The 112,633-nt window shown below is 62.0% G+C and carries 102 protein-coding genes, 2 tRNA genes and 1 pseudogene (2 of these 105 cut by a window edge); 41 read left to right on the top strand and 64 right to left on the bottom strand.

Annotation, left to right across the window (positions count from 1 at the left end; genetic code table 11):
- The 7 genes from OCX61_RS26065 to tcyJ form a co-directional block, all read right to left on the bottom strand.
- Positions 1–281, bottom strand: partial view of a MetQ/NlpA family ABC transporter substrate-binding protein gene (locus tag OCX61_RS26065; protein ID WP_261941953.1) — the 5' portion only. It extends 520 nt beyond the left edge of the window; the window shows 281 of its 801 coding nt (coding positions 1–281); the start codon lies at positions 279–281; its stop codon lies off the left edge, out of view.
- On the bottom strand, positions 274–1,665 hold the full coding sequence (locus tag OCX61_RS26060) for an LLM class flavin-dependent oxidoreductase (RefSeq protein WP_261941952.1): 1,392 nt from the start codon (positions 1,663–1,665) through the stop codon (positions 274–276). Before OCX61_RS26060 ends, OCX61_RS26065 begins: the two co-directional genes overlap by 8 nt.
- Complete coding sequence (locus OCX61_RS26055) at positions 1,665–2,846, bottom strand: SfnB family sulfur acquisition oxidoreductase (RefSeq protein WP_261941951.1); 1,182 nt, start codon at positions 2,844–2,846, stop codon at positions 1,665–1,667. Before OCX61_RS26055 ends, OCX61_RS26060 begins: the two co-directional genes overlap by 1 nt.
- A 152-nt stretch (positions 2,847–2,998) precedes the next feature.
- Positions 2,999–4,240 carry an SfnB family sulfur acquisition oxidoreductase gene (locus tag OCX61_RS26050; RefSeq protein ID WP_261941950.1) on the bottom strand — a complete coding sequence of 414 codons (1,242 nt, stop codon included), beginning with the start codon at positions 4,238–4,240 and terminating at the stop codon, positions 2,999–3,001.
- A gap of 247 nt (positions 4,241–4,487) precedes the next feature.
- Positions 4,488–5,249 (bottom strand): L-cystine ABC transporter ATP-binding protein TcyN, encoded by a 762-nt coding sequence (gene tcyN, locus OCX61_RS26045; protein WP_261941949.1) that lies wholly within the window; start codon positions 5,247–5,249, stop codon positions 4,488–4,490.
- Position 5,250: 1 nt separating this feature from the next.
- Positions 5,251–5,919, bottom strand: coding sequence for a cystine ABC transporter permease (gene tcyL, locus OCX61_RS26040; RefSeq protein ID WP_027917633.1), 669 nt, complete (start codon positions 5,917–5,919; stop codon positions 5,251–5,253).
- Positions 5,916–6,710 (bottom strand): cystine ABC transporter substrate-binding protein, encoded by a 795-nt coding sequence (tcyJ, locus tag OCX61_RS26035; RefSeq protein ID WP_060507573.1) that lies wholly within the window; start codon positions 6,708–6,710, stop codon positions 5,916–5,918. The genes tcyL and tcyJ overlap by 4 nt, the downstream gene beginning before the upstream one ends.
- 273 nt (positions 6,711–6,983) lie before the next feature.
- Here tcyJ and epsC point away from each other — a divergent pair, with 273 nt between their 5' ends.
- Positions 6,984–7,916 carry a serine O-acetyltransferase EpsC gene (gene epsC / locus OCX61_RS26030; protein ID WP_261941948.1) on the top strand — a complete coding sequence of 311 codons (933 nt, stop codon included), beginning with the start codon at positions 6,984–6,986 and terminating at the stop codon, positions 7,914–7,916.
- A 316-nt stretch (positions 7,917–8,232) separates the two neighbouring features.
- Positions 8,233–10,194 carry a choline transporter BetT gene (gene betT, locus OCX61_RS26025; protein ID WP_261944367.1) on the top strand — a complete coding sequence of 654 codons (1,962 nt, stop codon included), beginning with the start codon at positions 8,233–8,235 and terminating at the stop codon, positions 10,192–10,194.
- 119 nt (positions 10,195–10,313) lie between these two features.
- On the opposite strand, the gene tauD is transcribed toward betT, so the two are convergent.
- The 4 genes from tauD to tauA are packed head-to-tail and all read right to left on the bottom strand — an operon-like array spanning position 10,314 to position 13,817.
- A complete protein-coding gene (tauD, locus tag OCX61_RS26020; RefSeq protein WP_261944366.1) occupies positions 10,314–11,147 on the bottom strand; it encodes a taurine dioxygenase in 834 nt (277 codons plus the stop codon).
- Between the two features lie 49 nt (positions 11,148–11,196).
- On the bottom strand, positions 11,197–12,036 hold the full coding sequence (tauC, locus tag OCX61_RS26015; RefSeq protein WP_261941947.1) for a taurine ABC transporter permease TauC: 840 nt from the start codon (positions 12,034–12,036) through the stop codon (positions 11,197–11,199).
- A complete protein-coding gene (gene tauB, locus OCX61_RS26010; RefSeq protein WP_261941946.1) occupies positions 12,033–12,821 on the bottom strand; it encodes a taurine ABC transporter ATP-binding subunit in 789 nt (262 codons plus the stop codon). The genes tauC and tauB overlap by 4 nt, the downstream gene beginning before the upstream one ends.
- A 24-nt stretch (positions 12,822–12,845) precedes the next feature.
- Positions 12,846–13,817: a taurine ABC transporter substrate-binding protein gene (tauA, locus tag OCX61_RS26005; RefSeq protein WP_261941945.1), complete on the bottom strand. Its 972-nt coding sequence runs from the start codon at positions 13,815–13,817 to the stop codon at positions 12,846–12,848.
- A 499-nt stretch (positions 13,818–14,316) separates the two neighbouring features.
- Between tauA and OCX61_RS26000 the strand changes: the two genes are divergently transcribed.
- The 7 genes from OCX61_RS26000 to OCX61_RS25970 all read left to right on the top strand — a co-directional run bounded on the left by OCX61_RS26000 (position 14,317) and on the right by OCX61_RS25970 (position 21,050).
- A complete protein-coding gene (locus OCX61_RS26000; RefSeq protein ID WP_261941944.1) occupies positions 14,317–15,654 on the top strand; it encodes an OprD family outer membrane porin in 1,338 nt (445 codons plus the stop codon).
- Between the two features lie 163 nt (positions 15,655–15,817).
- Positions 15,818–16,456, top strand: coding sequence for a peroxiredoxin (locus OCX61_RS25995; RefSeq protein ID WP_261941943.1), 639 nt, complete (start codon positions 15,818–15,820; stop codon positions 16,454–16,456).
- Positions 16,457–16,998: 542 nt separating this feature from the next.
- A complete protein-coding gene (locus OCX61_RS25990; RefSeq protein ID WP_261941942.1) occupies positions 16,999–17,964 on the top strand; it encodes a sulfonate ABC transporter substrate-binding protein in 966 nt (321 codons plus the stop codon).
- A gap of 60 nt (positions 17,965–18,024) precedes the next feature.
- Positions 18,025–19,173, top strand: a complete 1,149-nt coding sequence (ssuD, locus tag OCX61_RS25985; protein WP_261941941.1) for an FMNH2-dependent alkanesulfonate monooxygenase — start codon at positions 18,025–18,027, stop codon at positions 19,171–19,173.
- Between the two features lie 10 nt (positions 19,174–19,183).
- Complete coding sequence (gene ssuC / locus OCX61_RS25980; RefSeq protein WP_261941940.1) at positions 19,184–19,981, top strand: aliphatic sulfonate ABC transporter permease SsuC; 798 nt, start codon at positions 19,184–19,186, stop codon at positions 19,979–19,981.
- Positions 19,978–20,790 carry an aliphatic sulfonates ABC transporter ATP-binding protein gene (gene ssuB, locus OCX61_RS25975; protein ID WP_261941939.1) on the top strand — a complete coding sequence of 271 codons (813 nt, stop codon included), beginning with the start codon at positions 19,978–19,980 and terminating at the stop codon, positions 20,788–20,790. The genes ssuC and ssuB overlap by 4 nt, the downstream gene beginning before the upstream one ends.
- 44 nt (positions 20,791–20,834) lie before the next feature.
- Positions 20,835–21,050 (top strand): TOBE domain-containing protein, encoded by a 216-nt coding sequence (locus OCX61_RS25970; protein WP_008095172.1) that lies wholly within the window; start codon positions 20,835–20,837, stop codon positions 21,048–21,050.
- Between the two features lie 46 nt (positions 21,051–21,096).
- On the opposite strand, the gene OCX61_RS25965 is transcribed toward OCX61_RS25970, so the two are convergent.
- The 5 genes from OCX61_RS25965 to OCX61_RS25945 form a co-directional block, all read right to left on the bottom strand.
- The gene (locus OCX61_RS25965) at positions 21,097–26,586 is read right to left on the bottom strand and encodes a dermonecrotic toxin domain-containing protein (RefSeq protein ID WP_261941938.1); all 5,490 of its coding nucleotides are present in this window, start codon (positions 26,584–26,586) and stop codon (positions 21,097–21,099) included.
- 87 nt (positions 26,587–26,673) lie between these two features.
- Positions 26,674–27,309 carry a TetR/AcrR family transcriptional regulator gene (locus OCX61_RS25960; protein WP_261941937.1) on the bottom strand — a complete coding sequence of 212 codons (636 nt, stop codon included), beginning with the start codon at positions 27,307–27,309 and terminating at the stop codon, positions 26,674–26,676.
- Positions 27,309–28,886: a glutamate--cysteine ligase gene (gene gshA, locus OCX61_RS25955; protein WP_261941936.1), complete on the bottom strand. Its 1,578-nt coding sequence runs from the start codon at positions 28,884–28,886 to the stop codon at positions 27,309–27,311. The genes OCX61_RS25960 and gshA overlap by 1 nt, the downstream gene beginning before the upstream one ends.
- 186 nt (positions 28,887–29,072) lie before the next feature.
- Positions 29,073–29,456 carry a PaaI family thioesterase gene (locus tag OCX61_RS25950; protein ID WP_261941935.1) on the bottom strand — a complete coding sequence of 128 codons (384 nt, stop codon included), beginning with the start codon at positions 29,454–29,456 and terminating at the stop codon, positions 29,073–29,075.
- The gene (locus tag OCX61_RS25945; protein ID WP_261941934.1) at positions 29,456–31,780 is read right to left on the bottom strand and encodes a Tex family protein; all 2,325 of its coding nucleotides are present in this window, start codon (positions 31,778–31,780) and stop codon (positions 29,456–29,458) included. Before OCX61_RS25945 ends, OCX61_RS25950 begins: the two co-directional genes overlap by 1 nt.
- Positions 31,781–31,997: 217 nt before the next feature.
- Between OCX61_RS25945 and ompR the strand changes: the two genes are divergently transcribed.
- Both ompR and OCX61_RS25935 read left to right on the top strand, forming a co-directional pair.
- Positions 31,998–32,738, top strand: a complete 741-nt coding sequence (gene ompR, locus OCX61_RS25940) for an osmolarity response regulator transcription factor OmpR (protein ID WP_261941933.1) — start codon at positions 31,998–32,000, stop codon at positions 32,736–32,738.
- Positions 32,739–32,751: 13 nt separating this feature from the next.
- Entirely contained in the window at positions 32,752–34,065 is a 1,314-nt protein-coding gene (locus tag OCX61_RS25935) for an ATP-binding protein (RefSeq protein ID WP_261941932.1), read from the top strand.
- Between the two features lie 167 nt (positions 34,066–34,232).
- Here OCX61_RS25935 and rimK read toward each other — a convergent pair whose 3' ends face one another.
- Both rimK and rimB read right to left on the bottom strand, forming a co-directional pair.
- Entirely contained in the window at positions 34,233–35,138 is a 906-nt protein-coding gene (rimK, locus tag OCX61_RS25930) for a 30S ribosomal protein S6--L-glutamate ligase (protein WP_261941931.1), read from the bottom strand.
- Complete coding sequence (gene rimB, locus OCX61_RS25925) at positions 35,135–35,617, bottom strand: retropepsin-like aspartic endopeptidase RimB (protein WP_085678653.1); 483 nt, start codon at positions 35,615–35,617, stop codon at positions 35,135–35,137. Before rimB ends, rimK begins: the two co-directional genes overlap by 4 nt.
- A 109-nt stretch (positions 35,618–35,726) precedes the next feature.
- Here rimB and hslR point away from each other — a divergent pair, with 109 nt between their 5' ends.
- On the top strand, positions 35,727–36,128 hold the full coding sequence (gene hslR, locus OCX61_RS25920; protein WP_261941930.1) for an Hsp15 family ribosome-associated heat shock protein: 402 nt from the start codon (positions 35,727–35,729) through the stop codon (positions 36,126–36,128).
- A gap of 126 nt (positions 36,129–36,254) precedes the next feature.
- On the opposite strand, the gene OCX61_RS25915 is transcribed toward hslR, so the two are convergent.
- Positions 36,255–37,049, bottom strand: a complete 795-nt coding sequence (locus tag OCX61_RS25915) for a phosphatase PAP2 family protein (protein ID WP_261941929.1) — start codon at positions 37,047–37,049, stop codon at positions 36,255–36,257.
- A 119-nt stretch (positions 37,050–37,168) separates the two neighbouring features.
- Between OCX61_RS25915 and hslO the strand changes: the two genes are divergently transcribed.
- Both hslO and OCX61_RS25905 read left to right on the top strand, forming a co-directional pair.
- Positions 37,169–38,068, top strand: a complete 900-nt coding sequence (gene hslO / locus OCX61_RS25910; protein ID WP_085678662.1) for an Hsp33 family molecular chaperone HslO — start codon at positions 37,169–37,171, stop codon at positions 38,066–38,068.
- A 179-nt stretch (positions 38,069–38,247) separates the two neighbouring features.
- Positions 38,248–39,795: a phosphoenolpyruvate carboxykinase gene (locus OCX61_RS25905; protein ID WP_085678665.1), complete on the top strand. Its 1,548-nt coding sequence runs from the start codon at positions 38,248–38,250 to the stop codon at positions 39,793–39,795.
- Positions 39,796–39,853: 58 nt separating this feature from the next.
- On the opposite strand, the gene OCX61_RS25900 is transcribed toward OCX61_RS25905, so the two are convergent.
- Positions 39,854–40,078 carry a type II toxin-antitoxin system RelE/ParE family toxin gene (locus OCX61_RS25900; RefSeq protein ID WP_410011125.1) on the bottom strand — a complete coding sequence of 75 codons (225 nt, stop codon included), beginning with the start codon at positions 40,076–40,078 and terminating at the stop codon, positions 39,854–39,856.
- A 47-nt stretch (positions 40,079–40,125) separates the two neighbouring features.
- Complete coding sequence (locus OCX61_RS25895) at positions 40,126–40,530, bottom strand: ParC-related protein (RefSeq protein ID WP_522731683.1); 405 nt, start codon at positions 40,528–40,530, stop codon at positions 40,126–40,128.
- 163 nt (positions 40,531–40,693) lie between these two features.
- Here OCX61_RS25895 and OCX61_RS25890 point away from each other — a divergent pair, with 163 nt between their 5' ends.
- Complete coding sequence (locus tag OCX61_RS25890) at positions 40,694–41,134, top strand: acyl-CoA thioesterase (protein WP_261941926.1); 441 nt, start codon at positions 40,694–40,696, stop codon at positions 41,132–41,134.
- Positions 41,135–41,190: 56 nt separating this feature from the next.
- Here the strand turns inward: OCX61_RS25890 and OCX61_RS25885 are convergent, their stop codons facing one another.
- The 3 genes from OCX61_RS25885 to fdhD form a co-directional block, all read right to left on the bottom strand.
- Complete coding sequence (locus OCX61_RS25885; RefSeq protein WP_054885905.1) at positions 41,191–41,670, bottom strand: glycine zipper domain-containing protein; 480 nt, start codon at positions 41,668–41,670, stop codon at positions 41,191–41,193.
- A 214-nt stretch (positions 41,671–41,884) separates the two neighbouring features.
- Complete coding sequence (locus OCX61_RS25880; protein WP_261941925.1) at positions 41,885–44,230, bottom strand: FdhF/YdeP family oxidoreductase; 2,346 nt, start codon at positions 44,228–44,230, stop codon at positions 41,885–41,887.
- Between the two features lie 5 nt (positions 44,231–44,235).
- Positions 44,236–45,066, bottom strand: coding sequence for a formate dehydrogenase accessory sulfurtransferase FdhD (fdhD, locus tag OCX61_RS25875; RefSeq protein WP_261941924.1), 831 nt, complete (start codon positions 45,064–45,066; stop codon positions 44,236–44,238).
- A 177-nt stretch (positions 45,067–45,243) separates the two neighbouring features.
- Between fdhD and lysM the strand changes: the two genes are divergently transcribed.
- Positions 45,244–45,684 carry a peptidoglycan-binding protein LysM gene (lysM, locus tag OCX61_RS25870; RefSeq protein ID WP_261941923.1) on the top strand — a complete coding sequence of 147 codons (441 nt, stop codon included), beginning with the start codon at positions 45,244–45,246 and terminating at the stop codon, positions 45,682–45,684.
- A 102-nt stretch (positions 45,685–45,786) separates the two neighbouring features.
- Here lysM and yrfG read toward each other — a convergent pair whose 3' ends face one another.
- Positions 45,787–46,449 carry a GMP/IMP nucleotidase gene (yrfG, locus tag OCX61_RS25865; RefSeq protein ID WP_261941922.1) on the bottom strand — a complete coding sequence of 221 codons (663 nt, stop codon included), beginning with the start codon at positions 46,447–46,449 and terminating at the stop codon, positions 45,787–45,789.
- Positions 46,450–46,513: 64 nt separating this feature from the next.
- On the opposite strand from yrfG, the gene nudE reads away from it, so the two are divergent.
- Positions 46,514–47,080 carry an ADP compounds hydrolase NudE gene (gene nudE, locus OCX61_RS25860; protein ID WP_015268611.1) on the top strand — a complete coding sequence of 189 codons (567 nt, stop codon included), beginning with the start codon at positions 46,514–46,516 and terminating at the stop codon, positions 47,078–47,080.
- Complete coding sequence (cysQ, locus tag OCX61_RS25855; RefSeq protein ID WP_261941921.1) at positions 47,077–47,895, top strand: 3'(2'),5'-bisphosphate nucleotidase CysQ; 819 nt, start codon at positions 47,077–47,079, stop codon at positions 47,893–47,895. The genes nudE and cysQ overlap by 4 nt, the downstream gene beginning before the upstream one ends.
- Positions 47,896–48,006: 111 nt before the next feature.
- On the opposite strand, the gene OCX61_RS25850 is transcribed toward cysQ, so the two are convergent.
- The 5 genes from OCX61_RS25850 to rfbC are packed head-to-tail and all read right to left on the bottom strand — an operon-like array spanning position 48,007 to position 53,117.
- Entirely contained in the window at positions 48,007–48,462 is a 456-nt protein-coding gene (locus OCX61_RS25850; protein WP_261941920.1) for a thioesterase domain-containing protein, read from the bottom strand.
- A complete protein-coding gene (locus OCX61_RS25845; RefSeq protein ID WP_261941919.1) occupies positions 48,459–49,868 on the bottom strand; it encodes a sigma-54-dependent transcriptional regulator in 1,410 nt (469 codons plus the stop codon). The genes OCX61_RS25850 and OCX61_RS25845 overlap by 4 nt, the downstream gene beginning before the upstream one ends.
- Positions 49,865–51,679 (bottom strand): sensor histidine kinase, encoded by a 1,815-nt coding sequence (locus OCX61_RS25840; protein ID WP_261941918.1) that lies wholly within the window; start codon positions 51,677–51,679, stop codon positions 49,865–49,867. The genes OCX61_RS25845 and OCX61_RS25840 overlap by 4 nt, the downstream gene beginning before the upstream one ends.
- Before the next feature lie 38 nt (positions 51,680–51,717).
- Positions 51,718–52,578, bottom strand: a complete 861-nt coding sequence (gene rfbD / locus OCX61_RS25835; RefSeq protein WP_261941917.1) for a dTDP-4-dehydrorhamnose reductase — start codon at positions 52,576–52,578, stop codon at positions 51,718–51,720.
- Positions 52,575–53,117: a dTDP-4-dehydrorhamnose 3,5-epimerase gene (gene rfbC / locus OCX61_RS25830; RefSeq protein ID WP_261941916.1), complete on the bottom strand. Its 543-nt coding sequence runs from the start codon at positions 53,115–53,117 to the stop codon at positions 52,575–52,577. Before rfbC ends, rfbD begins: the two co-directional genes overlap by 4 nt.
- Positions 53,118–53,570: 453 nt before the next feature.
- On the opposite strand from rfbC, the gene aguA reads away from it, so the two are divergent.
- Entirely contained in the window at positions 53,571–54,677 is a 1,107-nt protein-coding gene (gene aguA / locus OCX61_RS25825; protein WP_261941915.1) for an agmatine deiminase, read from the top strand.
- A 183-nt stretch (positions 54,678–54,860) separates the two neighbouring features.
- Positions 54,861–55,058, top strand: a complete 198-nt coding sequence (locus OCX61_RS25820; protein ID WP_261944365.1) for a hypothetical protein — start codon at positions 54,861–54,863, stop codon at positions 55,056–55,058.
- 83 nt (positions 55,059–55,141) lie between these two features.
- Here OCX61_RS25820 and OCX61_RS25815 read toward each other — a convergent pair whose 3' ends face one another.
- Positions 55,142–57,244, bottom strand: a complete 2,103-nt coding sequence (locus OCX61_RS25815; protein WP_261941914.1) for a TonB-dependent receptor — start codon at positions 57,242–57,244, stop codon at positions 55,142–55,144.
- Positions 57,245–57,689: 445 nt separating this feature from the next.
- On the opposite strand from OCX61_RS25815, the gene OCX61_RS25810 reads away from it, so the two are divergent.
- The gene (locus tag OCX61_RS25810; RefSeq protein ID WP_261941913.1) at positions 57,690–58,979 is read left to right on the top strand and encodes an OprD family porin; all 1,290 of its coding nucleotides are present in this window, start codon (positions 57,690–57,692) and stop codon (positions 58,977–58,979) included.
- A 30-nt stretch (positions 58,980–59,009) separates the two neighbouring features.
- Here the strand turns inward: OCX61_RS25810 and OCX61_RS25805 are convergent, their stop codons facing one another.
- The 3 genes from OCX61_RS25805 to OCX61_RS25795 all read right to left on the bottom strand — a co-directional run bounded on the left by OCX61_RS25805 (position 59,010) and on the right by OCX61_RS25795 (position 62,873).
- Complete coding sequence (locus OCX61_RS25805) at positions 59,010–60,680, bottom strand: FMN-binding glutamate synthase family protein (RefSeq protein ID WP_261941912.1); 1,671 nt, start codon at positions 60,678–60,680, stop codon at positions 59,010–59,012.
- 104 nt (positions 60,681–60,784) lie between these two features.
- Positions 60,785–62,152, bottom strand: a complete 1,368-nt coding sequence (locus OCX61_RS25800; RefSeq protein WP_261941911.1) for an ATP-binding protein — start codon at positions 62,150–62,152, stop codon at positions 60,785–60,787.
- 1 nt (position 62,153) lies between these two features.
- The gene (locus OCX61_RS25795) at positions 62,154–62,873 is read right to left on the bottom strand and encodes a response regulator (protein ID WP_261941910.1); all 720 of its coding nucleotides are present in this window, start codon (positions 62,871–62,873) and stop codon (positions 62,154–62,156) included.
- A gap of 139 nt (positions 62,874–63,012) precedes the next feature.
- Here OCX61_RS25795 and OCX61_RS25790 point away from each other — a divergent pair, with 139 nt between their 5' ends.
- Positions 63,013–65,310 (top strand): TonB-dependent siderophore receptor, encoded by a 2,298-nt coding sequence (locus tag OCX61_RS25790; RefSeq protein WP_261941909.1) that lies wholly within the window; start codon positions 63,013–63,015, stop codon positions 65,308–65,310.
- Between the two features lie 15 nt (positions 65,311–65,325).
- On the opposite strand, the gene OCX61_RS25785 is transcribed toward OCX61_RS25790, so the two are convergent.
- Complete coding sequence (locus OCX61_RS25785) at positions 65,326–66,006, bottom strand: CatB-related O-acetyltransferase (RefSeq protein WP_261941908.1); 681 nt, start codon at positions 66,004–66,006, stop codon at positions 65,326–65,328.
- Positions 66,007–66,466: 460 nt separating this feature from the next.
- On the opposite strand from OCX61_RS25785, the gene OCX61_RS25780 reads away from it, so the two are divergent.
- Positions 66,467–67,252: a hypothetical protein gene (locus OCX61_RS25780; RefSeq protein ID WP_261941907.1), complete on the top strand. Its 786-nt coding sequence runs from the start codon at positions 66,467–66,469 to the stop codon at positions 67,250–67,252.
- A gap of 653 nt (positions 67,253–67,905) precedes the next feature.
- Positions 67,906–68,085: pseudogene (locus tag OCX61_RS25775) on the top strand (IS66 family transposase); the annotation flags it as partial.
- Positions 68,086–68,176: 91 nt separating this feature from the next.
- On the opposite strand, the gene OCX61_RS25770 reads toward OCX61_RS25775, so the two are convergent.
- The 9 genes from OCX61_RS25770 to OCX61_RS25730 all read right to left on the bottom strand — a co-directional run bounded on the left by OCX61_RS25770 (position 68,177) and on the right by OCX61_RS25730 (position 78,200).
- Positions 68,177–70,144, bottom strand: a complete 1,968-nt coding sequence (locus OCX61_RS25770; RefSeq protein WP_261941906.1) for a hypothetical protein — start codon at positions 70,142–70,144, stop codon at positions 68,177–68,179.
- A 5-nt stretch (positions 70,145–70,149) separates the two neighbouring features.
- Positions 70,150–72,117, bottom strand: coding sequence for a coiled-coil domain-containing protein (locus OCX61_RS25765; RefSeq protein WP_261941905.1), 1,968 nt, complete (start codon positions 72,115–72,117; stop codon positions 70,150–70,152).
- A gap of 13 nt (positions 72,118–72,130) precedes the next feature.
- Positions 72,131–72,760: a hypothetical protein gene (locus OCX61_RS25760; protein ID WP_261941904.1), complete on the bottom strand. Its 630-nt coding sequence runs from the start codon at positions 72,758–72,760 to the stop codon at positions 72,131–72,133.
- The gene (locus OCX61_RS25755) at positions 72,757–73,845 is read right to left on the bottom strand and encodes a methyltransferase (RefSeq protein WP_261941903.1); all 1,089 of its coding nucleotides are present in this window, start codon (positions 73,843–73,845) and stop codon (positions 72,757–72,759) included. The genes OCX61_RS25760 and OCX61_RS25755 overlap by 4 nt, the downstream gene beginning before the upstream one ends.
- A gap of 280 nt (positions 73,846–74,125) precedes the next feature.
- Complete coding sequence (locus tag OCX61_RS25750) at positions 74,126–74,401, bottom strand: hypothetical protein (RefSeq protein ID WP_261941902.1); 276 nt, start codon at positions 74,399–74,401, stop codon at positions 74,126–74,128.
- Positions 74,398–75,378: an integrase domain-containing protein gene (locus OCX61_RS25745; protein WP_261941901.1), complete on the bottom strand. Its 981-nt coding sequence runs from the start codon at positions 75,376–75,378 to the stop codon at positions 74,398–74,400. The genes OCX61_RS25750 and OCX61_RS25745 overlap by 4 nt, the downstream gene beginning before the upstream one ends.
- 905 nt (positions 75,379–76,283) lie before the next feature.
- Positions 76,284–77,606, bottom strand: a complete 1,323-nt coding sequence (locus tag OCX61_RS25740; protein ID WP_261941900.1) for a tyrosine-type recombinase/integrase — start codon at positions 77,604–77,606, stop codon at positions 76,284–76,286.
- A gap of 171 nt (positions 77,607–77,777) precedes the next feature.
- A tRNA-Thr gene (locus OCX61_RS25735) sits at positions 77,778–77,853 on the bottom strand.
- A 98-nt stretch (positions 77,854–77,951) separates the two neighbouring features.
- Positions 77,952–78,200: a hypothetical protein gene (locus OCX61_RS25730; protein ID WP_261941899.1), complete on the bottom strand. Its 249-nt coding sequence runs from the start codon at positions 78,198–78,200 to the stop codon at positions 77,952–77,954.
- Positions 78,201–78,681: 481 nt separating this feature from the next.
- Between OCX61_RS25730 and OCX61_RS25725 the strand changes: the two genes are divergently transcribed.
- Both OCX61_RS25725 and OCX61_RS25720 read left to right on the top strand, forming a co-directional pair.
- Positions 78,682–78,954: a hypothetical protein gene (locus tag OCX61_RS25725; protein WP_261941898.1), complete on the top strand. Its 273-nt coding sequence runs from the start codon at positions 78,682–78,684 to the stop codon at positions 78,952–78,954.
- Positions 78,947–79,219 (top strand): DUF3077 domain-containing protein, encoded by a 273-nt coding sequence (locus tag OCX61_RS25720; RefSeq protein ID WP_261941897.1) that lies wholly within the window; start codon positions 78,947–78,949, stop codon positions 79,217–79,219. The genes OCX61_RS25725 and OCX61_RS25720 overlap by 8 nt, the downstream gene beginning before the upstream one ends.
- Before the next feature lie 292 nt (positions 79,220–79,511).
- Here the strand turns inward: OCX61_RS25720 and OCX61_RS25715 are convergent, their stop codons facing one another.
- The 5 genes from OCX61_RS25715 to OCX61_RS25695 all read right to left on the bottom strand — a co-directional run bounded on the left by OCX61_RS25715 (position 79,512) and on the right by OCX61_RS25695 (position 83,763).
- Positions 79,512–80,717, bottom strand: coding sequence for a methyltransferase (locus OCX61_RS25715; RefSeq protein WP_261941896.1), 1,206 nt, complete (start codon positions 80,715–80,717; stop codon positions 79,512–79,514).
- 73 nt (positions 80,718–80,790) lie between these two features.
- Positions 80,791–81,480, bottom strand: coding sequence for an ABC transporter permease (locus OCX61_RS25710; RefSeq protein WP_261941895.1), 690 nt, complete (start codon positions 81,478–81,480; stop codon positions 80,791–80,793).
- On the bottom strand, positions 81,480–82,172 hold the full coding sequence (locus OCX61_RS25705; protein WP_085677909.1) for an ABC transporter permease: 693 nt from the start codon (positions 82,170–82,172) through the stop codon (positions 81,480–81,482). Before OCX61_RS25705 ends, OCX61_RS25710 begins: the two co-directional genes overlap by 1 nt.
- Before the next feature lie 53 nt (positions 82,173–82,225).
- Positions 82,226–82,978, bottom strand: a complete 753-nt coding sequence (locus tag OCX61_RS25700) for an ABC transporter substrate-binding protein (protein WP_261941894.1) — start codon at positions 82,976–82,978, stop codon at positions 82,226–82,228.
- An 11-nt stretch (positions 82,979–82,989) separates the two neighbouring features.
- Positions 82,990–83,763, bottom strand: coding sequence for an ABC transporter ATP-binding protein (locus tag OCX61_RS25695; protein ID WP_085677911.1), 774 nt, complete (start codon positions 83,761–83,763; stop codon positions 82,990–82,992).
- 631 nt (positions 83,764–84,394) lie between these two features.
- Between OCX61_RS25695 and gabP the strand changes: the two genes are divergently transcribed.
- Positions 84,395–85,780, top strand: a complete 1,386-nt coding sequence (gabP, locus tag OCX61_RS25690) for a GABA permease (RefSeq protein WP_261941893.1) — start codon at positions 84,395–84,397, stop codon at positions 85,778–85,780.
- A gap of 229 nt (positions 85,781–86,009) precedes the next feature.
- On the opposite strand, the gene OCX61_RS25685 is transcribed toward gabP, so the two are convergent.
- Together OCX61_RS25685 and ppk2 are read right to left on the bottom strand one after the other, a co-directional pair.
- Positions 86,010–86,453 (bottom strand): hypothetical protein, encoded by a 444-nt coding sequence (locus tag OCX61_RS25685; RefSeq protein WP_261941892.1) that lies wholly within the window; start codon positions 86,451–86,453, stop codon positions 86,010–86,012.
- Positions 86,454–86,623: 170 nt separating this feature from the next.
- Positions 86,624–87,613 (bottom strand): polyphosphate kinase 2, encoded by a 990-nt coding sequence (gene ppk2, locus OCX61_RS25680; protein WP_261941891.1) that lies wholly within the window; start codon positions 87,611–87,613, stop codon positions 86,624–86,626.
- Between the two features lie 183 nt (positions 87,614–87,796).
- Here ppk2 and OCX61_RS25675 point away from each other — a divergent pair, with 183 nt between their 5' ends.
- A complete protein-coding gene (locus OCX61_RS25675; RefSeq protein WP_261944364.1) occupies positions 87,797–88,075 on the top strand; it encodes a type II toxin-antitoxin system RelE/ParE family toxin in 279 nt (92 codons plus the stop codon).
- A gap of 9 nt (positions 88,076–88,084) precedes the next feature.
- Positions 88,085–88,390 carry an addiction module antidote protein gene (locus tag OCX61_RS25670; protein WP_159412912.1) on the top strand — a complete coding sequence of 102 codons (306 nt, stop codon included), beginning with the start codon at positions 88,085–88,087 and terminating at the stop codon, positions 88,388–88,390.
- A 134-nt stretch (positions 88,391–88,524) separates the two neighbouring features.
- On the opposite strand, the gene OCX61_RS25665 is transcribed toward OCX61_RS25670, so the two are convergent.
- From OCX61_RS25665 to OCX61_RS25650, 4 genes are all read right to left on the bottom strand, one after another.
- A tRNA-Phe gene (locus OCX61_RS25665) sits at positions 88,525–88,600 on the bottom strand.
- A 90-nt stretch (positions 88,601–88,690) separates the two neighbouring features.
- Positions 88,691–88,963 (bottom strand): oxidative damage protection protein, encoded by a 273-nt coding sequence (locus OCX61_RS25660; RefSeq protein WP_261941890.1) that lies wholly within the window; start codon positions 88,961–88,963, stop codon positions 88,691–88,693.
- Positions 88,960–90,027 (bottom strand): A/G-specific adenine glycosylase, encoded by a 1,068-nt coding sequence (gene mutY / locus OCX61_RS25655; RefSeq protein ID WP_261941889.1) that lies wholly within the window; start codon positions 90,025–90,027, stop codon positions 88,960–88,962. Before mutY ends, OCX61_RS25660 begins: the two co-directional genes overlap by 4 nt.
- Positions 90,024–92,261 (bottom strand): AsmA family protein, encoded by a 2,238-nt coding sequence (locus OCX61_RS25650; protein ID WP_261941888.1) that lies wholly within the window; start codon positions 92,259–92,261, stop codon positions 90,024–90,026. Before OCX61_RS25650 ends, mutY begins: the two co-directional genes overlap by 4 nt.
- A 466-nt stretch (positions 92,262–92,727) precedes the next feature.
- On the opposite strand from OCX61_RS25650, the gene OCX61_RS25645 reads away from it, so the two are divergent.
- From OCX61_RS25645 to hisF, 6 genes are all read left to right on the top strand, one after another.
- Positions 92,728–94,389 carry an OFA family MFS transporter gene (locus OCX61_RS25645; RefSeq protein ID WP_261941887.1) on the top strand — a complete coding sequence of 554 codons (1,662 nt, stop codon included), beginning with the start codon at positions 92,728–92,730 and terminating at the stop codon, positions 94,387–94,389.
- 170 nt (positions 94,390–94,559) lie between these two features.
- Positions 94,560–95,153, top strand: a complete 594-nt coding sequence (gene hisB, locus OCX61_RS25640; protein ID WP_027917570.1) for an imidazoleglycerol-phosphate dehydratase HisB — start codon at positions 94,560–94,562, stop codon at positions 95,151–95,153.
- Entirely contained in the window at positions 95,154–95,792 is a 639-nt protein-coding gene (hisH, locus tag OCX61_RS25635; RefSeq protein WP_060512243.1) for an imidazole glycerol phosphate synthase subunit HisH, read from the top strand.
- The gene (locus OCX61_RS25630) at positions 95,792–96,052 is read left to right on the top strand and encodes a DUF2164 domain-containing protein (protein WP_261941886.1); all 261 of its coding nucleotides are present in this window, start codon (positions 95,792–95,794) and stop codon (positions 96,050–96,052) included. The genes hisH and OCX61_RS25630 overlap by 1 nt, the downstream gene beginning before the upstream one ends.
- A 27-nt stretch (positions 96,053–96,079) precedes the next feature.
- Entirely contained in the window at positions 96,080–96,817 is a 738-nt protein-coding gene (gene hisA, locus OCX61_RS25625) for a 1-(5-phosphoribosyl)-5-[(5-phosphoribosylamino)methylideneamino]imidazole-4-carboxamide isomerase (RefSeq protein ID WP_003255731.1), read from the top strand.
- 10 nt (positions 96,818–96,827) lie between these two features.
- Complete coding sequence (gene hisF / locus OCX61_RS25620) at positions 96,828–97,598, top strand: imidazole glycerol phosphate synthase subunit HisF (RefSeq protein ID WP_011536177.1); 771 nt, start codon at positions 96,828–96,830, stop codon at positions 97,596–97,598.
- 139 nt (positions 97,599–97,737) lie between these two features.
- Here hisF and choV read toward each other — a convergent pair whose 3' ends face one another.
- From choV to OCX61_RS25605, 3 genes are all read right to left on the bottom strand, one after another.
- Entirely contained in the window at positions 97,738–98,916 is a 1,179-nt protein-coding gene (gene choV / locus OCX61_RS25615) for a choline ABC transporter ATP-binding protein (RefSeq protein WP_261941885.1), read from the bottom strand.
- Positions 98,913–99,761 carry a choline ABC transporter permease subunit gene (choW, locus tag OCX61_RS25610; RefSeq protein WP_177326675.1) on the bottom strand — a complete coding sequence of 283 codons (849 nt, stop codon included), beginning with the start codon at positions 99,759–99,761 and terminating at the stop codon, positions 98,913–98,915. The genes choV and choW overlap by 4 nt, the downstream gene beginning before the upstream one ends.
- Before the next feature lie 81 nt (positions 99,762–99,842).
- On the bottom strand, positions 99,843–100,790 hold the full coding sequence (locus OCX61_RS25605; RefSeq protein WP_261941884.1) for a choline ABC transporter substrate-binding protein: 948 nt from the start codon (positions 100,788–100,790) through the stop codon (positions 99,843–99,845).
- Positions 100,791–101,232: 442 nt separating this feature from the next.
- On the opposite strand from OCX61_RS25605, the gene OCX61_RS25600 reads away from it, so the two are divergent.
- Both OCX61_RS25600 and gbdR read left to right on the top strand, forming a co-directional pair.
- Positions 101,233–102,609: an L-serine ammonia-lyase gene (locus OCX61_RS25600; RefSeq protein ID WP_261941883.1), complete on the top strand. Its 1,377-nt coding sequence runs from the start codon at positions 101,233–101,235 to the stop codon at positions 102,607–102,609.
- A 494-nt stretch (positions 102,610–103,103) separates the two neighbouring features.
- Positions 103,104–104,210, top strand: a complete 1,107-nt coding sequence (gene gbdR / locus OCX61_RS25595) for a choline metabolism transcriptional regulator GbdR (RefSeq protein ID WP_085676322.1) — start codon at positions 103,104–103,106, stop codon at positions 104,208–104,210.
- A gap of 121 nt (positions 104,211–104,331) precedes the next feature.
- Here the strand turns inward: gbdR and OCX61_RS25590 are convergent, their stop codons facing one another.
- The 5 genes from OCX61_RS25590 to choX form a co-directional block, all read right to left on the bottom strand.
- Positions 104,332–104,589, bottom strand: coding sequence for a hypothetical protein (locus tag OCX61_RS25590; protein ID WP_003255717.1), 258 nt, complete (start codon positions 104,587–104,589; stop codon positions 104,332–104,334).
- A gap of 268 nt (positions 104,590–104,857) precedes the next feature.
- Entirely contained in the window at positions 104,858–105,328 is a 471-nt protein-coding gene (locus tag OCX61_RS25585; RefSeq protein ID WP_261941882.1) for a thioesterase family protein, read from the bottom strand.
- A 10-nt stretch (positions 105,329–105,338) separates the two neighbouring features.
- Positions 105,339–106,304: an L-carnitine dehydrogenase gene (locus OCX61_RS25580; protein ID WP_261941881.1), complete on the bottom strand. Its 966-nt coding sequence runs from the start codon at positions 106,302–106,304 to the stop codon at positions 105,339–105,341.
- A 176-nt stretch (positions 106,305–106,480) separates the two neighbouring features.
- Positions 106,481–107,365, bottom strand: coding sequence for a 3-dehydrocarnitine:acetyl-CoA trimethylamine transferase CdhC (cdhC, locus tag OCX61_RS25575; RefSeq protein ID WP_261941880.1), 885 nt, complete (start codon positions 107,363–107,365; stop codon positions 106,481–106,483).
- 121 nt (positions 107,366–107,486) lie between these two features.
- Positions 107,487–108,431, bottom strand: a complete 945-nt coding sequence (gene choX / locus OCX61_RS25570) for a choline ABC transporter substrate-binding protein (RefSeq protein ID WP_261941879.1) — start codon at positions 108,429–108,431, stop codon at positions 107,487–107,489.
- A gap of 146 nt (positions 108,432–108,577) precedes the next feature.
- Between choX and OCX61_RS25565 the strand changes: the two genes are divergently transcribed.
- Entirely contained in the window at positions 108,578–109,522 is a 945-nt protein-coding gene (locus OCX61_RS25565) for a GlxA family transcriptional regulator (RefSeq protein ID WP_261941878.1), read from the top strand.
- Between the two features lie 117 nt (positions 109,523–109,639).
- On the opposite strand, the gene OCX61_RS25560 is transcribed toward OCX61_RS25565, so the two are convergent.
- Positions 109,640–110,041: a lysozyme inhibitor LprI family protein gene (locus OCX61_RS25560; RefSeq protein WP_261941877.1), complete on the bottom strand. Its 402-nt coding sequence runs from the start codon at positions 110,039–110,041 to the stop codon at positions 109,640–109,642.
- A gap of 285 nt (positions 110,042–110,326) precedes the next feature.
- On the opposite strand from OCX61_RS25560, the gene OCX61_RS25555 reads away from it, so the two are divergent.
- The 3 genes from OCX61_RS25555 to dgcA all read left to right on the top strand — a co-directional run.
- Positions 110,327–111,304: a dipeptidase gene (locus OCX61_RS25555; RefSeq protein ID WP_023382781.1), complete on the top strand. Its 978-nt coding sequence runs from the start codon at positions 110,327–110,329 to the stop codon at positions 111,302–111,304.
- A gap of 76 nt (positions 111,305–111,380) precedes the next feature.
- Positions 111,381–111,911, top strand: a complete 531-nt coding sequence (locus OCX61_RS25550; protein WP_008091518.1) for a DUF5943 domain-containing protein — start codon at positions 111,381–111,383, stop codon at positions 111,909–111,911.
- 15 nt (positions 111,912–111,926) lie between these two features.
- On the top strand, positions 111,927–112,633 hold the start of the coding sequence (dgcA, locus tag OCX61_RS25545) for a dimethylglycine demethylation protein DgcA (protein WP_261941876.1). The gene runs 1,354 nt beyond the window's last position; the window shows 707 of its 2,061 coding nt (coding positions 1–707); the start codon lies at positions 111,927–111,929; the stop codon falls past the right edge of the window.

Raw genomic sequence — 112,633 nt, 5'->3', positions numbered from 1 at the left:
AAGCCGGCTGCAGCCTTGGCGTTCTCCAGGAAGGGGATGTGCTGGAAGTAGTTCACGTCGATGTCGCCGCTGTTGAGGCTGACATTCGGCGCGATCCAGTCGCTGAACTCGATCAGCTTCACTTCCAGGCCTTGTTTGTGGGCTTCTGCCACCGCTGCTTCCAAGGGAATGGCGAAGGCGGCCGTGGTACCGATCTTCAGTGGTTCGGCCGCGAACGCGCTGGTGGTCAGGCCGAGGGTAATGGCGATGGCCGCGACGGGCCGGATCAGTTTCTCAAGCATGGTGCGGGGCTCCAGTCGGGGCAGGGACAGGGATGTTGCGGTAGGTAGAACCGGGGTGATCGGCCGGGAGATACGGGTGATCGCTGGCGAACAGCTTCTCGCGCAGGGTGCCGTCGGCGTAGGCGGTCTTGTAGCGGCCACGCCGCTGCAGTTGCGGGACCACCAGGTCGATGAAGTCCGCATAGCTTTCCGGGGTCACGGTGCGGGTCAGGTTGAAGCCGTCCAGGCCGGTTTCGTCGATCCAGGCGATCAGCTGTTCGGCAACCTGGTCGGGCGCGCCGACCAGGGTTACATAGCGCCCGCCCAGGGCGTGCTGTTCCAGCAGGCGGCGACGGGTCCAGGCGTTTTCCTGCAGTTGGCGGGTGGCCGACTGGATGGCATTGCCCTTGCTGGCGCCGATGGGCTCGTCCAGCCCGTAGGCGGCAAAGTCGATGCCGGTAGAGGCTGCGAAGTGCGCCACGCCGGCTTCCGCGCTGGCATGCTGCAGGTACTCGGCGTACTTGGCCTGGGCCTGTTGCTCGGTAGGCGCGACGATCACCGTGATGCCCATGAAGACCTTCACCGCTTGCGGATCGCGGCCGGCGGCCTTGGCGGCGGCGCGGACCTTGTCGACCTGGGCGCGGGTGGCGGCCTTGTCCTGGCCGCTGATGAACACGCACTCGGCATGGTTGCCGGCGAACGCCAGGCCGCGCGGCGAGCTGCCCGCCTGGAACAGTACCGGCGTGCGTTGTGGCGAGGGTTCGCACAGGTGGTAGCCTTCGACCTTGTAGAACTCGCCCTGGTGGCGGACCTTGCGCACCTTGCCCGGCTCGGCGTACACCCGGCGTGCGCGGTCGTTGACCACGGCATCATCGGCCCAGCTGCCTTCCAGCAGCTTGTACAGCACCTGCAGGTATTCGTCGGCCTGGTCGTAGCGGCGGTCGTGTTCAGGCTGCTGCTCCAGGCCCATGGCGCGGGCGGCACTGTCGAGGTAACCGGTGACGATGTTCCAGCCGACCCGGCCGTTGCTCAGGTGGTCGAGGGTGGAAAGGCGCCGGGCGAACAGATAAGGCGCTTCGTAGGTCAGGTTGGCGGTGAGGCCGAAGCCCAGGTTGCGGGTCACGGCAGCCATGGCCGAGACCAGCAGCAGCGGGTCGTTGACCGGCAGCTGGATCGACTCCTTGAGGGGCACGTCGACTGAATTGCCGTAGATGTCATAGGTGCCGACGATATCGGCGATGAACAGGCCGTCGAACAGCCCGCGCTCCAGCAGGCGCGCCAGGTCGGTCCAGTATTCCAGGGTCTTGTACTGGGTCGAGGTGTCCCGCGGGTGGGTCCACAGGCCATGGTTGATGTGCCCGATGCAGTTCATGTTGAAGGCATTGAGCAGGATCTGCCTGGCCATCAGATGGTCCCCCGGCGTGGTGGGTTTTCGTTGTTCAGGTAGTAGTTGCCGATGGCGTGGTACTTCCAGCGCACCGGGTCGTGCAGGGTGTGCACGCGGGCATTGCGCCAGTGGCGATCGAGGTTGTGCTCGGCCAGGGTGGCCTGGCTGCCGGCCAGTTCGAACAGTGTGGTGCCAGCGGCGAGGGAGACTTCCGTGCTGATCGCCCGTGCTTCGGCAACGGCTATGGAGGCTGCCGCCACGCTGTCGGCATGGCTGTCGGCCTGGGCACGGTCAAGGAATTCGCCGGCACGTTCGAGCAACGCTTCAGCGGCATGCAGGCGGATAACCTGCTGGCCGAAGCTTTTCAGGGTCAGCGGGTCGTCGCTGGCCTTGTCCAGGCCGGAGTCGACCCATGGCCGGCTGCGTGTGCGCACGAAGTGCAGGGCATCCTCCAGGGCGGCGCGGGCGATGCCGGTGTCGATGGCAGCGTGAAGAATCTGTGCCAGCGGGCCGACCGGGGTCGGGCGCTCGAAGGCACTCTGGAACGGCACCACGTCGTCGGCATTGACCCAGACGTTGTCGAACGTCACCGAACCGCTGCCGGTAGTGCGCTGGCCGAAGCCGCTCCAGTCGTCGATTACCTGCAGCCCCTGGCTGTCGGCGGGGACGAAAGCCAACTGCTGGCGGCCTTGATCGTCAATCACCGAGGTCGGGATACGCTGGGCGTAGAGCGCGCCGGTGGCGTAGAACTTGCGACCGTTGATGCGGTAACCGGTGCCATCGCGGGTCAGGCGGGTGCTGCGGTCGTGTGCGGTTTTCGTGCCCAGTTCGGCCAAGGCGTTACCGAAGCGTCGGCCGGCCAGCACTTCGGCGTACAGGCGCCGCTGCTGCTCGGGGCTGCCGTTTACCCGTAGCACTTCCAGGGCATAGAAGTGGTTCTGCGGGATCTGGCCGAGCGAGGCATCGGCCTGGGCGATGCGGGCGATGACCTGGGCCAGGGTGACGTTGGACACGCCAGCGCCGCCGAAGGCCTTCGGGACACTGATGGCCCACAGGCCGGAGCGGGTGAACAGCTCCAGTTCGGCGTGGGGCAGGCGGCGCTCGCGGTCGCGCAGGGCGCTGTCGCGTTTGAGTTGCTGGGCGATTTGCTCGGCGACAGCCAGGGCTTGGCTGTCGTTGGTGATAACTGATGTTGTCATGCTGTTCTCCGGGGCCATGGGGCCGCTGTGCGGCCCATTCGCGGGGCAAGCCCGCTCCCACAGGAGTTGCACAGTTGCTGAGAGCACGCTGTAGCTGTGGGAGCGGGCTTGCCCCGCGAATGGGCTGCAAGGCAGCCCCCGAGGCCCTCAAATCAGATCCAGGAATGCCGGGCGGGCAGGGTGCCGTTGAGGTGATAGGCGCCAACCGCGTGGTACTTCCAGCGCACCGGGTCGTGCAGGGTGTGCACCCGGGCATTGCGCCAGTGGCGGTCGAGGTTGAACTCGGCCAGGCTCGCGCGGCTGCCCGCCAGCTCGAACAGCTTCTCGCTGGCCTGCAGCGAGATCTCGGTGGTCAGCACCTTGGCCTCGGCCACGGCAATCGACGCCCGCGCGGCGGCGGCAGCATCGATCGGCCCGGCATTGACCTCGTCGAGCACGCGCGCGGCCTTGCGCAGCAGTGCCTCGGCGGCATGCAGCTCAAGCTTCAGGCGGCCGATGTCGGCAATCACGTAAGGGTCATCGCTGGCGCGCTCGACCTTGGCTTCGATCCAGGGCCGGGACTTTTCGCGGACGAAGGTGATGGCGTCGTCGATGGCGGCCTCGGCGATGCCGGCATCGATGGCCGCCTGGATCAGCTGCGAAGCCGCACCCTGGATATTGGGGATATCGCGCTGGCGCCAGTTATCGATGACCAGTTCGGCGTCCACCGGTACCTGGTCGAGCAACACGGTACCGCTGGCGGTGGTGCGCTGGCCGAAGCCGGACCAGTCGTCGACGATGCGCAGCCCCGGGCTGCCGCGGCGGACAAAGGCCAGGCGCTGGCGGCCTTCGTCGTCCAGGGCCTTGACCGCCACCCAGTGGGCGAACAGTGCGCCGGTGGAGTAGAACTTCTCACCGCTGATGCGATAGCCGTCGCCGCTGCGGGTGATCCTGGCCTTGAGCGTCAGGGTGTCTTTGGTGCCGCGCTCGGGGCCGGCGTTGCCGATGCGCCAGCCGTCCAGCACGCTGCGGAAGATCAGCGCCTGCTGGGCTTCGGTGGCGGTCAGGCGCAGCAGTTGCAGCATGCCGAACTGGTTCTGCGGGATCTGCCCCAGAGCCGGGTCGGCGGCGCTGATCAGGCGGAACACCTCGGCGACGGTGGCAAACGAGACGTCCGGGCCGCCGTAGGCCTTGGGTACGCTGATGCTGCCTAGGCCGCTGCGGGTGAACTGTTCAATTTCTGCCCAGGGCAGTTTGCGTTGCTGGTCGCGACGGGCGGCTTGCTCACGGGCGCTCGCGGCTAGCTCACGGGCGGCTTGCAGGGCTTCGGCGTCGGTGCGCAGTACCTTGGCCGGTAGCAGCAGGGGCGAGCTGTCGAGGTCGCTGTGGAATGGCGTATTTGGCTGGGTGGTCATCAGAACCGAACCTCACAAAGTGGATGCGTCGCTTCAGCTGATGGCGACAAACGTTTGCTGGTCCGGTGGTCCGGTTTATATACCCTAATTGCTTATCAAAAGTTTATGAACTAACTTTTTGGAATAATTATAGAAGTGCCGGCCTTTCCGCGAACAAGCCCGCTCCCACAGGGAATTGCACAGGTCTTGAAGCCTGTGCAATTCCCTGTGGGAGCGGGCTTGCCCGCGAAGAGCCCAGCAGGGATCTTCAGTCTTGCGCAGCGGCGGTTCCCAGGAACTTGCGCAGGAACTGCCGGGTACGTTCTTCCTTCGGATTGGCAAACAGCGCCTTGGCCTCACCCTGTTCCACGATCACGCCCTTGTCGAAGAAGATCACCCGGTTCGCGACATCCCGGGCAAAGCTCATCTCGTGGGTGACGATGATCATGGTGCGCTTTTCCTCGGCCAGGCCGCGGATGGTCGCCAGCACTTCGCCGACCAGCTCCGGGTCGAGGGCCGAGGTGGGTTCGTCGAACAGGATCACCTCAGGCTCCATGGCCAGCGCGCGGGCAATCGCCACACGCTGCTGCTGGCCGCCGGACAGGCGCCGTGGGTAGGCATCTTCCTTGCCCGCCAGGCCGACCTTGGCCAGCAGCCGCCGGCCGAGTTCGACCGCTTGTTCGCGGGGTGTCTTCTTGACGATCACCGGCCCCTCGATGACGTTTTCCAGAGCCGTGCGGTGGGGGAACAGGTTGAAGTTCTGGAACACGAAGCCCGCCTGCTGGCGCAGGCGGCGGATCGCACTTTGCTGGCCGCCGAGCGGGCGGTTGGCATCGATGCTGATGTCGCCGATCTGGATCTGCCCGGCATCCGGGGTTTCCAGCAGGTTGAGGCAACGCAGGAAGGTGGTCTTGCCCGAGCCACTGGGGCCGATGATGGCCACCACTTCACCGGGTTGCACGGTCAGGTCGATACCGTTGAGTACGGTCTGGCCCTTGAACTGCTTGGTCAGGCCTTTGACTACGATCATCTCATTGCTCCTGGTCGTGCTGGTTGACCCGCGCTTCCATGCGGTTCTGGAAGTGCGCGAGGATGCTGCAGAGGATCCAGTAGATCACTGCAACGGCCAGGTACATGGTGAACACTTCGAAGGTGCGCGCGGTGATCAGCTGCGCCTGGCGGAACAGCTCGGGCACCTGGATGGTCGCGGCCAGCGCGGTGTCCTTGACCAGCGAGATGAAGCTGTTGCCCAGGGGTGGCAGCGCGGTGCGCAGGGCCTGGGGCAGGATCGCCCGGCGCATGGCCTGGGTGCGAGTCATGCCGATGCTGGCGGCGGCTTCCCACTGGCCACGGTCGATCGAGGAGATCGCCGCACGCAGGATTTCGCAGATGTAGGCCGCCATGTTCAGTGACAGGCCGATCAGCGAGGCCGGGATCGGGTCGAGTTCGATGCCGATCTGCGGCATGCCAAAGTAGATCACGAACAGCTGCACCAGCAGCGGTGTGCCACGGAAGAACGACACATAGACCCGGGCCAGCCAGTTCAGCGGCAGGATCTTCGACAACCGCATCAGCGCCAGGGCAAAGCCCAGCACCAGGCCGAAGAACATGCCGCCAACACTGAGCAGCACCGTATAACCCGCGCCCTTCAGCAGGAAGGGCGTGGAGTCGGCAACGAGTTGCAGGCTTTCAGCGATCATTTGGTGACATCGGCACCGAAGTATTTCTCGGACAGCTTGGCCAGCGTGCCGTCGGCCTTGAGCTTGTCGATGGCCTTGTTGATGGCTGCCAGCAGCTCAGGCTCACCCTTGCGCAGGGCCACGCCGCTTTCCAGGCGCGAGAATGCATCGCCGGCCAGTTCGGTGTCCTTGGCCTTCTGGGCGTATTCCAGTGCCGCCAGGCGGTCGATCAGGATGGCGTCGATGCGACCGTTGCGCAGGTCGGCAAACTTGCTCGGGTCGTCTTCATAGGTGCGCACATCAGCCTTCGGCACGTCCTGCTTGACCCATTGCTCGTAGTTGGTGCCCAGGCCTACGCCGACCTTCTTGCCGGCGAGGTCTTGCGCGCTTTTGATATTCAGCTGCTCGGCCTTCTTCTTCAGGATCAGCGCCTGGATGCCGGAGATGGTGTAGGGCTCGGAGAAGTCATACTTCTTCTTGCGCTCTTCGGAGATGGTCACCTGGTTGACCACCACGTCCAGGCGCTTGGACTCCAGCGCAGCAAGGATGCCGTCCCACTTGGTCGGCTGGATCTTGGCCTTGACCCCAAGCTCCTTGGCCAGCAGTTCGGACAGCTCGACCTCGAAGCCGGTCAGCTTGCCGTTTTCATCCTGGAAGCTGAACGGCGGGTAGGTACCCTCAAGGCCGACGTTGATCACGCCTTTTTCCTGGATGGTCTTCAGTTGCTCGCCGGCGAAGGCCTGGCCGAGCAGGCCGGCACCCAGCAGGATGGCCAGGCTGGCGTTGAGAAGCGGTTTGGCGAATTTCGACATGTCAGAGCCCGCGCTTGTTGTTGAAGTAGTGGGTGGCGACTATAGAGTTGGCTGCATAGGCCAGGAAATAATAAAAACTTATTTTGTTATTTCCATTTTGATCTGGGCCAGGTTTTGGCTGCTTTGAGGGTAGGCCAGGATACTGCGGCCGTCATCGCGGCTTATGCCCGACATAGCGCAGGATGGAATAAAGCGTTGTTTTTTCCAAGGGGCGGATTTGCCGTAGAGTGGATTGCATAACGACAGATTGGCCACCTTCGGCAGGAGAACAGCGTGAGCGAACAACCTTCATCTGGGCACTGGCAACTGCACAGCATCGTCAGCGGCCTGCGCGGTGCCCGCGAGCAATGGCGCAGCCGCAATGGCCGCAGCAGCGGCGAGCAGGGCGGGCGCGAACTGCCTTCGCGCGAGGCCATGCGGCAGATTCTCGAACAGCTGTGCGGGGCATTGTTCCCGATGCGCCTGGGCCCGGTAGACCTACGGGAAGAGAGCGAAGACTTTTACGTCGGCCATACCCTCGACGCAGCGCTGACCGCATTGCTGGTGCAGGCGCGGCTGGAACTGCGTTATGCCGCGCGTCAGAGCAAGGCGGAACTGGAGGGCGTCGACGCCCAGGCCCTGCGTTTGATCCAGGACTTCGCGGCGGCCTTGCCGGGCCTGCGTGTGCTGCTCGATACCGATGTGCTGGCGGCCTATCACGGCGACCCGGCGGCGCGCAGCGTAGACGAGGTATTGCTGTGCTATCCGGGGATCCTGGCGATCATCCATCACCGCCTGGCTCACCATCTTTATCGAGCGGGCTTGCCGCTGCTGGCGCGGATCAGCTCGGAGCTGGCGCATTCGGCCACGGGTATCGACATTCACCCAGGCGCGCAGATCGGCCAGAGCTTCTTCATCGACCACGGTACCGGCGTGGTGATTGGCGAAACCGCGATCATCGGTGAGCGGGTGCGCATCTATCAGGCGGTTACCCTGGGTGCCAAGCGCTTCCCAAGCGACGAGTCGGGGACGTTGCACAAAGGGCTGGCGCGCCACCCGATCGTCGAGGACGACGTGGTGATCTATGCCGGGGCGACGATCCTGGGGCGGATCACCATCGGCAAAGGCTCGACCATTGGCGGCAATGTCTGGCTGACCCGCAGCGTGCCGGCCGAAAGCAACATCACCCAGGCCAACCTGCAGCTGGATTGCCAGGACAAGAACTGACCTATACCTGTTCCGGCCTGTTCGCGGGCAAGCCCGCAGGTGACTCGCAGCATTCAAGATTCGTGATGCCCCTGTGGGAGCGGGCTTGCCCGCGAACAGGCCGGAACAGGAGGGCGCCAATCGGCGCCCCGGTTCGCATTGAACGCCGATCCATGTTTAACTTGAACGCTTGTTCAATGAAAAACGCTGGTCCGCTGCCGGTGTTCAACAGGAGGATTCCTTTGCTGAACCCGTTCATTCCGAACCTCACGTCGATCGACGAGGTGCCTGTTTCATGAGTGCACCGTCCCCATCCCTTGCCACTGGCAAGATCCGCATGAACCCGCCGGTGTTCTACTTCGCGGCAAGTTTCATTCTCCTGTTCGGCCTGGTGGTCATCCTGTTCCCGCAGGCGTCCGGCGAGTGGCTGCTGGCGGCGCAGAACTGGGCGGCCAACACGGTCGGTTGGTACTACATGCTGGCCATGACCTTGTACCTGGTGTTCGTGGTGGTCACTGCGTTGTCCGGCTACGGCAAGATCAAGCTGGGTGCCGACCACGACGAGCCCGAGTTCAGTTACCTGTCATGGGCCGGCATGCTGTTCGCCGCCGGCATCAGCATCACGCTGTTCTTCTTCTGCGTGTCCGAACCGCTGACCCACATGCTCACCCCGCCCCAGGGCGAAGGGGGCACGGCCGAGGCCGGGCGCCAGGCGATGGAAATCCTGTTCCTGCACTGGGGCCTGCATGGCTGGGGCGTGTTCGCCTTCGTCGGCATGGCCCTGGCCTACTTCGCCTACCGGCATAACCTGCCGCTGGCCTTGCGTTCGGCGCTGTATCCGCTGATCGGCAAACGCATCAACGGCCCGATCGGTTATGCCGTGGACGGATTCGGCATCATCGCCACGGTGTTCGGCCTGGGCGCCGACATGGGCTTTGGGGTACTGCACCTGAACGCCGGCCTCGACTATCTGTTCGGCATCAGCCACAGCCAGTGGGTGCAGGTGATCCTCATCGCGCTGATGATGGGCGCGGCAGTGGCGGTAGCCGTGGCGGGGGTGGAAAAGGGTGTGCGGGTGATGAGCGACATCAACCTGTTCCTGGCCTGCGCGCTGCTGCTGTTCGTGCTGTTCGCCGGGCCTACTCAGCACCTGTTCAATACCCTGATCCAGAACCTCGGCGATTACCTCGGCGCCTTGCCGCGCAAGAGCTTCGACGTTTACGCCTATGGCGAGCAACGTGACTGGCTGGGTGGCTGGACGGTGTTCTACTGGGCCTGGTGGATAGCCTGGGCGCCGTTCGTGGGCCTGTTCATCGCGCGTATCTCGCGTGGCCGCACCATCCGTGAGTTCGTCTTCGGCGTGTTGCTGATCCCGCTGGGCTTCACCCTGGCGTGGATGTCGATTTTCGGCAACAGCGCGCTGGACCAGGTCATCAACCACGGCATGAGCGCGCTCGGCCAGTCGGCGTTGGACAACCCGTCGATGAGCCTGTATCTGCTGCTGGAAACCTACCCGTGGAGCAAGGCGGTGATCGCCGTGACGGTGTTCATCAGCTTCGTGTTCTTCGTCACCTCGGCCGACTCCGGCACGGTGGTGTTGTCGACCCTGTCCGCCAAGGGCGGTGGTGCCGACGAAGACGGGCCGAACTGGTTGCGCATTTTCTGGGGCGCGATGACTGCGCTGATCACCAGCGGCCTGCTGTTCGCGGGCAGCATCGACTCGCTGAAGTCGGCGGTGGTGCTGACTTCGCTGCCGTTCTCGCTGATTCTGCTGTGCATGATGTGGGGGCTGCACAAGGCCTTCTACCTGGAGAGCCAGCGGCAGATTGCGCAGATGCACTCGCTGGCGCCGTTCGCCCAGTCACGCCGTGGCCGTGGCGGCTGGCGTCAGCGCCTGAGCCAGGCCGTGCACTTCCCGTCGCGCGATGAGGTGTACCGCTTCATGGATGATGTGGTGCGCCCGGCGATTGCCGAAGTGCGCGAGGTGTTCGAGCAGAAGGGGCTGGTGCTGGTGACCCAGGACGACCCGAGCCATGACAACGTCAGCCTGAAGGTTGGCCATGGCGAGGAGCAGCCGTTCATCTACCAGGTGCAGATGCGCGGCTACTTCACGCCATCGTTCGCACTGGGTGGGTTGGGTACCCAGGAGTTGAAGAACCGCCGTTACTACCGGGCCGAGGTGCACCTGAGCGAAGGCAGCCAGAACTATGACCTGGTGGGCTACAGCAAGGAGCAGATCATCAACGACATCCTCGACCAGTACGAGCGGCACATGCAGTTCTTGCACCTGGTCCGCTAGATGATCGCTGGGCTCTTCGCGGGCAAGCCCGCTCCCACAGGTACTGCACAGTATTCAGACGCTGTGCGATCACTGTGGGAGCGGGCTTGCCCGCGAAGAGGCCGGTACTGGAAAACACTTCAGAACGGTGCATCCCCAAGGATGGTCGCCCGGTGCATCACCCGCCGGTTGGGCCGGTAGTCATCCACTGCAAAATGCTGGGTCACGCGGTTGTCCCAGAACGCCACGTCATTCTCCTGCCAACGCCAGCGAATGCTGAACTCCGGCCGCGTCGCATGGGCGAACAGCAGCTTCAGCAGCGCCTCGCTCTCCAGCTCGCTCAATTCATTGATGCGCGTGGTGAACCCTTCATTGACGAACAACGCCTTGCGCCCGCTTACCGGATGTGTGCGCACCACCGGGTGCGACAACGGCGGGTTGTTGCGCCGGGTCGCTTCCCAGCGGGCCAGGTCTTCGGCCGTGGTGCCAAAGCGCTCCAGCGGGAACGACTTGGTGAAGTCATGGGTGGCGGTCAGGCAATCGAGCATCTCGCGCAGCGGCGCCGACAAGGCCTCGAACGCCGCGATACCGCTGGCCCACAGGGTATCGCCACCGTAGGCGGGCAACTGCTTGGCGCTGAGCACCGCACCCAGCGCCGGGGTCGGCAGGAAGGTCACGTCGGTGTGCCACACCGCGTTGTCGCGCACATCGGTGACCGCCGTGTCGAGGATCAGCACCTGCGGCGTCTCTGGCACGTTGGGATAGATCGGATGGATGTGCAGGTCGCCGAAACGGGCGGCGAAACGTGCCTGTTGCTGCGGATTGATCGGCTGGTCGCGGAAGAACAGCACCTGGTGCTGGAGCAGCGCTTGTTCGATGGCATCGCGCTGTTCGGCGGTGATGTCACGGCTGATGTCCACGCCGCTGATCTGCGCGCCGAGCGCCGGGCTGAGGGGGGTGATGGTCAGGCTCATGTCGGTCTCTTCAATCAGGCGCCAGGCTGCTGGCGTGGTCAACAGGAATTCAGTGGCTCTGCCCGTGCCAGGGCACCAGCTTGCGTTGCAGGGCGCGCAGGCCCATCTCCAGGGCGAAGGCGATCAGGGCGATTAGCAGGATGCCCAGCACCACCACGTCGGTGACCAGGAACTGCGCCGCCGACTGCACCATGAAGCCCAGGCCGCTGGTGGCAGCGATCAGTTCGGCGGCGACCAGGGTCGACCAGCCGACGCCGAGGCCGATGCGCACGCCGGTCAGGATGTCGGGCAGGGCACTGGGCAGGATCACGTGGCGGATCAGTTGCGCCCGGGTTGCGCCCAGCGATTGCGCCGCGCGCAGCTTGGCCGGGTCGACGGTGCGCACGCCGGTGGCCGTGGCGATGGCGATCGGGGCGAAGATCGCCAGGTAGATCAGCAGCACCTTGGACAGCTCGCCGATGCCGCACCAGATGACGATCAGTGGCAGGTAGGCCAGCGGCGGGATTGGCCGATAGAACTCGATCAGCGGGTCGAGGATGCCGCGGGCCACGCGGTTGTAGCCGATGGCGATGCCGACCGGGATGGCAGTCAGGGTCGCGGCGGCCAGGGCCAGGCCGATACGACCCAGGCTGGCGCCCAGGTGCTGCCACAGGCTGGCGTCCATGTAGCCCTGGGTAAGCAGGGTCCAGGCCTTGGCCAGGATGTCGCCCGGTGATGGCAGGAACAGCGGCTCGATCCAGCCGGCGGCCGTTACCAGCCACCAGGCGAGCAGCAGGCTGGCCAGGGTCAGGGTGCTGATCCAGCGGGTGGACAATGGGCGGCGCACCTGGGGGGCGGGCCGCGAGTGGTTGTCGCGTTTGCCGGTGACCGGCAGATCCAGGCTGCTCATGCGCGCTCCTGCAGGCTTTGGCGTTGGGAGAACACGCGGGCCAGGACATGCTCGCGGGTTTCGATGAAGCGTGGGTCGGACTTGATCGCCCGGGCCGACTCGCCGGCTGCATAGCGCTGGCCGAAGTCCAGTTGCAGGCGCTCGACCACGCGGCCGGGGTTGGGCGCCAGCAGTACCAGCTCGCTGGCGAGGAACACGGCTTCCTCGATGTCGTGGGTAATCAGAAACACCGGTTTGGCGGTGCGCTGCCAGACCTGCAGCAGCAACTCCTGCATCTGCTCACGGGTGAAGGCGTCGAGGGCGCCGAACGGCTCGTCCATCAACAGCACCCGTGGGTTGGCAGCCAGTGCCCGGGCCAGGCCCACGCGCTGTTTCTGGCCGCCGGACAGTTGCCAGATGCGCCGCTCGCCGAAGCCGTCGAGGTCGACCAGGGCCAGCATCTCGCGGGCTTTGGCCTCACGCTGGGCGCGGGGCACTCCGGCCAGTTCCAGGCCGAAGGCGACGTTGCCCAGCACGTTCTGCCATGGCAGCAGGGCGTCATCCTGGAACACCACGCCACGCTCGGCACCCGGGCCCTGTACCGGTACCCCGTCGAGGGTGATGCGCCCGGCGCTGGGGGCGACGAAGCCGGCGATCAGGTTCAGCAGCGAGGTCTTGCCACTGCCGGATGGCCCCAGGGCCACCAGCAACTGGCGTGGCCCCAGGCTCAGGTTGATGTCGGCCAGCACCGGGGCGGTGGCGCCGGGGTACTGTGCGCTGATGCGCTCCAGTTCGAGCAAGGCCATGGCAGGCTCCGTGCGATTGCTGTGTCAGTTGGGGATGTACTGGGCGCTGACGTACGGCGAGTAGTCCGGCAGCACCGCTTCGACCTTGCCTTGCTGCTTGAGGAAGGTGGCCGTGTCGGTCAGCGCCTGGGTGGTTGGCGCGCCCAGTTCCTTGGCCTGGTCTGCGGCCAGCGGGTACACGTTGCCCTGTAGCAGCACCGGGATATCAGCCGGTTTGGCGCCGGACAGCTTGGCCAGCTTGGCCACGTTGTCCTGGTTGGCCAGCCAGGCTTTCGGATCCTTGCGGTAGTCGGCGTAGGCGTCGAGGGTGACCTTGGCGAAGGCCTTGACCACGTCCGGGTGCTTGGCAGCGAAGTCCTTGCGCACGATCCAGGCGTCGAAGGTCGGTGCGCCTTTTGCCGCCAGTTCACCCGAGGTGATCAGCACCTTGCCGTTTTCCTTGGCCACGCCCAGGGCCGGGTCCCAGACGTAGGTGGCATCGATGTCGCCGCGCTTCCAGGCAGCGATGATCGCCGGTGGCGCAAGGTTGAGGATCTGCACCTTGGACGGGTCGATGTTCCAGTTTTTCAGCGCGGCCAGCAGGCTGTAGTGGCCGGTGGAAACGAACGGCACGGCGACTTTCTTACCGATCAGGTCCTGCGGGGTCTTGATGCTGTCGCGGGCGACCAGGGCCTCGCCGGCACCGATCTGAGTGGCGATGAGGAAGGTCTCGACCGGCAGTTTGCGGGTGGCGGCGGCAGCCAGCGGACTGGAACCGAGGTAGCCGATCTGCACGTCGCCACTGGCTACGGCGGTGATCACGTCGGCGCCGTTATCGAACTTGCGCCAGTCGATGCTGGCCTTGCTGGCTTTTTCGTAGTTGCCATCGACCTGGGCCACCTTGGCCGGGTCGACCGTGGTCTGGTAGGCAACGGTCAGGTCCGCAGCCTGGGCCAACCAGCTGGCGCTGGCGAGGGTCAGGGCGGCGAACAGGCGCAGCGGAGCATGCGGGATCATGGTGAACCTCTCGTCAGGCAATGGATGTATTGGATGGCGAGAAGACTAGATGATCTAAGAAATTAAAAATAAATAACTTTTTAGAATTAGCTTAGGAGCCAAACGCTTTAACGATGGGCAGTGCTGCGAGGGCCGCTGGCGTAACAGCGATTCGCAGCTAGTCTTTTTTCCCTTCGTAAGTGAGAGCGAGCGGTTGTTGGTCGGCAAACGTTTGCAAATAACCTAAAGGTATGATTGACGGCGCCGATACAACTTTTCGCAGTAAAGGTTCCTACGATATTCCGTAAAAATCTTACGAATTCATAAATCGGTCATTTTGGATTTATAGGATTGTCATTATCCTGTAGCGCAGGGGGCGTCTTAGACCAAAGTCGAGAAACGTTTAGAAACGATTGACTTAATGGTCACGCTTTGGGGCTAATCGCCCATCCACGGTTGAGCAGGGCAACAGATCCTGCCGCCAGAGATACACAAGAATTAGAACGTAGAGGAGCAAAACATGTACAAGTCCAGCCTGGCTCTGGCCGTGGCCGTGGGGGTTTTCGCCCAAGCAGCAGGTGCCGCCGGTTTCGTTGAAGACAGCAAACTGTCGCTGAGCTCGCGCACCATGTACTTCAATGACGACAACCGCGAAGGCGGCACCGATCAGAATGAGAGCGGTCAGGGCTTCAAGCTGGATTACCTGTCCGGCTTCACCCAAGGTACCGTAGGTTTTGGTGTTGATGTTCAGGCGCTGTGGGGCATTCATCTGGATGGTGGCCGTGGCAGTCGTCCGAATGATAACAACAGCTTCTTCCCGAGCGATTCCGACGGTTCGGCAGTTCACGATTGGGCTCGCATTGGTGGTAACGCCAAGGCTCGCTTCTCGAAGACCGAGGCCCACTTCGGTAGCGCGCTGGCGCCGAACCTGCCGATTCTGGTTTCCAACGACGGCCGTCTGCTGCCGCAGACCTTCGAGGGTGGCACCATCCAGTCGAAGGAAATCGACAATCTGACCATCAACGCTGGTCAGCTGACCCACGCCATGGGCCGTGCTTCGAGCAACCGTACTGGTTTGTCCGTTGCTGGTGCATACCGCGATAGCAACAAGTTCCGCTACGGTGGTCTAGACTACAAGCTCACTCCAGACCTGACCCTGCAGTACTACTACTCGAACCTGGAAGACTTCTACAAGCAGCACTTCCTGGGTGCGACCCACGTGTTCAAGATCGCTGACGACCAGTCGTTCAAGACCGACCTGCGCTACTTTGATAGCAGCAGCGACGGCAATAACGGTCACGGCGGTGGCTACAACTTCAACAACAACGGCGGCTACGCCAAGAACACTGGCAAGATCGACAACAAGACTTGGTCTGCCATGTTCACCTACACCCTCGGTGGTCACTCGTTCCTGGTCGGCCATCAACAGGTTGGCGATGACGGTGGTTTCGTATGGCTGAACCAAGGAGACGTGCGTAAGGACGGTTCCACCTCGTCGCGTGAAGGCGCTGGTGGGGCTAGTTTCTACCTGTTCACCGACAGCATGATCAACCAGTTTGCTCGTGCTGGCGAGAACACTACCTTCGGTCAGTACGCTTATGACTTCGCAAGCCTGGGCGTACCAGGCCTGAAGGCATCGGTAGCTTATCTTCGTGGTGACGACATTCGTAAGGTGTCGGGTAGCGGCACTTACAATGAATGGGAACGTGATGCTCGCATCGACTACACCATCCAAGATGGCACCCTCAAAGGCTTGGGCTTCAGCCTGCGTCAGGGCGTGTTCCGTGGTAGCGACGAAAGCAGCCCTGACAAGGATCAGGCTCGCTTCATCGTGAACTACACTTACAGCTTCCTGTAAGCCGTAGCCACACAGAAAGCCTCGCCTAGTGCGAGGCTTTTTTGTGGCCGCGATTTGGTATTCGTAAAAGTTATAAATAAATCGTTATTTATTCTTTTTGTTTCTCATCGAATGCAGGCACATTGAACCCATCAGACAGCACACAGCACAGGAGCCGCACCCCATGAGCCTCAAACTCGGCGACATCGCCCCCGACTTCGAGCAGGAATCCAGCGAAGGCAAGATCCGCTTCCACGAGTGGCTGGGCAACAGCTGGGGTGTGCTGTTCTCCCACCCGGCGGACTTCACCCCGGTGTGCACCACCGAACTGGGCCTGACCGCCAAGCTCAAGGAAGACTTCGCCAAGCGCGGCGTGAAGGCCATCGCCCTGTCGGTCGACCCGGTCGACTCGCACCACAAGTGGATCGAGGACATCAACGAGACCCAGAACACCGTGGTCAACTTCCCGATCATCGCCGACGCCGACCGCAAGGTATCCGACCTGTACGACCTGATTCACCCCAATGCCAGCGATACCCTCACCGTTCGCTCGCTGTTCGTCATCGACCCGAACAAGAAGGTGCGCCTGACCATCACCTATCCGGCCAGTACCGGGCGCAACTTCAACGAGATCCTGCGGGTGATCGACTCGCTGCAGCTCACCGACAACCACAAGGTCGCCACACCAGGTAACTGGCAGGACGGCGACGAGGTGGTGATCGTGCCTTCGCTGAAGGACGAAGACGAGATCAAGCAGCGCTTCCCGAAAGGTTATCGGGCGGTGAAGCCCTATCTGCGGCTGACCCCGCAGCCTAACCGTTGATGAATTCCTCGTTGCATTGCTCTTAGCCATAGCAGGGATTTTCGGGCCGTTTCGACGGCCCTTTTTTATGGCGTTCGCCGTGGGATTGTCAGCGCCTGTGAGACCGAGCGCCGCCCGCGCGGCGCATCGCGAGCTTTGCTCGCTCCTACGTTTGTTTCTGGCCAGTAACGCCTGTGACGGGCGCGCGCGACCGCCTTGTTGGTGCGACGCGATATCGAGTCATACGCCAGGGCGTCCGCGTGCAAATCCAACAGGATTAATTGACCCGAAACATACGTAGGAGCGAGCAAAGCTCGCGATGCGCCGCGCGGGCGGCGCTCGATCTCGCAGGCACTGAAAATGTCACGTCGCTAAGATAAAAAGGAATAAATAAATGAAAAAATATGATTTCTAGATATATGAGCATCCTGTTAATGTCACTCCAACAGAACACAAGGCAACGCCGAAACCACTGACCGGCCTAGCCATCGCTCCACCACCTTACTCGCCCGCCAACGAGGCAAGCAGGTGCAACCCGAACCTCAAACGCACAGGAGAGCGCCATGCGCCCAGTCTTCTTGCGTCGTGGTCTGGTCGCCCTGTTTGCGGCGGCTGTGTCCTTCGGCGCCATCACTCAAGCCCAGGCCGAGAGCCTGCGTATCGGCTACCAGAAATACGGCACCCTGGTGCTGCTCAAGGCCAAGGGCACGCTGGAGAAGCGCCTGGCCGAGCAGGGCGTGCAAGTGCAGTGGACCGAATTCCCCGGCGGGCCGCAACTGCTCGAAGGGCTGAACGTCGGCTCGATTGACTTCGGCGTCACCGGCGAAACGCCGCCTGTGTTCGCCCAGGCTGCTGGTGCTGACCTGCTTTACGTGGCCTACGAGCCACCGGCGCCGCACAGCGAAGCCATCCTCGTGCCGAAGGGCTCGCCGATTCAGTCGGTGAAGGAACTCAAAGGCAAGAAAGTCGCCCTCAACAAAGGCTCCAACGTTCACTACCTGCTGGTCCGTGCCCTGGAAGACGCCGGCCTCAAGTACAGCGACATCCAGCCCGTCTACCTGCCACCTGCCGATGCCCGCGCCGCCTTCGAGCGTGGCAGCGTCGATGCCTGGGTGATCTGGGATCCGTACCAGGCTGCCGCCGAGCAACAGCTGAAGGCCCGTACCCTGCGTGACGGCAAGGATCTGGTCGACAACCACCAGTTCTATCTGGCTACCCGCAACTACGCCACCCAGCACCCGGCAGTGATCAGCACCCTGATCGACGAAGTACGTGCCGTGGGCAAGTGGTCCCAGGCCAACCCGCAGGAAGTCACCGATCAGGTCGCGCCACTGCTGGGCCTGCCAGCCGACATCACCCTGACCTCGGTCAAACGCCAAGGCTACGGTGCTCAGCCGCTCACCCCGCAAGTGGTGGCTGCTCAACAGAAGATTGCCGACACCTTCCAGGCGCTCAAGCTGATTCCCAAGCCGCTGAGCATCAAGGACGTGATCTGGACACCCCCGGCCAAGGTCGCCACTGCGCCTTGATTGATTCGCCTGCGCCGGGGCGCCGCCTCGGCCTGAGCCACCCTTGAGGAGACAACTCCAATGAGCCTTAACATTTTCTGGTTCCTCCCTACCCACGGTGACGGCAAGTACCTGGGTACTTCCGACGGTGCTCGCGCGGTCGATCACGGTTACCTGCAACAGATCGCCCAGGCCGCCGACCGCCTTGGTTTCGGGGGGGTGCTGATCCCTACCGGGCGTTCCTGCGAGGACTCCTGGCTGGTGGCAGCGTCGCTGATCCCGGTGACCCAGCGCCTGAAGTTTCTGGTGGCGCTGCGCCCAGGCATCATTTCGCCGACCGTGGCCGCACGCCAGGCCGCTACCCTCGATCGGCTGTCCAACGGCCGCGCGCTGTTCAACCTGGTGACCGGAGGCGACCCGGATGAACTGGCCGGCGACGGCCTGCACCTGAACCACCAGGAGCGCTACGAAGCCTCGGTCGAGTTCACCCGCATCTGGCGCAAGGTGCTCGAAGGTGAAACCGTCGACTACGACGGCAAGCACATCCAGGTGAAGGGCGCCAAGCTGCTCTACCCGCCGATCCAGCAACCGCGTCCGCCGCTGTACTTCGGTGGCTCTTCGGAAGCGGCGCAGGACCTCGCTGCAGAGCAGGTCGAGCTGTACCTGACCTGGGGCGAGCCACCAAGTGCGGTTGCCGAGAAAATCGCCCAGGTGCGTGAGAAAGCCGCCGCCCAGGGGCGCGAAGTACGCTTCGGCATCCGCCTGCATGTGATCGTGCGGGAAACCAACGAAGAAGCCTGGGCTGCAGCCGACAAGCTGATCTCGCACCTGGACGACGATACCATCGCCCGTGCCCAGGCTTCGCTGGCGCGTTTCGACTCGGTCGGCCAGCAGCGCATGGCAGCCCTGCACAAGGGCAATCGCGACAACCTGGAAGTCAGCCCCAACCTCTGGGCCGGTGTCGGCCTGGTGCGTGGCGGTGCGGGCACCGCGCTGGTCGGCGATGGCCCGACCGTGGCGGCACGGGTCAAGGAATACGCTGAGCTGGGTATCGATACCTTCATCTTCTCCGGTTATCCACACCTGGAAGAGTCGTATCGGGTTGCCGAACTGCTGTTCCCGCACCTCGATGTGCAACGCCCGGAGCAGCCCAAGACGGGCGGCTATGTGAGCCCGTTCGGCGAAATGGTTGCCAACGACATCCTGCCCAAATCCGTCGCACAGAGCTGAGGGTCGGGCCATGAGTCGTGCAACCTCCACCACACTGAGCCAGCGCCTGGCGCCGTGGGCACTGCCGGTGCTGCTGCTGGCGGCCTGGCAGTTGGCGGTCAGCGCCGGCTGGCTTTCGACCCGCATCCTGCCTGCGCCGAGCGCGGTGGTCAGCGCCGGCATCGAACTGGTACGCAGCGGTGAAATCTGGACTCACCTGGCCATCAGCGGCTGGCGAGCCGGGCTGGGCTTCGTGATCGGTGGCAGCATCGGTCTGGTGCTGGGCTTCATCACCGGCCTGTCGAACTGGGGCGAACGCCTGCTCGACAGCTCGGTGCAGATGATCCGCAACGTGCCACACCTGGCGCTGATTCCGCTGGTGATCCTGTGGTTCGGTATCGACGAGTCGGCGAAGATCTTCCTGGTCGCGCTGGGCACGCTGTTCCCGATCTACCTGAACACCTACCACGGCATCCGCAATGTCGACCCGGCGCTGGTGGAGATGGCCCGCAGCTATGGCCTGTCCGGCTTCGGCCTGTTCCGCCAGGTGATCCTGCCCGGTGCACTGCCATCGATCCTGGTCGGCGTGCGCTTCGCCCTGGGCTTCATGTGGCTGACCCTGATCGTCGCCGAGACCATTTCGGCCAACGCCGGCATCGGTTACCTGGCCATGAACGCCCGTGAATTCCTGCAGACCGACGTGGTGGTACTGGCCATCGTCCTGTACGCCGTGCTTGGCAAGCTTGCCGACCTCGCCGCCCGCGGCCTGGAACGGGTGTGGCTGCGCTGGCACCCGGCCTACCAGGTGGCGAAGAAGGAGGGCGCATGACCGTGCTCAAAGAACAGCCGCCACGCCTGCTGCGTGGCATCCCGCTGGCTGCCAACGGCCTGCGCAAGGCCTTCGGCCAGCGGGAAGTGTTGAAAGGTATCGACCTGCATATCCCGGCCGGCCAATTCGTTGCCATCGTCGGTCGCAGTGGTTGCGGCAAGAGCACCTTGCTGCGCCTGCTGGCCGGTCTCGACCAACCGACTGCCGGCCAGTTGCTGGCCGGTGCCGCACCGCTGAACGAGGCCCGCGAGGAAACGCGCCTGATGTTCCAGGAGGCGCGCCTGCTGCCCTGGAAGAAGGTGATCGACAACGTCGGCCTGGGCCTCAGTGGTGACTGGCGCCAGCGGGCACTGGATGCGCTGGAGGCGGTCGGCCTGGCTGATCGCGCCAATGAATGGCCGGCGGCGTTGTCCGGTGGCCAGAAGCAGCGCGTGGCCCTGGCCCGTGCCCTGATCCACCAACCGCGCCTGCTGCTGCTGGACGAGCCGTTGGGTGCGCTGGATGCGCTGACCCGCATCGAGATGCAGCAACTGATCGAACGCCTGTGGCGTCAGCACGGCTTTACCGTGCTGCTGGTGACCCACGACGTCAATGAGGCGGTGGCCGTCGCTGATCGGGTGATCCTGATCGAAGACGGCGAAGTCGGCCTGGACCTCACCGTAGACCTGGCAAGGCCAAGGGCGCGTGGTTCGCACCGCCTGGCTGCGCTGGAAAGCGAAGTGCTCAACCGTGTTCTGTCGGTACCGGGCACCCCGCCCGAGCCGGACCCTGTAGCCCCTTTGCCCACGCAGTTGCGTTGGGCGCACTGAAACACTCACTTAGCAGACTGAAGCCAACGAGAAGGAATCAAGCCATGACCATCAAAGCCATCAACGTCCGCAACCAGTTCAAAGGCACCGTGAAAGAAATCCTCGAAGGCCCGGTACTGTCGGAAATCGACGTGCAGACTGCCTCGGGTATCGTCACTTCGGTGATCACCACCCGCTCCGTGAAAGAGCTGGAGCTGCAGGTGGGCAGTGAAGTGATTGCTTTCGTGAAATCGACTGAAGTGTCCATTGCCAAGCTGTAAGCATTCACCACCTGGGCTGCCTGCCAGCCCAGGTGGTGATGCCGCATCAACGGGTTGGACGCAGGTTGCCGAATAGCTTGTTGGCTTGCGTCTCGCTCATGCTGCCCCGCCATGCGCCTTCAGCCAGGTCGCGTTCACTTGCCAGTTTCAAGTGGCCGGCTTCCAGGCGTGTGAAGCCTTGCGTCGGTTTCTGCCGAAAATGGAAGTGGGCATACCACAGTGCTTGCTGCTTTCCTGCTTCATTGATGCGATATTCCTCCAGGTATTCGATGGGGTTGCCCTTGCGGTCCACCTTCGGTTTCAAGGTACGCGACCAGGCAACCTCCACTGCGTTCTGTTCAAGCAGGTATTCCAGGTAGCCGACAGTAGGCTTGCTGGTCGCTTTGCTCTGGGCGATGCGTAGCTGACGGCCAAGTGTCTGCATTTGCTCTGCGGCGGTTTCCAGCCTTTGCGTCAGGGCGGTTTGCTCAGCGGTCATCGGGGTGCCTGCTTTCTGGCGAATTCTGTCGGCTATGAAGCGCAGTTGCTGTGCGTGCCCTTGGGCAATGTCTTCCAGATCAACTGGCACTGCTTGCGGTGTCTGGTACTGGCGCAGCCTGGCCTGCTGCCTTGGGATATCAGCCAGGCGGGCAGAAGCGGTTTCCACCAGATTCGACATTGTCTGCGTGGGGGCCGCGCGTTCTGGCGCGGACAATTGCCAATGGCCTTCCTCGCTCTTGATATAGACGGTATGGGGGGTATCGGAGTTGGGCTGGTTGATACGCATGCGTGCCCGCCCTTGCTCGACGAACTCATTGCCGATCAGTGGCCCCTCCGCGGTTTCGAACAAGCGCGGTCGGCTTGCGCCGCGACCGGGTTGAGGAGCCGGGCGTTGCCGGGCTGCATTGGCCTTGCCCAAGGTGTTCTCGATCTCATCGACGAGCTGGCGCAGGAGTTGGCGGAACGCCTGGGTTTCAGTGGGCGACAGCAAGTCCTGGAAGTTGTCTTCCCACGCCGTGACATGGCTCAGGAAGCGAGCGTAGTGGCTTTGCGCACTGGTCAGAAAACTGCGTTCCTGGGCACGGGTAAGGCCGGCGTTGGGCATCTGCAGGTGACTGTAGAGGGTGCTGCGCAACGCAACACCCTGCTCATGGAAATGCACCATGAACGCACCCATCTGTGGGTGTTCGACAGCGCTTGCGTGGAACAGCGTCGCCGAGAGGATGGATGCCCGAACAAGTTGGGCATTCGCTACGTCAAGCGTCAAACCCGTGCCTTCTACTTTCCTCAGGTAATCGGTCAGTGCCTTGCCCTGCAAGACATTGCGCCTGGCGTGATGACGAATGGCCAAGCGTTCTACCTCGAGCAAGGTAGCGATCATTTCCCTGTTTGCTATCAGCGAGTCCTGTGTCAGGCGCCTTACCAATGCGGTGGGGGCCGTAGGCCCGGGCAGGGCCTGGATTGCATTGACTGCGAGCCTTACCTGATCTGTGGCCATGGCAAAACGGTCGGCCACCAGGTTCATATCGAGCACGCTCATTTCGCTGATGTTCTTCTCACACAGTGAAGTGAACCTGGTGTAATCCGCCCTGTTCAACGTTGCTCGGTGCTCCCTGAGGCGCGCAATGCTGCGCGCGTTGAACTCGACATTCTGGTTGAGTTCATCGCTCAATTGGTTACGTGCGTTAACGATTGCTGTCTTTTGCGCACTGGTCAGCTGAACCCCTTCGGCGGCCTGTAGTTTGGCTGTGTGGTAGGCCTCCTGTTTGGTGCGCATGCGTATGACGATGCGTTTCAGTTCGTCGTTTATGTCATGTGCGAGCGCCATGCCGGTCAGCTGTGGGGGCTGTCGGCGAAGCGCCATGCGCCAGTAGGCAACGCCATGGTTGTAGAGGGTCGTGAGGGCACCACCACCACCCGCCAGACCGTTGTCGACCAGAAGGCCGCTCAGCCTGCCAGGGGTTTCCCATATCCCCTGATCACTCAGCCGCACTGCTTGCCGGTAGGAACGGATGCCCTGGGGTTCGAGCCTCCAGGTTGCGTTTGTCGTATCCCACTCGACGGCGTGCCATGCGTTGTTTCGCGCAATGTACTGTTGCCGGGTTTCCACATGTTGGAATACCCCCATGCCTTGCGGGTGCGTTGAGCGCAGCATTGGGCCTGCTGGCAACTCCACCTCATAACCGGCGAATGGGTTGGGCGGCATCTTGCGAATCCCGGCCACAGGTCGAAGAGGATCAAGGCGTTGGCGTTGCAGGGTCAGCTGGCGTGCCGCCGTCGCAGGCCCGGCGGGGGTGGCGGCCAGCGGCGCGAGCGTGAGGACGGCATCGGTCAATGACTGCAGCAGGCTGGCCAAGTGTTGCAGGCCCTCTTCCACATTGCCTGCCGTGAAGGCTCTGACAGCGGCATTCGCCACCTGCCAGCCATCGTATAGCGCGATGGCCGTGCCCACGCCAGGCAAGAAGCAAAGCGCCAGTTTCAGCCCCATGAAGAAATGATGATCGAAGCTGTCGGCTGCCGTCAGCGCCAGGTCGGCCTGACTGCGCGAGGTGGCGCGGTGTTTGCGGATGCGCTCGCCCATGTCCAGGTGAGACTCATGCGCCGACAAGGATTCGGAGCGTGCCGAACCGATACCGATGAAGCCGCTGAAGTTCTTTTGCAGTGCAGTCTTGATGTAGCTTTCATGGTGGTCCGGGTCGCCAGACTGGGACCGGGCAGCCAGAAAACCGGCCATCTTGTCGTCCAGTGCCATGTTTTGCAGGGCCTGGCAGGCATCGGTGGGGCCTGTGTACTGGCTGATGACTTTGCCATTGGGGGCATCCGGCATATACAACAGTACAGGGCCTGTCGAACCCTTTATGACATAGATGGCTGAAAGCCCGACACTTTCGCTTGAGCCGTCTGCTGCTTCTCCAGGCCTGAGCATTACCGAATGATAGGCGATCGTTCTGGCTGCCGCAGTATCGGCCTGTTCCCGGCAAAATTGCTCCAGCAGTTGCTGGCCATTGGCGTCAAGGCTGGTCGGCCTGGTCAGCACCAGCAGTCGCAGTCGATCCTGGTAAGGGGTACGGAGGGTTTCCTGGCGCCACTGCACCTGCCAGGGCGACTCCTGCGCAAACCCCTGATACGCATTGATGATGCGTTTTTCATAGCTGCCCGCTATGTCCATTTGCTCGATCAGCTTGACAATGTAGGCCGGGGTAACTGCTTTTTGCAGCAAGGGGCTGGCCGGCTTGAATTTGACCGTGGCATTGCCCAGCCGCAGGCGCCGTTCGTCATCCAGCGCCCACAGCATGAATGACTCCAGCGCAACGTCACTGCGCGCCTTACTGAATACTGCCTCCTCTCTTGTTCCGGCTCCGCCCGTTGCCGATTGGCCGGTCACAACTTTTTTCAGAGTGACGCTGTCGGCGATGTCGAGGGTAATTTGCGGTATTTTCTGCAGGTTGAATTCGCTGCGCAGATGTTGGTGCAACTTGATGCGCGCAAATTGCTGGCGCGGTGGCAGGCTCAGTTTGAGCAACTCGCCCGAGGCATGTAGAGAACGTTCCAGGGTGCCTATCTGGGTGGCAAGTTCGGTCAGCTGTTCTGTGCCAAGGTGTCGCAATGGTGTCAGTTGCGTCTGGATATGGCTGCTGCGGTTCTGTTCCGCGAAGCGTGCCAGAGCCCGCGCCCTGGCGCTGTTCTCACTTATGCACAGGCGCTGCCTGGTTTGTTCCCGGGTAGCATTGGCAGGGAGTGCGCTAATGATGGACTGCACGCAGTGCTGCATGAAATGCGTGACAATTGGCGGGTGCTTGAGCGTTACCATTGGCGAGTTGGCCAGCACCTCGAAAAGCTGTGAGGTGTCGGTTGGCAGAGCAGATTCCAGCAGTGCGTCGGGCCATGCGCCATGGAGGGTCGCCAGCAGGCGTCTGGTGAGCTCGGCCTCGTTCTTGAAGGCCAGGAGGCCGCCATGTTGGCCAGGCCTGTAAAGCAGTACCGTGTCATCCTGGGCTTCGTCGTCTTCCTTGAGGGTGGCACGGAATGTCATGTAGCCACACAGCTGCCACGTGTGGTCGGCAGCGACCAGTTCCAGGGCGCTGGCCTGCACATGGCGCTGCAGGCTCGGTACAGGCCTGTCGATGAGCTGTTCTACCCAGTCCAGATGGGTGGCTGACAGATCGCCTAGCGTATTCTGCAAACGTGCTTCTTTAAGCAGCGCTCGGCACAACCCGTGACTTATCTGTTCTGCCCGGGTTCGCTCACCGCTGTTTGCCTGCAGGTCGGTGTTCCTTACCTGGTCGGGAAGCTTCAGCAGGAGGGTGTCCATTGTATCCTGCAGCAGATCCAGCGCTGCCTGGCGGTCTCGCAACAGCGTTACCTTGGCCGATGTGGGTTCTACTTCCCCATCCAGATACTGCTCCAGCAGTGCTGCCTGGTGCTCGACACGCTGATTTCTCCAGCCTATCGGCGTGTGCTGCTCCAGGCAGGCAAAATGAACCTCTTCGTCCGCCAGTGCGGTGTCGGCTGCGACCACTTCGTCGATGCTGGCTTCGACTGTGGGAGGCAAGGATTCCCGAATGATCGCGTTTCGCGTGGCCTCCCAGTTCTCCAAGTCAGTCCAGTTCAGTGGGCCGGTTTCGCTTTGCTTGCTGGCCTGCAGCAGATGGTGGTCGGAAATTTCCTGGAACTGCAGCAGATTTTCCGCGATTAACGCTTTGAAGCCATCCTCATGAATCCTCGTGACGATGACGTTGTCGCGCGTGCCTGTGGTAATCGGCGACCTGGGGTCCGACCAGAACCAGAAGCGATTCAGGAAGATCCAGTCGCGCATGCTTTCAAGGCTAGTGAATGCCAGAAGAGTATTCTGGGCGCTCGGCATGTAGACCAACCAGCTTGTATCGTTGGGCTGGGGGCCGATCAATAGGGCTGCCGTGCTGGTAAGTCGGCTTCCGGTTGGCAGGCGCCATTCCACCTGTGCATGACGCAGTTCGGTCTGCTTACCTTGCAGCCAGTTTTTGCTGTCCAGCTTGCCGATACCAAATGCAATATCCAGGCTGCTGGAGAAGTGTTGGCATAGCAGGTCGCTTGCGTGATTTTGCCGCGACACCGCAGTACCCGGCATTCGCCCCTTCCAGTAGTCGCTGTAAGCGCGCAGTTTTGCAGCGTTCACAATCGGCGTGAGGTCGGTTGTCCAATCTGCGACTGTCCATTCGGCGTGTGCCGGCGATTGGTCGAAACCCCATGTGGACCAATCGGCAAAGGGGTTGGCGAACACCGGGCCAGCCAGCAGGCGAGCGGCGAAGGTCAGCATGGTTACTTGGCTATCGCCATCGAGCAGGCCGCAAGTGTCGGGGTCTATCTGTAGGTGGGTTTGCAACGTGCTGTGCACGGTCTGGCGCAAGGTGGGTGCTTGGCTCAACAGGCTTCGCAGTTGCTCGGCGCTACGGTTCTGCATTTGCCGAGCGGCCACGAGTAGATTGCTCTTGCCGGCCAGTTGTTGGCCGATGATGGCTGTGTCGGTGAGAGGTAGTGCCTTGACGATGTCGGAATGGCTGCTGTCTGATGCGGGCATGAATAATCATCTCTTTGAGGATGCGCGTGCGCTAAAGCCTCATTGAAAAGATCGTAGGGTGCTGCCGGGCGGTAGTTGTATATCGGCTTAGCTGGAACTGCGCATAGGCAGGAAAGGCGGTAGGTAGAGCGCCATATAGGCCTCGAAAACGCGCATCCCTTCTTCTGCCATGCGTGGCGTGATCTGTTCGAACAGCTGCATCGAGCGGGCATAGACGCGGTCGCTCAGCTCCATGGCCAGGGCAAACACATCCACATCGGCCGGCATCACCGGCAGGTGAAAGTGCTGATCGAACAGCTTGTGCATCAGCTCGCCCAGCTCCATGTCGTGCTGCCGGTCGGCCTGCACCACTTCACTGAGCCCATGCTGGGCCAGAATCAATTGCCGCGCGGCCGCATCCTCGTTGTAGATGTCGAGCATGCGTTGCTCGATCAGCCGCGACAGCTCGTGCCAGGTGGCGAACGCGCGACTGTCGATTGGCGCGCTCAAGGCCTCGCGAAAAGCCCGGTGCACATCAGCCGTCAGGGCCTCCAGCAAGGCTGGCACGCTGGCGAAGAAGTGATACACCGACGACGGCGGGATCTGCGCCCGCTCGGCCACGCTGTAGATCGAAAGCCCCGCCACCCCCTGTTCGGCCAGCAGCTCACGCGCGGCGATCAGGATCGCCTCGATCCTGGCCTGGCTGCTGGCGCGCGGCTTGCGCTGGGGGGCGGTGCGGTTCATCAGTTGCTGATTGCCAGGATGCTGGCCTGGTAGGCGCCGACGAACAGGTCGAAGTCACCGACTTCCTCCTGCTCGAGCTCGGACTGCTTGGCCAGCGACTCGCGAGCCAAGGTCTCGAAGGCCTGTTGCTGCTCGGCCGACAACGGCTGCTCGCGGAAGGTTTCGGCGTGCAGGCGGCTCTGGCGCAGGGAGAACTGGACGAAGGTTTCGTCGTGCTCGGTCATGCGCGCCAGTACCTGGGCCGATGGGGTCAGCGAGGCGTCGTCAACCTTGGCCTGTTGTGCCGCCAGGGCCTTGGCGTGTTCGTCGCCACCCTGGGCCTTGTCGAGCAGGTCGGCCAACTGGCCGATGCGGCCGATCAGTTCGCTGGCCCACTCACGCAGGCCGACAGGCTGGCCGTTACGGTGCAGTTCCAGGCCCGGGCGACGGCCTTCCTTGACCACGGTGAGGAAGTTGCTGGTGCACTGGCCGCACTCGCCGTTGTCCAGTTGCGGGCTCTCTTCGAGGGCGCAGAACAGCAGGAACGCGTCGAGGAAGCGGGCCTCGGTCAGGTCGATGCCGACCGGCAGGAACGGGTTGATGTCCAGGCAGCGCACTTCGACGTACTGCACGCCGCGCGAGGTCAGGGCCTGGATCGGCCGCTCGCCGGTGTAGGTGACGCGCTTCGGGCGGATGTTCGAGTAGTACTCGTTCTCGATCTGCAGGATGTTGGTGTTCAACTGCACCCATTCGCCATCTTTGTGAGTGCCTATCTCGACATAGGGCGGGTAGGGCGTGCCCACTGCTTTGCGCAGGCTGTCGGTATAGCTGTCGAGGTTGTTGTAGCAGGGCGTCAGGCCCGCCTGGGCGTTGCTCTGGTAACCCAGGTCGCTCATGCGCAGGCTGGTGGCGTAGGGCAGGTAGAGGGTTTCGGCATCCAGCTCTTCGAGCTGGTGCGGGCGGCCACGCAGGAAGCCTTTGTCCAGTGCCGGCGAGGCGCCGAACAGGTACATCAGCAGCCAGCTGTAGCGGCGGAAGTTGCGGATCAGTGCGATGTACGCCGAGGACTGGTAGTCGCGGTCGCTTTGCTCGCCACCTTCGGCATCGCGCAGCAGCGGCCACAGCGCTTCAGGCAGCGAGAAGTTGTAATGAATGCCGGCGATGCACTGCATGGTGCGGCCGTAGCGCAGGGCCAGGCCCTTGCGGTAGACGTGCTTGAGCTTGCCGATGTTCGAGGTGCCATACTCGGCGATCGGGATGTCCTCCTCGGCCGGCAGCGTGCACGGCATCGACGGGCTCCACAGGTATTCGTCGCCAAGCTTGCTGTAGACGAAGCGGTGGGTCTGTTCGAGGCTCTCGAGCACCTTGGCCGGGTCGGCCAAGGCCGGGGTGATGAACTCCAGCAGCGACTCGGAATAATCGGTGGTGATCTGCTCGTTGGTCAGCGCCGATCCCAGTGCTTCCGGATGCGGGGTCTGGGCCAGGCGACCTTCGTCGGTCACGCGCAGGCATTCGCGCTCAATACCGTGCAGGCACTGCTTGAGCAGGGGGAGATTGGCGCCGAGCAGGCTCAGGCGGCGGTTGAGGAGGTCGCTCAAGATGTATTCCTTCACGCGTCAGTCGCCCCAATATGGGGGTAGCAAAGACGGTCTACAAGGGTAGTTGGAAAAGGAACTGGCGTTGTCGCCTGGTTTACGCGGTTCCGGCAGTGGGCAGCGCCGACTTTGGGGGCCGCTTCGCAGCCCCGGCTGTTGCCGAAAATACCGCATATACAGCTTGGTGAGCTAGAGAACCGCGAAGGTTCCTTGCGCTTTCGCCACCAGTTTGTCGCCTTGAACTACGTCGGCGTCGACCACCAGGGTGCGGCGCCCGGCATGCAGCACGCGGGCCGTGCACAGCACCTCACCGTCGCTGACGGCGCGCAGGTAGTTGATCTTGCATTCGATGGTCACGCTTTGCTGGTCGAAGCCGTGGCTGGCCGAGCAGGCCAGGCCCATGGCGATGTCCACCAGGCTGAAGATCGCCCCGCCGTGCAGCTTCTGGCCGCGGTTGCGCAGCTGCGGTTCGAGCGCCAGGGCCACCTCGGCAACGCCTGTATCCAGGCGTTGCACGCGGCAGCCAAGGAGCTGGCTGTAGGCGCTTTGGACCAGTTCCTTGGGGATGTCCATCACTTCTTCTTCAGCGTCTTGGCGTTGGCGAACAGCGCGGCCATGGCGTTGTTGGCCGGGGCTGCGCTGGTGGTTTCACGCTGGCGCGGCGCCTGTTGCTGGCGGTTGCCGCCATTGCCACGGTTGCCACCGCGGTTGCCTTCGACCTTTTCGCCAGGGGTGTCGCTCATGCGCATGGACAGGCCGACGCGCTTGCGCGGGATGTCCACTTCCATGACCTTGACCTTGACCACGTCGCCGGCCTTGACCGCTTCGCGTGGGTCCTTGATGAACTTTTCCGACAGCGCCGAGATGTGCACCAGGCCGTCCTGGTGCACGCCGATGTCGACGAAGGCGCCGAAGTTGGTGACGTTGGTCACCACGCCCTCGAGAATCATGCCCGGTTCCAGGTCCTTGAGGTCCTCGACGCCATCCTGGAAGGTGGCGGTCTTGAACTCGGGGCGCGGGTCGCGGCCGGGCTTGTCCAGTTCCTGCAAGATGTCGGTGACGGTCGGCAGGCCGAAGGTTTCGTCGGTGAACTGCTTCGGGTCCAGGCGCTTGAGGAAGCTGCTGTCGCCGATCAGCGAACGAATATCGCGCTGGGTGCCGGCGGCGATGCGCTGCACCAGCGGGTAGGCTTCAGGGTGCACGGCGGAAGCGTCGAGCGGGTTGTCGCCGTTCATCACGCGCAGGAAGCCCGCAGCCTGTTCGAAGGTTTTCTCGCCCAGGCGGCTGACCTTTTTCAGTGCTGCGCGGGTGGCGAACGGGCCATTGGCGTCGCGGTGGGCAACGATGTTCTGGGCCAGGGTGGCGTTGAGGCCGGAAATGCGGGTCAGCAGCGCCACCGACGCGGTGTTGACGTCGACGCCCACGGCGTTCACGCAGTCCTCGACCACGGCGTCCAGGCCGCGGGCCAGCTTGATCTGCGAGACGTCGTGCTGGTACTGGCCGACCCCGATGGATTTCGGGTCGATCTTCACCAGCTCGGCCAGCGGGTCCTGCAGGCGACGGGCGATCGACACGGCGCCACGGATCGACACATCCAGGTCCGGGAACTCACGGGCGGCCAGTTCCGACGCCGAGTACACCGAAGCACCGGCTTCGGAGACCATGATCTTGGTGATCTTCAGTGCCGGGTATTTCTTGACCAGTTCGGCCACCAGCTTGTCGCTCTCGCGGCTGGCGGTGCCGTTGCCGATGGCGATCAGCTCCACCGAATGCTTGGCGCACAGGGCGGCCATGATGGCGATGGTGCGGTCCCAGTCATTCTTCGGCGCGTGCGGGTAGACCGTGGTGTGGTCCAGCAACTTGCCGGTGGCATCGACCACGGCGATCTTGCAGCCGGTGCGCAGGCCCGGGTCGAAGCCCAGGGTGGCACGCGGGCCGGCCGGGGCGGCCAGCAGCAGGTCGTGCAGGTTGTGGGCGAAGACGTTGATCGCCTCGCTTTCGGCATTGTCGCGCAGCTCGCCGAACAGGTCGGTTTCCAGGTGGGTATAGAGCTTGACCTTCCAGGTCCAGCGCACCACCTCGCCCAACCATTTGTCGGCCGGGCGGTTGCGGTTTTCGATGCCGACGTGGTTGCCGATCATCAGTTCGCACGGGTGCAGGGTGCCGGGCAGCTCTTCGCCGACCTTGAGCGAGGCGCTCAGCACGCCTTCGTTACGGCCGCGGAAGATCGCCAGGGCGCGGTGCGAAGGCGCAGTGCGCAGCAGTTCGTCATGGGCGAAGTAGTCGCGGAACTTGGCGCCTTCCTCTTCCTTGCCGGCCACCACGCGGGCGCTGAGCACCGATTCCTGCTTGAGGAAGTTGCGCAGTTTGTCGAGCAGGGCGGCGTCTTCGGCGAAGCGCTCCATGAGGATGTACTTGGCGCCCTCCAGCGCAGCCTTGACGTCGGCCACGCCTTTTTCGGCATCGACGAAGCGCGCCGCTTCGCTTTCCGGGGCCAGGTTCGGGTCGTTGAACAGGCCGTCGGCCAGCTCGCCGAGGCCGGCTTCCAGGGCGATCTGGCCCTTGGTGCGGCGCTTCTGCTTGTACGGCAGGTAGAGGTCTTCGAGGCGGGTCTTGGTATCGGCCAGCTTGATCTCGCGGGCCAGCTCCGGGGTCAGCTTGCCCTGTTCCTCGATGCTGGACAGGATGCTGGCGCGGCGCTCGTCGAGTTCGCGCAGGTAGCGCAGGCGCTCTTCCAGGTGGCGCAGCTGGGTATCGTCGAGGCTACCGGTCACTTCCTTGCGGTAACGGGCGATGAAGGGCACGGTCGAGCCTTCGTCCAACAGGCCCACGGCCGCCTCGACCTGCTGGGGGCGTACGCCCAGTTCCTCGGCGATACGGCTGTTGATGCTGTCCATGTAAACCACCTGACATTTGTGAATACGGGGGTCGCCGGTGGGCCTTCGGCCCTGTGGCGCTGGATGAAAGCCGCGCATTATACCCATCGCAAACGGCTTGCGGTGATGGCGCCCGGCCAGCCGGAACTGGCGCCCGGGGAAAAATCTGCTAACAATGCTCACGCAACGTGCAGCAATGGCTACGCCATAATGCGCGGCGATATCAGAGGAGTTATTCATGACCGGCACCCCAAACACCGCTGAAGGTGAAAAGATTCTCATCGTCGACGACGATCCGGGGCTCAGCAGCCTGCTGGAACGTTTCTTCACCAGCAAGGGCTACCGCGCCCGCGCGGTGCCCAACACCGAACAGATGGACCGCCTGCTGCAGCGTGAGGTGTTCAACCTGGTGGTGCTCGACCTGATGCTGCCGGGCGAGGACGGCCTGTCCGCGTGCAAGCGCCTGCGCCAGCAGAACAACCAGATCCCGATCATCATGCTCACCGCCAAGGGGGACGAGCTCAGCCGCATCAAGGGCCTGGAGCTGGGGGCCGACGACTACCTGGGCAAGCCGTTCAACCCGGACGAACTGATGGCGCGGGTCAAGGCCGTGCTGCGTCGCCAGTCGCCGAGCGTACCGGGTGCCCCCGGCAGCGAGGACGAGTCGGTCACCTTCGGCGACTACGAGTTGTCGCTGGCGACCCGCGAACTCAAGCGTGGCGACGAAGTGCACATGCTCACCACCGGCGAGTTCGCCGTGCTCAAGGCACTGGTGATGCACGCCCGTGAGCCCCTGACCCGCGACAAGCTGATGAACCTGGCCCGTGGCCGCGAGTGGGATGCCCTGGAGCGCTCCATCGACGTGCAGATCTCGCGTCTGCGCCGCATGATCGAGCCGGACCCGTCCAAGCCACGCTACATCCAGACGGTGTGGGGTGTGGGTTACGTGTTCGTACCAGACGGAAACGCCGGCAAATGATGTTTCGTCGTCGATGAAAACACCGCTCTGGTTTCCGCAAAGCTTCTTCGCCCGCACGTTGTGGCTGGTGCTGATCGTTGTCCTGTTCTCCAAGGCACTGACCTTGGTCTATCTGCTGATGAACGAGGACGTGCTGGTCGATCGGCAGTACAGCCACGGTGTGGCGCTGACCCTGCGCGCCTATTGGGCGGCGGATGAAGAGAACCGCGACAAGATCGCCGAAGCCGCAGGGCTGATCCGGGTCACCGGTTCCGGCGTGCCGGAGGGCGAGCAGCACTGGCCATACAGCGAGATCTACCAGCGGCAGATGCAGGCCGAGCTGGGTGAGGACACCGAGGTGCGCCTGCGCATCCATGCGCCACCCGCGCTGTGGGTGAACGCACCGAGCCTGGGTCCTGGTTGGCTGAAGGTGCCGTTGTACCCGCACCCGCTGCGTGGGCAGAAGATCTGGAACGTGCTGGGCTGGTTCCTGGCCATCGGTCTGTTGTCGACCGCCTCGGCGTGGATCTTCGTGCGTCAGCTCAACCAACCCTTGAAGCGCCTGGTATTCGCCGCCCGGCAGGTGGGCCAGGGGCGCAGCGTGCGCCTGCCGATCAGTGACACGCCCAGCGAGATGACCGAGGTTTACCGCGCCTTCAACCAGATGGCTGAGGACGTAGAACAGGCCGGTCGTGAGCGCGAGCTGATGCTGGCGGGGGTTTCCCATGACCTGCGTACGCCGCTCACGCGCCTGCGCCTGTCGTTGTCGTTGTTGAACAGCGACAGCGAGCTGAGTGACGACATGGTCCGTGATATCGAGGACATGGACGCGATTCTTGACCAGTTCCTCGCGTTCATCCGCGATGGGCGGGACGAGCCGGTCGAGGAGGTCGACCTGGCTGACCTGGTGCGTGAGGTGGTAGCGCCCTACAACCAGCCGCAAGAGCGCGTGCGCCTGTGCCTGGAGCCGATTCCGCCGTTCCCGCTGCGTCGGGTTTCGCTCAAGCGCATGCTCGGCAACCTGATCGGCAATGCCCTGCATCACGCAGGCAAGGGCGTTGAGGTTGCGGCCTATGTGTCCGGTGACGAGAGCGCGCCGTATGTGGTGCTCAGTGTGTTGGACCGGGGTACCGGGATCGACGAATCGGAGCTGGAAACCATCTTCAACCCGTTCATTCGCGGGGACCGTGCCCGCGGGGGCAAGGGGACCGGGCTGGGGTTGGCGATCGTCAAGCGGATCGCGGCGCAGCATGGCGGCAATGTCGAGTTGCGCAACCGGTCCGGTGGCGGGATCGAGGCGCGGGTAAGGCTGCCGTTGGGGCTGTTACTGCCGCGTAATGCCGTCTGAATGTGTTTCTGCTGTACCGGCCCCTTCGCGGGCAAGCCCGCTCCCACAGGTGATGCACAGGCTCTGATGCCCTTGGAGCACCTCCACAGGTGATGCACAGGCCCTGATGCCTTTGGAGCACCCTGTGGGAGCGGGCTTGCCCGCGAAGGGGCCGGTACAGGCTTGAATCAGCCTTTGCCTTTGGTCCGGGTCTGATTCGGCCCGCCATTCTTTTCCAGATGCTCGATGATCATCCCGGCGACGTTCTTGCCGGTAGTGACCTCGATGCCCTCCAGCCCCGGCGACGAGTTCACCTCCATCACCAACGGCCCGTGATTCGAACGCAGGATATCCACACCGGCAACGCTCAGCCCCATTACCTTGGCGGCACGAATGGCCGTCATGCGCTCTTCGGGGGTGATCTTGATCAGGCTCGCCACCCCGCCGCGGTGCAAGTTGGAGCGGAACTCCCCCTGCTTGGCCTGGCGCTTCATCGAGGCGATCACCTTGTCGCCCACCACGAAGCAGCGGATATCCGCGCCGCCGGCCTCCTTGATGTACTCCTGAACCATGATGTTCTGCTTCAGGCCCATGAAGGCCTCGATCACCGACTCGGCAGCCTTGGTGGTCTCGCACAGCACCACGCCGATGCCCTGGGTGCCTTCCAGCACCTTGATCACCAGCGGCGCACCATTGACCATCTGGATCAGGTCGGGGATGTCATCCGGCGAGTGGGCGAAACCGGTAATCGGCAGGCCGATACCGCGACGCGACAGCAGTTGCAGCGAGCGCAACTTGTCCCGTGAGCGGGCGATGGCCACCGATTCATTGAGCGGGTACACACCCATCATCTCGAACTGGCGCAGTACCGCGCAGCCATAGAAGGTGACCGAGGCACCGATGCGCGGGATCACCGCATCGAAGCCCTCCAGCGGCTTGCCGCGGTAGTGGATCTGCGGCTTGTGGCTGGCGATGTTCATGTAGGCCCGCAAGGTGTCGATCACCACCATTTCATGGCCCCGCTGGGTACCGGCTTCGACCAGACGGCGGGTGGAATACAGACGCGGATTGCGCGACAGCACAGCGATCTTCATGCAGCACCTGTGACAGGGGAGAGAGTGGCCGGATAGGCCGGTTTGTCTTGCACGTATTTCAGGCCGGGGTTGACCACCAGTTGGCCGTGTATGAGCGCCTTGGAGCCCAGCAGCAGGCGATAGCGCATGTTCTTGCGGCAGGCCAGGGTGAACTCCACTTCCCAGACCGCATCGCCCAGGGCCAGCGTGGTGCGGATCACGTAACGGGTCTGCGCCTGGCCGTTGGAGCTCTTGATGGTCTTCATGGTCACCAGCGGCGCTTCACAGCGGCGGTGACGCAACTGCACCACCGAACCAAGGTGAGCGGTGAAGCGTACCCAGGGTTGGCCGTCGCGCTCGAACGGCTCGACTTCGGTGGCATGCAGGCTGGAGGTGCTGGCGCCGGTGTCGATCTTGGCGCGCAGGCCCGCCACGCCCAGGTCGGGAAGGGCCACCCACTCGCGCAGGCCGATCACTGTCAGATGGTCAAATTTCTTCACGAAGCACACCCTGCGGATAAGGTGGTGAACTGTAAGCACGGCGGGGACTTTTTGCATCCGTCAGTTACGGTAGTACAGTTCGATGAAAGACAGAATTCGAGGTAACGAGATGGCACAAAAAGCCGAAGACGACGACAAGGTCCGCCTGGACAAATGGCTGTGGGCGGCGCGGTTCTACAAGACCCGTGCGCTGGCCAAGGCGGCGATCGAGAGCGGCAAGGTGCATTGCCGGGGCGAGCGCTGCAAGCCGGGCAAGGAGCCGCGGGTGGGCGATGAGTTCGTGTTGCGCACCGGGTTCGACGAGCGCACGGTCGTGGTCAAGGCGCTGTCAGTGGTGCGGCGCGGGGCGCCTGAAGCGCAGACGCTGTATGCAGAGACCGAAGAGAGCGTGCGCCGCCGCGAGCAGGCGGCCCAGATGCGCAAGGCGGGGGCGATGGGGGTGACCACCGATGGCCGGCCGAACAAGAAGCAGCGGCGGCAGATCCACCAGCTTCACGGGAGCTTCGAATAGTAGGCGCCGCTATGTGGCCCATCGCCGGCAAGCCAGCTTTCAGGTGAATGGCAAAAACCGCGGGACTTGCGCAATACCTGTGGGAGCTGGCTTGCCGGCGATGGGCTGCAAAGCAGCCCCAGGGCCTTAGCGGATCACCGCAAGGCGTCCGACCAACGGCACCTTCTTCGCAATGGCGAACAACGGCGCCGTCCAGCGCAGCAGCAGGGCACTACCTTTGGCCGCCAACGGTGTGTGGCAGCTCCAGCCCAACGCCAGCACCGCCATCAGCAGGCCGCCGATGTAGTCGTCCTGTCCCCAGTGCGCCCCAGCCACCAGCCGCGGCATCATGAACAGGAATGCCAGGCCCCAGATTACCAGGTGCTGCACCAGTCGGCGGCTGAACAGGCTCATGAACAAGGCCCAGACCAACAGCACCGAGGCGTGATCGCCAGGGAAACTGTTGCTGGAGCGGTCCTTCAGCTCCCAGGCTTTTTCCAGGTTCGGGTAATAGCTGCTGAGGTGCACCACGTGGTCGAACGTCATCGAAGGGCTGTCATGTTGCCAGCCCATTGCATCCACCCACTTGGAAAACAGCGCGCGAATCACCACTAATAGGAGCAGCGTGACCAGAAAGCCAAAGAAGGCTTCGCGAACCTGGCTGGCCTTGAACACCCAATCGCCACGGATCAGCACGGCCAGAAGGGTCAGGCCAACGACGATGTCGAAGGGGCGCAGGCTGCCGACGGTCCAGATGTAACGCCAGGTCGTGTTGTCGGCCAATGGCGTATTGAGGCTATGGAATAGCCACTCGTCGAAAGTCAGGCACAGGATCTGGCCAATAGGCCATAACCAGAAACACAGTAGAGCGATGGGAAGCAGCGTACAGGCTGCCAATGGCCCCCAGGACCACCTTGCTTGGAACAGTGGTCGATTGTCCATAAGATACCTCTATTGCAAACAGGAACAAGAGCGCCTCGTGAGCGCTCTCCCACGGGGTCTCGCAGTAGTGCGACATCCCGTGTAACTATTTTGTCATCATTTTCAGATAGCCAAAACCTATGAGCGATTTGCCTGATACCGATTTCACCCAACGTTTCATCTTCGACGAGCGCGACGTGCGCGGCGAGTGGGTGTCTCTCGATGACAGCTATGCCGCGGTGCTGGCGCGTCACGAGTACCCGCAGCCGGTGCAGGCACTGCTCGGCGAACTGATGGCTGCCACCGCCTTGCTGGTCGGCGCACTTAAGTTCGACGGCCTGCTGATTCTGCAGGCGCGTTCCGAAGGGCCGATCCCGCTGCTGATGGTCGAGTGCTCGGGCGAGCGTGACATCCGTGGCATGGCCCGCTACGAAGCGGAGCAGATCCCGGCCGATGCCACCCTGGAGCAGCTGATGCCCGGCGGCCACCTGACCTTGACCATCGATCCGGTTAAGGGCCAGCGCTATCAGGGCACTGTCGACCTGGACGGTGCCAACCTGTCTGAGTGCTTCACCAACTACTTCGTGCAGTCGCAGCAGCTCAACACCCGTTTCTGGCTCAACGCCGAAGGTGGCAAGGCCCGTGGCCTGCTGCTGCAGCAGCTGCCACGCGACCGCCAGCCGGACGATGAAGAACGCGAGGACAGCTGGCAGCACGTGATTGCCCTGGCCAAGACGCTCAAGCCCGAAGAGTGGTCGGAAGACAACGAAACCCTGCTGCACCGCCTCTACCACGAGGACGCGGTACGCCTGTTCGACATCCAGCCGCTGCGCTTCAAGTGCAGCTGCTCGCGCGAACGTTCCGGCAATGCGCTGGTCAGTTTGGGCGAGCACGATGCCAAGGCGCTGGTCGAGGAGTGCGGTGGTACGGTGGAGATCGATTGCCAGTTCTGTAACCAGCGCTATTTCTTCGATGCCAGCGATGTGGCGCAACTGTTTGCCGGTGGCGGCACGGAAGCGGCGTCAGAAACTCGCCACTGAAACGTTTAATTTCAGGGGATTTTCCTGTCGAATTGCGCAAAAGCGCAGTTCTGACAGGAGGGGCCTACTTTTTTTGGGCGTTTCTGGCATAATCCGGCCACTTTTTTCGCTGTAGTAGTTTTTTCGAGACGACTACAAAACGTTTGGAGCACTCGGCCTCGGGCCGGATGGGGTATCTCATGACGCAAGCCAACAACACCGTGTACACCGACCTGAGCGTCGATAAGCTGGTTGAAGAAGCGCTGCAACGCGGTGAAGGCGTGCTGGCCGATACTGGCGCACTGGTAGTCGAAACTGGCCACCGTACTGGCCGCTCGCCGGCTGACCGTTTCATCGTCGAAGAACCTTCCACCCAGGCCGCCATCGCCTGGGGCCCGATCAACCGCAAGTTCCCGGCCGACAAGTTCGATGCCCTGTGGGCTCGCGTCGAGGCGTTCAACAACGCCCAGGATCACTTCGTTTCCTACGTTCACGTAGGGGCTGCTGCCGAGCACTACCTGCCGGTGAAGATGACCACTCAGACTGCCTGGCAGAACCTGTTCGGTCGTTGCCTGTTCATCAACCCGGAGCCAGGCCAGTTCAACCCGGCCGGTCGCGACCAGTGGCAGATCCTCAACGTCGCCAACTTCGTCTGCGAGCCTGAGCGTGATGGCACCAACTCCGACGGTTGCGTGATCATCAACTTCGCCCAGAAGAAGGTGCTGATCGCTGGCATGCGTTACGCCGGTGAAATGAAGAAAGCCATGTTCTCGGTGCAGAACTTCCTGCTGCCGGCCGCCGACGTGCTGCCAATGCACTGCGCTGCCAACATCGGCGAAGAAGGCGACGTGACCCTGTTCTTCGGCCTGTCCGGCACCGGCAAGACCACCCTGTCGGCCGACGAAAGCCGTTACCTGATCGGTGACGACGAGCACGGTTGGGGCGAAGGCGTTGTCTTCAACATGGAAGGCGGCTGCTACGCCAAGTGCATCGACCTGTCCGAGAAGAACGAGCCGGTCATCTGGAAAGCCATCAAGCATGGCGCCGTGCTGGAAAACGTCGTTCTCGACGCCAACAAGCACGCCGACTATGCCGATGTCAGCCTGACCCAGAACAGCCGCGCCGCCTACCCGCTGGAGCACGTCGCCAAGCGCGCCGAAGCCAACCTGGGTGGTGAGCCGAACGCGGTCATCTTCCTGACCTGCGACCTGACCGGTGTTCTGCCTCCGGTTTCGATCCTGAACAACGAGCAGGCGGCCTACCACTTCCTGTCCGGCTACACCGCGCTGGTCGGTTCCACCGAAATGGGTTCGGGCGGCGGCATCAAGTCGACCTTCTCCACCTGCTTCGGCGCACCGTTCTTCCCGCGCCCGGCTGGCGAGTACGCCGAGCTGCTGATCAAGCGTATCAACGCTTTCGGCTCCAAGGTCTACCTGGTCAACACCGGCTGGACCGGCGGTGGTTACGGCGTTGGCAAGCGCTTCAGCATCCCGACCACCCGTGGCGTGATCGCTGCCATCCAGAGCGGTGCTCTGGTCGGCGCCGAAACCGAGCACCTGGACATCATCAACCTGGACGTACCGAAGGCCGTTCCGGGCGTTGACACCGAGCTGCTCAACCCACGCGCTACCTGGGCTGACAAAGCTGCCTACGACGAGGCCGCACAAGGCCTGGCCAAGCTGTTCATCGAAAACTTCAAGAAGTTCGAAGTTTCCGACGCCATCAAGGCCGCTGGCCCGCAGCTGTAAGCTGAAGCCAGTCGTACTGAGAAAGCCGCCCCTTGAGGCGGCTTTTTTGTGCCTGGTGTCAGGGCCACTGCTGCCGTGCATGGAGGATGCGTATGATCTCAATGCAATCGTCCATGATTCGGTAGATCATTACGTAATTTGGTCTTACGACAATTTCTCTCGTGCCTGGATACCTGCCGGCTTTATAGAGCGCTGGTGTCTGGGTGGCGCGCCTCGCTTTATCTCTGAAAGTCTCGTCCAGCAAAATGGCAGCGTCAGGGTTGTCTTCGGAAATGCGCTCCATGATGCGAAAACGGTCTTTCAGAGCCATTTCTCGCCAAACAAGGCGCATCAGCGGATCTTGGCCTTGAGGTCCGCGCGGTAGGCGGCGAACTGCCGCTCCGCGTCATCGTCCTCGATCACGGGGGACGCATCTTCGAGGCTTGCCTCGACCTGTTCGGCAAACCAGCTTTCATAGGCTGCAGCCTCATGAGCTCGCTTGAGTGCCAGCGCACGGTCAGGGCGTTGATAGGTGCTCAGCTGGCTCGGATCGAAGGTGGACGCATCGACCTGGAAATGGTCAATACCGAGGTCGAGCAAGTAGGTCACCAAGGTCTCGAATTTCTTGAACAACCTGACATTGCCACTGCGTTGTGCGATTAGCACATGTTCCTGGTGGTTGACGTCAACCTGCACTGCCCAGCCTCCGGGCTGTCCTACAATGTGTGTGGCTTTGATTCTGCCTGATTCTGCCATTCGGCTAAGGTCTGCATGGTCCAGCTGATGAGTAGGCACGGGTGTGGTTCTCGGTTTCATCGGGGATGCACCATGCTATGCAATCTATAGTTGATTGCGACTATAGGCCTTCCTGACTTGTTGTGGGAAGCTTCTCTCTGGTGTAACCATTTGTGGATAACTCATGATCGAATCTCCCAACCGCACGGACTTCTGCCACTTCCACCCGATCCTCACCCGCCCCCAGGACAACGACGTCAACGGCCACATCGCGGGCGCAACCGTGCATGGCTTCTTCGAAACCGCTATCCAGGCCTTCCTCGTCGAACAGGCGAATGTGGACCTGCGCGATGGCGAGCTGGCGGCTTTCGTGGTGAGTTCGGCGGCAGACTTCTTCGCCTTGCCGGGCTTCCCGGATGTGCTGGAGGTGGGGCTGGGGGTGGCACGGCTGGCGGGCAGTACGGTGGAATACCGCCTGGCGCTCTACCGTCCGGGGGAGGCCGATGCGTGCGCGGCGGGGACGGTGGTGCAGGTTTTCATCGAGCGCGCCAGCGGCAGGCCAGTACCCCTGCCGGAGGCCTTGCAAGTGATCCTGGCCGGCCTGCAGCTCGATCCGCAGGCATGAAAAAGCCCTGCCGGTAAGGGCAGGGCTTTTTTTACCCGGGGGCTGGGCCTCAGGTATCAGTCGCGCCAGTGGCGCTTGTGCTTGCGGTGGCCATAGTGGTGGCCACGGTCGTAGTGGCGACGGTCGTCGTAGTCGCGACGGTAGCGGCGCTCGTCATGGCGCTCGTCTTCATCGGCCTTGTTGCCCATGTAGTTACCCAGCGCACCACCGGCACCGCCGCCTGCGGCCGCACCAATGTAACTGCCGGTGGTGCCGCCCATCGAACGACCGACCACGTTACCGCCTGCAGCGCCCAGCGCGCCACCGATGGCGGCCTCGCCCCGCTGGCGCTTGTCGGCACCCAGGGCGCCGCCGGCTGCTCCGCCCAGGCCGGCACCAATGGCACCGCCAGTGCTACCACCGATGGAGTTGCCCACTACGGAGCCGAGTACCCCACCCAATGCGCCGCCAATGCCAGCCTCGGTATTGCCGCCTGCCATGGCAACGCCGCTGAGCAAGCTGAAAGACAACAACAGAATCGAGGAGTACTTCTTCATCGAGAAAGCCTCATAGGGATGACGAGGGCGAATTTGAGGCTACGCAAGCCAACTGGCAACGAAAATCCGACGAGTAACACGAGTTGTACACAATTCTCTAAGTTACTGTATTTGCTATGAAACTTTATCGATTTTCGCGTGTCTGAGCTTATTGTGACAAAGCCCTGGACCTCGCGGTTCAGGGCTTTTTCTGGTTTTTGCGGGGCACTTTCGCTTAGAGGATTCGGCCGTCGTCCTGGGCGCGTTCAAGCTTGATGGCCACGAACTTGGACGTCGGCGTATGGCTGCCGTCGCCAATGCTTTCCAGCGGAATCAGCGGGTTCACTTCTGGATAGTACGCCGCCGCCTGCCCGGCAGGTATATCGAACGCCAGCAATGTGAAGCCATGCACACGGCGCACATGCGCGTCACCCCACAACGAGACGATGTCGACCTTCTGCCCAGGCTGGAAGCCCAGGCGGATGATGTCGGCCTCGTTGGCGAACAGCACCTCGCGCTGGCCGCGCACGCCGCGGTAACGGTCGTCCAGGCCGTAGATGGTGGTGTTGTACTGATCGTGGGAGCGCATCGACTGCATGATCAGGTCCGGCAACTGGCCGCTGGCGCGCACGCGCTGGTCGATCAGGGTGTCAGGCAGCAGGTTGGCCTTGAAGTTGGCGCGGCCTGTGGTGGTCTTCCACTGGCGGCTGCCGGCACTGTTGCCCAGGTAGAAACCGCCCGGGTGGGCCAGGCGCTGATTGAAGCCGGCGAAACCGGCAATGGTGTCGCCGATCAGGTCGCGGATGCGGTCGTAATCGGCCACCAGCCAGTGCCAGTCCACCGGGTGCTTGCCCAGGGTGGCGGCCGCGATGCCGGCAACCACGGCCGGTTCCGAGCGCATCTGGGGTGACAGCGGCTTGAGCTGGCCATTGGAGGCGTGGACCATGCTGAACGAGTCTTCCACGGTGACTGCCTGCGGCCCGTCAGCCTGCAGGTCGATGTCGGTGCGGCCCAGGCACGGCAGGATCAGTGCCTGCTTGCCGTGGATCAGGTGGCTGCGGTTGAGCTTGGTGCTGATGTGCACGGTCAGTTCGCAGTTGCGCAGGGCCTGTGCGGTACGTTCAGTGTCCGGGGTGGCCTGGGCGAAGTTGCCGCCAAGGCCGATGAAGACTTTCGAACGGCCGTCGAGCATGGCGTGGATCGCCTCGACGGTGTTGTGGCCGTTGTGCCGTGGCACCGGGAAGTTGAAGCGCTTTTCGATGGCGTCGAGCAGGGCCACCGGCGGGCGTTCGTTGATGCCCATGGTACGGTCGCCCTGCACGTTGCTGTGGCCACGTACCGGGCACAGGCCAGCGCCCGGCACGCCAATGTTGCCGCGCAGCATCTGCAGGTTGACGATTTCCTGGATGGTCGGCACCGAATGGCGGTGCTGGGTGATGCCCATCGCCCAGCACATGATCACCCGCTTGCCACGGCAATACATGCGTGCTGCCAGCTCGATGTCGGCCAGCGTCAGGCCGGATTGCTCCTGGATGTGCGCCCAGGAGGTGGCGTCTACCGCTGCCAGGTATTCCTCCACGCCATGGCCGTGTTCGGCGATGAACACGTGGTCGAGCACTGCCGGCTCGCCCTTGGCCTGCGCTTCACGTTCCCATTGCAGGACGAACTTGGCCATGCCGCGCAACAGCGCCATGTCGCCGCCCAGCGCCGGGCGGAAGAACGCGGTGTTGGTCGGGCGGTCGCTGTTGGTCAGCATCTCCAGCGGGTTCTGCGGGTGCTGGAAGCGCTCCAGGCCACGCTCCTTGAGCGGGTTGACGCAGACCACCTGGGCACCACGTTTGACCGCGTCGCGCAGTGGGTCGAGCATGCGCGGGTGGTTGGTGCCCGGGTTCTGGCCCCAGACAAAGATCGCATCGGCGTGCTCGAAGTCATCATAGGTGACGGTGCCCTTGCCGACGCCGACGCTCTGCCCCAGCGCCACGCCACTGGCCTCATGGCACATGTTCGAGCAGTCAGGGAAGTTGTTGGTGCCATAGGCGCGCACGAACAGCTGATACAGGTAGGCCGCTTCGTTGCTGGCACGGCCGGAGGTGTAGAACTCGGCCTGGTCAGGGCTGGTCAGCTTGTTCAGCTCGCGGGCGATCAGGGCAAAGGCGGCATCCCAGGCGATCGGCTGGTAGCGATCGCTTTGTGGGTCGTAGACCATCGGCTCGGTCAGGCGGCCCTGGTACTCAAGCCAGTAGTCACTCTGTTGCAGCAGGGCGTTGACGCTGTAGCGGGCGAAGAACGCCGCATCGACACGGCGTTTGGTGGCCTCCCAGTTGACCGCCTTGGCACCGTTCTCGCAGAACTTGACCATACCGCTTTCGGGCGAATCGCCCCAGGCGCAGCCGGGGCAGTCGAAACCGCCGTTCTGGTTGGTCTTGAGCAGGGCGCGGATGTTCTTCAGCGCGTTGTCGCTGCCGACCCAGGCCTTGGCTACGCTGCGCAGCGCGCCCCAACCACCGGCGGGGCCGTGGTAGGGCTGGTAGCGAGGGGTGGAGGCAGGGGCGTTGTCCGGGAGTTGCTGGTACGAGGTCACGACTGTTACGACTCCGCCGCTGGGCTGTAGACCCGCGGTGCACTGTGTTTGGGCAGATGAATGAGGTTGAGGTTGTGCTTGCGTGCCCATTGCAGGGCAAGGCCGGTGGGGGCCGAGAGGCTGACCAGGGTCTGGATGCCGGCGCGCAGCACTTTCTGGATAAGCTCCAGGCTGCAGCGGCTGGTGACGATGGCCAGGCCGCCCTCGCTGCTGATGCCTTGGCGCAGCAGGGCGCCGATCAGCTTGTCCAGGGCGTTATGCCGGCCGATGTCTTCGCGGCCCATCAGCAATTCGCCCTGGGCGTTCATGAACAGGGCGGCGTGCACGGCACCGCAGTGCTGGCCCAGCGGTGTGAACGCATCGATGCGCTCACGCAGGCCCGCCAGCCATTGCGCCGGCGGCAACGGTGCACCCGGCAGCGCGCTCAGTTCCGGCAGCGCCTGCTCCAGGGCTTCCACACCACACAGGCCGCAACCGCTGGTGCCGGCCAGCTGGCGGCGCTGGTTCTTCAGGTTCCAGAACGCACGGCTGGATATCTCCAGGTCGGCGTACATCGCCGAACCACTGCCGGAAAGCTTCAGGTCATAGATTTCTGCCGTGCCTTCGACGATGCCGCTGCCGACGCTGAAACCGACCGCAAAGTCTTCCAGGTCGGTGGGGCTGACCAGCATCACCGCCTGGTTCAGGCCGTTGTAGGCAATGGCCAGGGCGACTTCTTCGGCCAGCGGCGTGCAGGCGCGTTCGCCGTCGCTGAGATGGACGTAGTCGTAGGTGTTGCTGGCGGCGGGCAGGGCCAGAGGCATGGCGGCTGCGCACACCGGAGGTTTGCTTGGCATCGGAAGGCTGACGCTTGGCGGCTGTTTGATTGCACAAGCCTAGGCCGCAGGGCCGGGCGCGTCTAATCGCTAGGGTCTATGCCTTGATAGAGCGCGTCGATTGGTCGCAGAGGGGCGGTAAGGGAGATCCTGGCCTAGACTCCTGGCTCCGAGGTTAACGTCAACAAGGAGCGCGTCATGAGCCTGTTCAGTTTCGTGAAGGAAGCCGGCGAGAAGTTGATCGACCTGCTGACTCCCGGCAATGCCAACGCCGAGGAGCAGTTGAAGAAACACGTGGAAAGTGTCGGCCTGGGCAACCCGAACATCTCGGCAACTGTAGAGGGTGACAAGGTCATTCTCAAGGGCGAGGTGGCCAGCCAGGAGGAGAAAGAGAAGATCATTCTCGCCGCCGGCAACATCGAGGGGGTGGCCAGCGTCGATGACCAGATCACCGTGACCGGGCCGGTAGTGGCGGCAGCGAGGTTCGTTACCGTGAAAAAAGGAGACACACTGTCGGCCATTTCGGTTGTCGTGTACGGCAATGCCAATCAGTACAACAAGATCTTCGAGGCCAACAAGCCGATGCTCAAGCACCCGGACAAGATCTATCCGGGGCAGGTGCTGCGCATTCCTGACTGATTTTAGTGGCTTCTTCGCGGGCAAGCCCGCTCCCACAGGGACTGCACCAACCTTGAATGTGGTGCGGGGCCTGTGGGAGCGGGCTTGCCCGCGAAAAGGCCCTTACAGGCCTGTCAGTAATTCCCGGTAGTCCTCGACCGCCGCGAACTCTTCGGTATCACGCGGTTGTGCCTGGCTGTCCGGCTGGCGCACCGCCAGCAGATGCCCCACGCCAAAGCGCCGCGCACTGCGCAGGATGGCCAGGGTGTCGTCGATGAACAGGCTGCGCGCCGGGTCGAAGCCGATATCCACCTGCAACGCATCCCAGAACTGCGGGTTTTCCTTCGGGTAGCCGTAATCGTGCGAACTGATCAGCCGCTCGAAATACGGCGCCAGTTCCACCCGCTCCAGCTTCAGCGACAGGGAATCGCGATGGGCATTGGTGATCATCACCACGCGTTTGCCCGCCTTGCGGATGGCCGCGAGGAAGGTGTCGGCATCCGGCCGCAGGGCGATCAGGTCGGCGATTTCGCGCTTGAGTTCGCGAATCGGCAGCTTCAGCTCGCGGCTCCAAAAGTCCAGGCAATACCAGTTAAGCGTGCCGGCATTGCGCTCGAACAGTGGCTGCAGCTCCATTTCCGCCATGGCCCGGCTGACCCCGTGCAGCTCGGCGTAGCGCTGGGGCAGGTGGTCGAGCCAGAAGCGGTTGTCGTAGTGCAGGTCGAGCAGAGTGCCGTCCATGTCCAGCAGGACGGTATCGATGGCAGACCAGGGAAGAACAGGCATGGGAAATTCTCGATCAGTCGGCAAGCCACGGTATAGTAACGCGTTCACGCCAAGGAGCCGCCCCATGCGCCAGAAACCCACCGTCCTCAGCCGCGAAATCGTCGCCAGCAGCCGCCTGTTCCGGGTCGAGGCCGTACAGCTGCGCTTCAGCAATGGCAACGAGCGCACCTATGAGCGCCTGGTTGGCCGTGGCAATGGCTACGGCGCGGTGATGATCGTGGCCATGCTAGACGCCGAGCATGCGGTACTGGTCGAGGAATACTGCGGCGGCACCGACGAATACGAGCTGTCGTTGCCCAAAGGCCTGATCGAGCCGGGTGAGGACGTGCTGGCCGCCGCCGACCGTGAGCTCAAGGAAGAAGCCGGCTTTGGCGCTCGCCAGCTGGAGCACCTGACCGAGCTGTCACTGTCGCCTGGCTACATGAGCCAGAAGATCCAGGTGGTGCTGGCCAGCGACCTTTACGAGGAGCGCCTGGAGGGCGACGAGCCGGAGCCGATGCGGGTCGACAAGGTCAACCTGCGCGAGCTTTCGGCCCTGGCCATGCACCCGCAGTTCACCGAGGGGCGGGCGTTGGCGGCGCTGTACCTGGCCCGTGACCTGCTGATCCAGCGGGGGCTGCTCGAAGCATGAACGACCTGCAACTGATGCACGAAGTGGTCAAGCTCGCCCTGTTGGCCGGCGAGGCCATCCTGCCGTTCTGGCGCGCCGACGTGGCGGTGACCAACAAGGCCGACGATTCGCCGGTGACGGCTGCCGACCTGGCTGCGCATCGGGTCATTGCCGATGGCTTGCTGGCGCTGGCGCCGCAGATTCCGGTGCTATCCGAAGAGGACTGCAATATCCCGCTGGCCGAGCGCCAGGGCTGGAGCCGCTGGTGGCTGGTCGATCCGCTCGACGGCACCAAGGAGTTCATTGCCGGGAGTGAGGAGTTCACCGTCAACATCGCGCTGGTCGAGAACGGCGAGGTGGTGTTTGGCGTGGTGTCGATGCCGACCAGCGGGCGCTGCTATTTCGGCGGTCGCGAGCTTGGGGCTTGGCGTGCCGAGGCTGGCGGTGAGGCCATGCCGATCCAGGTGCGCAACGCACCGCCTGCCGATGGGCGGTTCACCGTCGTGGCCAGCCGTCGCCATTCCAGCCCGCAGCAGGAGGCGTTGCTGGCTGGCCTGAGTGCTGCAGTGGGTGAGCTGGCGCTGGCGAATATTGGTAGCTCGTTGAAATTTTGTCTGCTGGCTGAGGGGAGTGCCGACTGCTACCCGCGCCTGGCGCCGACTTCGCAGTGGGACACGGCAGCGGCCCAAGGCGTGCTGGAAGGTGCCGGTGGTGAGGTGATCGAAGTCGATGGCCAGCCGTTCCGTTACCCGGCGCGCGAGTCGCTGTTAAACCCGTTCTTCCTCGCGTTGCCTGCCAACGCTAGCTGGCGCCAGGCGTTCCTTGACCTGATATGAAGCTCCATTGTGGGAGCGGGTTCACCCGCGAACACGGGCGAAGCCCGTGCCATCCATCGCGGTGTCTTCTTCGCGGGCAAGCCCGCTCCCACAGGGGGCGCGCCCGCCTTGTCAGCGGTGCAGGACGTACTGCCCGCTGAAGGTGACGGCGGGTTCGTCGCTGCCAATATTGCTGACCGTGGTTTCCAGCGTCAGCCGTGCCCGGCCACGGCGTTGATACATCGTCAGGAACCGCTCCCAGGTCTTTTCGTCCGGCGCCGTACAACGCGCCAGCGCCGCGCCGGTCACCGGCAGTGGATAGCTGATCTGGCCCTCCTGGATAACGATGTGCCCGTCATCGATGCCCAGTTCACGCAGGCGCAGGTGCAGCCAGCCCCAGCCCACCAGCACTGCGGCGCAGTACAGGCTGCCGCCGAACATGGTGCTCTTGTGGTTGACGTTGGCGGCCAGCGGCAGTTGCAGGCGCAGGGTCTGGGCTTGCCAATCGATGACTTCCAGGCCCATTTCGCGGGTCAGTGGAATGTCGCCGTGCAGCACGGACTGCAGGTATTGGCTATCGGAACTCATGGGCGATTTTCCTCGTGTTCGTCGCTGCCGCTGCTACCGCCTTCAAAATGCAGGCCGTGCTTGCGCAGCTTGTCGTGCAGGGTCTTGCGCGGGATGCCGAGGGCTTCGGCGAGGCTGCGCATGGAGCTGTGAGGCTGGGCCAGTTCGGCGGCGATCAGCGAACGTTCGAACTGCTCGACCTGTTCGCTGAGATTGCCCAGCAGGATCGGCGTAGCAGGGGCGGCGGCAGTTGGCGCCTGGCCATCGAGGGCCAGCTCCAGGCCCAGGGCAAAGCGTTCGGCCGCATTCTGCAGTTCGCGCACGTTGCCCGGCCAGTCATGACGCAGGAGCATGGCGCGCTGGGCGGGTTGCAGGGTGTGCGGCGGCAGGCCGTGGCGCTGGCTGGCGGCGTCGGCGAAGTGCTGGAACAGCACCAGGATGTCGTCGCCGCGCTCGCGCAAAGGTGGAATGCGCAGCGGCGCCACGTTCAGGCGGTAGTAAAGGTCGGCGCGGAAACGGCCTTGGTCGGCGGAGGTGCGCAGGTCTTCCTTGGTGGCCGCGATGATGCGGATATCCAGCGGGATCAGCTGGTTGCCACCGAGCCGCTCGACCACTCGCTCCTGCAGCAGGCGCAGCAGCTTCACCTGCACGTCCAGGCTCATGCTCTCGATCTCGTCGAGGAACAGCGTGCCGCCGTTGGCGAACTCGAACTTGCCGATACGGCGCTTCTGCGCACCGGTGAAGGCACCCGGCTCGTGGCCGAAGAGCTCGCTTTCGACCACCGATTCGGCCAGCGCGCCGGCATTGATCGCCACGAACGGGCCTGTGCGGCGGCTGGACAGGTCGTGCAGGGCGCGGGCGACCACCTCTTTGCCGGCACCGGTTTCACCGAGGATCAGGACATCGGCCCGGGTGCCCGCCAGGGCGCCGATCTGTTCACGCAAGCGCTGCATCGACGGTGAGTGGCCGACCAGCCGGGTGGCCAGTTGCTGGCGGTCGCTCAGGGCCAGGCGCAGGCTGCGGTTGTCCAGCACCAGGCGGCGCAAGGCCAGGGCGCGCCGCACGCTGTCGAGCAGGGCGTCGCTGGCGAAAGGTTTTTCCAGGAAGTCGTAAGCGCCCGCGCGCATGGCCTGTACCGCCAGCGGCACATCGCCGTGGCCGGTGATCAGCAGCACCGGCAGTTCACGGTCGCGGCCGTGCAACTGCTCCAGCAGCTGCAGGCCGTCGATGCCTGGCATGCGGATATCGCTGACCACCACGCCCGGCCAGTCGGGCTCGATGCGCTCGGCCAGGCCTTGGGCGTCGGCCAGGGTGACCACCTTGAGCCCGGCCAGGTCGAGGGTCTGGCTCAGGGCCTGGCGCAGGTGCGGGTCATCATCGACCAGAATCACCTGGGCCTGGCTGTCGATGTAAGGCTCGGTCGTCATGCCGAGGGGTCCTCCGAAGTGGGCAAGGTAGCGCCGGGTGGGGCCACGCGCAGTTGCAGGGTGAGCAGGGCGCCACCTTCGGGGTGGTTGGCCAGCAGCAGTTCACCGCCCAGGGCGCGCATCAGGCTCTCGCAGATGGCCAGGCCCAGGCCCAGGCCCTGGGTACGGGTCTTGGTGGTGAAGAACGGCTCCTTGGCGTGCTCCAGGGCCTGGCGGCTGAAGCCCGGGCCGTTGTCGCGAATGTACAGGTAGACGTAGTCATCGCGCTGTTCGGCACTCAGCCACAGGCGCCGGGGGTTGGCCTTTTCGGTCAGGGCGTCGAGGGCGTTGGCCAGCAGGTTGCCAAGCACCTGGCGCAGGCGGGTTTCGCCGGCCTGGACCCACAGGGTGGCCTCGGGCAGGTCACGGATCAGCTCCACGGCCATTGCCCGGCGGCGCTTGGCCAGCAGGGCCAGGGCATCATCCAGTGCCGGTTGCAGGGCCACGCTTTCCGGGGCGTGGCGGTCGCGGCGGGCGAAGGCGCGCAGGTGGGCGATGATCGAGGCCATGCGCCCGGTCAGTTCGCCAATCAGCTTGAGGTTGCCGCGGGCGTCCTCGGTGCGTTGGTGGTCGAGCAGGATCTCGGCGTTTTCCGCGTAGCTGCGGATCGCCGCCAGTGGCTGGTTGAGCTCGTGGCTGATGCTTGCCGACATGGTGCCGAGCACCGACAGCTTGCCGGCCTGAACCAGTTCGTCCTGGGCGCGCACCAGCTCCTGCTGGGCGTTCTCACGTTCCAGCACGGCGCTTTTCAGCCGGGTGTTGAGGCCTTCGAGGGCGGCGGTACGCTCGGCCACGCGTGACTCCAGTTCCTGGCGGCCACGGGCCTCGAAGTCGATGCGGTCGATGTAGTGGCGGCGCCGCTGCATCACCAGGCCGGCGAACAGCATCAGCACCAGCAGGGCGCCGGCGCCGATGGCCATGACCGTCTGCACCGAGCGATCGACCAGCAGGCGTGGGGCGAGGATGCTCACCTGCCAGCCGGTTTCCTTGATGTCGCGGGTCTGGGTGAGCCAGGCGTCCTGGTTGAGCACCAGCGGCTGCGGCGCCTGGGTCGGGTAGGGCTGGATGGCGATGATCGCCTGGCGCTCGGCTTCGGTCAGTGCGCGGGTGGCGCGAAAACGCCAGTCGGGGCGCGAGGTGAGGATCACCACGCCGTTGTGGTCGGTCAGCAGCAATTGCTCGGGGGTACGGCCCCAGAGGGTTTCGGTGTGGTCGAGGTCGACCTTGACCACCAGCACGCCAACGATACGCTCCCTGTCGCGTACGGCGGCAGCGAAGAAATAGCCGCGCTTGGCCGAAGTGGTGCCCTGGCCGAAGAAGCGACCAAGGTGGCCGGCCATCGCTTCGTTGAAGTACGGGCGGAAGGAGAAATTGCGGCCGACGAAGCTGTCCTGCTTGTCCCAGTTGGAGGCGGCCAGGGTGTTGCCGCTGACGTCCATCAGGTACATCACTTCGGCACCGGTCTGGTGGACGATGTCCTTGAGCAGGCGGTTGGCGTTGGTGACCGCCTCGAGGCGGAACGGGTCGGCCAGCACGCCGCGCAGCGCCGGCAGGTCGCCGAGGATCTGCGGCAGGGTTTCGTAGCGGTGCAGGGTGCCGAGCAGGTTGGCGACGTACAGGTCGAGGGTCTGACGGTTCTGCGAGGCCAGTTCTTCCTGATAGTAGCGCTCGGCCAGGTGGTGCAGTGGCCACAGCAGGGGCGCCAGGCACAGGGCCAGCAGGGCCAGGCTGCGCCAGCGGGGGCGGCGAGGGGGTGTGGGTTTTGCAATCATCGCGTAAATGCGCCAGATGGGTCTGGCGCAATTATGCGCTACTTGAGGCAGTCGATCAGCGCTTGCTGCCAGTGCGGCAGGTGTACGTCCCACTCCCGGGCCAGGCGCGAGCAATCCAGGCGAGAGTTGGCCGGGCGACGGGCTGGGGTCGAATACTCGCTGGAAGGGATCGGCAGCAGTTCGGCACAGGGCAGGCCGCGCGCCTTGAGTTGTTCGCCGATAGCCTGGGCGAAGCCGAACCAGGACGTTTCGCCTTGGGCAGTCAGGTGATAGGTGCCCCAGGCACCGCACTGCCCGGCTTGCCAGCGCTCGATCAGTGCCCGGGTAGCGACGGCGATGGTCGTGGCCCAGGTGGGGGCGCCGATCTGGTCGTTGACCACGCGCAGTTGCGGTTTTTCCTGCAACAGGCGCTGCATGGTCAGCAGGAAGTTGCGCCCGTACAGCGAATAGACCCAGCTGGTGCGCAGAATCAGGTGTTCGCCATCCACTGCGGCTATGGCTTGCTCCCCGGCGAGTTTGCTGCGGCCGTAGACACCCAGCGGGTTGGGGTGGTCGAGTTCGGTGTAAGGCAAGGCCTTTTCACCATCGAAGACATAGTCGGTGGAGTAGTGGATCAGTGGCGCGCCCAGGCGCACCGCCTCTTCGGCCAGCACCCGCGGGCCTTCGGCGTTGATCGCGAAGGCCAGCTCAGGTTCGCTTTCGGCCTGGTCCACCGCAGTGTGGGCGGCGGCGTTGATGATCAGTTGCGGGGCCAGACGTCGCAGTGGCTCGCGCAGCGCCTCGGGGCGGGCCATGTTCAGTTGTTCGCGGCCAAGCACATGCACTTCGCCAAGCCCGTTCAACTGCGCCTGCAGCGCCTGGGCGACTTGGCCATGGTGGCCACAGACGAGAATTTTCATGGGAACAGGTCCGCGTCTTTCAACAGCACGGCCGCCTGGTCCTTGGCTGACAGGGTCGGGTTTTCAATGCCCCAGTCGATGGCCAGATCAGGGTCGTCCCAGCGGATCGAGCGCTCGGCGGCGGGGTTGTAGTAGTCGGTGGTCTTGTACAGGAAGTCGGCCGTTTCGCTCAGCACCACGAAACCGTGGGCGAACCCGGGCGGGATCCAGAACTGCAGGTGGTCAGTGGCGCAAAGGCGACGGGCCACCCAGCGACCAAAAGTCGGCGAACTGCGGCGGATGTCCACGGCCACGTCCAGTACTTCGCCATGTACCACGCGCACCAGTTTCCCCTGGGGGTTGTCGATCTGGTAATGCAGGCCGCGCAGCACGCCGCGCTGCGAGCGCGAGTGGTTGTCCTGGACGAATTGGCCGTCGAACCCGGTCTGTTTCTTGAATTCGCGGGCATTGAAGCTTTCGAAGAAGAAGCCACGGCTGTCGCCGAAGACCTTCGGTTCGATGATGACTACGTCGGGTATCTCGGTCGCTATGATGTTCATGGAAAATCTTCGGTCAGTGTGCTGAAGGTCCGACCTTGAAAGGTCCGCTTTAAGTCCGCCGCCTTGGCAAACTGAGCCTAGATCGGCTGGCGGTGAGCCAGCACGCGCCCACCTGCTGATTTCATCTTCGCACCGGGTTATCGGCCACTGGGGCGGGTTCCCAAGCAGAAAAATGAAACAGGTTTCATCTTGTGGCTTTTTGGCACGCTGATGCAGCCTGCGCGAAGCGATTATATCGAACGACGCGTCTGGTTTGATCTTTGTTGACCGTTTGTCGATCTATATCGGTAAAAAACAGAATTATGTCCGGTATTAATCGTATGTAAGGCTTCTAAAGTCGATATATATCGGTTATAAATTAGTCAATCGCGGCGGGCATCGCGCACCGTCGGAAATGTCACATTCACTTGCTATCCATCGACCATCGGCCCAGTGCCTTTGCAGAGGTTACCCATGAAGACCCTCAACTCCACCCCCCGCGCCGACGGTTTCCACATGCCCGCCGAATGGGCTCCGCAAAGCCAGGTCTGGATGGTCTGGCCAGAGCGTTCGGACAACTGGCGCCTGGGCGGTAAACCAGCCCAGGCAGCGCATGTCACCCTGGCCAAGGCGATCGCCCGCTTCGAGCCGGTCACGGTGGCCGTTTCCGCTGGCCAGTATGAAAACGCCCGTCGCCAGCTCGACCTGCCGAACATTCGCGTGGTGGAAATCAGCAACGACGACGCCTGGGTGCGTGACACCGGCCCGACCTTCGTGATCAACGACCACGGTGAAGTACGTGGCGTGGACTGGGGCTTCAATGCCTGGGGCGGCTTCGACGGCGGCCTGTATGCGCCCTGGAACCGGGATGAGGAACTGGCGGCCAAGGTGCTGGAAATGGAGCGCTGCCAGCGCTATCACACCGAAGGCTTCGTACTCGAAGGCGGTTCGATCCACGTCGACGGCGAAGGCACCCTGATCACCACCGAAGAGTGCCTGCTCAACCGCAACCGCAACCCGCACCTGAACCGCGAACAGATCGAGGAAATCCTGCGCGAGCAACTGGCGGTGGAAACCATCGTCTGGTTGCCCGATGGCCTGTACAACGATGAAACCGACGGTCACGTCGACAACTTCTGCTGTTACGTCAGCCCTGGCGAAGTGTTACTGGCCTGGACCGATGATTCCAACGACCCCAACTATGCCCGTTGCCACGCTGCCTACGAGGTGCTGAAAAACACCCGTGACGCCAAAGGCCGCGAGTTTGTGGTGCACAAGATGCCGATCCCCGGCCCGCTGTTCGCCACTGAAGAAGAATGCGCCGGTGTCGATCAGGTGGCCGGCAGCCAGGAGCGCGACCCGTCGGTGCGCCTGGCCGGTTCGTACGTGAACTTCCTGATCGTCAACGGTGGCATCATCGCGCCGAGCTTCGACGACCCGGCAGATGCGCAGGCCAGAGCGATTCTTGCCAAAGTCTTCCCGGACCACGAAGTGGTGATGATCCCGGGTCGCGAACTGCTGCTCGGCGGTGGCAACATCCATTGCCTGACCCAGCAGCAACCGGCACCGGCCAAGCGCTGATAGATGCCAACCAGGAAGCCCGTCAGATGACGGGCTTTTTTTTGCTCCGACGATATCCGGAAGGCCGGATGGCATAGGTTTTGTATTGTTTTTCAGGGAGTTAACCAAGCAGGCCGGGCACACCGTACTGTAACAATCACGACGTAGATTAGCCGCTCACGGGCCCAGGGAGTACGTGTGGACATGAACGCAGCAAGTGAGACGGCTTTGCGCCCATCGGCAGTCAATCATCAATCGCTCAGGGTTCTGGCGCAGTGGTTGAAACACCATGGAGGCAAACGGGTCAGGACGACCGACCCTCGACGTCTGCTTGACGGCCGCTATCCTCAAGGGCTGATCAGCGATGCTGAGCTGGATGCGCTGCTGGGGGTCTGGCACTGACCAGGGCAGGAGCCCGCCCCATGAAAAAGCGCCACCGCGATTGCGGTGGCGTTTTCGTTTGTGAAGGGTGCAAAAAATGTGGGTCAGAAACGGTAAGTACCGGTAACCACCAGGCTGCGCGGGTCGCCAACCTGGATTTGCGCGGCGCTGGTCGCCGAGCTGTAGTAGGTCTTGTCGGTGATGTTGCTCAGCGCTGCCCGCACATCCCAGTCATGGGTACGGAACCCTGCCAGCGCATCCCAACGGCCATAACCTGGCAAGACCGTGGTGTTCTGGTTATCGGCGTAACGTTCACCGACCAGTGTCAGCCCGGTCTCGGCATACCAGCCCAGTTCTGGTTTCCAGGTCACGAACAGGCTGGCGTTGCGTTTTGCCACATCGTTGACGCGATTGCCTTCCAGGCCATTGTTGTCCTTGACGATGGTGGCGTCCTGCAAGCCAATGCCGCCACGTACGTACCAGTTGCCGACGACATTGCCGGTGGCGGTCAGTTCGATGCCGCGTGAGCGCTGGAGGCCGCTGAGCAGGGTGATCTCCGGGTTGTTCGGGTCGCGCGTGCGGCGGTTGTAGAGCTCCAGTTCATAAATGGCGAGGGTGGTGCTCAGGCGTTCGTCCAGCCAGTCGCTCTTTACCCCGACCTCTTTCTGCCGGGTCAGCTCCGGGCTGGTGTCGTTGCTGTTGCCCGGTGCGCCTGGGGTAATGCCGATCAAGCCACCGCCGACTGGCGAGAAGGTCTTGCTCCACGACGCATAGAAGGAATGGTCGCGCCAGGGGGTGTAGACCACGCCCAGGCGCGGGCTGGTGGTGTTGCTGTCCTGTTTCTCGGAAAGGTTGCGCAGCTTGTTGGTGGTCTCTACCTCGAACTGGTCGAAACGCACCCCGGCCAGCAATTGCCATTGGTCATTCAGGCGGATCTGGTCTTGCAGGTAGAGCCCGCGGCTGTCGACCACGGTGTGGTTGTCGCTCGACACCAGCATGCGGCCATTGTGCTGCAGGCTGCGGTCCGGATTGTAGACATCCAGGCTGGGCACCGGGCTGCCTCCAGCCGCGACCGGCGCGGCGGTATACAGCGTCGGGTCACGGCGCTGATTGCCGAATTCCAGCCCGATCAACAGCTTGTGTTCCAGGCCAAGGGTGGCGAAATCGCCTTCGGCTTCCAGGTTGTTGAACAGGTTGCGGGTGGTCAGGTCTTGTTGCCAACGCTGGCGGGTAACCGTCTTGTTGCTGGCGTTGTAGGCAGTCAGGTAGGTGTTGTCGAACTCGCTGTCGAGCTTGAACAGGCCGAGGCTGTGGCGCAATTGCCAGGTTTCGTCGAGCTGGTAGTTCAGGCGAGAGCGCAGCGATTGCGCACGGTCATCGATGTAGTCGCGCTGGGTGTCGCCGTAGGTGGTGCTGCGGCCGACATCTGCCGGGCGCCCGTCGACACCGGGGATGCCGCGGTCAGGTGTGCGGTTGTAGCGGCTGTACTCGTACTGCACCAGCCAGTTGAGGTCGGGTGAAAGCTGCCAGCTCATGGACGGTGCGAACAGTTGCCGGCTACCGTCGATGCCGTCGCGGAAACTGTTGTTGTCCTGGTTGCCCATGTTCAGGCGCAGGCTGATGCTGTCGCTGGGGTCGGCACTGAGGTCGGCATACAGGCTGTGCAGGTCTTCACTGCCACCCTGGGCCTCGATCGACGAGCGCCGTCCACGCTCTGGCGCCTTGCTCACCCGGTTGACGATGCCACCCTGGCTGCCACGGCCATAAAGCACGGCTGCCGGGCCTTTGAGTACTTCGACCCGTTCGATGTTATGCAGGTCGCGAATGTACTGGCTGTCGTCGCGGATGCCGTCCAGGTAAAAGTCGTTGCTGGCCTCGAAGCCACGAATGCGTACGCTGTCGAAGCGCGTATCGGCACCACTGCTGACGTTGGGAATGCCTTCCAGCGCCTTGCCCAGCGTATTGCTGCCGTAGTCCATCACGCTTGAGGTCTTCACCGTGTCGATGGCTTGTGGCACATAGCGCACCGGCGTCGACGTGCGGGTCGCGGTGCTGACTTCCTTGACCTGTGGGTTGTCTTCTTCGCGCTCGCTCTCGGCAGTCACCGAGAGTTCGGGCAGTGTGGTGCTGGAGGCACTGGCCAGGCTGGCGCTGATCATCAGTGACAGGCCAAGGCCAAGTGAGGGCAGGCGGTTGGGGGCAGGCATCAGAACATCCGGACTGAAGTAAATGAAAAACAGGCGCGAATGGTAATGCTTGCTATTCAGTGCTGCTTGAGTATTTGTAAAGACTTGTCTTTACATATGTGTCAGCTTGTAAATTGTGCGTTTTCCACGGCTTGATGCCGAACAACTCCACAGAAGACAAAATGCCTGCCGATTGTCGCAAGTGCCGTGAAAATGCACCGGCTATGGCTGCGAAATTGGTTATATCAACCTGCAATTCACGAGTTTTTGACATTTGTAATCGCACACAGCTAGGATTCGGCCAACGCTTGCTGGCCACCCATGGCCATGCTGCTGCGAAAGGCCCGCCACACAATGATCGGCGGGCTTTTCAGTTCGGATCCGCATAGCGTCGAACCTACGAAGGGGCGTTGGTTCCAGGCGTAATTGTGCAAAGCGTTTTTGATTTAGAAATAAGGAAAACAACATGTTGAAAACCAGGATCAGCCTGGTCGCCCTGGCGATGATCGCCGCGACCCAGGCCCAGGCCAACGATCATGCCGACAGCAAGGGCTTCCTCGAGGACAGCCACGCCAACGTTCTTCTGCGCAACGCCTACATCAACCGTGACAAGAAGCACGGTAACAGCGACCAGAGCGAATGGGGCCAGGCGTTCATCGGCAAATTCTCCTCCGGTTTCACCCAGGGCACCGTGGGCGTGGGCGTTGACGCCTTCGGCCTGTATGCACTGCGCCTGGATGGCGGCAAAGGCCGTAATGGCGGGGCTGGTATCGACTTCTTCAAGCCTAGCGACACCGCGCCGACCAATTCGCCGCACAACCTGGCCCGCGGTGGCGCTGCCATCAAGTTCCGCGTCTCCAACACCGTGCTCAAGTACGGTGACATGATGCCTGAGCTGCCGGTGCTGCAGTACGACGACAGCCGCCTGCTGCCCGAGAGCTACACCGGTACCTTCATCACCTCCAAGGAGATCGAAGGCCTGGAGCTGAATGCCGGTCACTTCACCGAGCAGGCGCGCAAGAGCGCCGAAGGTCGCGACAGCGGCCACCTGAAGTCGATCGATGTGTTCGGTGGCAGCTACAAGTTCACCGATAACTTCACCGCTTCCGCCTACACGTCGAACATCGAAGACGTGATGAAGAAGCACTACCTGGGCATGAACTACGTCTTCCCGATCGCGGCAGACCAGTCCCTGACCCTGGACTTCAACGGCTACAAGTCGGACATCAACAGCAAGTACGTCCAGAAAGCCGGGCTGACCGGTGACGAGAACACCATCTGGAGCCTGGCGGCTACCTACGCCTTCGGCCCGCACTCGGTGACCCTGGCGCACCAGCGCAGCACCGGCAGCACCGGCTACAACTACGGCTGGTACCAGGACCGCGGTGGCGTGGGTGACGGTGGTTCGACCATCTACCTGGCCAACTCCTACTGGTCCGACTTCAACGCCGAAGACGAGCGCTCCTGGCAGCTCGCCTATGGCCTGGACTTCGGTGCCTTCGGCGTGCCGGGCCTGACCTACAAGATCGCCTACGTGGCGGGTGACAACATCAACACCCACGGCTTCGGTGAAGGTAAAGAGCGCGAAATCTTCAACCAGCTGCGCTACGTCGTTCAGGACGGCCCGGCCAAAGACCTGTCGGTCAAGCTGCGTGGTTCCTGGCTGCGTACCAACAACGCGGTACAGCAGAACGGCTACAACGACGACGGCAACGAAGTCCGCGTATTCGTCGAGTACCCGATCAGCATCTTCTGATCCTGACCGAGCGTCTTGAGCAGCCCCGGCCTATGCCGGGGCTGTTTCTTTGCGCCGCACGCTGGCTGCTGTCGGCGTGACCGGTATCTCTCCTGTCTCTGGTGCAAAGCTGTCACTGCGCGCCATCCGCCACATCCGTGCATAGAATTCGCTTTCAATCGAGCCACTGAGCAATTCACCAGGCTTGAGGAATTGGTGCAGGTCGGAAAACAGACTGATCTCGCTGGTGCTGATACGCCGCGCCAGGTGCTTGGGTTTGAGCTCCGAGGGGTGTTCCAGGCCAGCGGCAGCGAGCATCTCGGCCAGGGCATGCAGGGTGTTGCGATGGAAGCTGGCCACCCGCTCGGCTTTATCGGGCACCACCAATGCGCGCTGGCGCAACGGGTCTTGCGTGGCGACGCCGGTCGGGCACTTGTTGGTGTGGCAGCTCTGCGACTGGATGCAGCCGATGGCGAACATGAAGCCGCGTGCCGAGTTGACCCAGTCGGCGCCGATGGCCAGCACGCTGGCGATATCGAAGGCGCTGACGATCTTGCCTGCCGCGCCGATGCGGATGCTCGAGCGCAGGTTCAGCCCGACCAGGGTGTTATGCACGAACATCAGGCCTTCGCGCATCGGCACGCCCATGTTGTCGCTGAATTCCCGAGGTGCCGCGCCAGTGCCGCCTTCCTTGCCGTCGACGACGATGAAGTCCGGGGTGATGCCGGTGACCAGCATGGCTTTGGCGATGCCCATGAACTCCCACGGGTGGCCCAGGCAGAACTTGAAGCCCACCGGCTTGCCGCCCGACAGCTCGCGCAGGCTGGCAATGAAGTGCAGCAGCTCCACCGGGGTGCGGAATGCGCTGTGCGCGGCGGGCGAGATACAGTCCTCGCCCACGCGTACACCACGGGTTGCGGCGATTTCCGGGCTGACCTTGTGTGCCGGCAGAATCCCGCCATGGCCGGGCTTGGCACCTTGGCTGAGCTTGAGTTCGATCATCTTCACTTGCGGGCTGCGCGCCTGCTCGGCGAAGCGTTGCGCGTCGAAGCGGCCGTCTTCGGTGCGGCAACCGAAGTAACCGCTGCCGATTTCCCAGATCAGGTCGCCGCCGTGCTCGCGGTGGTAAGGGCTGATGCTGCCCTCGCCAGTGTCGTGGGCGAAACGGCCAAGGCGCGCGCCCTGGTTGAGCGCGGCAATCGCATTGGCACTGAGGGCGCCGAAGCTCATGGCCGAGATGTTGAAGATCGACGCAGAGTAGGGCAGGCGGCACTGCGGCCCGCCAATGGCGATGCGGAACGACGCCGGGTCGGGTGTGGCGACCGGCAACATCGAGTGGCTGATGAATTCGAAACCGGGCTTGTAGGCATCGTTGAGCGTGCCGAAGGCTTTCTCGGCACTCTCGTTCTTGGCCCGGGCATACACCAGCGAGCGTTGCGAGCGGGAGAACGGCAGCTTGTCGTCGTCACCCTCGATCAGGTACTGGCGGATTTCGGGGCGGATGGTCTCGATCAGGTAGCGGATGTTGCCCAGGATCGGATAGTTGCGCCGCACCGCGTGGTGGCTCTGGCGCAGGTCGTTGAGGCCGACCAGGCTGAGCAGAGTAGTGACCACCGTCAGCGGCCAGAGCCAACTGTGCTGGGCAAGGAAGGGGATGCTGGCGAAGCTGAACAGCAGGCACAGGGCCAGGCAGGCATAACGGCTGGGGAGCGAATCTTTCATGGGTCCATCGCAGGCTGGATGACGCGGCCTAGGATAGGCAAACCCCGGGTCGGGAAAACCTGGGGTTTCGGTAAAAGACTATTACCCGAACAACGGGGGCTGGATCATCGGGGCAGCAATACACTGACGCGCAAACCGCCGCCCTCGCGATTGTGCAGCAGCAATTCGCCGCCATGGCTGCTGGCGATGCGCTGGGCAATGCTCAGCCCCAGGCCATAGCCGCCGGACGCCTGGTTGCGCGACCCTTCGCCCCGCACGAACGGGTCGCTGATGGTGGCCAGCAGGCCAGGCGCGATACCGGGGCCGCGGTCGTCGACGTGGATGTACACGCCGGTAATGGCGGTTTCCAGCGTCACCGTTACCTGCCTGGCATAGCGCAGGGCATTGACCACCAGGTTCTGCAGGCAGCGTTGCAGCAACAGGGCATCGACCCGCAGGCTGCCGCCCTTGCCATGCACAGGCAAGGGCTCCGCGCTGCTGGCAAGGTCGGCGCACAGCCGCGCTACCAGGCGGTCGAGGTCGACCAGCTGAAGGTTCTGCTGCTCGCCGGCACGCAGGTAGTCGAGCACCTGGCCGATCATGTTGTCCATCTGGGTGATGTTCTGCCGCAGGCGTTCGCGCTGCTCGTCGTCCGGCAGCCGCTCCAGGCGCAGGCGCATGCGTGTCAGCGGGGTGCGCAGGTCGTGGGACACGGCGGCCAGGAAGTAGGCCTTGTCGTTGACCATGGCGATCAGGCGCTGCTGCATGGCATTGAAGGCCTGTGCGGCCTGTCTGACTTCCTCCGGGCCGTCCAGGGCCAACGGTGGCTGCGCGAGGTTGCTGCCCAGCCCGCGCGCCGCGTCGGCCAGGCGCCGCAATGGGCGCAGGCACAGGCGCACGGCGATCAGGCAGACCAGCAGCACGGCGACGATGCGCAGCGCATAGACCCGCAGCAGGTAGTCGCTGATCAACACCCACGCCGACTCGCCGCTCCAGCCCTGCAGCTCCTGGCCGTCGATGCTCAGCCAATGGCCGTCGGGTAACGGCACGGCGAACTGGATGTGCGCCTGGGCGGTGCGCAGGCCAAACAGGCTGCGCCAGACGATCGGCTGCCCTGCTTCATCAGTCAGCTGCACCTTCAGCAGGCGCACCGCCTGCGCATGGCCCAGTTCGTACCTGAGTGCCTGTTGCAGCAACAGCTCGACGCGCCGCCGCCCGCGCCGCTGCTCCTCTTGTCGTGCCGGTTCGCTTTCGAGGCAACGCAGCTGATAGTGCGCAGGCACTTGCAGGTGTGCGGTGTGGCAATCGGCCTGGGCAATCAGCGGGGCACTGCGAGCGGCCATGAGCCGGATCGGGGCTTCTAGCACCTGGGCGAAACGCACATCGAACCAGATGCTGCTCGACATCAACTGGATCACCAGTGTGCCGCTGACCATGATCAGCAGCAGCTGGCCAAACAGCGTGCGTGGCCACAGGCGATGGAGCCAACGCATCTCAGCTGTCTGCCTCGGCGCGGGCAATGCTCAGCAGATAGCCTTCGTTGCGGATGGTCAGGATCTGTATGTCGCTGGCCGGCGCACGGCGCAGTTGCTGGCGCAGGCGGCTGATGCACATGTCCACCGAGCGATCGTCGGGGTGGTGATCGCGGCCAAACGCGCTGCGTGTCAGCTGATCGCGCGAGACCACGCGGTTGTTGGCCTCCAGCAGTTCACGCAGCACCCGGTAGTCGGAGCGGGGCAGGGTGAGGGTTGCGCCGTCCGGGCGAGTCAGCAGGCGCTTGACGTGGTCGAGGCTGAAGCCGGCGAAACGCTGGGCTTCGGCAGCCACCTCCTCGGCAGCGATATCCAGGCGCTGCGGGCGGCGCAGCACCGCCTTGATACGGGCGATCAGCTCACGCGGTTCGAAGGGCTTGGCCAGGTAGTCATCAGCGCCCACTTCCAGGCCGATGATGCGGTCCAGCGTGCTGCCCTTGGCCGACAGTATGATCACCGCCAGGCCTGGGGTTGCCTGGAGCTGGCGACACAGGCTCAAGCCATCCTCGCCGGGCAGCATGAGGTCGAGCACCACCAGGTCGACCTTGCTCGCGGCCAGCTGTGCGCGCATGCCTTCACCGTCTGCTGCCGCCAGTACGGTATAGCCGGCATCGGTAAGGTAATCGCAAAGAAGTTCGCGGATCTCGTCGTCATCGTCGACAACCAGCAAGGTCGTGCTCATCGGGAAAACACCTGTTCGGGGAGGGCCGGCAGCGCTCGTTACGTTCAATTACATCCCCGTACAAGCCGGGTATGGAGCCCAAAGGGCGGATCCCTAGAATCGTAACAAAAAATCATCTGCAAATACGAAGACTTCCCAAATGATTCATAAGAGCGCCATGAACGACTTCACGCCTGTTTTCCGGGGCGGCAGCCGCCTGCACCCGCTTGCCTTCTTCGTTGCCGTCGCCATCAGTGGCAGCGCATTGGCTGCCGAAAGCCAGCCCCTGGAGCTGGATGCCACACAGATCGAGGACAGTGCGCTGGTATCCGCAGATGAAACCGGCCAACTCGGCTATACGGTGGAAAGTACCCGCAGCTCCACCGGCCTGAAACTGACCCCACGGCAGACCCCGCAGTCGGTCACCACCATCACTCGGCAGCAGATGGATGACCGCGATGTGCATTCCATCGAGCAGGCGCTGGATACCACGCCAGGCGTGAGCGCCACCAAGTCCGAAGTGGGCGGGCGCACCGACTTCCGTGCCCGTGGCTACTCGATCAGCAACTGGAAGGTCGACGGCCTGCAGTTCCAGGGCGGTTCCGATTTCAGTGGTGGTGGCAACACGCTGAACATGGACCTGTACGAGCGCATCGACATCGTCCGCGGCGCCAACGGCCTGCTGGGGGGCACCGGAGACCCATCGGCCACCGTCAACCTGATCCGCAAGGCGCCGACCAAGACCTTTGGCGGCAGTGCCTACGCCACTTACGGCAGCTGGGACAAGCGCCGCCTGGGCGCTGACCTCAACCTGCCGCTGTCCGAAGACGGCCGCCTGCGTTCGCGCTTCGTGATGACCCAGGGCGACGCCAACTCGTTCCGCGATAACCAGTCCGAACGCTCGCGTGCAGCCCTGGCCAGCTTCGCATTCGACATCGACGATGCGACCACCCTCGGCGCCGGCTACCAGTACGAATACAACAAGGTGGTCGGTGGCGGCTGGGGCGCCAACATCCCGATCTGGTACAAGGACGGCAGCAAGACCGATCTGCCGCGCAGCACCAACCTGGTGCCGAGCTGGAGCTTTGGCGAGTACACCACCCGCACCGCCTTTGGCTCGTTGGAGCACCGCTTTGACAACGACTGGACCCTCGACCTGAAGGCTGCCCAGAGCACTGCCGAAGTGCTCAACCACCGTGGCCTGGCCAAGGTCAACTCGGCCGGCCGAGGCAGCTATGGCGGCTACTGGGACCAGGACGGCAGCGGTGCGGTGCTAAACGGCCTGCACAGCTCCAGCGACACCACCCAGCAGTCTGCGCAGATCGACCTGTCCGGCCCGTTCCAGCTGTTCGGCCGCACCCACCAGGCGATGGTCGGCTACAACGACAGCCGTACCGTGGCCTGGTCGCCGGAATACAGCTGCACCATGGTCAGCGACGACCGCGTCAGCGCCCCCTCGGTCGGCTGCCAGTTCCGCGCAAACAACGGCTTCCCGCTTACCGACTGGCACAATGGCGTGGACAGCGACTACGACATGATCGCCACGCGCACTGGCCGCCACAGCAAGACCACCACCCGTTTGCAGGGCATGTACGCCGCCACCCGGCTGAGCATCACCGACCCGCTGTCGGTGATCGTCGGCGTACGCACCACCGATTACTCGGCAACCACCAACAGCGTGGCCGGCGTGCGCAGCAACCAGCAGAACAACGGCATCGTCACCCCGTACCTGGGCGCGGTGTACGACCTCAACGACACCTACTCGCTGTACGCCAGCTACACCGACATCTTCAACCCGCAGACGGCCGAGACTGAAAGCGGTACCAAGGTCGAACCGATTCGTGGCCAGAGCTACGAGACCGGCATCAAGGGTGAGTGGCTGGACGGGCGCCTGAATGCGTCGGCGGCGTACTTCCGCACCAAGCAGCAGAACAAAGCGGTACTCGATGACGGCCTGACCACGCCGACCGGTGGCGACGCCTACAAGGCGGGTACCGGCCAGGAAACCGACGGTATCGATCTGGAAATCGCCGGTGCCCTGACACCGAACTGGAACATCTACGCCGGCTATACCTACCTGCACTTCCGCCGCGTCGACAGCGACGGGCGCAGCGATCCGTCGCACCTGTTCAAGGCCTCGACCACCTATCGCCTGTCTGGCCCGCTTGACCGCCTGACCCTCGGCGCCGGGGTGAAGGCACAGACCAACATCCGCGCTATTTCCAGCCCGGCGGGGCAGCCAGTGAATGGTGTGAGTGCGGGGGCCACCGATGTGAACTGGTCCGGTTATGCGATCTGGAATGCCATGGCCAAGTACCAACTGACCGACGATACTTCGGTGAGCCTCAACGTCGACAACCTGTTCGACAAGCACTACTACACCCAGTACGGGTTCTATGCCGGGGCGATCTATGGCGATCCGCGGAACATGTCGCTGACGGTCAGTACTGCGTTCTGATCGATGGGGCCCGCTCTAGAGCACTTTGCAGCCTTTGCGCGTGATCTGGAGCTGGCGATAGCGGGCAGTGGGCATCTGCTCGAGTGCTTCCAGGCACGCGGCGGGATCGTTGAGCGGCAGGGTTTTCAACTGCTGAAGATCCCGCTCCCACCATTTGGAGGCCAGCAGCTGCTCGATCAATTCTGCTGAATGCCTGTATCGGATGACCTTCGCAGGCACGCCAGCGACCACGGCGTAGGGGGGAACATCGTGAGTCACTACCGAACGGGTCGCGATGATTGCACCCGTGCCAACAGTCACACCTTCCATGACCATGGCGCTGTGGCCAATCCAGACATCATGGCCAATCGTGGCGAGCTCTGTGGGAGCGATATATTCCAGGCCCGTATCGGTGTACTGGAAGGGATGGGTACTCAGCCAGTCCGAAGGATGAGTGTACTTTTCCTGCCCGAGCACAACGTCGGAGCCAATCGAACAGAAGCGCCCCACCGAACCGACCTGCTGCAGGTGGCAACCGCTGCGGATATAGGTACTGGCACCGATCGTGAGCGCTTGGGCATCTAGCAGCACCTCGCCGAGCCTGACCTGTTCTTCAAGCTTCAGAGTGGCTTTCTTGCGGAACTGCGACAGCGCGATGCTGACCTTGCATCCGTGCCGGCGAATCCAGCGATTCCAATACCAATCCATGATGCGCATCGAGGTGATCCTGTGACGTTATGACTGCGGGACAAGCTGGGCGCTACATGCTGTAGGGGTAGTTGGCCCAAACATAAATGGTCCACCTTGCGGTGAGCCATTCATGATACTACGTATGGTGGCACCAGGAATCGAATTATATTATAACTTATTGTTTGTTAATGGTATTTTTATCATGGCTTCAGAGGTTATCCCTAATGCTATCCTTTTGTGTCGTTTGGCTTGTGATAAGAAAGTAAGGGTTCTTAAGTTAGATCAGGATTTTTGGCTGTGATTGTTAATTGCTGTTGCCCGAATTTGGGGTTTGCAGACTGTGCCTAAATCACAAGAATTTGTTGCGTGGTTGTATGTATCTCGCTTACGATGCGCATATATGGGTGTTGAGTTTTGATGGCTGCCTAAAAGGAATTTATACAAATTGTCTAGTTGTTTTTCTCATGTGTTCAAAATCGTATTTAACATGCTTTGCCTAGGCTGGGCTTTTACATTTTGCTTTAGCGCTCAAGCAAATGATTTGGAGTTGCAGGTGCCTCAAGGAACTATTGGGGAGAAAGTCTGGCCTGCTTTAGTTTTTGTAGATAGGGGAATAAAAAGTCAACCTGGTGACTTTGTTTATGGCCTGGATAACGCTGTTTCTACTGTGTTGCCTAATTCAAATTATAAACTGGATTCAAATGTATCGGAAAGTGGCTTTTTTGGTTTTGGTATAAGTGCTCAAGATTTTTTAATTTGGGTTCCGTTGATTGCATTAATTGTTACTAACTTTGTGTCGATTCGTAATCTCAGAGAGACGTCCAAGGCAGCTATCAAGAAAGAGTTGGCTGTTGATTCGTTCAAGATTTTTAAGGCGCAACTTTCAGAGTTTTACGATCCGCTCAATGCTCTTGTTAGTGCGAATTATGATATGTTTGAGGCGCTTGGGCCAAAAACTTTTCCATCTGACCCGTATAAGGGTGAGGAAGCTGCTGATCTTTGGAATGAAGTAGTTAGTGAAGTGATTTTGCCAAACAATCAAGCTATAGTTGATATTATTAAGACCAAAACCCATCTCATTGATTCGACGGATAGTTTGAATCATTACTTCTATTACGTAAAGCATGCTCAGTCATACATGCTTTTCAGAAAGCAGTCAAATAGCTTGCATGAAAAGTTTCCTTATCCCAAGGATTTTCTTGGGCATATAGGTAGTGTCCGTGCGGCGGTATTGAAGAAGCTTGTCAGTAAGGAAAAGGAGTTGAGCGCGTAATGGGTGTACAATGGCTGAAAGAACAAATTGAGAACCACGACCGAATGATCTCAACGTCTTTCCCGGGTGGAAGATGCTTGAAGATAGTATATAGGTTGAAATCTGGACGTTCTGCTGAGGAAGTAATCTATATACCTGACGGTCAAGAGTATTTGATAGGGAATGAAGTGGTAGATAGAGTTGCAAAGCTTGGTGTGAGTATAATCGTGCCCTCACATTATAGTAGAGTTACTGCTGCTGCTCAGAGCTATGGAAGGATGAAAAATATTCGGGTGATGGATAGTATGAAGCAGTTTTTTGCTATATTGCATGCCGGAGATTCGTATTAAACAACGAGATTTATACAAGCTGTGGCTTGAAAGGAATTATAGGGCAGAGCTGGAGGCTATTGATTTAGCCTTCATCTTTGGTAGCGTGGCCCGACAATGCAGCAGTTATAATGATTGTGATCTGATGATTTGCTGTAATAGTGTGCCTGGGGAATCTTCTTGGGAGAGGCTTATATCTTGTAATGATTCTAATAAGGTCAAATTCGAGGAGGAATTTGGGCTTCCTCTTTCTGTAATTGTTCTGACTCGGGATGAGTATCAGGAAGATATACCCGTTCTTGATAGAATTAAATGCGGTCCTAAAATTTATATATATTAGCTATCATTTCAGATGGCTGCGTAGAGAATGTCATCCGGCCCTTCGCGATCGGGCGCAAAAGCTGGATGTTCGGTGATATCTCACAATGTGTCACCGCGAGCGCGTAGATCTATAGCCTGGTCGAAACAGCTAAGGCCCACAGGCGTGACCTGTGTACTTGGCTATGGCATGTTCTAGAGCGGTTAATGGCGGCGCAAGACTTGGCCAAACTCGCAGAAACTGGCCATAGACAGCCCTTCGCCCAAGGCTGCAGTTGACCGTAAGACGATGCTCATTTCAATTTCTTTTGGCTTTTGCAAGCTTCGTTAGATCACTCGGCCTCTTTCGCCGGCCAGGAACTTTGACGATCAAGATTAGCCGTGGCTGAGATTCTCCCAAGCGGCGGACCTGCCGCATCTCAAACAGGCTCGTTAGATGGGGGGTACCTTCACGGCTGGGTGTCGCCAAGTCGAGCACCAACAGAACGCCCAATCGGATGCTGACATTCTGGTATTCCGTCGTTTGTGCTGCATATGCTTTGAAGAGTGCATCGAAGGAGCAATCCGCTTCTTCGCGTTTTACTTCTACAACGAGACGTTCTGGACCAGACCTCAGCCGTATGTCGGCTCTACCACTCGCGATGTTTGTCGGTTCAAGGTCGCTCCCTGCTGCATACGTTGCTACCCAGCGGAAGAAGTCGTGCTGTAGTTCGTCCTCGTGAGGCAGAGACCCGTCATTACGCTCGAAGAGGTAGGCGCCAGTTGGGTCGTCGCCCTTAGTCAATTCCAGCCGAGTGAAAACAAAACGGACCAACCAGAGAAGTACAGTGTCGAAGAGACGTGTCCCGTTCGTATTCGCGCTGTAGTCGGTGTGTTGCTGTGCCTCCGCGCAGCAGCGTTCGATGACATTGGCTTCGGAGCCTGTCAGGTTATCAAGTTGTAATGATACGGCGTTGGCGACGACGGCGAAGATGACACTCCTCTGTTCTTTCGGGATTTTGGACCTTGCGATGATGGCGGCGAGTGAGGTCCGTGCGCTCGCCGCCTCAGGGTGGGGGGGCGGACCGCCTGCCTGTTCAATGAAAACTTCAATTTGTGCAATAAGTTCTCGCGCTTCCGCAGCCCACTCGTGGGTCGCGTTATGTCGGAGCCACGTGCGTACTTGATGAGCCTGCCCAGCCTCCCTGGCGACACTTGCTTGAATCCGAGGTCTGACCATTGCTTCGACGCCACCGTGCTGATCTCGACGTAAGATTGATCGACCTGCGCTGTACACGGACAGAAGCCCCTGTTCGATGACAATCGCTGGTTCCCACCAACTAGGTTCGTCAAGTGATCCTCCCAGTCCTGCAATGGCACCGGCCAATGCGCTCCAACACGCTGCTTCGGTCTGTCTTGTCCCCAACCACGGAGGGCCGGAGCCTCCCGACCAAGCATGCAACTCGAAGGCGTGCTGTTGAACCCGGGCGCTCACGGTACCGAGCGATGTGCTTGTGGCGCCGCTGTGGAAGCTCAGTAGCAGGTTAAGCCCATCGAGGTACAGGCTGGCTTCCGGATAGTCCTCAGAGAGTCCTTTGGACTCATCAAACCAGCCTCTGGCTTCCCGAAAGGCGGTGGCTGCTGCATCGCTGCCTGGTCTGTCCATGGCTTCCGCAAGCGCTGCCATTCCCAATTCGAAAGCAGCCTCAGGCCGAACCGCGTCACGTTGAGCGAGTTTATGTAGAACCTCGACCAACTCCTTGTCGCGCCAATGCGAAAAAGCGACGCCTACAATCTTCGCTGCCCGTCGCAGGAACTCCGTATCATCGCCTGGTGTGAGGCCGAGGAAGAAATCAAGTAAGCGAAGCTGCCAGCGCCTATTGTCACAAGCCCATCGAAACGCACCATCGAGTGCGGCGCCGCGCGATAGTCCAGATAGCGAATGGCTGCCAGTTGCAGCCTTAGCCAAGAAGAGCATGAAACAGCACTCATCTCCGTCATCCGGTAGTGGCCGATGATGTTCCAGGATATCGACCGCTTCAATGAGCACGAAGTCTATTGTCGCGACCTCCAGTAGATCGCGCAGTACACCCCTGTACGCGTCTCGATCACCCGCCGTGGCATTGTTCCATCCCAATACAAGCGGTTGAAGCAACTCGGGCATCATGGGCGTGCTGCCGATCAATCGTGCTGCCGGCGCGAGCTTTGTGATTCCGCCAAGATCTTCCAACTGCCAGTCTCGCCCGCTTTTCACTACTTCGAGGAGCTCGGCCTCAATAGGATGCATGTTTGTCACCAAAGGAAGGCGTTGCCGGCAACCTCACGGCGATTTGCTTTCGGGATGTGGTTTGTTAATGCCTTGGATGAGATACCCGCAACAAACACCTGGAAATGCGGGAGCTTGGTGGAGACTGTATGAAGACCTGCGATAAGGTGATCCACGTCGACAGGAGATACCTCTTGAGCCGCAGGGGAATCGATCATGAGCAGCCCTGGATGCCGGCCAATACCCCGCTCTTCAGCAATTTCAACCATCGCAAGAACAGCCGCTACCTTAAGACGCAGCTTCTCACCCTCCGTTACCTTGCTGTAGCTCGTGGGCACCCCCCCTTTGACCAATGACAGAGCCGCATTTCCCTTCAATGACGCTTCAGACAAGTTCTCCATTCCGAAGGCTTTGGCGTATTCGACCAGACGTGCAGACACATCGGTGAGCAATCCGTCGCGCACTGCCTTAACTCGAGCCTCGGTTTCTGTCACGACAGCAGACAGAATTGTTAGCTCGTCGCTTCGGTCGTCAGCCAGCGCAGCTGGTCTTATCGAAGCTTCTTCTAGTCTACCTTCCAAGACCGCTACGGACATTGCGACCTCTTGCCGCCGCACTGCGGAACCTAGCTCCTTGGTAGCTGACTCAATGCGACTATGGAGGAGATCAACTTTTCCCCGAAGGCCTGCCAATTCCCTTTCTGCGTCTTCCTTTTTAGTCGAGGCAAGTGCCATTGCGGCCTTGGACGCCGAAACACGGTCCTGCAATTCGGTCTTGATCGCTTCACCATCTTCGGAGCTCGTGATCGACTCACTGCAGACAGAGCATGAGCGTGTAGAGTTCTCAAGCTCTTTCTTTGCCTTGGAAATCGTCTGATCGCAGCGAGGACAACACTTCGGTTCCAGGCGACGAAACACTGCCGTTGCGGACATGGAATCAATGTGCGTTTGGAGGTCTCGCCGATCCTCCTGGTGGGCGCTGGTTAGCTCTCGAAGCGCGGCAACGGCGCGTTCTGTGAATTCGGCCATAGATCGCTCTTGGCGCCGAATATTAGCCAGTTCTGCCGCATCAGCATCAATGGCGTTGCGGAGGGCCACGTCGCTTGGAATCTTCGTTAGCTCGGCTCGTTTCTCTGCTAGTTCAGCGCTGATGCTGGCAATGCGCGCTTTTGCCGCCTCGTGTCCCTGCTCATTTCTACGCATGGAAGCTTGGACAGCTTGCTCAACTAGCTGGCACGCGGTCTTTGCAGCTGCGAGTGTTGAAACCCATGGTACGCCGAGGTACATCTGCATCAGTCGCGATGTAATGCCAGCGGTAACTGGCATGTCGCCAAGAAGTACTTCGTAGTTGGTGCCGATGAACATGGCGCCTGAGAATGCTACCCAGCTATGTGTGACTGATTGCCCCCCGTCCTCTTTTCCCTGTCGCCAACTCGATATCGGGTCCATCGAGAAGGTGCGCATGAAGAAGTCCGCCATGACTGCTTCGAACTCGCCATCGGTGGCAAAGCTGGCCAGAGCGGTTCTCCCTGGTTCGTCTCCGGTTGCACTCGGCGCACGAACACGGTATAGGCTCCCAATAGGCTCACCCTGAGTCTTGGCAACGATCTCGTATTCATCCGTGTCAAGCAGGAAACTAAGCCGCACCGCATGGACCCATCGTCGCACATCGTCTTGAAGGTTGCTTGACGGTCTCCCTCTTATCATCCATCGAACGATCTCGATGATGGTCGATTTGCCCCGAAGGTTGTGTTCAGAGAGCATTGCCCACAAGCCATGATCGAGGGAATTCCATAAAAATACGAAAGCGCCGACGTTCGCGACGCCATCCTTCTCGCCGGAAAACTCTATCTCTCGCAGAACAAGCCTGCGAGGCTGAGCAAGTACAGGTGATGGTTGAATTCGGTGAGCAGAAAGTACTCGCTCAACTGCGGAAGCCTCCACCTTCGCCCTCGTGGATATTGCTTGCAGCCATTCTTCCTTGGGTTGCGCCATCTTTATCCCTTCACTAGTTGGATTGCAGCTGCGTTAGACGAACTCGCACATCTTCAGTGATAGCAGGAATAATCCCGCCCAATTTGGTCTCTGCGTAGCTCGCGCGCTGATACTGTTTTTGCTTCAAAGCTGTTCCCCCCATGGTACCGGCGACCTTGGCTACCAACTCGGCTCTATCTGCGTACCATTGAAGGATTGGCTCTAGCGACACTGCTGTTGAACAGGTGTTAAAGCCGGTCTCCGTGAGAATGAAGTCTGTCTCCAATACCTTGTTATTTGCTCCTTTGGTGCCGGTGATGCGAACTAGGTCGCGAGACCTGAGTAACGACAAGGCATCATCCAGGCGTTCGTATGCGCCAAAGAAATAACGAACCATCGGAACACGACGGAGATCAGGCTCCTCGGCGCCTAGGATCGTCTGAGCTGCTTCACAGTAGCTTTTGTCCTGTGTCTCTGCGAACAAATCAAGCAGCTCAGCCGCAAGGTAGTCTGGATTTCGCATCCAAAAGTCGAACGCTTGCAGGCGTGCTTCGCCTTTGAAAATGAGCGCCTGCCCTGCCGTTGGTGGTTCAACGGGCCTACCTCCTGCCCTTAAGATGAACAGAATTCGCAGAGCGTCGCGATGGGGGGACCGAGCCGTCATACCATTTTGCCTTTTCTCGAAGTGATCTTTGCTTCCGGCCAATGCCCGTGAGCCCGCAGCAAGCGTGCTGTTGTTAGGCCGTCTATGAACACTATCTTGCAGGGAGCAATAAAATTGCGTGCGAGAGCAAACGCTTCTGCCTGTTTGCGGACAGCGGCACCAATACTATGGCAATGTTGGATTACGTAGATCTGCGCAGGAATGTTGAAGAGACGATAGAGTTGGTCGCCATTTTTTCCAAGGTCGGTTGGCTTCATTGGGTGAAACCGCGCTGGCCCCTTAAGCAAGAACGCACCTGTGTGACGGTTGCCATCAACGAGCAAATTGGCTGACAGTACATCGCATTCCTCTCCGCCCCAATCGCTGGGCACTGAATGTTCGCCAAGCAGTTGACAGATCAGTTCTTTGACTGTTAGTTCAGGGACCATGGTCATGCGCTGGAACTCGGCCTTGGAAGGAAACCAAGTCTCGTCCATTTCCTGGAACTGCTTGATTTCCTGAGGGCGTAATTCAAGGGTCGGCACGACCGGTGAGGCCATCATGTGGTTGTTTGCAACTAAGTCCCCCACGACATAAGGAACGGCGCGGATGGTGGTGTCGTCAATCTCCGAGATGTAGCCAAACGCGAACAGGCGCGTCGAGCCAGACATGCGGGTGTACGCGGTGGCATTCACCAGTCCGTTCTTGGAAAACTCGAAGGAGAGTTTCTTGCCGGCAAGCGGTTCGTCAAGCTTCGCTGTGAGACGCAGCTCAGAGGTCTTGTTGGCAGCCCCGAAGCCGTAGCCGGTGAAATGACCGTTATAGATGAACGGAGTGCCCTCCCGTAGTTCGCCTTCGAAGGCCAATTGGGGCAATGTCCTTACCTTACCCGCAGCGATCGCTTGCAGCAGATATGTACCGACAGCATTCGAAAGGATTGCTGTCGACATATGAATGCTGTGACCCTGAAGCGCCGCCATGACGTGGGCAGGTAGGTGCTGGGGATTCAGCAGTCCGAGCGCACGGTCACAACTTAGGTAGAACGCCACGAGATTCGCAGCATTCGGCAAAGTAGCCACTACTGGTTGAATCGCAGAGATGCTCATTTCTAGCGGGTCTCTTGTCATGCTGTAAATGGGCCGTCTTGTGAAGGACCAAGCAGGAGTAGCACTGCAGATCACTAATGATGGCTAAAGGATTGCACGTGTGGAGATTAGGGCCCTTTACTAATAATTTTGCAACCTAGACAAGCTCCCCGGGCTAGCGCAGCTTGTCGAAGTAAACGCCCATTCGTGTGGTGATCGCGAGCCAGAAAGAGTCATCAGTCAGTGCCGGATGTCGGCTTTGGGCTGATTGCTGGTCGTGACTATTAGGATCAGGTTCCACTCAGAGGTTGAAAGTCCATGACGTTTCTAGACGTCGAGCGAGCAGCCGGACAGTGAGTAGATAGTAATATCGCGTCGTATCATTTCGGCCGGCGAGATAATGTTCAAGAAACCAAACTAAATGCTTTCGCTGCCATGCCCAGGGGGTCGCTCGCTGCCAGCGCTTTGCAATTTCATGCTGGATGGTCTTCGCCTGCCTCAAATGACGTTGCCGCGTAGCATGCGAACCAGTCAGTACCCCTGCCAAGAAAATCTCCATATCGAATGGCTTGCTCATCCCAGCCCTCCAATGTAGGAAGCGACCACATCGATTCGACCGTGCCCCAACTCATAGCTGATTTGCCTTCGGGCCTCACGATCTAGGTTCCTATCCGCCTGGCAACATACGCCGCCGTTGATAGGCGCAGGGTGTTGGGTGATTTGCTCATAGCGTTCACATGCGTACGCCGCTCGTAGCTCATGGAAGCCCTTGAGGTTGTGTTCATTCAGGATGTCCCGCGCCGGGCGGATGCTTTCTTGCAGAAGACTCAGGTAGCTTTCGTGTGGCGCAATCAGGTTGCGGCTACTTGCAGGCGACACTTGCCGTGCAAACTCAAGAGCACTTCGAACATTGTCGTTCACCGCAATCCAACGTGGCGCCGAGGCGCCAGCGCGGCCACCTTTGGTGCCGTCCTGGATGTTGATCCTGCCTAGGTCTTCAGCCTCACGGCTCAGCCGTGGCAGGTCAGCTAGGATGGCCTCACGCAAACGCATGCCGGTGGCTCGCGCCAACAGGACGATCGCGGCGGCTCGTAGCTGATGTTGGCTGCAAAGCGCATTGATGATCTGCTTGACCTGTTCACGGTTTTGGCCCTGTGGCATCGACTGGCGAACTCCGGTGCGCTGCACACCCAATGCCTTGCTCGGGCTTGGCAATTTCACGCATTGATCACCGCGAAGCGCTGCCATGGTCCTGTTAACACTGGATAGGCGGTTTTGTGCGGTGCTGACAGCAAGGTCACCGCGCCCAACCACGTCGCGCAGATACGCCGCATAGTCGGCCAACACTTTCCGATCAATCTGCCGCGCATCATTGATACCGGGCCCCTGTTCGGAGCGGCACCACTTCACGAATGCCTGCCACCGATCACTGTGCGCCTTGACCGTGCCGTAGTGGCCACCGCCAAACATGTCTTTCAGCGCTTGCGGCCCCGCGTAGCTCAACTGCCTGCCGTAGCCGAAATTACGGCCATCGCGTCTACCCACCAATGCCATATCGGTCACCTCATGTTCAGCTCTCCAGTCCTCGCCCCACGTCATCCCGCCAAGAATGCTGAGTGTTATCAGGGATCAAGGCCCCTGCGACCTGTGGGGATGTCCACTAACGCGGGACTGGCGGCTCTTTACGACCGGGAGCTTGGGCACCTCATGACCTGGCCTCCTGAACACTTCCGAGGAAGTGGGCGGGTGGGGGCTGCATCGGCTGACGAAACCAACGCCGCGAGATCCTGAGTCAGGTAAAAGCAGTGATGCGATGACCGGGGCATGCCTGACTGTCAGTCAGGTGCAGTCCATTCCTTTGGCTGCGGCACCATCATCTGCATCGCTGTTGCTGGTGACTTCGGTGTTTGTCACGCCGATTGTCACGAGGGGGAATGCCGCAAAGCCTTGTACGAGTTGGGCTGCAGCAGCGGTAGGAGCGCCCGTCTCTTTCCGGGAGAAAGAGACGGGCGCAGGTTGGCGCACAGGAATGGCCAAGCGGATAGGTTGCTGCAGGGCAGCTATGAAAGGGGATGAGTTGCCGCAGTGGGCACACTGGTAAAAGTAGGCATCCATCACATCGCTGTGATCGTGCGAGCCGCCGGACGCTAATCGCACTTTGGGAGAACCACCACCGCGTGGCGTAGCCTTAAAGGTTCTGGCTACCTGGGTTGCTGTCAACGACAGCGCTTTGCCCGATCTTTTCTACGCCTGTGGATAATTTGGGTCAAGGCTCGAATTTTCGGGAATTCTGCGGCTGTGGATGAAATTATCCACCGGTGGAAATCAGTGGTTTTCCACAGATAGTTGCGTGGGCTTTAGATTTTTAAGTGAGGTCCATCCAAGCAGGGCGGCTTTGCAGCCCCGCTTGGATGGACCCGCGTGGACAAGCGGATCACTGAGATATGAAGGCTGGGCGCTTACTCAATTGCGCCACGTTTTGCTTTTAGGCGAGTGACGTTCGCTCCGGTCTGATTGGCGAATTCGTGTGGAGTGACATGCTCCTGCCGGTTGGCCTCCAGATACCGACTCCACCAGTTCATGATTAGCCTGCGCTCCTCGATGAACTCTGCCTTGTGAATGTAAGCGGCGCGGACGTTGTTGCGTTCCTTGTGGCTCATCTGCCGTTCAATGGCTGTCTCCGACCACAATCCTGATTCGATCAGTGCGCTGCAGGCCATCGAACGAAAGCCATGGCCGCAGATCTCGGTTTTGGTGTCGTAGCCCATCTTTCGAAGCGCGCTGTTCACCGTGTTTTCAGACATGGGTTTCCAGGGCTTGGTATCGCCTGCAAACACCAGGTCGAATTTACCGGTGAGGACGTGGATCTGTTCAAGCAGGGCCACGGCTTGCGGCGATAAGGGTACAAGATGGATATCCCCGGCCATTTTTGTACCCCTTGTGGAAAAGGGGACGCCGTCCAACGCGGGACGGGTGTCGGGAATCTCCCAGGTGCCGCGCTTGAGGTCAAATTCGTTCCAACGGGCAAAGCGCAGTTCACTGGAGCGGACAAACACATGCAGCGAGAGCATGGCCGTCAGCCGGGTAAGTACGCGGCCGTTATAACCCTCAATGCGCTCCTGCAATTCAGGCAGGCGCGATAAGGGTAACGCTGGGCGGTGAACAACCCTCGGGGCTTTGATCAAACCTTCAAGGTCGGAGGCAGGGTTTGCCGCGATCTGTCGAGCACGTTTCGCCTCGCGCATGATGCTTTGCAGGTAGTTTTGTACCCTTAAAGCGACGTCAATCGTGCCACGCTTCTGGATCGCTTCCAGAGGTTGCATCAGGTCATGGGTGTCCAGATCGACAATAGAGCGAGCGCCGATCAGCGGGAAGACATGGGTTTTGAGGCGGCTCAGGACGGTCTTGGCATGGCCTGGAGCCCATTTGGCAGACATCGCTTTGTGCCAGTCCAGTGCGGCGCTTTCAAAGGTTCGGCCTTTGATTGCAGCCTGCGTCTTGGCTTGGTGTTTGGTCTCTATGGGGTCGATGCCTTTCGCCAGCATCCGTTTGACCTCTAGGCGCTTGTTGCGCGCATCGGCGAGTCCGACCACGGGGTAGCTGCCGAACGAGGTTAGTCCTTCGCGTCCATCAGGTTTGACATACCTGAGACGCCAGCCTTTACGGCCATTGGGTTGGACTAGAAGGTAGAGGCCGTCGCCGTCGAAAAGCTTGTAGGCGCGGTCGGTGGGCTTGGCTGAGCGGCAAGCCGAATCGGAGAGTGGAGCAGTGGTGCGCGACATAAGGGTACTCCCCCTTTATCGAATTACCTTACCCCTAACACTACCCCTAAAACGGTTGGAATCCACCAGTTTCTGACGGAAATCGATGGAACGCCAAAACGAAAAAACCCGCCAGAAGGCGGGGTTTTCGGGGGTTCCAGAGATGTTGAAAGCTTTCTATGGAACCTTGGATGGTGCCGGCACCAGGAATCGAACCCGGGACCTACTGATTACAAGTCAGTTGCTCTACCATCTGAGCTATACCGGCAATGGGGCGTCATTATAACGATCGGTTGGCGCCTGTAAACCACTTCCTTGCGATTCTGCGCAAATGAGCTAAGTCACCGGCCTGAAAGGAGAATTTTCTTACCAGCCGCGGTGGATAGTGTTGACGTTCGGCTCGGTTTTTCCAGGGTTGAAAAACAGCTTGTCGTTGTCGCAGCCGCGCTTGCGGCAGGGGCTTTCGACGCGCAGGGGCAGGCCGTTGTCGCCGCCCAGCTGCATGCCTGGAGTGTTCCAGTCCAGGTTGCTGGCAGGGTGTGGGGCAGGGCTGTTGCTGCAGGCGCCCAAGGTCAGGGCGAAGGCCAGCAGGGCAAGGGGTTTGGTGTAGGTCACGATGGTGTAGTCCGTTAGTCCATTGTCGAATCTGGCGCAACGCCAGACGGTCGCAGGGCTGGCGGGCAGCGTGCGACGTAGCTTTTTAATGATTTGGGGCGTGGATGATACACCGTCGGGCCTCTTCGCGGGTGAACCCGCTCCCACAGAGACCGTGGTGATTTTGTGAGGGATTTCTGAACTTGAGACCAAATGCTTCAGGACTCGGGTACTTGGGAATTATCCTACGCGGCTAGTCGACCCTTCTCTGTTGGCGGGGAAGTGGCCCAGGGATAACGTTCCTGGGTTGCCAATTCCTGGTGACCGGGTGTGAGAAACCCGACAAGGAGTTATTCGGCTGGTCCGTTATGGCGGTCGTACGCGGGCAGGCTTCGGCCTGGCCGAGCTTTGTAGCTCCCTCGGTTTTCTCACCCCGTGTACGACTGCCACCTGAATCCGTGAGAAAGGTCCATGTGGTGGTTCCATTCAAGGAGCTGCTGTCATGAAAAAAATCGTTCCTGATCCACCCCATCTTCTAATCCAAACGCCGTACTTCTCCGTCCACAGCGATATCTCCCCCGAAGATGCCATCACCCACGGCGCCGAGCTTATCCGCGGCGTCGCCGAAACCATCGATGAACATTGCCGTCTCCACGCCGGCGAGCCCGGTTTGAACACGCTGGCCAATGCCGCCTACGCGGCCGATTCGGCATTGATCCTGTTCCAGCATGCACTGGCGACCTTGAGCGATGAAAAGGGGGCAGCACATGAGTGAGGCCGTTGAAACCATCGTCACCGCAGGTGTGCAGACCTTCCTGGAAGCCGGTAACCCAACAGTCGATCTGTTGCGCGTGCAGCCGGGTATCCCGATCGACCATGCCTACGAGCATGTGTCGGTGTTGCTCGGCTATATCAAGCACCTTGTGCGCGAGGGGGACGCGGAGGACGACCACAAGCTATTAGGCGCTGCCGACTATTTGCTGGCCCTGGCCAAGGCGCTGATGGATGACATCGAATTGGGCAAGAACAAGGCGCATTGATTCGAGGGCCATTCGCGAGCAAGCCCGCTCCCACAGAGGATGCAATGAAAGTCGCATTTCTGGGCACTTCTGTGGGAGCTGTTGCCTAATCGAAATTTTGTTTATACACAAGAGGCATTGTCGCCGTGCGCGAAAGGCATGCCGCCAGCGCATACCGCCGGTCTTTGCGCAAACACCTGTTTTTACTGGGCTTGAGGCGGATGCCGGAATAAGCCAAACGCTTGAAATAGCCCTTGGATCCATCCATTCATCAAAAGCTTGTTCACAGAGTTATCCACAGGTTGTGCTGCGGCTAACGGTCACGCTCGGCCAGCAGCAGCAGGTTGCGGGGTGTGAGCGGGTAATCGCAGAAGGTGCCCAGGCGAACGTCGTAGCTCTGTTCTTCGAGGAACAGGGCGCGGTCGAGCACCAGCCACAGTTCCAGCGGGCGGCGGAACAGGTTGCGCAGGCGCTCGAGGTTGCGCACTTCGGCCAGGCGGCGCCAGCCAGCGGCCTCCAGCGCGGCCCAGTCCGGTTGGCCAGTCAGCTCGACCTTGCGCAGGTCGGCCAGCTCACGGCAATACTGTTCGAAAGGTTTGTCCAGCCAGGCGATCGGCAGCGAAGGGGTGGACAGGTATTCATCGCACCGGCGCTGTTCGCGCTGCAGCAGGTCGAAGCCCAGGCGCCGGGCCATGGAGCAGTCACGTTGCTGGCGCACGCGGGCACTGGCGGTGACGGCTTCGTTCAGTGGCAGGCCGAGGTCGATCATGCTCAGTTGCAGTGGCGAGCGCTGCGCGGCTGTGGACAACGGCTGGTAGCGCTCGCCGGGGATGCGGTTGTAGCAGCAAGGGGCCACGGCCAGGTGGCGGCAGCCTTGCTGGCTGGCCTGGCGCAACAGGTGCACGTGCAGTTCGCCGCAGGCGTGCAGGGCGACAACGCTTTTCTCCTGGTTCAGGTGCTGGGTACTGCAGGCGGCCATCACATCCTGGTGTATGTGTGTCGCGGGCAGCTGATGGTGATCGCTCAGGGCCTGGCCGGCAGCGACCAGCTCGGGGTTGTACTCCAGGCAGGTCAGCTGCTGGCCGGGTTGCAGCAGGCGGCGGCCGAGGTGGCCTTTGCCGGAACACCAGTCGAGCCAATGACGGGTCTGTTGGCGAAAGCCCAGGCGGCGGCTGAAGGCTTCGATCTGTTGCCATTTGCGGCCCGGGACGTTGACGTCGAGGCGGTGTCCGGCGCTGGGCAGGCCGGTGTCGGGGAGCTCGCCCAGTGCCGACAACTGCGCAGCTTGCGCGGCCAGTTGCGGGAACGGGGCCGGCAGGCCTTGCGGGTCGATGTCGGCTTCGGCATCGGCCAGGGTGCATTGGCGCAGGTGAGCGGAGAGTGCGGCGTATTCGGTTTCCCAGTCCAGGCGCAGGGCGGTGAATGGCCGGGGTTTCCACAGCGGCTGGTGCTCGATCAGGAACTGGTCGAGGGCCTGGAAGCGGTCGTGCAACTGGTGGCTGTGGAGGTAGGTGGACATGGGGCAGGGCTTGAGGTGTGGGGTGTTTTCGAGGGCCTCTTCGCGGGCTTACCCGCGAAGAGGCCAGTAGGGTTCAGCGGCCCTGGCTGGCGTCTACGCGCAACCAGCGCTCCAGCAGCTTGAAGCCTTGCACCAGCACGAACGAGATCACCAGGTAGAACACCCCGGCAGCGAAGAAGATCTCCACCGGCAGGTAGGTCCGGGCGATGATGGTACGGGCCATGCCGGTCAGTTCCAGCAGGGTCACGGTACTGGCCAGGGCGCTGGCCTTGAGCATCAGGATCACTTCGTTGCTGTAGGCCGGCAGGCCGATGCGCGAGGCGCGTGGCAGCATGATGTAGAACAGCGTCTTGCCGCGCGACATGCCCAGCGCCCGTGCTGCTTCGATCTCACCTTTGGGGATCGACTGCAGCGCCCCGCGCAGGATCTCGGCGATGTAGGCGGCAGTGTGCAGGGTCATGGTCAGCACGGTGCACCAGAACGGATCGCGCAGGTACGGCCACAGCGAGCTGGCGCGCACCGCGTCGAACTGCGCCAGGCCGTAGTAGACCAGGAACAACTGCACCAGCAGGGGCGTGCCACGGAAGAAGAAGATGTAGCTGAACGGCACGGCGCGCACGTACCAGTGGCGCGAGGAGCGGGCGATGCCCAGCGGGATGGCCAGGATCAGCCCGGCGACCACGGCAATGGCCACCAGCTCCAGGGTCAGGGTCGCACCCTGGGCCAGGCGCGGCAGCCACTTGATGATGACTTCCCAATTCATTATTCGGCCCTCGCAAAGCCGCGAGCGGCGCGTTTTTCCATGAAGTGCATGCCAGTCATGGCGATGATGGTCAGGCTCAGGTAGATGCAGGCGGCGACCATGTAGAAGGTGAACGGCTCCTTGGTAACGGTCACGCCGATCTGTGCGTGGCGCATGATTTCTTCCAGGCCGATCACCGACACCAGCGCGGTGTCCTTCATCAGGATCATGAACAGGTTGCCCAGGCCCGGCAGGGCGATGCGCCACATCTGCGGCAGGATGATCCGCGACAGGATGCGGCCCTTGGACAGGCCCAGCGCCAGGCCGGCCTCACGGTGGCCCTTGGGGATCGCCAGGATCGCGCCACGGAACACTTCAGTGGCGTAGGCGCCGAAGCACAGGCCCAGGGCAATGACGCCCGCAGCAAAGGCGCTCAGCTCCAGGCCAGGCATGTTCAGGGCTTCGCCGAGGCTGTTCATCAGGCCGACGGTGCCGAAGTAGATAAGCAGGACCCAGAGCAGTTCGGGCACGCCGCGCACCAGGGTCGAGTAGAAGCCACCAAGCCATTGCAATGGCTTGATCGAGGAAGTCTTGGCCAGGGCGCCGAGCAGGCCCAGGACCAGCCCCAGCAGCAGGGCGCAAAGCGCCAGTTTTACGGTCATCAGGGTGCCGGCCATCATGGCCGGACCGAATCCGTGCAGGTCGATATTCATGGGCAGGTCATTCTAGGGACTTGCGCGCCGCAAGGGCGCGCAGGTCAAGCGGATCATTCGATGCTGAATGGGAAGTACTTGTCGTTGATCTTCTTGTACGTGCCGTCGGCCTTGATTTCTGCCAGGGCCTTGTTCAGCTTCTCGCGCAGCGGGTCACCCTTGCGCACGGCGATGCCGATCTTGTCGCTGTCGACCACAGGCTCGCCCTTGAACTCGAAGTTCATGCCGTCCTTGCTCTTGAGCCACTCGTACTGCACGTACTTGTCGGCCAGGATGCCGTCGATGCGGCCGGAGACCAGGTCCAGGTAGGCGTTTTCCTGGGTGTCGTACAGTTTGATCTCTACGTCGTTGCCGTAGTTGTCTTCCAGCCAGGTGCCCGCCAGGGTGGCGCGCTGGGTGCCGATCACCTTGCCCTTGAGCGAAGCCTTGTCGGTCTTGAAGTCGACGTTCTTCGGCGCGATGAACTGCAGCTTGTTGGAGTAGTACGGGTCAGTGAAATCGACAGCCTGCTTGCGCTCGTCGGTGATCGACAGCGACGACACCAGGAAGTCGAACTTCTTGGCGTTCAGGGCCGGGATGATGCCGTCCCAGTCGGAGGTTACTACCGAGCATTCGGTCTTCATCTTGGCGCACAGGGCGTCGCCGATGTCCTTGTCGAAGCCGACGACGTTACCGCTGGCGTCCTTGTTGTTGAACGGTGGGTAGGCGGCTTCGATACCCATGCGCAGTTTTTCCGCGGCCATGGCGTTTGCCGACATCACCAGGGTGGCAGCGGCTGCCAGGAGGAACTTCTTGTAAGTGTGCATGTATTGCTCCGTTAGCGGTGGCTGGACATGAATTGCTTGCAACGCGCCGAGGTCGGGTTTTCGAAGACCTGCTGCGGCGATCCTTGCTCTTCAACCAGGCCCTGGTGCAGGAAGACCACTTCACTGGACACCTGGCGGGCAAAGTTCATCTCGTGCGTCACCAGCAGCATGGTACGGCCTTCTTCGGCCAGTGCGCGGATAACGTTAAGCACTTCCTGGACCATTTCCGGATCGAGCGCCGAGGTCGGCTCGTCGAACAGGATGACCTTGGGCTTCATGGCCAAGGTGCGGGCGATGGCAGCACGCTGTTGCTGGCCACCGGAAAGCTGGGCGGGGTAGCTGTGGCGCTTGTCGTAGATGCCAACCTTGTTCAGCAGCGCTTCGGCGGCTTCGATGGCCTCGGCCTTGCTCTGGCCGAGCACGCGGCGTGGCGCCTCGATGATGTTGTCGAGGATCGACATGTGTGGCCACAGGTTGAAGTTCTGGAAGACGAAGCCGATCTCGCTGCGCAGGCGGTTGATCTGGCGGTTGTCGGCGGCGATCAGGTCGCCGTTCTTGGCGGCCTTGAGCTTGAGGCTTTCGCCGGCAACGAGGATTTCGCCCTGGTGCGGGTTTTCCAACAGGTTGATGCAGCGCAGCAGGGTGGACTTGCCGGAGCCAGACGACCCCAGGATGGAGATCACGTCACCGTCGCGCGCGGTCAGCGAAATGCCCTTGAGAATTTCCTGCTCGCCGTAGCGTTTGTGCAGATTGCGGATTTCCAGCGCGGGCGTGGCCTGGGCCATGTGCGGTCCTCATGTGATCGGGTGCGTTCCCAGCTGTTGGCGGCCTTCCTGGCGAGCGCCAAGCTAGCATAGCGGTAATGTGACGGCCAACAGGGGCGCAGGGGCTCAAGGCCTTGCCGGGGCAGTTTGTCGCATCGCTGCAGCGCAACGTCGCGCAGATGTCCGCAATGCGGCTCTCCCAGCTCCATAGCCTTGATGAAAAAAGGCGCGATGGTGCCAGCTTTGCGCAGTGGTTGGAAGCGCTTTTGGCCCGGCAATGATGAAACCTGCCGCAACGGGTGCGACTTGGGGTGGTGCCCGAGGGGTATTCGGGTTGTACCGCTGGGTTGCACTTTTGTGCGTTGCACTGGTGCAAAGGTGTTACCGGGGAGCACCTTTGGTGCGTTTGTAAGTGGGTATTTCCGTAATCCGGACTTGGCATGGAGATTTGGCGTCCTTTCGGTCAGAGGTTGGCCGAATGCCCTGCAACCCGCGCCGTTTACAGGTCGTGGTATCAATCTGACGAATGTATTCAGAATGTGGCGCGCTTATTGCCAGTTGGAAACCGCCGATTGCAGTGACGCCTAGGTCAACCCCAGGCGCGCTCTGGTTCCGCAGTCGGAGTGGTCCACTCCTTACAAAGGTAGTTTTAATGAGCGGTAACAATTCCAATGACCTCGCTCAGGGGCTCAAACAACGGCATGTCACCATGCTGTCCATTGCTGGCGTTATCGGCGCCGGTCTGTTCGTTGGTTCTGGCCATGCCATCGCAGCTGCCGGCCCGGCCGTGCTGCTGGCCTACGCCGCCGCCGGTACCCTTGTGGTATTAGTGATGCGCATGCTCGGCGAAATGGCGATCGCCTCGCCGGATACGGGATCGTTCTCTACCTACGCCGACCGCGCCATTGGCCGTTGGGCCGGTTTCACCATTGGCTGGTTGTACTGGTGGTTCTGGGTGCTGGTCATCCCGTTGGAGGCCAACGCCGCCGCGGCCATCCTCCACGCCTGGTTCCCGTCCGTGGACCTGTGGGCCTTCTCCCTCCTTATTACCCTGGCGCTGACCCTGACCAACCTGTGCAGCGTCAAGAACTACGGTGAGTTCGAGTTCTGGTTTGCCCTGCTCAAGGTGCTGGCGATCATCGGCTTCATCGTCGTCGGCTGCATCGCCATGTTCGGCTTCGTGCCAAGCAGCCAGGTGAGCGGTGCTGCGCACCTGTTCGATACCCAGGGCTTCATGCCTAACGGCCTGGGCGCGGTGCTGGCGGCCATGCTGACCACCATGTTCTCGTTCATGGGTACCGAAATCGTCACCATCGCGGCGGCCGAATCGAAAGACCCAGGCAAGCAGATCAGCCGTGCCACCAACTCGGTGATCTGGCGTATCTGCCTGTTCTATCTGGTGTCGATCTTCCTGGTTGTGGCCCTGGTGCCGTGGAACGACCCGGCGCTGGCCGAAGTCGGCTCCTACCAGACCGTGCTCAGCCGCATTGGCGTGCCGAACGCCAAGCTGATCGTCGACATCGTCGTTCTGGTCGCCGTGACCAGTTGCCTGAACTCGGCGCTGTATACCTCGTCGCGCATGCTGTTCTCGCTGAGCAAGCGTGGCGACGCCCCGGCCATCGCCCAGCGCACCACCAAGGCGGCGACTCCGCATGTGGCCGTGCTGCTGTCGACCGCTGCCGCGTTCCTCTGCGTGTTCGCCAACTACGTGGCCCCGGCCCAGGTGTTCGAGTTCCTGCTGGCCAGCTCCGGCGCCATTGCGCTGCTGGTGTACCTGGTGATTGCCGTGTCGCAGCTGCGCATGCGCAGCCAGCGTGAAGCCCGTGGCGAGAAGATCGCCTTCAAGATGTGGCTGTTCCCGGGCCTGACCTGGGCGACCATCGCTTTCATCGTTGCTGTGCTGGCGGTGATGGCGCTGCGTGAAGACCACCGTGCCGAAATCATCGCGACTGCACTGCTGAGTATTGGTGTGGTGGCGGCGGGCTTGCTGGTGCACCGCAAGCGTGAAGCTGCCGGGCGGGTGGCGCTGGACAACTGATCCGCGCTGCTTGAAATGAAAAGGCCGCGTCCTGTGCAGGGCGCGGCCTTTTTTATTGCCTGTGCGGGCCTCTTCGCGGGGCAAGCCCGCTCCCACAGGTTAAGCACAGGCCTGAGGGTGGCGCGGCCCCTGTGGGAGCAACTGTCTTGCTCAATTTCTAAAGTCTGGCGCGGCCCCTGTGGGAGCGGGCTTGTCCCGCGAAAGGGCCGGAGCAGGTTATGCGGCCGGTTCAGCCAAACTGCTTCTGCTGCTGTTGCTGCTTGGCCACCAGTTCGGATGCCGCGATATAGGCTTCCTGGAATTCATCGCTTTCCAGCCAGGCCATGGTGGTGTCTTCGTCGGCGCCGTCGAGCCAGGTGCGGTAGGCGTTGAATACCAGCACGATGTAGTCGGTGGCGTGCTCTTCCTTGTGGCCCTTGAGTACCAGGGCCAGCAGCGGGTCGACCAGGAATACCGAGATCATCGCCACCAGGCTGGTTTCCTGGGCGGTTTTCATCTTCGCGAACAGCTCTTTGTAGCTGTCGGTCTCCATGGCCTTGTTGAATACTTGCTCGATGCTGGCGCTGTCACCGGCGCTGGCCTTGACCGCCTGGCCGCTGCGCACCATGCGGTTCTGCTTGGCCTTGCTGGCGGCGCGCTTGGCGCGTTTCTGTTGTTTGGAAGTGGTGGCCATGGCTCATCCTGGGGGTGTGGCTGAAAAGTGCGCGTATTGAAGCGCAGTTGCCCGGGAAACCCAAGTGTTGCTGAAAGGGGCCGCTGTGCGGCCCATCGCCGGGCAGGCCAGCTCCCATGCTTGTGGGAGCCGCGCTTGCCGGCGATGGGCTGCACAGCAGCCCCGGCTATCTAACTGGCTACCACCGCCGGCTCATCCTCCTCGAACCCTCGCGATGCCCGGCCGACCAGCAGCTCATCCGGCGCATGCGCCACACGGTGGTCCTTGCCCGGGTAATCCAGCGAATGCAGGAAATGCCTGATGCAGTTGATCCGCGCACGCTTCTTGTCATCGGACTTGATCACCGTCCACGGCGCATCGGCGGTGTCGGTATGGAAGAACATCGCTTCCTTGGCGGCGGTGTAGTCCTCCCACTTGTCCAGTGACTTGATGTCGATGGGCGACAGCTTCCAATGCTTGAGCGGGTCGTCCCGGCGCGAGATGAAGCGGCGCAGCTGCTCTTCGCGGTTCACCGAGAACCAGTACTTGAACAGCAGGATGCCGCTGTTGCACAGCATTCGCTCAAGGTCCGGTGCCTGGCGCATGAATTCCAGGTACTGCAGTGGTGAGCAGAAACCCATCACCTTCTCGACCCCGGCGCGGTTGTACCAGGAGCGGTCGAAGAAGACCATTTCACCCGCCGTGGGCAGGTGCTGGATATAACGCTGGAAGTACCACTGCCCCAGTTCCTGCTCGGAGGGCTTCTCCAGTGCGACGATCCGTGCGCCCCTCGGATTCAGGTGTTCCATGAAGCGCTTGATGGTGCCACCCTTGCCGGCCGCATCACGCCCCTCGAACAGGATCACCACGCGCTGGCCGGTTTCCTTCACCCAGCTTTGCACCTTTAGCAGTTCGATCTGCAGCGCATGCTTGGCCTTCTCGTAATCCTGGCGGCGCAGACGGGTGCGGTACGGGTAGCTGGCCGGCAGGCGCGCCGAGGTGCTGTCTTCGTTACTGCCTTTCGGTGCGCTGGCCACTTCCAGCGCGGCCGGGGCCTGGCTGACCTGGGTGATGGAGGGTTCAGGTTTGCGTTGGCGAGGGCGGCGCGTGCGGGGTGCGGCAGGGGCGGGGGAAGAGGATTCGCCGGGGGCGGGGAGCAGGAGGGTGGCTTCTTCGCTCATGGAGGTCCTTGCGAGGTTGGGTCGAATGTCCACTTTTGATTGTGAGTTTGGGTGGGGGAGAAGTCGTTGATGCTGATCAATGCCGGTGGGCGGAGGATGTGGCGCTGCGCATTCAAATAGTTTGAAACACGTCCAGATTGATGTAGTGTGAACTACGGTTTACATTTTTCCCATGCACACACTATTACAAACCGACAGCTACAGAAGTGGTTCGCCGCGTTGCGGGATGCTCGTGCACAGGCTCGTATCAATGTGCGCTTGCGGTGGGTCGAGCTTGGCGTGATTGGGGACTGTAAGCCGGTAGGTGAAGGAGTGTCCGAGATGCGGATCGATTACGGTCCGGGCTATCGGGTGTATTTCGTTCAGCGAGGCTACGAGGTGATCATCCTTCTGGCGGGTGGCGACAAGTCCACTCAGGCCAGGGATATCAGATCAGCCCTCAAGCTGGCACGCGAGCTTTAGGAGGCCGCCATGACTGATACCAAACTGACCAAGTGGGATGCCGCAGATCACCTCAAGACAGAGGAAGACATGGCTCTGTACCTCGAGGCCTGCCTTGAAGAAAACGATCCAGTGCTGCTTGCCGCTGCCTTGGGCGATATCGCGCGTGCTCGTGGCATGGCACAGCTGGCGCGTGATACGGGCCTGACTCGCGAAGGGTTATACAAAGCCTTGTCGGCGGAGGGTAACCCTAGCCTGGCGACCATCATGAAAGTGATGGCGGCGCTCGGCCTGAGGTTACATGCCGAGGTGGTATCTCCGCGAACTGCGGGGTAGGGCTTGAGGTGCGGGGTGGCAGCTACCGATGCTGCTCATCCTAAAAGCAAAAAATGCAGACAACAAAAAACCCGCACTAGGCGGGTTTCTTGTTGTCGCTTCGGGTAACTTTGCAACCACCAGAAGCTTGAAGGTGGTGCCCAGAGACGGAGTCGAACCGCCGACACGAGGATTTTCAATCCTCTGCTCTACCGACTGAGCTATCTGGGCGACGAGGTGAATTAAATAGATTTTCTGACGGCCCGTCAACGACTTTTTGAAAAAATTTTAAATTAATTCCGTCGCTTACGATTCGTGGGGTCATTCGGCGGGTGGAACGTAGCCTTCCGCCTGGGCGTATTCCTCGCCCGCGAAAAACTTGTCCATCTCGTCCTGGAGGAACTTGCGGTCCTCGCCGTTCATCATGTTCAGGCGTTTTTCGTTGATCAGCATGGTCTGGTGTTTCTTCCAGTCTTCCCAGGCTTTCTCCGAGATGTGGTCGAAGATGTCCTGGCCCTTGGCGCCGGGATAAGGCGGGCGGGGCAGGCCTGGGAGTTCTTCTTTGTACTTGCGGCACATCACGGTGCGGGTCATCGGGCTTCTCCTGCAATCAGTTCGTCGGCCGCGCGTTTGAGCAGCTTCTTGACCGGGGCGGCGAGGCCCAGGCGCGGCGGGGTGGCGAGGTTATACCAGAGCCAGTCGGCCTCGGCCACGTGCTGGCCGACCGGGTCGACGCGCACCAGCCAGGGCTCGATCGCCAGCTGGAAGTGGCTGAAGGTGTGGGTCAGGCCGTCCAGCGCGCGGCTGTCGGCCAGGCGCAGGCCGTGCTGGTAGGCGAGGTCGTCGAGCTGGGCGATATCGTCCAGCTCCGGCAGGCTCCACAAGCCGCCCCACAGGCCGCTGGATGGGCGTCGGTAAAGCAGGATGGCGCCTTCGTGGTTGGCCAGCAACGGCATCAGCGTGCGCCGCTGGGGCAGCGCCTTGCGTGGCTTGGGCTCGGGGTAGCGGGTTTCTTCGCCGTGCAGGTGCGCTTCGCAGCCGCGCTGCAACGGGCAGATCAGGCAGCTGGGCTTGCTGCGCGTGCACAGCGTCGCGCCCATGTCCATCATCGCCTGGGTGTAGTGGTTGGCCCGCTGCTGTGGGGTAAAGCGCTCGGCGGTGGCCCACAGCTGGTTGGCCACCTTGGGCTCGCCGGGGTAGCCGGCCTGGGCGGTGTAGCGTGCCAGCACGCGCTTGACGTTGCCGTCGAGGATCGGCGCGCGGATGCCCATGCTGATGCTGGCGATGGCGCCGGCGGTGGAGCGGCCGATGCCCGGCAGTTCGGTGAGTTGTTCGACGCTGCGCGGGAATTCGCCACCATGCTGTTCGACGACGATCTTCGCCGCCTTCTGCAGGTTGCGTGCGCGGGTGTAGTAGCCAAGGCCCGTCCACAGGTGCAGCACTTCATCCTCCGGCGCGTCAGCCAGGGCCTGCACGGTCGGCAGGGCCTGCATGAAGCGGTCGAAGTAGTTGAGCACGGTGCTGACCTGGGTCTGCTGCAGCATGATTTCCGAAACCCATACCCGGTATGGGGTGATGCCCTGTTGCCAGGGCAAGTCGTGGCGACCGTGCTGGTCGTACCAGTCCAGCACGGCGCTGGAGAACTGCGTGGGGGTCATCGCTTGAACAGCCCCTTGAGCGCGTCTTTCAATTCTGGGCTCACTTTCTCTCCGAGTTTTTCATCGATCTTGTCTTTCAGGCGGTTGCCGGCCAGCTTGGCCGCCACCTTGCCCAGGCCGTCCTGGTCCAGGCGACAGGCTTTGGCGCCGAGCTCCAGCGGGCCACGGCAGCGCAGCGGCACTTCCACGCCCGCGAAACGTTCGTTGACCTGGCACGCCGGGTCGGGCATCGCACGCTGGTCGCCTTCGACGATCACGCCGACGTTGTAGTCCATGCCCAGCACGCGCAGGTCGAGATCGCCATGGCCGTTGACGGTCAGGCCCGGGATGCGTGCCTTGAGGTCCGGGTTGCTGGCTACGCCATTGCGAATCACCAGGCTGCCGCGCAGTTCTTCGAACGGGGTGTCCTTGCCACGAGGCTCGCCACTCAGGGTTTTGCGGTTGAGGGTGGCGATGGCCTGGCAGAGTTGCTGTTCCAGGTTGGCGTTGACCAGTACACCGTCGTTGATGGTGAAGTTTGCGCTGCCATTGAGGGTGTCGACCAGTGCCTTCTGGCTGTTGCCGGTGGCGGTCAGATCACTGGCCAGGGTCAGCAGGCCCTTGACCGGCGGCGTCTGCTCCTTGCCTTCGGCCTTGATGAAGTGCTCGACCGGTACCCGGTTGATCCTGGTGTTGATACCGATCTGCGGCACGGCAGGGCGCACGTCGACGTTGCCCTTGGCTTCGAAGGTGCCGTTGTAGAGGCCGCCGCGCAGGGCCTGCAAGGTCAGCAGGCCGCCCTGGCCGGTGGCCTGCAGCTGGGCGTCACTGATCGGCAGTTTGTCCAGGGTCAGCGAGCCGAAGGCCAGGTCGGCTTGCAGGTCGAGCACGCGCAGGCGGTCGACCGGCAACAGCTTGTCGTCGCTCCAGGCCACCTGGGTCGGGGCGTTGGGCAGCGGTGTGCTGCCGGCACCGGCCACGGCGGTGGCTTCCTGTTGCTGGACCTCGGCCTGGCGGGCGGCGGTGGCGCCCTTGGCCTGTTCGCTCTTGGCTGGCATGTAGCGATCAGCGTCGAACCTGTCGCCTTTGAGCTGCAGGCGCAGGGCCTGCTTGGCGAAGTCTTCGATGGCGACGCGGCCGGTGAAGGTGCTGTCGTCCAGCTTCAAGGCAAGGTCGGCCAAGGTCAGGCTGGTCGGCGTGCCTTGCAGGCGGGTGACCAACTCCAGCTTGTCGAACGCGGCCGGGTCCTGGGTGGCGGGCAGCGGGTGGCCGATGCCGTCGAGGAAGGTGCGCAGGTTGAACTGGGCGATGGACAGGCCGCCGCTCAGTTGCGGTGCCTTGTCGAGGTCGCGCAGGTTCAGCTCGCCGAGGGCGCGCAGTTGGTTGGCCGAAACTTTCAGGCCGTTCCACGAGGCCACGTTGGCCCCCATGTCGACCAGCAGCTGGCCCTGGGCACCGAAGGTGACAGTCTTGCCACCTGTAGGTTCGCCCGACGTTTCGCCGGTCAGGCGCATGTCTTCGAAGTTGTAGCGCTTGAGCTTGCGGTCGAAGCGCAGTTCGCCTGCCAGCTCGGTGCGGGCCTTGATGGCCGGCTGGCTGGCGCTGAGGAAGGCGCTGGCCTTGACGGCGATATTGGTGCCTTCGTGGACCGGGCCAGTGCTCAGCTGGATGCTTTCGGCGCTGTAGCTCTGGCCGCTCCTGGCATCGGTGTAGTAAACCCGGGCGTTATTCACGGTCAGGCTGTCGATGTCCAGTTTGACCGCGCGCTCACTGCTGCTTTCAGCAGGTTTTGCGGGTTGCTCGGCAGGTGCCTGGGCCGGGGCATTGGCAGCGCCTTCGGTCGGAGCCGGTAGCGGCTTGCCGATGTCTTCCCAGTTGCCGTGGCCGTTCTCGTCACGTGCCAGGGTCAGGTTGAGCCCTTCGACGCGCACATCGCTCATCTGCACTTCGCGGCGCAGCAATGGCAGCACACGTACCGAGAGGCCGAGCATCTGCAGGTCGGCGAAGGGTTCCTTGGGTTTGGTCAGGGTGGCGATGCTGGCTTCGTGCAGCTCCAGGCCCAGCCAGGGGAACAGGCTCCAGCCGATGTCGCCATTGAGGGTCAGCTCGACGTGGGCCTTGTCACGTGCCAACTGGCGGATCTCGTCTTTGTAGTCGTTGGGATCGAAGAGGTGGGTCAGGGCGAAGCCCAGCGCCACGATGATCAGCAGCAACCCGAGAAGCCCCAGTCCCAGGATTTTGCCGAACGCTTTCATGGGCGAGTCCTTGTAGTCCGTAGTGTGAATTCCGAACGGCTGAGTATAGCGCCGCATGGGTGGGCCCTGCGTATTCGACTAGCGATGCAGGACATTTCCGATGATTGCGGGATTCGACCGTTGTGGTTTCGGCAGTTCCATTTGTGCTGGATGCTTCGCGGGTAAACCCGCTCCCACAGGATCTGCCCAGCTCTCGAACGCTGTGCTGTACCTGTGGGAGCGGGCTTGCCCGCGAAGAGACCAGTGCAGACGGCGCAGAAATACCGTTTCAGCTGCGCGAAAAATAACGATATCAAATTGCTTTCATGTCATCTGCGAGCTGGTACCCTTGTGCCGCTTTGCGGAGCGGCCGCGACCCATTGTCGCGGGCCGTTACCCAGGGACAAGGCCAGTTCGCCCTGCGTGCGAGAACAAGAGCCTGGGACGCTATCCGCCAGCACTGTCTACCTACAAAAGGATCGAATCCATGAGCAGTACAATCGCGGCAGGGGGGCTGGCCAGCGCGCCGAGCTTCCTGTCCAAGGAGCGCATCATCGCCCGCCCGGGCTTCAACCGCTGGCTGGTCCCGCCAGCCGCCCTGGCCATTCACCTGTGCATCGGCATGGCCTATGGCTTCTCGGTATTCTGGCTGCCACTGTCGCAAGCCATCGGCATTACCGCGCCTGTCGCTTGTTCGGCAGACATGGGCTTCATCGCCCGCATGTTCAGCGCCGAATGCGACTGGCCGATCTCGATGCTGAGCTGGATCTACACCCTGTTCTTCGTCTTCCTCGGCTGCTCGGCAGCGGTGCTGGGTGGCTGGCTGGAACACGCCGGCCCACGCAAGGCTGGCCTGGTTTCAGCGCTGTGCTGGTGTGGCGGCATGCTGATCTCGGCGATCGGCGTGAAGACCCACCAGCTGTGGCTGATGTGGCTGGGTTCCGGGGTGATCGGCGGTATCGGCCTGGGCCTGGGCTACATTTCGCCGGTTTCGACCCTGATCAAATGGTTCCCGGACAAGCGCGGCATGGCCACTGGCATGGCGATCATGGGCTTCGGTGGTGGCGCGATGGTTGGCGCACCGCTGGCTACCGCGCTGATGGGCCACTTCGGCAACGCGCAGGAAGTGGGCGTGTGGCAGAGCTTCGTCGCCATGGCTGCGATCTATTTCGTGTTCATGACGGCCGGTGCCCTGGCTTACCGTGTGCCGCCGACCGGCTGGAAGCCTGAAGGTTGGACCGCCCCGGCGAAGAAAGTCGGCAACGGCATGGTCACCGATCGCCACGTGCATGTCAGCGTCGCCTGGAAGACCCCGCAGTTCGCCTTGGTCTGGCTGGTGCTGTGCCTGAACGTCTCGGCCGGTATCGGCATCCTGGGCATGGCCTCGCCGCTGCTGCAGGAGGTGTTCGCCGGCAAGCTGCTGGGCAACGAGCTGAGCTTCAGTGAGTTGAACGCGGCGCAACTGGCGCAGATCGCCGCCATTGCTGCCGGATTCACCGGTCTGTTGAGCCTGTTCAACATCGGTGGCCGCTTCTTCTGGGCGTCGTTCTCCGACTACATCGGCCGCAAGAACACCTACTTCGCCTTCTTCGCCCTGGGCGTCGGCCTCTACAGCCTGGTACCGAACATGGGCCACCTGGGTAACGTGGCGCTGTTCGTGGCGGCGTTCTGCATCATCCTGTCGATGTATGGCGGTGGCTTCTCCACCGTGCCGGCGTACCTGGCCGACCTGTTCGGCACGCAGATGGTCGGTGCCATCCACGGTCGCCTGCTGACCGCCTGGGCCGCAGCCGGCGTGCTGGGCCCGGTGCTGATCACCTATCTGCGCGAGTACCAGCTGGCGGCGGGTGTGGAGCGTGCAGCGGCATACGACATGACCTTGTATATCCTTGCCGGCCTGCTGGTGCTGGGCTTCGTCTGCAACCTGCTGATCCGTCCGGTGGCCGACAAGTACTTCATGACCGATGCCGAACTGGCTGCCGAGCGTGCGTTGAGCCACGACAAAGGCGCTGACGGTGCCCGTTCCCTGGAGTGGCACGCCGCGCCGGGCAGCCTGCCGCTGGTGCTGCTGGCCTGGGCTGTGGTGGTTGTGCCGCTGGCCTGGGGGGTGTGGATTACCCTGCAGAAGACGGCTGTGCTGTTCCATTGATGTAACTGCTTTGGGGCTGCGAAGCAGCCCCAATTACCTGGTTGTATAGACCTGTAGGGCCGTCCGCCCCCGCAATTCCTTGCCATGCCATATGTCATCCGCGTTTCAAGCGGGCGCGTTCTGGGCCTATAATGGAACCCTTTTCGCCCAATGATTTTGCGGAGCTGGTGATGGTCGAACGTAAGGCTTCCGTCGAGCGCAATACCCTGGAAACCCAGGTCAAGTGCTCGATCAACCTCGATGGCAGTGGCAAGGCCCGATTCGATATCGGTGTGCCTTTCCTTGAACACATGCTGGACCAGATCGCCCGCCATGGGCTGATTGATCTGGATATCGAGTGCAAGGGTGACCTGCATATCGACGATCACCATACCGTCGAAGACGTCGGTATCACGCTGGGCATGGCATTCGCCCAGGCCATCGGCGACAAGAAAGGCATCTTCCGCTACGGCCACGCCTACGTGCCGCTGGACGAAGCGCTGTCGCGCGTGGTCATCGACTTCTCCGGCCGCCCAGGCCTGCAGATGCATGTGCCCTACACCCGCGCCACCGTTGGTGGCTTCGATGTCGACCTGTTCCAGGAATTCTTCCAGGGCTTCGTCAACCACGCCCTGGTGACCCTGCACATCGACAACCTGCGTGGCCACAACACCCACCACCAGATCGAAACCGTGTTCAAGGCTTTCGGCCGCGCCCTGCGCATGGCCGTGACCCTCGATGAGCGCATGGCCGGGCAGATGCCGTCGACCAAAGGGTGCCTGTAAATGCAGACGGTAGCCGTAATCGATTATGGCATGGGCAACCTGCACTCGGTGGCCAAGGCGCTCGAGCACGTCGGCGCCGGCAAGGTGCTGGTCACCAGCGACGCCGCAGTGATCCGCGAGGCTGACCGCGTGGTGTTCCCAGGCGTGGGTGCGATCCGCGACTGCATGGCCGAAATCCGCCGCCTGGGCTTCGACAGCCTGGTCCGCGAAGTGAGCCAGGACCGCCCGTTCCTCGGCATCTGCGTCGGCATGCAGGCGCTGCTCGACCACAGCGAAGAGAACGACGGTGTCGACTGCATCGGCCTGTTCCCTGGCCAGGTGCGCTTCTTCGGCAAAGACCTGAAAGAAGACGGCGAGCACCTGAAGGTGCCGCACATGGGCTGGAACGAAGTCAGCCAGACCATCGACCACCCGCTGTGGCACGACATTTCCGACCGTGCGCGTTTCTACTTCGTGCACAGCTACTACATCAATGCCGGCAAGCCAGGCCAGGTGGTCGGCCGTGGCCACTATGGCGTCGATTTCGCCGCCGCGCTGGCCGATGGCTCGCGCTTTGCCGTGCAGTTCCACCCGGAGAAGAGCCATACCCATGGCCTGCAGCTGCTGCAGAACTTCGTCGCCTGGGACGGGCGCTGGTAATGAGCCGTTCGAAGACCAAGGCCCCGGTCATCACCCTGGCCCCCGAAGAGGAACACGAGGCGCTCGACACGCTCAAGCGCTTTCTCGAAGACCGCTTCGAGCTGGAGCTTGGGTCATTCGAGGTGGCCGAGGTCCTCGAACTGTTCAGCAAAGAAATTGCACCCCATTACTACAACAGGGCGATTGCCGATGTTCAGCTGCACCTCAAGGAGCGGTTCGAGAGCATCGAAAGCGATCTGTGGGCGCTCGAGAAGCCCTGAAACCCTAAGAACAGACAGGTTCCCAAGATGCTGATTATCCCCGCTATCGATCTGAAGGACGGTGCCTGCGTGCGCCTGCGCCAGGGCCGCATGGAAGACTCCACGGTATTTTCCGACGACCCGGTGAGCATGGCCGCCAAGTGGGTCGAAGGTGGCTGCCGCCGCCTGCACCTGGTCGACCTCAACGGCGCCTTCGAAGGCCAGCCGGTCAACGGTGAAGTGGTCACCGCCATCGCCAAGCGCTACCCGAACCTGCCGATCCAGATCGGCGGCGGCATCCGCTCGCTGGAAACCATCGAGCACTACGTCAAGGCTGGCGTCAGCTACGTGATCATCGGCACCAAGGCGGTCAAGCAGCCTGAGTTCGTCGCCGAGGCGTGCAAGGCCTTCCCGGGCAAGGTCATCGTCGGCCTGGACGCGAAAGACGGTTTCGTCGCCACCGACGGCTGGGCCGAGGTCAGCTCGGTGCAGGTCATCGACCTGGCCAAGCGTTTCGAGGCTGATGGCGTCTCGGCGATCGTTTACACCGACATCGCCAAGGACGGCATGATGCAGGGCTGCAACGTGCCGTTCACCAAGGCCCTGGCCGAAGCCACACGCATTCCAGTGATCGCTTCCGGTGGCATCCACAACCTGGGCGACATCAAGGCCCTGCTGGACGCCAAGGCCCCAGGCATCATCGGCGCCATCACCGGCCGTGCCATCTACGAAGGCACCCTCGATGTTGCCGAGGCCCAGGCCTTCTGCGACAACTACCAAGGCTGAGGACTGAACCATGGCACTGGCCAAGCGCATCATCCCTTGCCTGGACGTGGACAACGGCCGGGTGGTCAAGGGCGTCAAGTTCGAGAACATCCGTGATGCCGGCGACCCGGTGGAAATCGCCCGTCGCTACAACGAGCAGGGTGCCGACGAAATCACCTTCCTCGACATCACTGCCAGCGTCGACGGCCGCGACACCACCCTGCATACCGTCGAACGCATGGCCAGCCAGGTGTTCATCCCGCTGACCGTGGGCGGTGGCGTGCGCACCGTGCAGGACATCCGCAACCTGCTCAATGCCGGTGCCGACAAGGTTTCGATCAACACCGCCGCTGTGTTCAACCCGGAGTTCGTCGGCGAGGCGGCGGACCGTTTCGGTTCGCAGTGCATCGTCGTCGCCATCGACGCCAAGAAGGTGTCCGGGCCGGGTGAAGCGCCGCGCTGGGAGATCTTTACCCACGGCGGGCGCAAGCCGACCGGGCTGGATGCCGTCGAGTGGGCGAAGAAGATGGAAGGGCTGGGGGCCGGGGAGATCCTGCTGACCAGCATGGACCAGGACGGCATGAAGAACGGCTTCGACCTGGGCGTGACCCGCGCCATCAGCGATGCGCTGGGGATTCCGGTGATTGCCTCGGGTGGTGTGGGTAACCTGCAGCACCTGGCTGACGGGATTCTGGAAGGGCATGCCAGTGCGGTGCTGGCGGCCAGCATCTTCCACTTTGGCGAGTACACGGTGCCTGAGGCCAAGGCCTACATGGCTTCGCGCGGTATCGTCGTTCGCTGAACCATTGATTGGGGCTGCTTTGCAGCCCATTCGCGGGGCAAGCCCGCTCCCACAAGTCCTCCACCGACCTCAAATGTGGTGAATTACCTGTGGGAGCGGGCTTGTCCCGCGAATGGGGCGCGAAGCGGCCCCAACGATTTCAGCCGTGGGTCTTGCCGAGCAGTGCGTGGTAGAGCTCGGTATCCCCAAGAATCCCCACCACCTTGTCGTTTTCCTGCAGCACCAGCTTGTTGCCCGTCTGGTAACGAATCTGCAGCGCCTCGCGCATGCCAATGTCGGCATGCACCAGCGTCGGCTTGCGCCCAAGCCCTTCCACAGCCTGCCCCGGCGCCCAGTTCTGCATGTCCAGCCCGTTCTGCCCCTGGCGTGCGCGCTTGAGCGAGCCACCTTCGCCCAGGTCCAGCCACGAATCGATACCCGGGTCCAGGCACACCGAGCCGTTGACCCGCTTGCAGTTGTCCAGGCTGCGCATCAGGCTGCGTCCGCACAGCACGTTCAACGGGTTGGTGTGGGCGACGAAGGTACGCACGTACTCGTCGGCCGGGTTCAGCACGATCTCTTCCGGCTTGCTGTACTGGATGATCCGCCCGTCTTTCATGATGGCGATGCGGCTGCCCAGCTTCAGGGCCTCGTCGAGGTCGTGGCTGACGAACACGATGGTCTTGCTCAGCTTGGCCTGCAAGCCCAGCAACTCGTCTTGCAGACCCTGGCGGATCAGCGGGTCGAGGGCCGAGAACGGTTCGTCCATCAGCAGGATGTCGGCATCCATCGCCAGCGCCCGGGCCAGGCCCACACGCTGCTGCATGCCGCCGGAGAGTTCGTCCGGCTTCTTGTTACGCCATTGGGTCAGGCCGACCAGTTCGAGCTTCTCATCGACCAGCTTGCGCCGTTCCTTTTCCGGGCGACCCTGCATTTCCAGGCCGAAGCTGATGTTTTCGCGCACCGTCAGCCACGGCATCAGGGCGAACTTCTGGAACACCATGGCGATGCGCTTGGTGCGCATCATCTTCAGTTCTGCCGGGGTGCAGTGGGCGATATCGATGTGCTTGCCTTCATGCTCGACGAACAGCTTGCCGCGGCTCACGGTGTTGAGGCCGTTGATGCAGCGCAGCAGGCTCGACTTGCCCGAGCCGGACAGGCCCATCAGCACGCAGATCTCGCCTTTCTTGATATCCAGATTGGCCTTTTCCACACCGACCACCAGGCCGGTCTGCTTGAGGATCTGCTCGCGGGTCTGGCCCTTGTCCAGCAACGCCAGCGCTTCGCGCGGCTTGTTGGAGAAAATGACGTCGACGTCTTCGAATCGAATGATGCTCATGCCTCACCCCTTACCGGCAGTTCCGGTTGCTTGCAGATACGGTCGAGCATGATCGCCAGCAGCACGATCGCCAGGCCCGCTTCGAAGCCCAAGGAGATATCGGCGGTGTTCAGTGCGTTGACCACAGGTTTACCCAGGCCATCGGCGCCCACCAGGGCGGCAATCACCACCATCGACAGCGACAGCATGATGCACTGGGTGACGCCGGCGGCGATGCTTGGCATCGCGTGCGGCAGTTCGATACGGGTGAGCAGCTGGCGGCGCGAGCAGCCAAAGGCCTTGCCGGCGTCCATCAGCTCTTGCGGCACGTCGCAGATGCCCAGATAGGTGAGGCGGATTGGCGCGGCGATGGCGAACACCACCGTCGAGATCAGCCCCGGCACCACGCCCAGGCCGAACAGGGTAAGGGTCGGGATCAGGTAGACGAAGGTCGGCACCGTCTGCATCAGGTCGAGCACCGGGCGCATGGCGGTGTAGAACATCGGCTTGTGCGCGGCGACGATACCCAGCGGCACGCCGATGGCCACGCAGACCACGGTGGCGAAGGTCACCTGGGCCAGGGTCTCCATGGTTTCCTGCCAGTACCCCAGGTTGAGGATCAGCAGGAAGGAGAGGGCGACGAATGCGGTCAGCGCCCACTTGCGTTGAATGAGATGCGCCAGGGCGGCGAACAGGGCGATGAGCACGAACGGGTTGAAGAAGGTCAGGGTACTGGTGACGCCATGGATCATGAACTCCAGGCCTCGGGCAATGGCGTCGAAATAGTTCGCGCCATTCTGGGTCAGCCATTCGACGAACGACGCGATGTACTGACCCAGGGGTATTTTCTGATCGATAAGCATGATAGCGAGCTTCCACCTGCAAAGATTGAAATCAGTCCGGGGCGGGCACGGTCCCGCCCCGAGGTAGCGCTATGACGTGTTGCCTTACTGCGCCAGCTTGGCCTTGGCCGCCTCAAGGCCCGGCTTGCCATCCACGGTGGTGACGCCCGCCAGCCAGGTGTCCAGCTTGCCGGGGTTGTCCTTGAGCCACTTCTTGGCGGCCGCCTCGGGCTTCATCTTGTCGTCCAGGACATAGCCCATCATGGTGCTTTCATCCTTGAGCTCGAACGACAGGTTCTTCAGGAGCTGGCCGACGTTGCTGCATTCCTGCACATAGCCCTTGCGGGTGTTGGTCAGCACGGTGGCTTTGCCGAAGTCGGGGCCGAAGAATTCGTCCCCGCCAGTCAGGTACTGCATCTTGAAGCGGGTATTCATCGGGTGCGGTTCCCAGCCCAGGAACACCAGCGCCTCGCCGCGTTTCTGCGCGCGGTCGACCTGCGACAGCATGCCGGCCTCGCTCGACTGCACGATCTTGAAACCAGCGTCCTTGAGGCCGAAGGCATTCTTGTCGATCATGCTCTGGATGGTGCGGTTGCCATCGTTGCCGGGCTCGATGCCATAGATCTTGCCGTCCAGTTCCTTCTTGAACTTGGGAATGTCGCTGAAGTCCTTGAGCCCCTTGTCATACAGCGCCTGGGGCACGGCCAGGGTGTACTTGGCGTTTTCCAGGTTGGCGCGCACGGTCTCCACAGTGCCGGCGTCACGGTACTGCTTGATGTCGTTCTCCATGGTCGGCATCCAGTTGCCGAGAAACACGTCCAGGTCCTTGCCGGTGGCCAGCGACTTGTAGGTCACCGGTACCGAGATCATGGTGGTGTGGGTCTTGTAACCCAGTGCTTCGAGCACAACGCTGGTGGTCGCCGTGGTGACCGTGATGTCGGTCCAGCCGACATCGGAGAAGCGTACCGTCTGGCACTGCTCGGGTTCGGCGGCCTGGGCCAGGAACGGTGCGGACAGCATCGCAACCAGCAACAGCGAGGGTGAACCTTTCATGGATGGACTCCTGTGATTTTGTCTTCGGGTTCGCTTGGGTCGCCGGGCTTTCTCAGGGTCCGGTCGACCAGGCCTGCAGAGGGCAGGATGCGTGGCCGTGCTTTACGAGTCGCTTTTGATAATCCTCCAGCGCCGGGCAATCGCCTACTGGTGGGGTCGTAACCAGTACGGAACGGGTCGCATCCAGTACGGGCGATGTCGTTTATGAGTTTTTCCTCCCCTGTAGCCGCATTTTTGCGTCACCACGCCGTTCGAAAACGGCGCGAAGGTGGCCGAAAAGGCTGCGGCGCTGCTGGACAAAAGTACGTCGGTTGCAGACGGCGAGGGGGTAGGCAAAAGCCCGATGATGCGTGCATTCGTGGCGGCTCGCAGCTTCAGCCTAGCAGTTGCCCCGCCCTGCGCATGGCGCGCAGAGACAAGCCCAGCAAGAGGTGATTCGACAATGGCCATCAGCGTGTTCGACCTGTTCAAGATCGGTGTCGGGCCTTCCAGCTCCCACACCGTCGGCCCCATGCGTGCCGGCGCCCTGTTCGTCCAGGGCCTGCGTGAGCGCGGCGAGTTGGAACAGGTGCAAAGGATCGAAGTGCGGTTGTACGGTTCGCTGTCGGCCACCGGCATCGGCCATGGCACCGACAACGCCACCATCATGGGCCTGATGGGCGAATGGCCGGACGCCATCGACCCGACCCAGATCGTCCCGCGGATCGCCGACCTGCGCGAAACCAATACCCTGAAGCTGGATAACCGCCTGCCCATCGAGTTCGTCTGGGCCCGCGACATGCTGCTGCTGGACGAGAACCTGCCGTACCACCCCAATGCCATGACCCTGATCGCCGAGGGCGCCCAGGGCGAGCTGCACCGCGACACCTACTACTCGGTCGGTGGCGGTTTCGTGGTCGACGCCGCCCAGGCCGCCAGCGGCGTGCTGGATGCCGACCAGACAGTGCTGCCGTACGATTTCAACAGCGCCGCCGAACTGCTGCGCCTGTGCAAGCAAAACGACCTCAGCGTGTCGCAATTGATGATGGCCAACGAGAAAGTCTGGCGCAGCGAGGAAGAGATCCGCGCCGGCCTGCATAAGCTCTGGGAAGCCATGCAGGAGTGCGTCAACAACGGCCTGAAATACGAAGGCACGCTGCCCGGCGGGCTCAACGTGCGCCGCCGCGCCGCCAAGCTGCACCGCAGCCTGCAGGAGATCGGCAAGCCCAACGTGATCGGCTCGACCATGAGCGCCATGGAGTGGGTCAACCTGTTCGCCCTGGCGGTCAATGAAGAGAACGCCGCCGGCGGGCGCATGGTTACCGCGCCCACCAACGGCGCGGCCGGTATCATCCCGGCGGTGCTGCACTACTACATGCGCTTCAGCGATGCGGTGGATGAGTCCAGCGTGGTCGACTTCTTCCTCGGCGCCGCCGCGGTGGGCATCCTGTGCAAGAAGAACGCGTCGATTTCCGGTGCCGAAGTCGGCTGCCAGGGTGAGGTCGGCTCGGCCTGCGCCATGGCCGCTGCGGGCCTTGCCGAAGTGCTCGGGGCGACGCCGGCGCAGGTGGAGAACGCCGCCGAAATCGCCCTGGAACACAACCTCGGGCTGACCTGCGACCCGGTCGGCGGCCTGGTGCAGGTGCCGTGCATCGAGCGCAACGCGATTGCTGCAGTGAAGGCGATCAATGCCGTGCAGATGGCCCTGCGCGGCGATGGCGAGCACTTCATCTCCCTCGATCAGGTGATCCGCACCATGCGCGATACCGGCGCCGACATGCATGACAAGTACAAAGAGACCTCGCGCGGTGGCCTGGCGGTCAGCGCCATCGAGTGCTGAGTTTTCAGGCTGGCCTCAAGGGCCTCTTCGCGGGCAAGCCCGCTCCCACAGGTTTGGTGAGGTTCCTGTGGGAGCGGGCTTGCCCGCGAAGAGGCCCTTTAAGTCTGATCGAAGTGCATCGGCGCTTGCCGTGCCCTATTACAGTGCGTGTTTGATGCTGCCGATCGTCGGGTGTCGCTATCAGTGTGGGCATTGTCGGTGACACTCAAGAGTGTCGTTTCTGGGCAACCTGGATTGCGCGTGTCACCAAATTGCTCAGCCGTTACACGCAATGCGCTAGCACGGCGCTTTGCGAAGACTTGCCAACTCGATCGAAGTACCTGATTTGCCGAATGAAGGCGTCGTTTTCAGGTTTTTTCGGATGGTCGTTCAATTTCAGGCACGACCCTTGCGTTGAGATTGGCAGCAAGCCCCTGCACATGAACCTGGGGCCATAACAAGAAAATCAGTGCCCGCCTGAGGCACACCCAGCATTTGTGTGAGGAGAAATCGCGATGACGTCGTACACCTCCGGGAACCCAACCCAGAACCGCACAGCACCCCAGTCCATCGGGTTTCTTCTATTGGACAATTTCACCCTGATTTCCCTGGCATCGGCGGTTGAGCCGCTGCGCATGGCGAACCAGCTGTCCGGCCGCGAGCTGTACCGCTGGCACACGCTGACCGCCGATGGCGGCCAGGTGTGGGCCAGCGATGGCCTGCAGATCACCCCGGATGCGGCGATGCACAGCGCGCCGCCGATCGACACGGTGATTGTCTGCGGCGGCGTGGGTATCCAGCGCAGCGTCACCCGTGAACATGTCACCTGGCTGCAGGCCCAGGCGCGTCAGTCGCGCCGCCTCGGCGCGGTGTGCACCGGCAGCTGGGCGCTGGCCTGCGCAGGCCTGCTCGACGGCTTCGATTGCAGCGTGCACTGGGAATGCCTGGCGGCGATGCAGGAGGCCTTCCCACGGGTGAACATGAGCACCCGCCTGTTCACCCTCGACCGTAACCGTTTCACCAGCTCTGGCGGTACCGCGCCGCTGGACATGATGCTGCACCTGATCAGCCGCGATCACGGCCGCGAGCTGTCGGCGGCGATCTCCGAAATGTTCGTCTACGAGCGCATCCGCAACGAACAGGACCACCAGCGCGTACCGCTCAAGCACATGCTCGGCACCAACCAGCCGAAGCTGCAGGAGATCGTCGCGCTGATGGAGGCCAACCTCGAAGAGCCGATCGACCTCGACGAACTGGCGGTGTATGTGTCGGTGTCGCGTCGGCAGCTCGAGCGGCTGTTCCAGAAGTACCTGCATTGCTCGCCATCGCGCTATTACCTGAAGCTGAGGCTGATCCGCGCGCGGCAGTTGCTCAAGCAGACGCCGATGTCGATCATCGAAGTGGCCTCGGTATGTGGCTTTGTCTCCACGCCGCACTTCTCCAAGTGCTACCGCGAGTACTTCGGCATTCCGCCGCGTGATGAGCGCGTGGGCTCCAACACCGCGCAGCAGGTGGCGATGATGCCTATCCCGCAGGCCATGACCCTGTCGCCGCACAGCGGCCCGATGGCGGCCCTGAGCCAGGCGCGCAACGAGTCGACATTTGCAAGTGTAAGGCTCTGAAACAGAGCTGGCCCCTTCGCGGGCAAGCCCGCTCCCACAGGTTACGGCACCGCTTTTGAATGCGGTGCACTACCTGTGGGAGCGGGCTCGCCCGCGAAGGTGCCAGTACAGGAAAAATCGGTCAGGCGCGTTTATTAAACTGTGCCAAAGCCGGCAATAGTTGTTTGTCGATGGCCTGGCGCACCGCCGGCAGGATCGTCGCGCTACCGGTATACATCTGCTCTACCATCCCCTTCAGCGCCCGCGCATTGGGCTCGGTCAAACCGCGTACCACCGCTTCGCAGGCCTGCTCGGCACTGGCCCCGGCGGGAATGTCGAACCCGCGTGCGCGCAGGTGGCCTGCCAGGTCGTCCTGGTCAATCAAATCCGCATGCATCATGGCTGTTGTCCCTTTTATCGCTAAGAGAGTGCTGCTGTGATTTACGACCGATTCTGTGACGACGGCGACATGCCCGCAACAACAGAATGCCGGCATGGCTGCTTTGGCTAAGAACAGGTCGTTCCCGGCTAAATCGACCTGGCAGGAACTGCGCACACTCAAGCCATCTACCGCAATGGAGGGTTTGGTCACCCTCGTCATGCACAGTGGATGTTGCTCGCTCTTGGCCCCGGATGCTCACGGCTTTCCGGGGTTATTTTTTGTCTGGTCAGCCAGGTAGTTGCAGGACGCGGCCGACAAACTCCGCAGCCGGCAGGTCGCGCTGGCTATCCTGCAGGCTTTGCAGCAACGTCACGCTGCGCTCGCCGAACGGCGCCGACTTCGGCCCGGCCAGGTCCACATGCAACAGCATCTGCTCGCTGGCAGCCAGCACCTCGTCGAACCCGGCCCGGTGCAGGCTGTGATAGACATGCAGGCGCTTGCGATCGAAGCCGATGATCTGCGTCTGCACCCACACCTCGGTACCCAGCTTCACCTCATGCAGGTAGTTGATGTGCGCCTCCAGGGTGAACAGCGAGTTGCCGCTCTGCCCGCGGCTGTCGGCATCCAGGCCGATGCGCTCCATCAGCGCATCGGTGGCGTAGCTGAAGATCAGCAAATAGAAGGCATCGCGCAGGTGCCCGTTGTAATCGACCCAGTCCTCCTGGACCGGGGTGCGGTAGGTGATCAGTGCGGGCATCGTGTGCTCCTCAGTCGCCGAAACTCATGCCATGGTTGGCCTTGCTGGTTTTCACGGCTTCCAGCACCGCCAGCAGGGTGTCATCACGATAGCGCTCCAGCGCGGCGATGCTGCGCTCGCCCAACTGATCCGACGTGCCGTCCACCACATCGTCGATCAGCTTGTCGGTCAGCTCCGGTGCCGGCAGGTAGGTCCAGGGCAGTTTCAGCGCCGGGCCGAACTGCGACATGAAGTGGCGCATGCCAGCATCACCACCGGCCAAGGTGTAAGTGAGGAAGGTGCCCATGAACGACCAGCGCAGGCCGGCGCCAAAACGGATGGCATCGTCGATCTCGCCGGTCGTCGCCACGCCGTCGTTGACCAGGTGCAGGGCTTCGCGCCACAGCGCTTCAAGCAGGCGGTCGGCGATGAAACCGGGGACTTCCTTGCGCACATGCAGCGGGCGCATGCCGAGGGCGGTGTAGATGGCTTTTGCTGCCTCGATGGCTTGCGGTGCGGTGCGGTTGCCGCCGACGATCTCGACCAGCGGCAGCAGGTAGACCGGGTTGAACGGGTGGCCAACCACGCAGCGCTCTGGGTGAGTGGACGACTCGTAGAACTCGCTGGGCAGCAGGCCTGAAGTGCTGGAGCCAATGATCGCTTCTGGTTTGGCGGCAGCGCTGATCTTGGCGTGCAGGTCGAGCTTGAGGTCCAGACGCTCTGGCGCGCTTTCCTGGATGAAATCGGCGTCGCGCACGCATTCCTCGATGGTGGCAACGAATTTAAGCCGGTCCTGCGACGCACCTGGAGCCAGGCCTTGCTTCTCCAGTGCCGGCCAGGCGTTGGCGATGCGCTTGCGCAGGGCCTGCTCGGCGCCGGGGGCAGGGTCCCAGGCGACTACGTCCAGGCCATGGGCCAGGGCGCGGGCTACCCAGCCGCTGCCGATCACGCCGCTACCCAGGGCGGCGAAGGTCTTGATCTCGGTGATGAAGGGCATATCGAGTCCTCGGGGTGAACAGAATTATTGGGACGAGCGCCAGTCTTTGTGGGAGCGGGCTTGTCCCGCGAAGCAAGCGACGCGATGGTGCATGGCATGGCACCGGCTGCGCCGGTGTTCGCGGGGCAAGCCCGCTCCCACAGGATTTGTGGCGCTGCTGCAATCGTTGTCAGGGATCAGCGGCGCTTGAGGTTCATTTTTTCCCGGCCTTCTGCCGGGCTGAGCACGCGGCCACCCATGCGGGTGATGATCTCGGCGGCGCGTTCCACCAGTTGGCCGTTGCTGGCCAACACACCACGGTCCAGGTACAAGTTGTCCTCCAGGCCTACGCGCACGTTGCCGCCGAGCAGCACGGCCTGCGCGGCCATCGGCATCTGCATGCGGCCGATGCCGAAGCCGGCCCAGGTGACGTTGGCCGGCAGGTTGTCGACCATGGCCTTCATGGTGGTGGTGTCGGCCGGTGCGCCCCACGGGATGCCCAGGCACAGCTGGAACAGCGGGTCTTCGAGCAGGCCTTCCTTGATCATCTGCTTGGCAAACCACAGGTGGCCGGTGTCGAAAATTTCCAGCTCGGCCTTCACCCCCAGTTCGGTGATGCGCTTGGCACCGGCGCGCAGTTGCGCAGGGGTGGAGACGTAGATGGCGTTGCCGTCGCCGAAGTTGAGGGTGCCGCAGTCGAGGGTGCAGATTTCCGGCAGCAGGGCTTCGACATGGGCCAGGCGCTCCAGCGGGCCGATCAGGTCGGTACCGGGGCCGAATTCCATCGGCGATTCACCCGGGCCGATTTCCAGGTCGCCACCCATGCCGGCGGTGAGGTTGACGATGATGTCGACGTCGGCCTCGCGGATGCGCTCCATGACTTCGCGGTACAGCGCCACGTCGCGGCTGAAACGGCCGGTCTGCGGGTCGCGGACATGGCAGTGGACCACGGTGGCGCCGGCCTTGGCGGCTTCCACGGCGGATTTGGCGATCTGTTTCGGGGTGACCGGGACCAGGTGGCTCTTGGCGACCGTGTCGCCAGCGCCGGTGAGGGCGCAGGTGATGATGACGTCGTGGTTCATGGCGGTTCCTTGTGTGGTCTGTGGTGGCCATTTCGCGGGCAAGCCCGCTCCCACAGGGTTCTCGGCGAACCCTGGTGAGCGCTATTGCTGTGGGAGCTGGCTTGCCGGCGATGAGGCCTTGTCAGTTGGCGGTGAGCTTGAGGTTGTCCGCCGCAGGCTTGCCATCGAAGGTGGTCACACCCTCAAGCCAGCGGGCCTTGTCCTGGGGGTGATCCTTGAGCCACTGGCGGGCCGATTCCAGCGCGTCCTTGTGGTCGAGCAGCGGCTGCATCATGCGGCTCTCGTCCTCGGCACTGAAGTTCAGGTTGGCCAGCAGGCGGTGGGCATTGGGGCAGCGTTCGGCGTAGTCCGGGGCGGTCACCGTCCATACCGTGGCGCGGCCTTCGTCCGGGCCCAGGGCATCCTGGCTGTCGCCCAGGTAGGCCATGTCGATGTTCACGTTCATCGGGTGCGGCGCCCAGCCGAAGAACACCACCGCTTCCTTGCGCCGTACTGCGCGGTCGACAGCGGCGAGCATGCCGGCTTCGCTGGACTCGACCAGCTGGAACTTGCCCAGGTCGAACTGGTTCTTGCTGATCATCGCCTTGATCTGGGTGTTGGCACCGGAGCCGGGCTCGATGCCGTAGATCTTGCCGCCCAGCTCTTTCTCGAACTTGTGGATGTCGGCAAAGGTCTTCAGGCCCTTGTCATACAGGTACTTCGGCACGGCGAGCGTGGCGCGGGCGTCTTCCAGGCTGGGTTTTTCGAGGACCTTGACCTGGTTGGCGTCGACGAACGGGGTAATGGTCTGGGTCATGATCGGGTTCCAGTAACCCAGGAACATGTCCAGGCGCTTGTCGCGGATACCGGCAAAGATGATCTGCTGCGAGGCGCTGGTCTGCTTGGTCTGGTAACCCAGGCCGTCGAGCAGCACCTGGGCCATGGCGCTGGTGGCGATGACGTCGGTCCAGTTGACCACGCCCAGGCGTACGTTTTTGCAGGCTGCTGGCTCGGCGGCGAAAAGCGGGGTGGAAGCGATGCTGCTCAGGGCAAGGGTCAACAGACTGCGGCGGATCAAGCTGTGCATGGTGGCTCTCCATCGGCAGGGCATTTTTTATAGGTTTCGGCCTCTCTGGGCCGTGTGAACACGCTACGCTGCACCCGGGGTAGGAAATCGCACCCTGGCGACCAAGATTTGCACGGAGGCGACCACCTTCAGCCGTGGAGCATGCAATGCCGCAACTGATTCATTTCCTGCTGTTGCCGGGCTTCTCGGCGATGGGCTTCATCAGTGCCCTCGAACCGCTGCGCGTGGCCAACCGTTTCAAGGGGCCGTCGTATCGCTGGCGCGTGCTGAGCCTGGATGGCGGTGCGGTGCAGGCCAGCAACGGCATGTCGGTGAATGCCGATGGCGCACTGGGGGAGGGCGAAGCAGGCGGGGTGCTGTTGATCGTCGCCGGCTTCGAGCCGCTGGCCTGTTACGGCCCACGGCTGCAGCAGGCGTTGCGCAGGCTTGACCACGAAGGGGTGATCCTTGGCGGCATCGACACCGGCCCGGTGGTGCTGGCTGAAGCCGGCTTGCTCGACGGCTACCGCGCAACCTTGCACTGGGAAGCGCTGGATGCATTCAAGGAGCGCTATCCACGCTTGCAGGTCACCCAGGAGTTGTTCGAGATCGACCGGCGCCGTATCACCTGTGCCGGCGGCACCGCGTCGATCGACCTGATGCTCGACCTGATCGGCCAGGCCCATGGCATTGAGCTGGCAGTACAGGTATCCGAGCAGTTCGTGCTGGGGCGTATTCGACCGCGCCAGGACCACCAGCGCATGCAGATTGCCAGCCGTTACGGGATCAGTAACAAGAAGCTGGTGAAGGTGATCGGCGAGATGGAACGCAACATTGAACAGCCGCTCAATACCCAGGTGCTGGCCGATGCGGTGCAGGTGACCCGGCGGCAACTGGAGCGGCTGTTTCGCTTGCATCTGGACGACACGCCTAGTGGCTTCTATCTGCGGTTGCGGCTGGACAAGGCGCGGCAGTTGTTGCGCCAGACCGACATGAGCGTGCTGGAGGTGGCGGTGGCGTGCGGGTTCGACTCGGCTTCGTACTTCACCCGCTGCTACCGGGCGCGGTTCGAACGGTGCCCGCGGGAGGATCGTCTAGCCAGGGCAATGTGATTTCCTCCCGTACTGGCCTCTTCGCGGGTAAACCCGCTCCCACAGGGACTGCACAGATCTGAAGCGCTGTGGTGTACCTGTGGGAGCGGGTTTACCCGCGAAGAGGGCGGTGCAGGATTATTGCTGGCCGATGGACTGCAGGTACTCCGAGCGGTCATCACTGCGCTGCGCCACGCAGGTATCCCAGGCTGCCTGGAACGCTTTGCTGCCTGGCTTTTCGGCATAGGTCTCGACCTTGCAGTCGGCATCACGCAGCTGCGTCCACAGTTTCTCGGCGGCGTCCATGCGCCCGACCAAGGCAGTAGCTTTGTCGCCTTCGTCGGCATACTGGTCGCGAATGCGCTGGATCAGGTCGTCATACGCCGATTTCAATTCGCGCTCGGCGGTCTGCTTGTTGAACGCCGCGCAAGCGAAGGTCTGCTGGTCGCTTTCGACGTTGTCGCACGGGGTGCTTTCTTCCTCCCCGGCGTGGGCGCCCGAGACGACCGCCAGCAGTACCAGCCATGCCATTGATTTCATCCGTTTTCTCCTCAACAAGGCTGACCAATCGGCTGGATTCTCGCTCAGCCGCAGACAAGACGATAGCTCTCTGACGAAATGTTCATGAAACGGCGGCAAATGTCGTTATCGAGACTGTCTCTCATCGCCAGGCAGCGCGCCAGAGGGCGCGATGTCGCGCATTGACGCTTTCGGCAAACCCCCTGTCGTTTTTGCATCGGGGCGTCGCAGGGCACAGGCATATGCTGGCCCCAAAGCGCCGGCAGAAGATTCGGCGCGGCCCATATCAACAAAGGGGACAGCCTGATGAGCCCAGCCGAACTTCACGCCGACAGCATCGTCATCGACGGCCTGATCATTGCCAAATGGAACCGCGAGCTGTTCGAGGACATGCGCAAAGGCGGGCTGACTGCGGCCAACTGCACGGTGTCGGTCTGGGAAGGCTTCAAGGCCACTGTCGACAACATCGCCGCCAGCCAGAAGCTGATCCGCGAAAACAGCGACCTGGTGATGCCGGTGCGCACCACCGCCGACATCCGCAAGGCCAAGGAACTGGGCAAGACCGGCATCCTCTTCGGCTTCCAGAACGCCCACGCGTTTGAAGACCAGATCGCCTACGTCGACGTGTTCAAGCAACTGGGCGTGGGCATCGTGCAGATGTGCTACAACACCCAGAACCTGGTCGGCACCGGTTGCTACGAGCGTGATGGCGGCCTGTCGGGCTTCGGCCGCGAGATCGTCGCCGAAATGAACCGTGTCGGCATCATGTGCGACCTGTCCCACGTCGGCTCCAAGACCTCCGAGGAAGTCATCCTCGAATCGAAGAAGCCGGTCTGCTACTCCCACTGCCTGCCTTCGGGCCTGAAGGAACACCCGCGCAACAAGTCGGACGAAGAGCTGAAGTTCATCGCCGACCACGGCGGCTTCGTCGGCGTGACCATGTTCGCGCCGTTCCTGGCCAAGGGCATCGACTCGACCATCGACGACTACGCCGAAGCCATCGAGTACACCATGAACATCGTCGGTGAAGACGCCATCGGTATCGGTACCGACTTCACCCAGGGCCACGGCCAGGACTTCTTCGAATACCTGACCCACGACAAGGGCTACGCCCGCCGCCTGACCAACTTCGGCAAGATCATCAACCCGCTGGGCATTCGCACTGTCGGCGAATTCCCCAACCTCACCGAGACCTTGCTCAAGCGCGGCCATTCCGAGCGCGTGGTGCGCAAGATCATGGGCGAGAACTGGGTCAACGTCCTCAAGGACGTCTGGGGCGAGTAAGCCGCTCTCCAAGCCTGATAGCCCCTGCCAGCAACGCCGGGGCACCCACATAAAAATTTTATGGAGTTGAGTTTCCATGGCCAAGATCGCCCCGCAATTGCCAATCGAAGTCGACAGCGAGACCGGTGTCTGGACCAGCGACGCCCTGCCGATGCTGTATGTGCCGCGCCATTTCTTCGTCAACAACCACATCGGCATCGAGGAAGTGCTGGGCGCCGACGCCTATGCCGAGATCCTCTACAAGGCCGGCTACAAGTCCGCCTGGCACTGGTGCGAGAAGGAAGCCGAATGCCATGGCCTGGAAGGCGTGGCGGTGTTCGAGCACTACATGAAGCGCCTGAGCCAGCGCGGCTGGGGCCTGTTCGAGATCCAGGACATCGACCTGGATAAAGGCACCTGCAGCGTCAAGCTCAAGCACTCCGCGTTCGTGTACGTCTATGGCAAGTGCGGCCGCAAGGTCGACTACATGTTCACCGGCTGGTTCGCCGGCGCCATGGACCAGATTCTCGCTGCCCGTGGCAGCAAGATCCGCACCGTGGCCGAACAGGTCTACGGCGGGTCGGAAGAAGGCCACGAAGATGGCCTGTTCGTCACAAAGCCGTTGTAAGCCGGAGATAGCGTCATGGCATTCGAAGCAATGTTCCAGCCGATCCAGATCGGCAAACTGACCATCCGCAACCGCGTGCTCAGCACCGCGCACGCCGAGGTCTACGCCACTGACGGCGGCATGACCACCGACCGCTACGTGAAGTACTACGAAGAGAAGGCCAAGGGCGGCATCGGCCTGGCGATCTGCGGCGGCTCCTCTGTCGTCGCCATCGACAGCCCGCAGGAATGGTGGTCGTCGGTCAACCTGTCGACCGACCGCATCATCCCGCACTTCCAGAACCTGGCTGACGCCATGCACAAGCATGGCGCCAAGATCATGATCCAGATTACCCACATGGGCCGTCGCTCGCGCTGGGACGGCTTCAACTGGCCGACCCTGATGTCGCCGTCGGGTATCCGTGAACCGGTGCACCGCGCTACCTGCAAGACCATCGAGGTCGAAGAGATCTGGCGCGTGATCGGCAACTACGCACAGGCTGCGCGTCGTGCCAAAGAGGGCGGCCTGGACGGCGTGGAATTGTCGGCTGTGCACCAGCACATGATCGACCAGTTCTGGAGCCCGCGGGTCAACAAGCGCACCGACGAATGGGGCGGCACCTTCGAGGGCCGCATGAAGTTCGGCCTGGAAGTGCTCAAGGCTGTGCGTGCCGAAGTTGGCGACGACTTCTGCGTGGGCATGCGCATCTGCGGTGACGAATTCCACCCCGATGGCCTCAGCCA

The sequence above is a fragment of the Pseudomonas sp. LRP2-20 genome, assembly GCF_024349685.1.
Taxonomy (GTDB): domain Bacteria; phylum Pseudomonadota; class Gammaproteobacteria; order Pseudomonadales; family Pseudomonadaceae; genus Aquipseudomonas.
The sequence above is the reverse complement of the archived record's forward strand: the minus strand, read 5'-3'. Positions and strand labels throughout refer to the sequence as shown.

Coding starts and splice junctions, on each gene's coding strand:
- aguA (WP_261941915.1), top strand. CDS start 53,571: ATGAAGACCCTCAACTCCACCCCCCGCGCCGACGGTTTCCACATGCCC.
- cysQ (WP_261941921.1), top strand. CDS start 47,077: ATGAACGACCTGCAACTGATGCACGAAGTGGTCAAGCTCGCCCTGTTG.
- choV (WP_261941885.1), bottom strand. CDS start 98,916: ATGAGCATCATTCGATTCGAAGACGTCGACGTCATTTTCTCCAACAAG.
- OCX61_RS25600 (WP_261941883.1), top strand. CDS start 101,233: ATGGCCATCAGCGTGTTCGACCTGTTCAAGATCGGTGTCGGGCCTTCC.
- OCX61_RS25780 (WP_261941907.1), top strand. CDS start 66,467: ATGCTTTGCCTAGGCTGGGCTTTTACATTTTGCTTTAGCGCTCAAGCA.
- OCX61_RS25785 (WP_261941908.1), bottom strand. CDS start 66,006: ATGCGCATCATGGATTGGTATTGGAATCGCTGGATTCGCCGGCACGGA.
- OCX61_RS25725 (WP_261941898.1), top strand. CDS start 78,682: ATGAAAAAAATCGTTCCTGATCCACCCCATCTTCTAATCCAAACGCCG.
- OCX61_RS25990 (WP_261941942.1), top strand. CDS start 16,999: ATGCGCCCAGTCTTCTTGCGTCGTGGTCTGGTCGCCCTGTTTGCGGCG.
- OCX61_RS25960 (WP_261941937.1), bottom strand. CDS start 27,309: ATGAACCGCACCGCCCCCCAGCGCAAGCCGCGCGCCAGCAGCCAGGCC.
- OCX61_RS25685 (WP_261941892.1), bottom strand. CDS start 86,453: ATGGCCACCACTTCCAAACAACAGAAACGCGCCAAGCGCGCCGCCAGC.
- hisB (WP_027917570.1), top strand. CDS start 94,560: ATGGTCGAACGTAAGGCTTCCGTCGAGCGCAATACCCTGGAAACCCAG.
- OCX61_RS26050 (WP_261941950.1), bottom strand. CDS start 4,240: ATGACCACCCAGCCAAATACGCCATTCCACAGCGACCTCGACAGCTCG.
- OCX61_RS25710 (WP_261941895.1), bottom strand. CDS start 81,480: ATGAATTGGGAAGTCATCATCAAGTGGCTGCCGCGCCTGGCCCAGGGT.
- OCX61_RS25585 (WP_261941882.1), bottom strand. CDS start 105,328: ATGCCCGCACTGATCACCTACCGCACCCCGGTCCAGGAGGACTGGGTC.
- OCX61_RS25715 (WP_261941896.1), bottom strand. CDS start 80,717: ATGTCCACCTACCTCCACAGCCACCAGTTGCACGACCGCTTCCAGGCC.
- mutY (WP_261941889.1), bottom strand. CDS start 90,027: ATGACCCCCACGCAGTTCTCCAGCGCCGTGCTGGACTGGTACGACCAG.
- OCX61_RS25790 (WP_261941909.1), top strand. CDS start 63,013: ATGATTCATAAGAGCGCCATGAACGACTTCACGCCTGTTTTCCGGGGC.
- gbdR (WP_085676322.1), top strand. CDS start 103,104: ATGACGTCGTACACCTCCGGGAACCCAACCCAGAACCGCACAGCACCC.
- OCX61_RS25560 (WP_261941877.1), bottom strand. CDS start 110,041: ATGAAATCAATGGCATGGCTGGTACTGCTGGCGGTCGTCTCGGGCGCC.
- lysM (WP_261941923.1), top strand. CDS start 45,244: ATGAGCCTGTTCAGTTTCGTGAAGGAAGCCGGCGAGAAGTTGATCGAC.
- OCX61_RS25800 (WP_261941911.1), bottom strand. CDS start 62,152: ATGCGTTGGCTCCATCGCCTGTGGCCACGCACGCTGTTTGGCCAGCTG.
- OCX61_RS25550 (WP_008091518.1), top strand. CDS start 111,381: ATGGCCAAGATCGCCCCGCAATTGCCAATCGAAGTCGACAGCGAGACC.
- OCX61_RS25700 (WP_261941894.1), bottom strand. CDS start 82,978: ATGCACACTTACAAGAAGTTCCTCCTGGCAGCCGCTGCCACCCTGGTG.
- OCX61_RS25945 (WP_261941934.1), bottom strand. CDS start 31,780: ATGGACAGCATCAACAGCCGTATCGCCGAGGAACTGGGCGTACGCCCC.
- OCX61_RS25885 (WP_054885905.1), bottom strand. CDS start 41,670: ATGAAGAAGTACTCCTCGATTCTGTTGTTGTCTTTCAGCTTGCTCAGC.
- tauA (WP_261941945.1), bottom strand. CDS start 13,817: ATGATCCCGCATGCTCCGCTGCGCCTGTTCGCCGCCCTGACCCTCGCC.
- OCX61_RS25650 (WP_261941888.1), bottom strand. CDS start 92,261: ATGAAAGCGTTCGGCAAAATCCTGGGACTGGGGCTTCTCGGGTTGCTG.
- OCX61_RS25995 (WP_261941943.1), top strand. CDS start 15,818: ATGAGCCTCAAACTCGGCGACATCGCCCCCGACTTCGAGCAGGAATCC.
- tauB (WP_261941946.1), bottom strand. CDS start 12,821: ATGGCCTTGCTCGAACTGGAGCGCATCAGCGCACAGTACCCCGGCGCC.
- OCX61_RS25970 (WP_008095172.1), top strand. CDS start 20,835: ATGACCATCAAAGCCATCAACGTCCGCAACCAGTTCAAAGGCACCGTG.
- OCX61_RS25565 (WP_261941878.1), top strand. CDS start 108,578: ATGCCGCAACTGATTCATTTCCTGCTGTTGCCGGGCTTCTCGGCGATG.
- tcyN (WP_261941949.1), bottom strand. CDS start 5,249: ATGATCGTAGTCAAAGGCCTGACCAAGCAGTTCAAGGGCCAGACCGTA.
- OCX61_RS25845 (WP_261941919.1), bottom strand. CDS start 49,868: ATGACGACCGAGCCTTACATCGACAGCCAGGCCCAGGTGATTCTGGTC.
- tauC (WP_261941947.1), bottom strand. CDS start 12,036: ATGAGCAGCCTGGATCTGCCGGTCACCGGCAAACGCGACAACCACTCG.
- cdhC (WP_261941880.1), bottom strand. CDS start 107,365: ATGAACCACGACGTCATCATCACCTGCGCCCTCACCGGCGCTGGCGAC.
- OCX61_RS26060 (WP_261941952.1), bottom strand. CDS start 1,665: ATGGCCAGGCAGATCCTGCTCAATGCCTTCAACATGAACTGCATCGGG.
- rimK (WP_261941931.1), bottom strand. CDS start 35,138: ATGAAGATCGCTGTGCTGTCGCGCAATCCGCGTCTGTATTCCACCCGC.
- ppk2 (WP_261941891.1), bottom strand. CDS start 87,613: ATGAGCGAAGAAGCCACCCTCCTGCTCCCCGCCCCCGGCGAATCCTCT.
- OCX61_RS25660 (WP_261941890.1), bottom strand. CDS start 88,963: ATGACCCGCACCGTGATGTGCCGCAAGTACAAAGAAGAACTCCCAGGC.
- nudE (WP_015268611.1), top strand. CDS start 46,514: ATGCGCCAGAAACCCACCGTCCTCAGCCGCGAAATCGTCGCCAGCAGC.
- OCX61_RS25695 (WP_085677911.1), bottom strand. CDS start 83,763: ATGGCCCAGGCCACGCCCGCGCTGGAAATCCGCAATCTGCACAAACGC.
- choX (WP_261941879.1), bottom strand. CDS start 108,431: ATGCACAGCTTGATCCGCCGCAGTCTGTTGACCCTTGCCCTGAGCAGC.
- OCX61_RS25795 (WP_261941910.1), bottom strand. CDS start 62,873: ATGAGCACGACCTTGCTGGTTGTCGACGATGACGACGAGATCCGCGAA.
- OCX61_RS25755 (WP_261941903.1), bottom strand. CDS start 73,845: ATGAGCATCTCTGCGATTCAACCAGTAGTGGCTACTTTGCCGAATGCT.
- OCX61_RS25770 (WP_261941906.1), bottom strand. CDS start 70,144: ATGCATCCTATTGAGGCCGAGCTCCTCGAAGTAGTGAAAAGCGGGCGA.
- tcyJ (WP_060507573.1), bottom strand. CDS start 6,710: ATGTCGAAATTCGCCAAACCGCTTCTCAACGCCAGCCTGGCCATCCTG.
- OCX61_RS25805 (WP_261941912.1), bottom strand. CDS start 60,680: ATGAAAGATTCGCTCCCCAGCCGTTATGCCTGCCTGGCCCTGTGCCTG.
- OCX61_RS25670 (WP_159412912.1), top strand. CDS start 88,085: ATGACTGATACCAAACTGACCAAGTGGGATGCCGCAGATCACCTCAAG.
- ssuB (WP_261941939.1), top strand. CDS start 19,978: ATGACCGTGCTCAAAGAACAGCCGCCACGCCTGCTGCGTGGCATCCCG.
- tauD (WP_261944366.1), bottom strand. CDS start 11,147: ATGAGCCTGACCATCACCCCCCTCAGCCCGGCGCTCGGCGCGCAGATC.
- OCX61_RS25935 (WP_261941932.1), top strand. CDS start 32,752: ATGAAAACACCGCTCTGGTTTCCGCAAAGCTTCTTCGCCCGCACGTTG.
- OCX61_RS25810 (WP_261941913.1), top strand. CDS start 57,690: ATGTTGAAAACCAGGATCAGCCTGGTCGCCCTGGCGATGATCGCCGCG.
- hisA (WP_003255731.1), top strand. CDS start 96,080: ATGCTGATTATCCCCGCTATCGATCTGAAGGACGGTGCCTGCGTGCGC.
- OCX61_RS26000 (WP_261941944.1), top strand. CDS start 14,317: ATGTACAAGTCCAGCCTGGCTCTGGCCGTGGCCGTGGGGGTTTTCGCC.
- OCX61_RS26055 (WP_261941951.1), bottom strand. CDS start 2,846: ATGACAACATCAGTTATCACCAACGACAGCCAAGCCCTGGCTGTCGCC.
- OCX61_RS25765 (WP_261941905.1), bottom strand. CDS start 72,117: ATGGCGCAACCCAAGGAAGAATGGCTGCAAGCAATATCCACGAGGGCG.
- OCX61_RS25750 (WP_261941902.1), bottom strand. CDS start 74,401: ATGAGCAAGCCATTCGATATGGAGATTTTCTTGGCAGGGGTACTGACT.
- OCX61_RS25705 (WP_085677909.1), bottom strand. CDS start 82,172: ATGAATATCGACCTGCACGGATTCGGTCCGGCCATGATGGCCGGCACC.
- fdhD (WP_261941924.1), bottom strand. CDS start 45,066: ATGCCAAGCAAACCTCCGGTGTGCGCAGCCGCCATGCCTCTGGCCCTG.
- OCX61_RS25740 (WP_261941900.1), bottom strand. CDS start 77,606: ATGTCGCGCACCACTGCTCCACTCTCCGATTCGGCTTGCCGCTCAGCC.
- hslO (WP_085678662.1), top strand. CDS start 37,169: ATGAGCGATTTGCCTGATACCGATTTCACCCAACGTTTCATCTTCGAC.
- OCX61_RS25905 (WP_085678665.1), top strand. CDS start 38,248: ATGACGCAAGCCAACAACACCGTGTACACCGACCTGAGCGTCGATAAG.
- OCX61_RS25720 (WP_261941897.1), top strand. CDS start 78,947: ATGAGTGAGGCCGTTGAAACCATCGTCACCGCAGGTGTGCAGACCTTC.
- rfbD (WP_261941917.1), bottom strand. CDS start 52,578: ATGAAAATTCTCGTCTGTGGCCACCATGGCCAAGTCGCCCAGGCGCTG.
- OCX61_RS25950 (WP_261941935.1), bottom strand. CDS start 29,456: ATGGACATCCCCAAGGAACTGGTCCAAAGCGCCTACAGCCAGCTCCTT.
- rfbC (WP_261941916.1), bottom strand. CDS start 53,117: ATGAACATCATAGCGACCGAGATACCCGACGTAGTCATCATCGAACCG.
- OCX61_RS25900 (WP_410011125.1), bottom strand. CDS start 40,078: ATGGAGCGCATTTCCGAAGACAACCCTGACGCTGCCATTTTGCTGGAC.
- OCX61_RS25580 (WP_261941881.1), bottom strand. CDS start 106,304: ATGCCCTTCATCACCGAGATCAAGACCTTCGCCGCCCTGGGTAGCGGC.
- tcyL (WP_027917633.1), bottom strand. CDS start 5,919: ATGATCGCTGAAAGCCTGCAACTCGTTGCCGACTCCACGCCCTTCCTG.
- hslR (WP_261941930.1), top strand. CDS start 35,727: ATGGCACAAAAAGCCGAAGACGACGACAAGGTCCGCCTGGACAAATGG.
- OCX61_RS25605 (WP_261941884.1), bottom strand. CDS start 100,790: ATGAAAGGTTCACCCTCGCTGTTGCTGGTTGCGATGCTGTCCGCACCG.
- OCX61_RS25645 (WP_261941887.1), top strand. CDS start 92,728: ATGAGCAGTACAATCGCGGCAGGGGGGCTGGCCAGCGCGCCGAGCTTC.
- hisH (WP_060512243.1), top strand. CDS start 95,154: ATGCAGACGGTAGCCGTAATCGATTATGGCATGGGCAACCTGCACTCG.
- OCX61_RS25745 (WP_261941901.1), bottom strand. CDS start 75,378: ATGGCATTGGTGGGTAGACGCGATGGCCGTAATTTCGGCTACGGCAGG.
- OCX61_RS25590 (WP_003255717.1), bottom strand. CDS start 104,589: ATGATGCATGCGGATTTGATTGACCAGGACGACCTGGCAGGCCACCTG.
- ssuC (WP_261941940.1), top strand. CDS start 19,184: ATGAGTCGTGCAACCTCCACCACACTGAGCCAGCGCCTGGCGCCGTGG.
- OCX61_RS25630 (WP_261941886.1), top strand. CDS start 95,792: ATGAGCCGTTCGAAGACCAAGGCCCCGGTCATCACCCTGGCCCCCGAA.
- yrfG (WP_261941922.1), bottom strand. CDS start 46,449: ATGCCTGTTCTTCCCTGGTCTGCCATCGATACCGTCCTGCTGGACATG.
- ssuD (WP_261941941.1), top strand. CDS start 18,025: ATGAGCCTTAACATTTTCTGGTTCCTCCCTACCCACGGTGACGGCAAG.
- OCX61_RS25555 (WP_023382781.1), top strand. CDS start 110,327: ATGAGCCCAGCCGAACTTCACGCCGACAGCATCGTCATCGACGGCCTG.
- ompR (WP_261941933.1), top strand. CDS start 31,998: ATGACCGGCACCCCAAACACCGCTGAAGGTGAAAAGATTCTCATCGTC.
- OCX61_RS25760 (WP_261941904.1), bottom strand. CDS start 72,760: ATGACGGCTCGGTCCCCCCATCGCGACGCTCTGCGAATTCTGTTCATC.
- OCX61_RS25840 (WP_261941918.1), bottom strand. CDS start 51,679: ATGATTGCAAAACCCACACCCCCTCGCCGCCCCCGCTGGCGCAGCCTG.
- OCX61_RS25965 (WP_261941938.1), bottom strand. CDS start 26,586: ATGCCCGCATCAGACAGCAGCCATTCCGACATCGTCAAGGCACTACCT.
- OCX61_RS25850 (WP_261941920.1), bottom strand. CDS start 48,462: ATGAGTTCCGATAGCCAATACCTGCAGTCCGTGCTGCACGGCGACATT.
- gabP (WP_261941893.1), top strand. CDS start 84,395: ATGAGCGGTAACAATTCCAATGACCTCGCTCAGGGGCTCAAACAACGG.
- betT (WP_261944367.1), top strand. CDS start 8,233: ATGAACCCGCCGGTGTTCTACTTCGCGGCAAGTTTCATTCTCCTGTTC.
- OCX61_RS25820 (WP_261944365.1), top strand. CDS start 54,861: ATGAACGCAGCAAGTGAGACGGCTTTGCGCCCATCGGCAGTCAATCAT.
- OCX61_RS25815 (WP_261941914.1), bottom strand. CDS start 57,244: ATGCCTGCCCCCAACCGCCTGCCCTCACTTGGCCTTGGCCTGTCACTG.
- hisF (WP_011536177.1), top strand. CDS start 96,828: ATGGCACTGGCCAAGCGCATCATCCCTTGCCTGGACGTGGACAACGGC.
- OCX61_RS25890 (WP_261941926.1), top strand. CDS start 40,694: ATGATCGAATCTCCCAACCGCACGGACTTCTGCCACTTCCACCCGATC.
- OCX61_RS25895 (WP_522731683.1), bottom strand. CDS start 40,530: ATGGCAGAATCAGGCAGAATCAAAGCCACACACATTGTAGGACAGCCC.
- OCX61_RS25915 (WP_261941929.1), bottom strand. CDS start 37,049: ATGGACAATCGACCACTGTTCCAAGCAAGGTGGTCCTGGGGGCCATTG.